106 protein-coding genes and 10 tRNA genes (1 of these 116 running past the window's edge) are annotated in these 111,077 nt (G+C 66.1%); 40 read left to right on the top strand and 76 right to left on the bottom strand.

Going from position 1 to position 111,077, the window contains the following annotated elements; genetic code table 11:
- The 5 genes from apaG to ACGTN6_RS05250 form a co-directional block, all read right to left on the bottom strand.
- Positions 1-103, bottom strand: partial view of a Co2+/Mg2+ efflux protein ApaG gene (gene apaG / locus ACGTN6_RS05270; RefSeq protein WP_394590240.1) — the beginning only. The gene continues 287 nt to the left of window position 1, outside the view; only the first 103 of its 390 coding nucleotides appear in the window; the start codon lies at positions 101-103; the stop codon falls past the left edge of the window.
- Positions 100-912: a 16S rRNA (adenine(1518)-N(6)/adenine(1519)-N(6))-dimethyltransferase RsmA gene (gene rsmA / locus ACGTN6_RS05265; protein ID WP_394590239.1), complete on the bottom strand. Its 813-nt coding sequence runs from the start codon at positions 910-912 to the stop codon at positions 100-102. Before rsmA ends, apaG begins: the two co-directional genes overlap by 4 nt.
- Before the next feature lie 34 nt (positions 913-946).
- The gene (pdxA, locus tag ACGTN6_RS05260; protein WP_394590238.1) at positions 947-2,002 is read right to left on the bottom strand and encodes a 4-hydroxythreonine-4-phosphate dehydrogenase PdxA; all 1,056 of its coding nucleotides are present in this window, start codon (positions 2,000-2,002) and stop codon (positions 947-949) included.
- Positions 1,999-2,640, bottom strand: coding sequence for a SurA N-terminal domain-containing protein (locus ACGTN6_RS05255; RefSeq protein ID WP_394590237.1), 642 nt, complete (start codon positions 2,638-2,640; stop codon positions 1,999-2,001). Before ACGTN6_RS05255 ends, pdxA begins: the two co-directional genes overlap by 4 nt.
- 80 nt (positions 2,641-2,720) lie before the next feature.
- Positions 2,721-5,195, bottom strand: coding sequence for an LPS-assembly protein LptD (locus tag ACGTN6_RS05250; RefSeq protein WP_394590236.1), 2,475 nt, complete (start codon positions 5,193-5,195; stop codon positions 2,721-2,723).
- Positions 5,196-5,356: 161 nt separating this feature from the next.
- Here ACGTN6_RS05250 and ACGTN6_RS05245 point away from each other — a divergent pair, with 161 nt between their 5' ends.
- The 4 genes from ACGTN6_RS05245 to speD all read left to right on the top strand — a co-directional run bounded on the left by ACGTN6_RS05245 (position 5,357) and on the right by speD (position 8,657).
- Positions 5,357-6,403 carry an aminoglycoside phosphotransferase family protein gene (locus tag ACGTN6_RS05245; protein ID WP_394590235.1) on the top strand — a complete coding sequence of 349 codons (1,047 nt, stop codon included), beginning with the start codon at positions 5,357-5,359 and terminating at the stop codon, positions 6,401-6,403.
- Positions 6,400-7,071, top strand: a complete 672-nt coding sequence (murU, locus tag ACGTN6_RS05240; RefSeq protein WP_394590233.1) for an N-acetylmuramate alpha-1-phosphate uridylyltransferase MurU — start codon at positions 6,400-6,402, stop codon at positions 7,069-7,071. Before ACGTN6_RS05245 ends, murU begins: the two co-directional genes overlap by 4 nt.
- Positions 7,072-7,252: 181 nt before the next feature.
- Entirely contained in the window at positions 7,253-7,672 is a 420-nt protein-coding gene (locus ACGTN6_RS05235; protein ID WP_394590232.1) for an OsmC family protein, read from the top strand.
- A 190-nt stretch (positions 7,673-7,862) separates the two neighbouring features.
- A complete protein-coding gene (speD, locus tag ACGTN6_RS05230) occupies positions 7,863-8,657 on the top strand; it encodes an adenosylmethionine decarboxylase (protein WP_394590230.1) in 795 nt (264 codons plus the stop codon).
- Between the two features lie 129 nt (positions 8,658-8,786).
- Here the strand turns inward: speD and coq7 are convergent, their stop codons facing one another.
- The 6 genes from coq7 to phaR all read right to left on the bottom strand — a co-directional run bounded on the left by coq7 (position 8,787) and on the right by phaR (position 13,381).
- Positions 8,787-9,431: a 2-polyprenyl-3-methyl-6-methoxy-1,4-benzoquinone monooxygenase gene (gene coq7 / locus ACGTN6_RS05225; protein ID WP_394590228.1), complete on the bottom strand. Its 645-nt coding sequence runs from the start codon at positions 9,429-9,431 to the stop codon at positions 8,787-8,789.
- 182 nt (positions 9,432-9,613) lie between these two features.
- A complete protein-coding gene (locus tag ACGTN6_RS05220; protein ID WP_394590227.1) occupies positions 9,614-9,958 on the bottom strand; it encodes a histidine triad nucleotide-binding protein in 345 nt (114 codons plus the stop codon).
- A 48-nt stretch (positions 9,959-10,006) separates the two neighbouring features.
- Positions 10,007-10,879 (bottom strand): phosphoribulokinase, encoded by an 873-nt coding sequence (locus ACGTN6_RS05215; protein ID WP_394590226.1) that lies wholly within the window; start codon positions 10,877-10,879, stop codon positions 10,007-10,009.
- Positions 10,879-11,313 (bottom strand): acyl-CoA thioesterase, encoded by a 435-nt coding sequence (locus tag ACGTN6_RS05210; RefSeq protein ID WP_394590223.1) that lies wholly within the window; start codon positions 11,311-11,313, stop codon positions 10,879-10,881. Before ACGTN6_RS05210 ends, ACGTN6_RS05215 begins: the two co-directional genes overlap by 1 nt.
- Before the next feature lie 33 nt (positions 11,314-11,346).
- On the bottom strand, positions 11,347-12,642 hold the full coding sequence (gene purD, locus ACGTN6_RS05205) for a phosphoribosylamine--glycine ligase (RefSeq protein ID WP_394590221.1): 1,296 nt from the start codon (positions 12,640-12,642) through the stop codon (positions 11,347-11,349).
- 280 nt (positions 12,643-12,922) lie between these two features.
- A complete protein-coding gene (gene phaR / locus ACGTN6_RS05200) occupies positions 12,923-13,381 on the bottom strand; it encodes a polyhydroxyalkanoate synthesis repressor PhaR (protein ID WP_394590220.1) in 459 nt (152 codons plus the stop codon).
- 147 nt (positions 13,382-13,528) lie between these two features.
- Between phaR and ACGTN6_RS05195 the strand changes: the two genes are divergently transcribed.
- The gene (locus ACGTN6_RS05195) at positions 13,529-14,242 is read left to right on the top strand and encodes a 16S rRNA (uracil(1498)-N(3))-methyltransferase (RefSeq protein WP_394590218.1); all 714 of its coding nucleotides are present in this window, start codon (positions 13,529-13,531) and stop codon (positions 14,240-14,242) included.
- Here the strand turns inward: ACGTN6_RS05195 and ACGTN6_RS05190 are convergent.
- From ACGTN6_RS05190 to ACGTN6_RS05140, 11 genes are all read right to left on the bottom strand, one after another.
- Positions 14,234-14,794, bottom strand: coding sequence for an ATP-dependent zinc protease family protein (locus ACGTN6_RS05190; protein WP_394590215.1), 561 nt, complete (start codon positions 14,792-14,794; stop codon positions 14,234-14,236). The two genes, ACGTN6_RS05195 and ACGTN6_RS05190, sit on opposite strands and share 9 nt — an antisense overlap.
- Positions 14,791-16,062: a lytic murein transglycosylase gene (locus ACGTN6_RS05185; RefSeq protein ID WP_394590214.1), complete on the bottom strand. Its 1,272-nt coding sequence runs from the start codon at positions 16,060-16,062 to the stop codon at positions 14,791-14,793. The genes ACGTN6_RS05190 and ACGTN6_RS05185 overlap by 4 nt, the downstream gene beginning before the upstream one ends.
- A gap of 152 nt (positions 16,063-16,214) precedes the next feature.
- Positions 16,215-17,552, bottom strand: coding sequence for a DASH family cryptochrome (locus ACGTN6_RS05180; protein ID WP_394590212.1), 1,338 nt, complete (start codon positions 17,550-17,552; stop codon positions 16,215-16,217).
- A 10-nt stretch (positions 17,553-17,562) separates the two neighbouring features.
- A complete protein-coding gene (locus ACGTN6_RS05175) occupies positions 17,563-17,724 on the bottom strand; it encodes a DUF2256 domain-containing protein (RefSeq protein ID WP_394590210.1) in 162 nt (53 codons plus the stop codon).
- 230 nt (positions 17,725-17,954) lie between these two features.
- Complete coding sequence (mnhG, locus tag ACGTN6_RS05170; RefSeq protein WP_394590209.1) at positions 17,955-18,353, bottom strand: monovalent cation/H(+) antiporter subunit G; 399 nt, start codon at positions 18,351-18,353, stop codon at positions 17,955-17,957.
- Positions 18,346-18,615 carry a monovalent cation/H+ antiporter complex subunit F gene (locus tag ACGTN6_RS05165; RefSeq protein ID WP_106487934.1) on the bottom strand — a complete coding sequence of 90 codons (270 nt, stop codon included), beginning with the start codon at positions 18,613-18,615 and terminating at the stop codon, positions 18,346-18,348. Before ACGTN6_RS05165 ends, mnhG begins: the two co-directional genes overlap by 8 nt.
- An 18-nt stretch (positions 18,616-18,633) precedes the next feature.
- Entirely contained in the window at positions 18,634-19,107 is a 474-nt protein-coding gene (locus ACGTN6_RS05160; protein ID WP_046078215.1) for a Na+/H+ antiporter subunit E, read from the bottom strand.
- Positions 19,104-20,621, bottom strand: coding sequence for a Na+/H+ antiporter subunit D (locus ACGTN6_RS05155; protein ID WP_394590208.1), 1,518 nt, complete (start codon positions 20,619-20,621; stop codon positions 19,104-19,106). The genes ACGTN6_RS05160 and ACGTN6_RS05155 overlap by 4 nt, the downstream gene beginning before the upstream one ends.
- On the bottom strand, positions 20,618-20,965 hold the full coding sequence (locus ACGTN6_RS05150; RefSeq protein ID WP_016853685.1) for a Na+/H+ antiporter subunit C: 348 nt from the start codon (positions 20,963-20,965) through the stop codon (positions 20,618-20,620). Before ACGTN6_RS05150 ends, ACGTN6_RS05155 begins: the two co-directional genes overlap by 4 nt.
- Positions 20,966-20,968: 3 nt before the next feature.
- Positions 20,969-21,400, bottom strand: a complete 432-nt coding sequence (locus ACGTN6_RS05145; protein ID WP_394590207.1) for a Na+/H+ antiporter subunit B — start codon at positions 21,398-21,400, stop codon at positions 20,969-20,971.
- Positions 21,393-23,723 carry a putative monovalent cation/H+ antiporter subunit A gene (locus ACGTN6_RS05140; RefSeq protein WP_394590206.1) on the bottom strand — a complete coding sequence of 777 codons (2,331 nt, stop codon included), beginning with the start codon at positions 23,721-23,723 and terminating at the stop codon, positions 21,393-21,395. The genes ACGTN6_RS05145 and ACGTN6_RS05140 overlap by 8 nt, the downstream gene beginning before the upstream one ends.
- A 243-nt stretch (positions 23,724-23,966) precedes the next feature.
- On the opposite strand from ACGTN6_RS05140, the gene ACGTN6_RS05135 reads away from it, so the two are divergent.
- From ACGTN6_RS05135 to ACGTN6_RS05110, 6 genes are read left to right on the top strand one after another with little or no spacing between them, the layout of a single operon-like run.
- Positions 23,967-26,789: a monovalent cation/H+ antiporter subunit A gene (locus ACGTN6_RS05135; protein WP_394590205.1), complete on the top strand. Its 2,823-nt coding sequence runs from the start codon at positions 23,967-23,969 to the stop codon at positions 26,787-26,789.
- Entirely contained in the window at positions 26,789-27,136 is a 348-nt protein-coding gene (locus ACGTN6_RS05130; RefSeq protein WP_394590204.1) for a Na+/H+ antiporter subunit C, read from the top strand. Before ACGTN6_RS05135 ends, ACGTN6_RS05130 begins: the two co-directional genes overlap by 1 nt.
- Entirely contained in the window at positions 27,133-28,644 is a 1,512-nt protein-coding gene (locus ACGTN6_RS05125; protein WP_394590202.1) for a monovalent cation/H+ antiporter subunit D, read from the top strand. Before ACGTN6_RS05130 ends, ACGTN6_RS05125 begins: the two co-directional genes overlap by 4 nt.
- A complete protein-coding gene (locus ACGTN6_RS05120) occupies positions 28,641-29,138 on the top strand; it encodes a Na+/H+ antiporter subunit E (protein ID WP_394590201.1) in 498 nt (165 codons plus the stop codon). The genes ACGTN6_RS05125 and ACGTN6_RS05120 overlap by 4 nt, the downstream gene beginning before the upstream one ends.
- Entirely contained in the window at positions 29,132-29,401 is a 270-nt protein-coding gene (locus ACGTN6_RS05115; RefSeq protein ID WP_394590199.1) for a K+/H+ antiporter subunit F, read from the top strand. The genes ACGTN6_RS05120 and ACGTN6_RS05115 overlap by 7 nt, the downstream gene beginning before the upstream one ends.
- Before the next feature lie 11 nt (positions 29,402-29,412).
- Positions 29,413-29,841: a Na+/H+ antiporter subunit G gene (locus ACGTN6_RS05110; RefSeq protein WP_394590198.1), complete on the top strand. Its 429-nt coding sequence runs from the start codon at positions 29,413-29,415 to the stop codon at positions 29,839-29,841.
- Positions 29,842-29,929: 88 nt separating this feature from the next.
- On the opposite strand, the gene hemH is transcribed toward ACGTN6_RS05110, so the two are convergent.
- Positions 29,930-31,015 carry a ferrochelatase gene (gene hemH, locus ACGTN6_RS05105; RefSeq protein ID WP_394590196.1) on the bottom strand — a complete coding sequence of 362 codons (1,086 nt, stop codon included), beginning with the start codon at positions 31,013-31,015 and terminating at the stop codon, positions 29,930-29,932.
- 119 nt (positions 31,016-31,134) lie between these two features.
- Between hemH and ACGTN6_RS05100 the strand changes: the two genes are divergently transcribed.
- Entirely contained in the window at positions 31,135-32,721 is a 1,587-nt protein-coding gene (locus tag ACGTN6_RS05100) for a cryptochrome/photolyase family protein (RefSeq protein ID WP_394590195.1), read from the top strand.
- A gap of 122 nt (positions 32,722-32,843) precedes the next feature.
- Here the strand turns inward: ACGTN6_RS05100 and ACGTN6_RS05095 are convergent, their stop codons facing one another.
- The 9 genes from ACGTN6_RS05095 to rnr all read right to left on the bottom strand — a co-directional run bounded on the left by ACGTN6_RS05095 (position 32,844) and on the right by rnr (position 40,746).
- The gene (locus ACGTN6_RS05095; protein ID WP_394590194.1) at positions 32,844-33,146 is read right to left on the bottom strand and encodes a DUF6482 family protein; all 303 of its coding nucleotides are present in this window, start codon (positions 33,144-33,146) and stop codon (positions 32,844-32,846) included.
- 128 nt (positions 33,147-33,274) lie between these two features.
- On the bottom strand, positions 33,275-33,568 hold the full coding sequence (locus ACGTN6_RS05090; RefSeq protein WP_394590193.1) for a hypothetical protein: 294 nt from the start codon (positions 33,566-33,568) through the stop codon (positions 33,275-33,277).
- Positions 33,569-33,634: 66 nt separating this feature from the next.
- The gene (gene dnaB, locus ACGTN6_RS05085) at positions 33,635-35,023 is read right to left on the bottom strand and encodes a replicative DNA helicase (protein ID WP_394590191.1); all 1,389 of its coding nucleotides are present in this window, start codon (positions 35,021-35,023) and stop codon (positions 33,635-33,637) included.
- Positions 35,024-35,328: 305 nt separating this feature from the next.
- Positions 35,329-35,775 (bottom strand): 50S ribosomal protein L9, encoded by a 447-nt coding sequence (gene rplI, locus ACGTN6_RS05080; RefSeq protein ID WP_394590190.1) that lies wholly within the window; start codon positions 35,773-35,775, stop codon positions 35,329-35,331.
- 15 nt (positions 35,776-35,790) lie between these two features.
- Complete coding sequence (locus ACGTN6_RS05075; protein ID WP_394590369.1) at positions 35,791-36,642, bottom strand: hypothetical protein; 852 nt, start codon at positions 36,640-36,642, stop codon at positions 35,791-35,793.
- 12 nt (positions 36,643-36,654) lie between these two features.
- Complete coding sequence (gene rpsR / locus ACGTN6_RS05070) at positions 36,655-36,882, bottom strand: 30S ribosomal protein S18 (protein ID WP_394590189.1); 228 nt, start codon at positions 36,880-36,882, stop codon at positions 36,655-36,657.
- Between the two features lie 32 nt (positions 36,883-36,914).
- Positions 36,915-37,289 carry a 30S ribosomal protein S6 gene (rpsF, locus tag ACGTN6_RS05065; protein WP_183389350.1) on the bottom strand — a complete coding sequence of 125 codons (375 nt, stop codon included), beginning with the start codon at positions 37,287-37,289 and terminating at the stop codon, positions 36,915-36,917.
- A 258-nt stretch (positions 37,290-37,547) separates the two neighbouring features.
- Complete coding sequence (gene rlmB / locus ACGTN6_RS05060) at positions 37,548-38,345, bottom strand: 23S rRNA (guanosine(2251)-2'-O)-methyltransferase RlmB (protein ID WP_394590368.1); 798 nt, start codon at positions 38,343-38,345, stop codon at positions 37,548-37,550.
- Positions 38,346-38,367: 22 nt separating this feature from the next.
- The gene (gene rnr / locus ACGTN6_RS05055; RefSeq protein ID WP_394590188.1) at positions 38,368-40,746 is read right to left on the bottom strand and encodes a ribonuclease R; all 2,379 of its coding nucleotides are present in this window, start codon (positions 40,744-40,746) and stop codon (positions 38,368-38,370) included.
- A gap of 233 nt (positions 40,747-40,979) precedes the next feature.
- Between rnr and ACGTN6_RS05050 the strand changes: the two genes are divergently transcribed.
- The 3 genes from ACGTN6_RS05050 to ACGTN6_RS05040 all read left to right on the top strand — a co-directional run bounded on the left by ACGTN6_RS05050 (position 40,980) and on the right by ACGTN6_RS05040 (position 41,352).
- Positions 40,980-41,066 (top strand) — tRNA-Leu (locus ACGTN6_RS05050).
- 66 nt (positions 41,067-41,132) lie between these two features.
- Positions 41,133-41,219: transfer RNA gene (locus ACGTN6_RS05045), tRNA-Leu, on the top strand.
- Between the two features lie 46 nt (positions 41,220-41,265).
- Positions 41,266-41,352, top strand: a tRNA-Leu gene (locus ACGTN6_RS05040).
- Positions 41,353-41,530: 178 nt separating this feature from the next.
- Here the strand turns inward: ACGTN6_RS05040 and ACGTN6_RS05035 are convergent.
- Together ACGTN6_RS05035 and ACGTN6_RS05030 are read right to left on the bottom strand one after the other, a co-directional pair.
- Positions 41,531-42,397 (bottom strand): DNA/RNA non-specific endonuclease, encoded by an 867-nt coding sequence (locus ACGTN6_RS05035; protein ID WP_394590187.1) that lies wholly within the window; start codon positions 42,395-42,397, stop codon positions 41,531-41,533.
- A 26-nt stretch (positions 42,398-42,423) separates the two neighbouring features.
- Positions 42,424-42,699, bottom strand: coding sequence for an Lrp/AsnC family transcriptional regulator (locus ACGTN6_RS05030; protein WP_394590186.1), 276 nt, complete (start codon positions 42,697-42,699; stop codon positions 42,424-42,426).
- Positions 42,700-43,085: 386 nt separating this feature from the next.
- Here ACGTN6_RS05030 and ACGTN6_RS05025 point away from each other — a divergent pair, with 386 nt between their 5' ends.
- On the top strand, positions 43,086-43,400 hold the full coding sequence (locus tag ACGTN6_RS05025) for a high-potential iron-sulfur protein (RefSeq protein WP_394590185.1): 315 nt from the start codon (positions 43,086-43,088) through the stop codon (positions 43,398-43,400).
- A gap of 66 nt (positions 43,401-43,466) precedes the next feature.
- Here ACGTN6_RS05025 and ACGTN6_RS05020 read toward each other — a convergent pair whose 3' ends face one another.
- The 10 genes from ACGTN6_RS05020 to ACGTN6_RS04975 form a co-directional block, all read right to left on the bottom strand.
- On the bottom strand, positions 43,467-45,020 hold the full coding sequence (locus ACGTN6_RS05020) for a SpoVR family protein (RefSeq protein WP_394590183.1): 1,554 nt from the start codon (positions 45,018-45,020) through the stop codon (positions 43,467-43,469).
- A 23-nt stretch (positions 45,021-45,043) separates the two neighbouring features.
- Entirely contained in the window at positions 45,044-46,324 is a 1,281-nt protein-coding gene (locus ACGTN6_RS05015; protein ID WP_394590182.1) for a YeaH/YhbH family protein, read from the bottom strand.
- Positions 46,325-46,394: 70 nt separating this feature from the next.
- Complete coding sequence (locus tag ACGTN6_RS05010) at positions 46,395-48,317, bottom strand: PrkA family serine protein kinase (RefSeq protein ID WP_394590181.1); 1,923 nt, start codon at positions 48,315-48,317, stop codon at positions 46,395-46,397.
- Positions 48,318-48,529: 212 nt separating this feature from the next.
- Positions 48,530-50,542, bottom strand: a complete 2,013-nt coding sequence (locus ACGTN6_RS05005) for an oxidoreductase (protein WP_444875039.1) — start codon at positions 50,540-50,542, stop codon at positions 48,530-48,532.
- A gap of 242 nt (positions 50,543-50,784) precedes the next feature.
- Positions 50,785-50,861, bottom strand: a tRNA-Asp gene (locus ACGTN6_RS05000).
- A 3-nt stretch (positions 50,862-50,864) separates the two neighbouring features.
- Positions 50,865-50,941 (bottom strand) — tRNA-Val (locus ACGTN6_RS04995).
- A gap of 30 nt (positions 50,942-50,971) precedes the next feature.
- A tRNA-Asp gene (locus tag ACGTN6_RS04990) sits at positions 50,972-51,048 on the bottom strand.
- Between the two features lie 28 nt (positions 51,049-51,076).
- Positions 51,077-51,153, bottom strand: a tRNA-Asp gene (locus tag ACGTN6_RS04985).
- A gap of 41 nt (positions 51,154-51,194) precedes the next feature.
- Positions 51,195-51,270: transfer RNA gene (locus ACGTN6_RS04980), tRNA-Val, on the bottom strand.
- Between the two features lie 98 nt (positions 51,271-51,368).
- On the bottom strand, positions 51,369-52,103 hold the full coding sequence (locus ACGTN6_RS04975; protein ID WP_394590179.1) for an alpha/beta family hydrolase: 735 nt from the start codon (positions 52,101-52,103) through the stop codon (positions 51,369-51,371).
- Positions 52,104-52,292: 189 nt separating this feature from the next.
- Between ACGTN6_RS04975 and ccoN the strand changes: the two genes are divergently transcribed.
- The 12 genes from ccoN (at position 52,293) to ACGTN6_RS04915 (ending at position 63,009) form a co-directional block, all read left to right on the top strand.
- Entirely contained in the window at positions 52,293-53,723 is a 1,431-nt protein-coding gene (ccoN, locus tag ACGTN6_RS04970) for a cytochrome-c oxidase, cbb3-type subunit I (protein WP_394590178.1), read from the top strand.
- A gap of 18 nt (positions 53,724-53,741) precedes the next feature.
- Positions 53,742-54,350: a cytochrome-c oxidase, cbb3-type subunit II gene (gene ccoO / locus ACGTN6_RS04965; RefSeq protein WP_394590176.1), complete on the top strand. Its 609-nt coding sequence runs from the start codon at positions 53,742-53,744 to the stop codon at positions 54,348-54,350.
- A 1-nt stretch (position 54,351) separates the two neighbouring features.
- Positions 54,352-54,564, top strand: a complete 213-nt coding sequence (locus ACGTN6_RS04960) for a cbb3-type cytochrome oxidase subunit 3 (RefSeq protein WP_394590175.1) — start codon at positions 54,352-54,354, stop codon at positions 54,562-54,564.
- Positions 54,561-55,490: a cytochrome-c oxidase, cbb3-type subunit III gene (gene ccoP, locus ACGTN6_RS04955; protein WP_394590174.1), complete on the top strand. Its 930-nt coding sequence runs from the start codon at positions 54,561-54,563 to the stop codon at positions 55,488-55,490. Before ACGTN6_RS04960 ends, ccoP begins: the two co-directional genes overlap by 4 nt.
- A gap of 132 nt (positions 55,491-55,622) precedes the next feature.
- Positions 55,623-57,059, top strand: coding sequence for a cytochrome c oxidase accessory protein CcoG (ccoG, locus tag ACGTN6_RS04950; protein ID WP_394590173.1), 1,437 nt, complete (start codon positions 55,623-55,625; stop codon positions 57,057-57,059).
- Positions 57,059-57,571 (top strand): FixH family protein, encoded by a 513-nt coding sequence (locus ACGTN6_RS04945; RefSeq protein WP_394590172.1) that lies wholly within the window; start codon positions 57,059-57,061, stop codon positions 57,569-57,571. Before ccoG ends, ACGTN6_RS04945 begins: the two co-directional genes overlap by 1 nt.
- Positions 57,572-57,580: 9 nt before the next feature.
- On the top strand, positions 57,581-60,031 hold the full coding sequence (locus ACGTN6_RS04940) for a heavy metal translocating P-type ATPase (RefSeq protein WP_394590171.1): 2,451 nt from the start codon (positions 57,581-57,583) through the stop codon (positions 60,029-60,031).
- The gene (gene ccoS, locus ACGTN6_RS04935) at positions 60,028-60,249 is read left to right on the top strand and encodes a cbb3-type cytochrome oxidase assembly protein CcoS (protein WP_394590170.1); all 222 of its coding nucleotides are present in this window, start codon (positions 60,028-60,030) and stop codon (positions 60,247-60,249) included. The genes ACGTN6_RS04940 and ccoS overlap by 4 nt, the downstream gene beginning before the upstream one ends.
- Complete coding sequence (locus tag ACGTN6_RS04930; protein ID WP_394590169.1) at positions 60,250-60,972, top strand: sulfite exporter TauE/SafE family protein; 723 nt, start codon at positions 60,250-60,252, stop codon at positions 60,970-60,972.
- Between the two features lie 77 nt (positions 60,973-61,049).
- The gene (locus ACGTN6_RS04925; RefSeq protein ID WP_394590168.1) at positions 61,050-62,012 is read left to right on the top strand and encodes an oxygen-independent coproporphyrinogen III oxidase; all 963 of its coding nucleotides are present in this window, start codon (positions 61,050-61,052) and stop codon (positions 62,010-62,012) included.
- 68 nt (positions 62,013-62,080) lie between these two features.
- On the top strand, positions 62,081-62,824 hold the full coding sequence (fnr, locus tag ACGTN6_RS04920) for a fumarate/nitrate reduction transcriptional regulator Fnr (RefSeq protein WP_394590167.1): 744 nt from the start codon (positions 62,081-62,083) through the stop codon (positions 62,822-62,824).
- On the top strand, positions 62,815-63,009 hold the full coding sequence (locus ACGTN6_RS04915; protein ID WP_394590166.1) for a hypothetical protein: 195 nt from the start codon (positions 62,815-62,817) through the stop codon (positions 63,007-63,009). Before fnr ends, ACGTN6_RS04915 begins: the two co-directional genes overlap by 10 nt.
- Positions 63,010-63,051: 42 nt before the next feature.
- Here the strand turns inward: ACGTN6_RS04915 and ttcA are convergent, their stop codons facing one another.
- From ttcA to ACGTN6_RS04900, 3 genes are all read right to left on the bottom strand, one after another.
- A complete protein-coding gene (gene ttcA, locus ACGTN6_RS04910; protein WP_394590366.1) occupies positions 63,052-63,954 on the bottom strand; it encodes a tRNA 2-thiocytidine(32) synthetase TtcA in 903 nt (300 codons plus the stop codon).
- A gap of 81 nt (positions 63,955-64,035) precedes the next feature.
- On the bottom strand, positions 64,036-64,662 hold the full coding sequence (locus ACGTN6_RS04905) for a 3'-5' exonuclease family protein (RefSeq protein WP_394590165.1): 627 nt from the start codon (positions 64,660-64,662) through the stop codon (positions 64,036-64,038).
- 34 nt (positions 64,663-64,696) lie between these two features.
- Complete coding sequence (locus tag ACGTN6_RS04900; protein WP_394590164.1) at positions 64,697-66,523, bottom strand: putative nucleotidyltransferase substrate binding domain-containing protein; 1,827 nt, start codon at positions 66,521-66,523, stop codon at positions 64,697-64,699.
- Positions 66,524-67,259: 736 nt separating this feature from the next.
- Here ACGTN6_RS04900 and ACGTN6_RS04895 point away from each other — a divergent pair.
- The 4 genes from ACGTN6_RS04895 to ACGTN6_RS04880 all read left to right on the top strand — a co-directional run bounded on the left by ACGTN6_RS04895 (position 67,260) and on the right by ACGTN6_RS04880 (position 74,197).
- Entirely contained in the window at positions 67,260-67,520 is a 261-nt protein-coding gene (locus ACGTN6_RS04895) for a DUF4212 domain-containing protein (RefSeq protein ID WP_394590163.1), read from the top strand.
- A 6-nt stretch (positions 67,521-67,526) separates the two neighbouring features.
- Positions 67,527-69,320 (top strand): sodium:solute symporter family protein, encoded by a 1,794-nt coding sequence (locus tag ACGTN6_RS04890; protein ID WP_394590162.1) that lies wholly within the window; start codon positions 67,527-67,529, stop codon positions 69,318-69,320.
- A gap of 92 nt (positions 69,321-69,412) precedes the next feature.
- Positions 69,413-69,928, top strand: a complete 516-nt coding sequence (locus ACGTN6_RS04885; RefSeq protein ID WP_394590161.1) for a hypothetical protein — start codon at positions 69,413-69,415, stop codon at positions 69,926-69,928.
- 327 nt (positions 69,929-70,255) lie between these two features.
- A complete protein-coding gene (locus ACGTN6_RS04880; protein WP_394590158.1) occupies positions 70,256-74,197 on the top strand; it encodes a hybrid sensor histidine kinase/response regulator in 3,942 nt (1,313 codons plus the stop codon).
- 275 nt (positions 74,198-74,472) lie between these two features.
- Here ACGTN6_RS04880 and ACGTN6_RS04875 read toward each other — a convergent pair whose 3' ends face one another.
- From ACGTN6_RS04875 to ACGTN6_RS04865, 3 genes are all read right to left on the bottom strand, one after another.
- Positions 74,473-75,135, bottom strand: coding sequence for a response regulator (locus ACGTN6_RS04875; RefSeq protein WP_394590157.1), 663 nt, complete (start codon positions 75,133-75,135; stop codon positions 74,473-74,475).
- Between the two features lie 198 nt (positions 75,136-75,333).
- Entirely contained in the window at positions 75,334-77,286 is a 1,953-nt protein-coding gene (acs, locus tag ACGTN6_RS04870) for an acetate--CoA ligase (protein WP_394590156.1), read from the bottom strand.
- Between the two features lie 150 nt (positions 77,287-77,436).
- Positions 77,437-77,997 carry a SprT family zinc-dependent metalloprotease gene (locus ACGTN6_RS04865; protein ID WP_394590155.1) on the bottom strand — a complete coding sequence of 187 codons (561 nt, stop codon included), beginning with the start codon at positions 77,995-77,997 and terminating at the stop codon, positions 77,437-77,439.
- A gap of 69 nt (positions 77,998-78,066) precedes the next feature.
- Between ACGTN6_RS04865 and ACGTN6_RS04860 the strand changes: the two genes are divergently transcribed.
- The gene (locus ACGTN6_RS04860) at positions 78,067-78,738 is read left to right on the top strand and encodes a YecA/YgfB family protein (RefSeq protein ID WP_394590154.1); all 672 of its coding nucleotides are present in this window, start codon (positions 78,067-78,069) and stop codon (positions 78,736-78,738) included.
- A 103-nt stretch (positions 78,739-78,841) separates the two neighbouring features.
- On the opposite strand, the gene ACGTN6_RS04855 is transcribed toward ACGTN6_RS04860, so the two are convergent.
- Entirely contained in the window at positions 78,842-79,963 is a 1,122-nt protein-coding gene (locus ACGTN6_RS04855) for a phospholipase D-like domain-containing protein (RefSeq protein WP_394590153.1), read from the bottom strand.
- A gap of 177 nt (positions 79,964-80,140) precedes the next feature.
- Between ACGTN6_RS04855 and plsB the strand changes: the two genes are divergently transcribed.
- Positions 80,141-82,582, top strand: coding sequence for a glycerol-3-phosphate 1-O-acyltransferase PlsB (gene plsB / locus ACGTN6_RS04850; protein WP_394590152.1), 2,442 nt, complete (start codon positions 80,141-80,143; stop codon positions 82,580-82,582).
- A 6-nt stretch (positions 82,583-82,588) separates the two neighbouring features.
- On the opposite strand, the gene ACGTN6_RS04845 is transcribed toward plsB, so the two are convergent.
- The 6 genes from ACGTN6_RS04845 to ampD form a co-directional block, all read right to left on the bottom strand.
- Entirely contained in the window at positions 82,589-83,353 is a 765-nt protein-coding gene (locus ACGTN6_RS04845; RefSeq protein WP_394590151.1) for a class I SAM-dependent methyltransferase, read from the bottom strand.
- Entirely contained in the window at positions 83,350-84,054 is a 705-nt protein-coding gene (gene tsaB, locus ACGTN6_RS04840; RefSeq protein WP_394590150.1) for a tRNA (adenosine(37)-N6)-threonylcarbamoyltransferase complex dimerization subunit type 1 TsaB, read from the bottom strand. The genes ACGTN6_RS04845 and tsaB overlap by 4 nt, the downstream gene beginning before the upstream one ends.
- Positions 84,055-84,218: 164 nt before the next feature.
- Complete coding sequence (gene adk / locus ACGTN6_RS04835; RefSeq protein ID WP_394590149.1) at positions 84,219-84,875, bottom strand: adenylate kinase; 657 nt, start codon at positions 84,873-84,875, stop codon at positions 84,219-84,221.
- A 230-nt stretch (positions 84,876-85,105) separates the two neighbouring features.
- A complete protein-coding gene (gene aceF / locus ACGTN6_RS04830) occupies positions 85,106-87,100 on the bottom strand; it encodes a pyruvate dehydrogenase complex dihydrolipoyllysine-residue acetyltransferase (RefSeq protein ID WP_394590148.1) in 1,995 nt (664 codons plus the stop codon).
- 71 nt (positions 87,101-87,171) lie between these two features.
- On the bottom strand, positions 87,172-89,850 hold the full coding sequence (gene aceE / locus ACGTN6_RS04825; RefSeq protein WP_394590147.1) for a pyruvate dehydrogenase (acetyl-transferring), homodimeric type: 2,679 nt from the start codon (positions 89,848-89,850) through the stop codon (positions 87,172-87,174).
- Positions 89,851-90,191: 341 nt separating this feature from the next.
- Positions 90,192-90,761, bottom strand: coding sequence for a 1,6-anhydro-N-acetylmuramyl-L-alanine amidase AmpD (gene ampD, locus ACGTN6_RS04820; protein WP_394590146.1), 570 nt, complete (start codon positions 90,759-90,761; stop codon positions 90,192-90,194).
- A 77-nt stretch (positions 90,762-90,838) separates the two neighbouring features.
- Here ampD and nadC point away from each other — a divergent pair, with 77 nt between their 5' ends.
- Positions 90,839-91,690, top strand: coding sequence for a carboxylating nicotinate-nucleotide diphosphorylase (gene nadC / locus ACGTN6_RS04815; protein WP_394590145.1), 852 nt, complete (start codon positions 90,839-90,841; stop codon positions 91,688-91,690).
- A 4-nt stretch (positions 91,691-91,694) separates the two neighbouring features.
- Here nadC and ACGTN6_RS04810 read toward each other — a convergent pair whose 3' ends face one another.
- The gene (locus ACGTN6_RS04810; RefSeq protein ID WP_394590144.1) at positions 91,695-92,234 is read right to left on the bottom strand and encodes a GNAT family N-acetyltransferase; all 540 of its coding nucleotides are present in this window, start codon (positions 92,232-92,234) and stop codon (positions 91,695-91,697) included.
- A 92-nt stretch (positions 92,235-92,326) separates the two neighbouring features.
- Between ACGTN6_RS04810 and tsaA the strand changes: the two genes are divergently transcribed.
- Positions 92,327-93,046 (top strand): tRNA (N6-threonylcarbamoyladenosine(37)-N6)-methyltransferase TrmO, encoded by a 720-nt coding sequence (tsaA, locus tag ACGTN6_RS04805; RefSeq protein WP_394590142.1) that lies wholly within the window; start codon positions 92,327-92,329, stop codon positions 93,044-93,046.
- A gap of 56 nt (positions 93,047-93,102) precedes the next feature.
- Here the strand turns inward: tsaA and purC are convergent, their stop codons facing one another.
- The 4 genes from purC to dapA are packed head-to-tail and all read right to left on the bottom strand — an operon-like array spanning position 93,103 to position 96,549.
- Complete coding sequence (gene purC, locus ACGTN6_RS04800) at positions 93,103-93,816, bottom strand: phosphoribosylaminoimidazolesuccinocarboxamide synthase (protein ID WP_394590141.1); 714 nt, start codon at positions 93,814-93,816, stop codon at positions 93,103-93,105.
- A 42-nt stretch (positions 93,817-93,858) separates the two neighbouring features.
- On the bottom strand, positions 93,859-94,638 hold the full coding sequence (locus tag ACGTN6_RS04795) for an MBL fold metallo-hydrolase (RefSeq protein WP_394590140.1): 780 nt from the start codon (positions 94,636-94,638) through the stop codon (positions 93,859-93,861).
- A gap of 20 nt (positions 94,639-94,658) precedes the next feature.
- Positions 94,659-95,618: an outer membrane protein assembly factor BamC gene (gene bamC / locus ACGTN6_RS04790; protein WP_394590139.1), complete on the bottom strand. Its 960-nt coding sequence runs from the start codon at positions 95,616-95,618 to the stop codon at positions 94,659-94,661.
- Positions 95,619-95,664: 46 nt separating this feature from the next.
- Complete coding sequence (dapA, locus tag ACGTN6_RS04785; protein ID WP_394590138.1) at positions 95,665-96,549, bottom strand: 4-hydroxy-tetrahydrodipicolinate synthase; 885 nt, start codon at positions 96,547-96,549, stop codon at positions 95,665-95,667.
- A 196-nt stretch (positions 96,550-96,745) separates the two neighbouring features.
- On the opposite strand from dapA, the gene ACGTN6_RS04780 reads away from it, so the two are divergent.
- Positions 96,746-97,222 (top strand): peroxiredoxin, encoded by a 477-nt coding sequence (locus tag ACGTN6_RS04780; protein WP_394590137.1) that lies wholly within the window; start codon positions 96,746-96,748, stop codon positions 97,220-97,222.
- Positions 97,223-97,275: 53 nt separating this feature from the next.
- Here the strand turns inward: ACGTN6_RS04780 and ACGTN6_RS04775 are convergent, their stop codons facing one another.
- Both ACGTN6_RS04775 and ACGTN6_RS04770 read right to left on the bottom strand, forming a co-directional pair.
- Positions 97,276-98,385: an AI-2E family transporter gene (locus tag ACGTN6_RS04775; RefSeq protein WP_394590136.1), complete on the bottom strand. Its 1,110-nt coding sequence runs from the start codon at positions 98,383-98,385 to the stop codon at positions 97,276-97,278.
- Positions 98,382-98,630 (bottom strand): sulfurtransferase TusA family protein, encoded by a 249-nt coding sequence (locus ACGTN6_RS04770; RefSeq protein ID WP_394590135.1) that lies wholly within the window; start codon positions 98,628-98,630, stop codon positions 98,382-98,384. Before ACGTN6_RS04770 ends, ACGTN6_RS04775 begins: the two co-directional genes overlap by 4 nt.
- Positions 98,631-98,766: 136 nt before the next feature.
- Here ACGTN6_RS04770 and ACGTN6_RS04765 point away from each other — a divergent pair, with 136 nt between their 5' ends.
- On the top strand, positions 98,767-100,278 hold the full coding sequence (locus tag ACGTN6_RS04765; RefSeq protein WP_394590134.1) for a M48 family metalloprotease: 1,512 nt from the start codon (positions 98,767-98,769) through the stop codon (positions 100,276-100,278).
- Between the two features lie 79 nt (positions 100,279-100,357).
- Here the strand turns inward: ACGTN6_RS04765 and ACGTN6_RS04760 are convergent, their stop codons facing one another.
- The 3 genes from ACGTN6_RS04760 to ACGTN6_RS04750 all read right to left on the bottom strand — a co-directional run bounded on the left by ACGTN6_RS04760 (position 100,358) and on the right by ACGTN6_RS04750 (position 102,151).
- Positions 100,358-100,519 (bottom strand): BCCT family transporter, encoded by a 162-nt coding sequence (locus ACGTN6_RS04760; protein ID WP_394590133.1) that lies wholly within the window; start codon positions 100,517-100,519, stop codon positions 100,358-100,360.
- Positions 100,462-100,752 carry a BCCT family transporter gene (locus ACGTN6_RS04755; RefSeq protein WP_394590132.1) on the bottom strand — a complete coding sequence of 97 codons (291 nt, stop codon included), beginning with the start codon at positions 100,750-100,752 and terminating at the stop codon, positions 100,462-100,464. The genes ACGTN6_RS04760 and ACGTN6_RS04755 overlap by 58 nt, the downstream gene beginning before the upstream one ends.
- Positions 100,753-100,891: 139 nt before the next feature.
- The gene (locus tag ACGTN6_RS04750; RefSeq protein ID WP_394590130.1) at positions 100,892-102,151 is read right to left on the bottom strand and encodes a M24 family metallopeptidase; all 1,260 of its coding nucleotides are present in this window, start codon (positions 102,149-102,151) and stop codon (positions 100,892-100,894) included.
- Between the two features lie 108 nt (positions 102,152-102,259).
- On the opposite strand from ACGTN6_RS04750, the gene ACGTN6_RS04745 reads away from it, so the two are divergent.
- The gene (locus ACGTN6_RS04745) at positions 102,260-103,171 is read left to right on the top strand and encodes a LysR substrate-binding domain-containing protein (protein ID WP_394590128.1); all 912 of its coding nucleotides are present in this window, start codon (positions 102,260-102,262) and stop codon (positions 103,169-103,171) included.
- A 69-nt stretch (positions 103,172-103,240) separates the two neighbouring features.
- Here the strand turns inward: ACGTN6_RS04745 and nadA are convergent, their stop codons facing one another.
- The 8 genes from nadA to ACGTN6_RS04705 all read right to left on the bottom strand — a co-directional run bounded on the left by nadA (position 103,241) and on the right by ACGTN6_RS04705 (position 110,103).
- Positions 103,241-104,269: a quinolinate synthase NadA gene (nadA, locus tag ACGTN6_RS04740; RefSeq protein WP_394590127.1), complete on the bottom strand. Its 1,029-nt coding sequence runs from the start codon at positions 104,267-104,269 to the stop codon at positions 103,241-103,243.
- 293 nt (positions 104,270-104,562) lie between these two features.
- Positions 104,563-104,638 (bottom strand) — tRNA-Lys (locus ACGTN6_RS04735).
- A gap of 41 nt (positions 104,639-104,679) precedes the next feature.
- Positions 104,680-104,755: transfer RNA gene (locus ACGTN6_RS04730), tRNA-Lys, on the bottom strand.
- A gap of 139 nt (positions 104,756-104,894) precedes the next feature.
- On the bottom strand, positions 104,895-105,746 hold the full coding sequence (rluB, locus tag ACGTN6_RS04725) for a 23S rRNA pseudouridine(2605) synthase RluB (protein ID WP_394590126.1): 852 nt from the start codon (positions 105,744-105,746) through the stop codon (positions 104,895-104,897).
- Entirely contained in the window at positions 105,746-106,639 is an 894-nt protein-coding gene (gene scpB, locus ACGTN6_RS04720) for an SMC-Scp complex subunit ScpB (protein WP_394590125.1), read from the bottom strand. Before scpB ends, rluB begins: the two co-directional genes overlap by 1 nt.
- On the bottom strand, positions 106,636-107,523 hold the full coding sequence (locus ACGTN6_RS04715; protein WP_394590365.1) for a segregation and condensation protein A: 888 nt from the start codon (positions 107,521-107,523) through the stop codon (positions 106,636-106,638). Before ACGTN6_RS04715 ends, scpB begins: the two co-directional genes overlap by 4 nt.
- 193 nt (positions 107,524-107,716) lie before the next feature.
- Complete coding sequence (locus ACGTN6_RS04710; protein WP_394590124.1) at positions 107,717-109,519, bottom strand: DEAD/DEAH box helicase; 1,803 nt, start codon at positions 109,517-109,519, stop codon at positions 107,717-107,719.
- A 68-nt stretch (positions 109,520-109,587) separates the two neighbouring features.
- Entirely contained in the window at positions 109,588-110,103 is a 516-nt protein-coding gene (locus ACGTN6_RS04705) for an AmiS/UreI family transporter (RefSeq protein ID WP_394590123.1), read from the bottom strand.
- A 213-nt stretch (positions 110,104-110,316) separates the two neighbouring features.
- On the opposite strand from ACGTN6_RS04705, the gene ACGTN6_RS04700 reads away from it, so the two are divergent.
- Positions 110,317-110,529, top strand: a complete 213-nt coding sequence (locus ACGTN6_RS04700; RefSeq protein ID WP_394590122.1) for a hypothetical protein — start codon at positions 110,317-110,319, stop codon at positions 110,527-110,529.
- A 67-nt stretch (positions 110,530-110,596) separates the two neighbouring features.
- Here ACGTN6_RS04700 and ACGTN6_RS04695 read toward each other — a convergent pair.
- Positions 110,597-111,077, bottom strand: a 481-nt coding sequence (locus ACGTN6_RS04695) for an IS3 family transposase (RefSeq protein ID WP_394590121.1), incomplete at its 5' end; no start/stop codon positions are given.

Genomic DNA, 111,077 nt, shown 5'->3' with positions numbered 1-111,077 from the left:
TGTAGCTGAACACGAAGCGGTCCTCCTCGGGGGCGGATTCATCCTCCCGGAAGGCCGGCTCCACATCCACGTGGATCTCCTCGCCCAGGGCCATTGCCGTCATGAGGCACCTCCCTTCTCGGCCAGGTGGTTGGCGATGCGCACGAACTCCTCCACGCTCAGGGTCTGGGGCCGCCGGCTCGGGTCGATGTCGAGCGCCTCGATAGCTTCGGCGTCGAGCCGAGCCTTGAGGTTGTTGCGCAGCGTCTTGCGGCGCTGGGCAAAGGCCTCACGCACCACGCTAAACAGCAGCGTTTCGTCCTGCGCCGGATGCGGGATCTGCGCATGGGGCATCAGCCGCACGATGGCCGACTCCACCTTGGGGCGCGGCACGAAGGCCTCCGGCGGCACGGTGAACAGCGACTCGACCGAGCAGTAGTACTGGGCCAGCACCGACAGCCGACCACGCTCGCCGCCGCCCGGCGGCGCCGCCAGGCGCTCGACCACCTCCTTCTGCAGCATGAAATGCATGTCGGACACGGCATCGCCGGCCTCAAGCAGGTGGGAGATCAGCGGCGTGGAAATATTGTAGGGCAGATTGCCCACCACCCGCAGAGGCGGGCCCTCGCCGCGCAGTTCGCGAAAATCGACCTTGAGGGCATCCCCCTCGTGAATGACGAAACCGGGCTTGTCGAAGAACTGCACGCGCAGCCCCGGAATCAGGTCACGGTCCAGCTCGATGACCTCGAGGCGATCGCCGGCCGCCTCCAGCAGCGGCTCGGTCAGCGCGCCTTGGCCGGGGCCGATCTCCACCAGCCGCTCGCCCGAGCGGGCACCGATAGCGCGCACCAGTCGTGAAATGATGCCGGGGTCACGCAGGAAATTCTGGCCGAAGCGCTTGCGGGCGCGATGACCCTGGGGGCGGGATGCCATGCACTCTGTCCTTCTGTTCGAATCGGGAGGCCGTTCAGCCGCGGCTGCCTCGACGGGCCATGTCGGCAGCAAGCGCTTCGGCGACCATGAGACTGCCGGGATCGGCGAGACCGCGGCCGGCCAGATCCAGGGCGGTGCCGTGATCCACCGAGGTTCGCACCAGCGGCAGCCCAAGGGTGATGTTGGCGGCGCGGCCGAAGCCGGCATACTTGAGCACCGGCAGGCCCTGATCATGATACATCGCCAGCGCGGCGTCGGCCTCGGCCAGGTGGCGCGGGGTGAACAGGGTATCGGCCGGCAGTGGCCCGTCAAGGGTCAAGCCTTCAAGACGCAGCGCCGCGAGGGTCGGAGCGATCACCTCCAGCTCCTCGCGGCCCAGGTGACCGCCCTCGCCGGCGTGCGGGTTGAGGCCGCACACGGCGATGCGCGGTGCCTCCAGGCCAAACCAGCGCCGCAGGTCGGCGTCGAGGATGCGCAGGATACGCGTCAGTCGCTCGGACGTCACGGCGTCACTCACCTCGCGCAGCGGCAAGTGGGTAGTGGCCAGCGCCACCCGCAGCGCCGTCGCGCCCTGCCAGTCGGGGCCGACGGCGTGCAGCGCCCGATCGGTGGCCAGCATCATCACCACCTCGTCTACGCCACAGGCATCGCGCAGATATTCGGTGTGGCCGGTGAAGCCGACGTGACCGGCCTCACGAATCACCGCCTTGTGCAGCGGCGCGGTGACCATCCCGGCGGCATCGGAGGCGAGGCAGGCCGACACCGCCCGGTCCAGGGTCTCGAGCACGTAGTCGGCGTTGCGCGTGTCCAGCACTCCGGGGCGAGAGGGGGCCGCCAGCGCCACCGGCCACACCGGCAGCACACCGGGCCGCATCTCAGGCACCGGCTCCCCCGGGGCCAGCTCGACGATCTCCAGGGCACGCCCCAGGGACGCGGCCCGCTCGGCGAGCAGATCGGGATCACCCACCGCCACTCGCCGGTGGCGCATCGCCCCGCCGACCGCCCCATCGGCGGCCAGCATCACCGCAAGCTCCGGGCCGATGCCGGCCGGCTCGCCGGTGGTCAGGGCAATGACGGGGGCATCGCTCATGCGCCCGGCTCGAGACGTTCGTCGACGAAGGCCTCGCTGCGAATCTCCTGGATCCAGTCTTCCATTTCGTCGTTGGCCTTGCGCTGGAACAGCGCCTGGCGGGCCTGGTCACGGCTCATGTTGCCGCCCTGCTGCTCGATGAAACGATCGACCTCGCGCTCGGAAAGGCTGACCCGGCTACCGACGCGGCGCTGCTGAATCTCGCGCATCAACAGCTCGCGGCGCACCTGGTCGCGCACGACGCCGAGCGACAGACCATCGGCTTCCAGGGCATCGGCGAACTGGTCAAGGGTCATGTTGTTGCCTTGGGCGATGGCGCGCACCTGGCGGTTGAGCTCGGTGTCGTCGACACTGAGATTGGCCTCCTGTGCCATCTGCAGCTGGATCTCCTCGACGACCAGTCGGTCCAGGACCTGTTGGCGCAGCACATCGTCCGGCGGCAACTCGATGCCCCGGGCGCTCAGCTGCCGCTTGGTCTGGATAAAGCGGTCCTCGAGCTGCGAGCCCATGATGGCGCCTTCGTTGACTACCGCCACGATGCGATCCAAGGGCTGTCGCACCTGCTGGGCCAGCCCGGTCAGGGGCGTGGTCGCCAGCAGCAGGGCGAGCAGCAGGGTGGCGAGTTGTCGGCTGCGCATGTCGGTGTTTCCTCTCGTTCAGTATCGGTTTGCCTGTCGAGGCCGGAGTTCGGCCAGTTCGCCGCGTCGACGGGTAGCGATCAGCGCCGCTCGAGGGCGGCGCCGCGATACCCTGGCACGGTGCCATCGAAATAGTCGGCGGTCTTGCCGCCGACGCCACCCAACCCCTTGAACACGAAGCGCAGGAAGACCCCGCGATCGGTGGTGTCATCGGCGATGGTGTTGGCGGTGTCCTCGTCGTCGATCCACTTTCGCCATACCAGCTGCAGACCATAGCAGCAGTCGTTCCACTGCACACCCGCCAGCTGTTCCAGGGTCCGATCATTGGTGTGGTCGTAGACCACCCGTCCGATCAGATCGACACGCGGGCTGACTTTCCAGGCCCCGGAGACGTCGACTTCCTCGCGGTTGTAGCCACGCACGTCTTCGGCATCTTCCTCCGACAGATCGAAACCCTCGATCTCCCAGCGGTAGCCCAGGTTGAGCACATGGCCAGCCTCGGCTCGATACTGCAGGTCCCAGCTGGCCTGCTCGGTGCGCGACCGATGATCGTCATACAGCCACTCCCAGCGCGTCCGCCACGCATCGCTCAGACGCCAGTCGAGGCGAGTGACCAGCGGCGAACGCTCGCGGGTAGCGGCGTAATAATCGAAGGAATCGCGATCCGCCGGCAGCGTATCGGGATTCCCCGCCATGTCGATGTGACGGTCCTCGAAGTAGAACGACTGGCCGAGGCCCAACGAGAGGCGCTCGCGGCCGCTGGCGTCCTCTAGCAGGCGACTCTCCACGCCATAGGAGAGTCGGTTGAGATCGCCCACCCGGTCGCCGCCGGTGAAACGATCCGGCGACCATAGCTGCTGCCATGAGAAGTTGCGCTCGCTGGTGTCGAAGTCCGGGAATTCCGTCTGGTCACGGGCCGGCACATAGGCGTAGTTGAGCCGCGGCTCCAGGGTCTGGCGGTAGGCATCACCGCCGATGCTCAGATCACGCTCGAACACAAGGCCGCCGTCGACGGAGGCGACCGGCACCGTCAGCGAGGGTGTGGTGCCACGTTCGGTCTCGCGATCGCCGTAGTCCAGGTCGTAGGACAGGTGTGCGAGCTCGAAACGCGGTTCGAGATAGCCCCAGCTGTCGTCGAAACGCCAGCCGGCGGCCGGGGTCAACCGCAGCCGGGCGCCGTTGGCCGCCTCGCGGACAGGGGTAGTGCGCTGACCATCCTTGAAGTCGTAAATCCCGTTCTCGTCGCCCTCGATATCGCGCCAGAAATAGGTCAGGTTGGAGTTCCACTCCTGGTAGAAACCGCTGTTCTGCGACCAGCGAGCCCGAGCATCCAGACTCGGCAGGCGGTAGAAGGGCTTGTCCTCTTCCTTCAGCGGGTCATCGAGCTTCTGATACCCCTGGGCCTTCGCCTGCAGGCGCCAGACGTCGCCACGATAGTCGAGCCGCGCCAGCCGCGACAGGTGGTCGGTATCCCGCTCGGCGAAGTCCCGCCCGAAATCGTCGAAGTAAGCGCCGTCGCTGGCGGCACCGTAGCGCAGTTGATAGTCGGTGCGTGCGTCGAAGCGACCGGCATGGCGGAAATCCAGGTACCAGCGATCGTCGCCATCTTCCAGCGCGGAACCGTCCGAGGCCTCCTCACCGGCACGCTGGTCATCGGCCATGTAGGCGCCTTCCAGGGTGCCAGCGTCGGACGGGAAGAGGTAGCGATACTCGCCGCCCAGCAGCCAGCCACGATCGCTGATCCAGCGCGGCGTCAGGGTCGCATCCTGATCGGGCGCAATGTTCCAGTAGAAGGGCTGGGCATAGTCGAAGCCATCGCCGGAGGCACTGATCACCGGCCATAGGAAGCCAGTCTGGCGACGATCGTCGAGGGGGAATCGCACCCAGGGCCAGTAGAAGACCGGTACATGGCCGACCTCCAGGCGAGCATGCTTGGCGGTACCGTAGCCCTCCTGGCGATCCAGCAGGATATCGTTGCCCACCAGCCGCCACAGCTCGCTGCCCGGCTCGCAGCTCGTGAAGCTCGCCTCGCGCAGGCGGTAACGGCCATCCTCCAGGCGAGCCAGGCGCACCGCGTCGCCACGCACTCTCTGTTCATGGGCCACGTAGTGGGCGCTGTCGATGCTCGCCGCGTCGTTCTCCAGCGAAAATTCGGCGGCGTCACCGCGCACCAGCAGGTTGCGGTCTCGCAGTGCCACCGGCCCCTCGGCCAGCACTCGGTCGCGTGCCGAAGGCAGATTGACGCGCGGCGCCTCGAGCTGGGTATCGCCACGGCGCAGCACCACTTCGCCGCTGAGCCGGGTCCCGCCCTCAGCGCCATACTCGCCGCTGTCTGCCTCACTGGAGACCTGCCCCTCGGGGGGCGGCGCCAGCCGATAATCCGGCATCACATAGCGCCCCCGGCACACGGCGCCGGCGGGACGGTCATCCCCCCAAGGCTGCCAGTCCAGTTGATCGGCCGGCAGCGGCTCGGGGGGCGCCGCCAGCACGGGGGCACTGATCAGACTCGAGGTCACCAGGCCTGCCAGGGCCGTCCGGGAGGGTCGCTTGGCCATGTTCCACGATGTCCTTGGTGGAGTGAATCGGTATTATACAGGCCCCATGCGACCTGTCCCGCCGGCGAGCCCCTGTCACGCCGACGACGTCGGGCCTCAGCATGCGGCGACGCTCCGGGGCCGTCAACCGACGCCCCACCACCGGACATCGAGAGGTGAAGATGCCAGAGGCCGATGCCCTCGCCCGCCAGACGCAATTGCGCCACTGGGCCGCCCAGCACCATGGACTCGCCCCGCAGGCAGTGGACCTGCGACTGGCCGCCGGCGATGCCAGCTTCCGTCGCTACTACCGGCTGACCCTTCCCGACGGCACCACCCGAATCCTGATGGACGCCCCGCCGCAGCGCGAGGACAGCGCCCCCTTCGTGGCCATCGACCGAGCCTGGGCGGCGGCCGGGCTTCCGGTGCCCGAGTTGCATGCCGTGGACCTCGAGGCCGGCTTCCTGGAGCTCGACGACCTCGGCGACACGCCGCTGCAGACCCGTTTCGGAGGTGAGCGCGATCCGGCCACCCTGGCCTGGCACGAGTCCGCCCTGGCGCTCATCCATGAGCTGCAGAACCGCGCCGTACCGGACAACCTGCCGACCTACGACGCCGCGCTGCTGGGTCGCGAACTCGACCTCTTCCCGGAATGGTGCCTGTCGCGCTGGCTCGACGTCGCCCCGCCACCAGGCTGGGACGCCCTGCGCCAGGCGCTGATCGAGTCCGCCCTCGCCCAGCCCGTGGTCACCGTGCATCGCGACTATGACGCCATGAACCTGATGGTGGTCGACGAGGCGCTCTACCTGATCGACTTCCAGGACGCCGTGGCCGGCCCGCTCAGCTACGACCTGATCTCGCTGCTCCACGGCCGCTACTGCCGCTTCGATGCCGCCCGGCGTGCCGAGTGGATCGAGGCCTTCCGCGCTCGCGCGGTGGCCGACGATCGGCTCGAGTCGGCCGTCGGCGCGGAGGCTTTCCGGACTCAGGTCGCCGCCATGGCCGCCCAGCGCGCGCTCAAGGTGCTGGGCATCTTCTGTCGGCTGACCCTGCGCGACCATCGCGAAGGTTATCTCGCCCGCCTGCCCCATTTCCTCGGTCATCTCGAGGATGCGCTCGCCGACCTCGACGGTCACGACGCCTTCAAGGCCTGGCTGGCCGATACATTCCGACCCGCCCTGGCGGCGCGGCTGGCGGAGAGCGGCATCGATCGGGAGGGCGCGGCATGAAGGCGATGATCCTGGCCGCGGGGCTCGGCACCCGCATGCGCCCGCTCACCGACCACTGCCCCAAGCCGCTGCTGCCGGTGGCCGGCAAGCCGCTGATCGTCCATCATCTGGAACGCCTGGCGGCCGCCGGCATCCGGGAAGTGGTGATCAATGTCAGCTACCGGGCAGAGCAGATCATCGAGGCACTGGGCGACGGTCGCGAGTTCGGCATGACGATCGCCTGGAGCCGCGAAGACACGCCGCTGGAGACCGGCGGCGGCATCCGCCGCGCTCTGCCACTGCTCGGCGAAGCGCCCTTCTGGCTGGTCAACGGCGACGTCTGGTGCGATATCGCGCCCGATGCCCTACCGCCGCTGAACGAAGACCTGGCGCGCCTGGTACTGGTGGACAATCCCGACCACCATCCGGACGGCGACTTCCGCCTCGACGCCGCCGGGCGCGTTCACCCGACCGGCGAGCCACGCCTGACCTATGCCGGCCTGGCGCTGCTCGACCCGGCGCTGGTCGCCTGCCACGACGACGGTGCCTTCGCCCTGGCCCCGCTGCTGCGCGCGGCCATGGACGCGGGCCAGGTCGCCGGCCACCATCATCGCGGCGCCTGGGTCGATGTCGGCACCCCGGCCCGCCTCGAAGCCCTGGATCGAGCCCTGCGGATACGGCCGGGCTGAGTCGAGCGCCGCCAGCTGATATGCTGCCGAGCCGCCCATTCTCCACACCAGAAGGACACCCTGCGTATGGAAGCCAGCGTCAAATGGACCGATGGTCGCCAGTTTGTCGCCTGGGGGGATGGAAAGCCGGCAGCGGCCACGGTGGAGCCGCGCATTTAACCAACATGAAGGAACTCCGCTTATGAAAGCCAGCGTCAAATGGACCGATGGTCGCCAGTTCGTCGCCGAGGCCGGCAGCGGCCACAGCGTGGTCATCGACGGTCCGCCCGATCACGGCGGCCGCAACACTGGACCGCGCCCCATGGAGATGCTGCTGATGGGCATGGGGGCCTGCACCTCCTTCGACGTGCTGGAGATCCTCGAGAAATCCCGTGCCCCGGTCGCGGACTGCGTGGCCAGCATCGAGGCCGAGCGCGCCGACAGCGTGCCCAGCGTGTTCACCAGGATCCACATCCACTTCACGGTCAGCGGCCATGGCCTCAAGGAGAAGCAGGTCAAGCGCGCCGTGGAGCTCTCCGCCGACAAGTACTGCAGCGCCTCGATCATGCTGGCCAAGGGCGGCGTGGAAGTCACGCACTCCTTCACGATCGTCGAGGACTGACACCACCGCTCGCGCATCGTCGGGGCGTACGGTCCGGCACTTCCGCCCCGACGGCCATCGCCGGCAAAAAAATCCGCCGCCGCGGGTGCGCCGTCACGGTGGGGTGTGCATAATACGCGCCTTTCGATCGTCAGGGGTTCCGGCGCCACCGTCGGGATGACAACATCTGCCACAGTAGGGAGGCTCGGACATGACCGACAATCTCCGACTCCACGGGTTCAACAACCTGACCAGCTCCCTGAGCTTCAACATCTACGATATCTGCTACGCGAAGACCGAGGAGCAGCGCAAGGCCTACATCGACTATATCGATGAGCTCTACAACGCCGAGCGCCTGACGCAGATCCTCAAGGACGTCACCAACATCATCGGCGCTCATGTGCTCAACATCTCACGCCAGGACTATGAGCCCCACGGGGCCAGCGTGACCATCCTGATCGCCGAGCACGAGCTGGAAGAGGCCGACCCCGAGCAGATGGAGCCCGGCCCGGGACCGCTGCCGGAGACCGTGGTCGCCCACCTCGACAAGAGCCATGTCACGGTGCACAGCTACCCCGAGTCGCATCCGGACAACGGCATCAGCACCTTCCGCCTGGACATCGATGTCTCCACCTGCGGCCAGATCAGCCCGCTGAAGGCGCTCAACTACCTGATCCACAGCTTCGATTCCGACATCGTGACCATGGACTACCGGGTGCGCGGCTTCACCCGTGACGTGGACGGCAAGAAGCTGTTCATCGACCACGACATCACTTCCATCCAGGACTACCTGGCCGAGGACACCAAGCGGGCCTACCAGATGGTGGACGTGAACGTGTATCAGGAGAACATGTTCCACACCAAGATGCTGCTCAAGGACTTCGAGCTGGACAACTACCTGTTCGGCACCTCCCGGCGCGACATCAGCTTCGAGGAGGCTCGGGACATCGAGAGCCGACTGCGCAAGGAGATGCTGGAGATCTTCTACTCCCGCAACATGGACTAGCCCGCGCGGAGCGCGGGAGCCTTAAGCGGTAAGCTTGAAGCTGGAAGAAAACGCGAACCCCACCCTGGCAAGACCGGGTGGGGTTCACTTTTTGGGGTTTCTTCCAGCTTACGGCTTCAAGCTTCCGGCTTAGAGCCTGTAGACCGATTTGGTCATCACCTTGGACATCACGCGCATGCCGGCCTGCACCGGAGCCGGGAAACGCGCCCCTCCGGCAGCCAGCGCCTGCTCGGCGTGATGGGCCTCGTCGATGGCCATCTGGCGCAGCACCGCTCGCGAGCGGTGGTCTCCGGGCGGTAGCTCGTCCATGTGGGCATCGAGATGGCGCCCCACCTGCTCCTCGGTGGCCGCGACGAAGCCCAGGCTGATCCGATCACCGATCGCCCCGGCCAATGCGCCCATGCCGAAGGAGGCAGCGTAGAACAGCGGGTTGAGGCGGCTGGTGTGTCCGTCGAGCTCACTGAGGCGAGCCTCGCACCAGGCCAAGTGGTCGATCTCCTCCTGGGCGGCCGCTTCCATCTGCTCGCGGATCTCCGGCAACTTGGCGGTCAGCCCCTGGCCCTGGTAGAGCGCCTGGGCACAGACCTCGCCGGTATGGTTGATGCGCATCAGCCCTTCGGCATGGCGACGCTCGGCCTCGTCCAGTGCATCGTCGCGCACCTCCGGGGTGGCCGGCGAGGGACGCGAGGCCTGGGCCGCTCCAGGCAGCAGGGTGCGCAGCACGGCATCGCCCTGACGCACCAGGTGATCGGCACGGGAATACTGACGGTTCATGACACCCCCTGAATCGATGATGGCTTCATTGTAACCGAGCCGTCCCGGCGCGGGCACTGCCCCGACGCCACGCCGCCGCCCGAGGGCGGCGGCGTGGGAAAAACGCTCCGGCATGAAATGACCGAGGGCAGCACCCGATGCGTCGAACACCGCGTCAATAGCGGCGAAGCGCCGCTTGCCGACTACCCAGCCGGCCAGGTAAAGCGTCGACCGCCCATCAGGTGCATGTGGATATGATAGACGGTCTGGCCGCCCTGCTCATTGCAGTTCATGACCACCCGGTAGCCGTCCTCGGCGAAACCGGCCTGCTTGGCCAGCTTGGCGGCGGTGAACTGCAGCCGCCCCACCAGCGCCAGGTCGCCGTCCTCCTGAATATCGTTGAGGGTGGCGATATGGCGCTTGGGCACGATCAGCACATGGGTCGGCGCCTGGGGATTGAGGTCCTTGAAGGCCAGCACCTCATCGTCTTCGAAGACGATCTCGGCGGGAATCTCGCGGTCGATGATCTTGCAGAACAGGCAGTCCATGGGGGCGTGCTCCTCGACGGATAACGAACGGGGAATGGAGTGAAGAACTCAGCGGAAGCGCCGCTGGGCCAGCAGGTGGCGCACCAGCGGCCCCAGGATCAGCTCCATGGCCAGCGACATGCGCGATCCCGGCACCACCAGGGTATGCGGTCGGCTCATGAAGGACTCGTGGATCATCGCCAGCAGGTAGGGAAAGTCCACCGTGGCGGGATCCCGGAAGCGGATCACCACGAAGGACTCGGCATCGGCGGGGATGTCCTGCACCTCGAAGGGGTTGGAGGTATCCACCGTGGGCACCCGCTGGAAGTTGATATGGGTGCGCGAGAACTGCGGCTGGATGTAGCGCACATAGTCGTCCATACGTCCCAGGATGGTATCGATCACTGCCTCCTGGGAATAGCCGCGATAGCGCATGTCGCGGTCGATCTTCTGGATCCACTCCAGATTCATGGTCGGCGCGACTCCGACCAGCAGGTCGGCATAACGGGCGATATCATGCTCGGCCGTCACCAGACCACCGTGCAGCCCCTCGTAGAACAGCAGGTCGGTGCCCGTGGGCAACGGCTGCCACTCGGTGAAGGTACCCACCTGATAGCCAGCCTCGATCATCGACTTGTCTTCGGCGTGGATGTAGTGGCGATAGGTGCCGGCGCCGTGTGCGCCGTACTCCTGGAACAGCTCCTCCAGGCGATCGAGCAGGTTGGCCTCAACGGCGAAGTGAGACAGCTCGTCCTTCCGCTCGGGCTCCTCACGGAAGATGCGTGCCAGCTCCTGGCGGGTGTAGCGATGGAAGGCATCGCCGTCGACGAAGGCGGCATGCACGTCCTCGCGCGCGAACATGCGCTCGAAGGTGCGCTTGACGGTGGTGGTGCCGGCCCCGGATGAACCGGTCACGGCAATGATCGGATACTCTCGTGACATCAGGCCCTCCCCGTCAGGCGCTCGCAGACGAGATCGGGCACCGCCACCGGGCGCCCGGTGGCGGGATCCACCAGCATCAGGTTGATCCGCGCCGTGGCCACGGTGCGCTCGTCCGCGACCCGGCGGATGCGATGGAAGACGGCGATGGCGCGACGCCCCGGAGCCGGGATGGCGGTCTCTACGACCAGCGCCTCGGGCCAGCGCGATTCGGCCTGATACTGCACCGCAAGGTCGGCCGCCACGCAGGGGTAGCCGCCCATGTCGCCCTCGGCAAGCGCCAGGGCGCTCAGGGCATGGACACGGGCCTCATGCATCAGCGACACCACGGCATCATGGCCGAGATGCCGGCCATAGTTCATGTCGGTGATACGTACCGACAGCGGATGCCGATGGCAGAGGTCCGCTTCGGGGAAGACCAGTTTCACGCGCTCCATGCCGCCTCCTCGTGATGCATGTCGTCCGGCCGCTCAGCCCTCGCCGCCTTCCCGGGCGATGGCGCGGTGAGCGATGTCGCCGCGATGGAAGGCGTCCGGCCAGCGGATCTCCTCCACGCCGCGGTAGGCCAGGTCGCGGGCCGCCGAGACGCCCTCGCCCAAGGCGGTGACGCACAGCACGCGGCCGCCAGCGGTGAGCACCTCACCCGCTTCGCCCTCGGCGGTACCGGCATGAAAGACCTTGCTGCCCGCGGCCTCGGCGGCATCGAGCCCCTCGATGGCATCGCCCTTGCGGTAGCTGCCGGGATAGCCACCGGCGGCCAGCACCACACCCACCGCGGCACGAGCGTCCCACTCGCAGGAGTGACCGGCCAGCTCGCCGCGGGCCCCGGCCAGGCACAGCTCAGCCAGGTCGGACTGCAGGCGCATCATGATCGGCTGGGTCTCGGGATCGCCGAAGCGGCAGTTGTACTCGATCACGCGGGGGTTGCCCGCGGGGTCGATCATCAGCCCGGCATACAGGAAACCGGTATAGGGATGCCCCTCCTCGGCCATGCCGCGCACCGTGGGCCGGATGACGCGCTCCATCACGCGCTCATAGACCTCGTCGGTGACCACCGGCGCCGGGGAATAGGCACCCATGCCGCCAGTGTTGGGGCCCTGATCGTCGTCATAGGCGCGCTTGTGGTCCTGGCTGGTGGCCATGGGCAACACCGTCTCGCCGTCGACCATGACGATGAAGCTGGCCTCCTCACCTTCGAGGAAGTCTTCGATGACTACCCGGGCACCGGCGTCGCCGAAGGCGTTGGCCTCGAGCATGTCGCGCACCGCCGCTTCGGCGTCCTCGAGGGTCATGGCCACGATCACGCCCTTGCCGGCCGCCAGCCCATCGGCCTTGATGACGATCGGCGCACCCCTTTCGGCGAGATAGGTCAGGGCCGGCTCGACCGCAACGAAGGTGCGGTACTCGGCGGAGGGAATGGCGTGGCGGGCCAGGAAGTCCTTGGTGAAGGCCTTGGAGCCCTCGAGCTGGGCGGCGCCGGCGGTGGGGCCGAAGATCGCCAGACCGGCATCGCGGAAGCGGTCGACCACGCCAGCCACCAGCGGGGCCTCGGGGCCGACGATGGTCAGGTCGATGGCCTGCTCGCCGGCGAAGGCGACCAGCCCCTCCAGGTCCTCGGCGCCGATGGCCACGTTCTCGAGCCCGGGCTCACGGGCAGTGCCGGCGTTGCCCGGTGCCACGTAGACGGTCTCGACCCGGGGCGATTGGGCGACCTTCCAGGCCAGGGCATGTTCGCGGCCACCGCCGCCGATGATCAGAACCTTCATCCGCTGCTCTACCTCACTACACGGGAAACTCGGAGAAAAACGTCGCGGCATTATGTCAGAAAGCGGCCGCTGGCGCCGCCCTCAGGGAACTCGGCCGAGCCGATCGGTCGAGGCCACGCCGGTGACAGGCCCTCGCGAGCGCGCTATGGCGACCTCTCCCGACGCCGTCCTGCGTCGCGTCCCCCTCGCATCCAACGTCTCTTGCCGCAGCGGCGCGGCTCTTCCATGGCCGACCCTCCGGTAGGCAGCCGCCTGCCCAGCCTTCGGGCAACGCCTCGTGTCAGGACTCGTCGTCATCCTTGCGGCCCTTGCCGGCCTGGCCGCCGAGGTTCTGCTGCCAGAAGCGCATGTTCTCCTCGGCCAGTTCGCGCATCAGCTCCATGGGGGTATGGCGCATGGCCTGCTGCCACTGGTCCTGCATGTGTTTCTGCTGCTCCATCATCAGCCGGGTGCCCTGCTCCAGGTAACGCGCCAGAGGCAGCGGCTGCGCCATGTTGTAGACCCGGATGAACTGGGCCAGCAGGTCGTTGGAGAACACCTGGGCGTCGCCGTCGGCCTGTTCCTGCTCGATGATGATGGTCAGCAGGATGGTACGGGTCAGGTCCTCGCCGCTCTTGGCGTCCTCGACCCGGAAGGGCACCTCGTCGAGGATCAGCTTGCGCAGGTCCTCGAGGGTCACATAGCGGCTCTGTTCGGTATCATAGAGCCGGCGGTTGGCATACTTGCGAATCACGCGCACGGCGCTGCTCCTTGTTCGATTCGGGTAGGCGGACGCCTCCTTATGCAGGTATTGTGCACCGCCCCACCTCCCATGCAAGGGAAAGGCGGATTTAATGCCACGCTCGCACCGTCCCGCCCGACGCCGTCAGTCCACTACCGAGGCCACATGAACCTGATCCTGCTCTCGCCCGACGACATCGAGAACGACCGCCTGGCAAGGGTCCGGGACCCTCGGCGCCTCTCGCATCTCAGGGAGGTCCATCGGGCCCGGGCCGGCGACGCCATGACGCTTGGCATCGAAGGCGGCGCCCTGGGGCGCGGCGAGCTGCTGAGCCTGAGTGAGACGGAGGCAGTCTTCGAGGTGTCCGGACTCGACCAGCCGCCACCACCAGCCCTGCCGGTGCACCTGGTGCTGGCCCTGCCACGGCCGCGGATGCTGGCCCGAACACTCGAGCACGTCACCGCACTGGGGGTGAAGGAATTGACGCTGCTCAATACCCGGCGGGTGGAGAAGAGCTACTGGCAGTCACCGGAGCTTGGCGAGGAGAAAATCCATCGTCACCTGGTGCTGGGGCTCGAGCAGGCCCGGGATACCCGGCTGCCGAAGGTGACCCTGGCAAAGGGCTTTCGCCCCTTCGTCGAGGATGTGCTGCCGGACCTGCTGACCGACCGCCGGGGCCTGCTGGCCCATCCCGGCATGCCGGAGGCCTGCCCTCGCGGCATCGAGGAGGACACGCTGCTGGTGGTCGGCCCGGAGGGCGGCTTCATCCCCTGGGAGGTAGAGCGGCTGCTCGAGGCCGGCTGCCACGGCATCCACATGGGCCCGCGAATCCTGCGGGTGGAGACCGCCGTGACCGCCCTGCTGGCACGCCTATTCTGATGCGTCCTGTCCGTCCTGGCCGTCATCCTCAGGCGCATGGGGCATCCGCGGGGCACTGCCGTCGCAGCTCGGCTCGGTCAGGTGAGTACGAGCCACGTCCAGGCGCCCTAGATGGCCGATGGTCTGCCGCCCCAGCAGCATCGGATAGTTCATGGACGAGCGGTCGCGAAGGCTGAACTCTTCCTCGTAGATCACGCCGCCTACGCAGACATCGAGCAACACCACTGGCCGCTCATCGCGCCCGCCGGCGCCACGCACCACCATGCGCCGAGCGCGGGGGCGCTCGAGGGTCATGGCGAAGGTCTCGCCCTCGGCGTCGTTTTCGAGCTGCAGCCGGAAACGCACCCAAGGCTCGCCCGCCTTGTCGAAGGCGCGGATGTCGCGAGCATCCAACGACGAGGTCAAGGCGCCGCTGTCCAGCTTGGCCTCGAAGGGTAGATTCCAGGGCATCAGAGCCACCGGCTCGACCCAGCCCACCACCCGCTCGGGGGCCTCGGCGACCGCCAGTGCAGGCCATAGCGCCGCCGCACACAGCCACGCCACGCGCCTCATGGCGTCACCTCTCGCAGCTGCTCCAGCAGGGCCCGAGTGGCGAAGCCGTCCGGGATCACGCCGAGCTCACGCTGGAAGCCTCGCAGGCCGCGCCGGGTATTGGGCCCGGGGATGCCATCCGGCTCGCCGACGTCGAAGCCGAGCGCATTGAGCCGGCGCTGCAGCTCACGGACTTCGGTGCGCCGCAGCCCCGGCTCCGTGCGGGGCCAGTCGCCGCGGATGGTGGGGCGACCGGCGATGGCATCGCTCAGAACGGCCACCGCCAACGCGTAGCTGGTGGCATTGTTGTAGCGCAGGATGACCCGGAAGTTGTGGCCAACCAGGAAGGCCGGCCCCCGCGCCCCGGCAGGGGCGATCACTGCCGCATCGTTAAGCGGCGGCAGGGCACCGCCGCCCCGAGGGTGCACGCCGACGGCGGCCCACTCGCCGGAGGTACGGCGAATTGTCGGCTCGGTCAGCGAGTAGTCGAAGTCCGCCGGCAGCACGACCTCGGTTCCCCAGGGTTCGCTCGACCGCCAACCGGCCTCGTCGAGATAGCCGGCGATCGACGCCAGAACATCGGGGACGCTGCCCCAGATGTCGCGTCGGCCGTCGCCGTCACCATCCACCGCATGGGCCAGGTAGCTCGACGGCAGGAACTGCGGATGCCCCATGGCACCGGCCCACGACCCCACCATACGCTCGGCGGGCACGTCGCCGGCCTCCAGGATACGCAGCGCTGCCAACAGCTCGCCGCGTGCAAAGTCGCGCCGCCGGCCATCGAAGGCCAGCGTCGCCAGGGCATCGAGGGTCGAAAAGTCGCCCTGATAGCCGCCGTAACTACTTTCGATACCCCAGATGGCGACCAGCACCTCGGCGGGCACGCCGAATCGTTCGGCCGCGCGTCGAGCCGCCTGGCGATGTTCAGCAAGCCGGGCCTGGCCGGCACTCACCCGGTTCGCCGATATGGCCCCGTCCAGATACTCCCAGATCGGGCGCACGAACTCCGGCTGGCGACGATCCAGCTCGATGACACGGGGGAGATAGTGCAGTTCGTCAAGGTACGCCAGGGTCGGCTCGCCAATGCCCTCATCCCGGGCCAGACGCCGAAAGTCACGCCGCCAGGCGGCGAAATCTCGCGCCTGTTCAGGACGATCGACCCGATCATCGGGCCCGACGCCGGTCGACGCAGGGGCCTCCGAGGCAGCCGCGGCATGGGACGTGGCGATACCCTGGCAGCCGGTCAGGCTGGCGCACAGCAGTACGAGAAACAAGAGCGGGGGCAGCATGTCAACGACGTTCCTTGGCGAAAACAGGCTCCGATGATCGCCCAGATCGAACGCTCAGACCAGTCTGCGGCAAGTGCGACCCTCGAACCTGGATGACATACGCCAGGATCAGGCGAGACGATCGAGGGACGCAGCGCTCATCGCGACGAGCGCTATCGGGTCGACGGAGCCAACGGCGGTGGAAAGGTGGCAGGAGCATGTCGCCAGGGTCGGTGACGGGCTTCCCCCGCGGGCAGGCTCGACAGTTCGGGACACCATCGGACCGCATAGTCGCCGTGAGGATCGTAGAACTCGGCCTGATCGAGCACCTCGAAACGGTGCGCCCTGACGTGGCGCCCCTGGCCCGCGATGTAGCCCCAGTTACCCCAGTTGCTGGCGGCATCGTAGTCGATCAGGCAGCGCTCGAACCAGGCGGCGCCCAGTCGCCAGTCGACCTCCAGGTCGTGCACGAGGTAGCTGGCCACGTTCTGACGCGCCCGGTTCGATAGCCAGCCGGTATCAGCCAGTTCACGCATGCCGGCATCGACGAACGGCAGGCCAGTCTCGCCCCGACACCAGGCCTCGAAGGGGTCTCCTCCGAGCGGCGCCGCTTTGCGCCCATAGAGGATGCGACCGTCCTGCCGGGCCGCCCAATGGAAATACTCCCGCCACAGCAGCTCGAAGCGCAGCCAGCGACTCGACTCGCTATCGCCGTGCTCCGTTTCCCAGGCATGCAACGCATCATTGACCTGGGCGGCAGACATACAGCCATGAGCCAGCCACGGCGACAGACGACTGGAGAAGTCGGCACCCACCAGGCCATTGCGAGTCCGGGCATAGTGCGACACGGCCCCACTACCCCACAGGTAATCTTCCAACCGCGCACGTCCCGCCGCCTCGCCGCCGGTGAAGCGAAAGCCTCCCCGGGGCGAGGCGCGCCAGCGATCCGCACGGGGACACACGCGTCGAAGCGCCGGAAGCCCCCGCGGTGCCGAAGGAGGCCAGGGCGGCAGGGTCACCGGCGTCGGGCGGGCACGCTGAGGCACGATGTCCCTAACCCGCCGGCGAAACGCCGAGAAACCGGCTGGAAGCGCCGCGATGGCCATTGGCAGGCTCGCCGACGAGAGCAGCATGCCACCCTCCCGCACCTCCACCGAACACTTGTCCTCAAGGCAATGACGCAACCGGTCGACCGCCCGTCTCTCCTCCCAGCCGGGGTCATGACGCACTCGCACACATCGAGCCCCTTCCGCCGCAGCCAGCTTGGCCACCTCGCCAACCGGATCGCCGATGCGCACCAGCAAGTCACTGCCCCTCGCGAGCATGCGCCCACGCAACTCGATCAAGCACTGCCACAGAAAACCCAGTCGCGCCGGGCCGAGTCGCCCGTCCGCCAGCCAGCGCTCGTCCAGGACGTAGACACAGAGAAGATGTTCGCCGAGGGGGCCATCGAACAACGGATTGTCGGCCAGGCGAAGATCCTGGCGCAGCCAGACCAGATCAATATTCATCGCGTCATCCTCATGCTCGGCCCTCTGCACGCGACAACCGCCGAGCCGTACGTCGACAGCGCTCGCTGCAGAAGCGCACCTCGTCCCAGCAGCGGGCCCACTTGCGACGCCACCGAAAGGGGCGGCCGCAGGTCGGGCATGTCTTCGCGGGCAGATCGGCCTTGCAACGCATGGCGACACCAAAACATGAACATAAAAATAAAACAGTACAACTTATGTACATGATATGCACCATGGCCGCGAACGCAAGCGGGACGGCCGACGCGGACAGGATTCGCCCTGCGGGCCGGCAGGCGGATGGGATAAACCGAACGTGGCGATCGAGACGTTGGCCTGTGGACGTCGCGGGTCTCGGGGGTGACACGCCCCGGCGGGACGAGATGCGTCTTGCGGGCGGGGAAGTCAGTCGCGATGGGGCGGCGTGGCAGGCGGTTCGTCGTCCTCTTCGCGCCCGCTGTGCAGGCGATGGGTCAGCGGATCGTAGTGGGGGCGCAGCTCGTCCTTGACGGTGCCATCCCACAGTCGGGCCCCGACGAAGTAGCCGGCGCGGCCGATGATATGCGCCGCCACCGGCGCCGTCAGCATGAGGAACAGGATGATCCCCAGGGCCCGGGCCACCACCGCCGTCTCGGCGAAGTGCACCGCCACCGACAGCATGATCAGCGACACGCCCAGTGTGGCCGCCTTGGTGGTCGCGTGCAGGCGGGTCAGCAGATCGGGCAGGCGGACCACCCCCAGGGCGGCCAGCAGCATGAAGGTGGAGCCGGTCAGCATGCCGGCGGCGGTCAGCGCCTCAGTCATCTCGCGGCCCTCCCCGCTCCAGGAACCGGGCGAAGCCGATGGTCGCCATGAAGGCCATCAGCGCCATGACGATGGCCACGTCGAGCAGGATCGACACGTCGGTGGCGATGGCCACCACGCCGATGATGCCGACGAGGATCGAGGAGAACAGCTCCAGCGCCACGACCCGGTCCGGCAGGCTCGGTCCCCGGAACAGGCGCGCGAACGCCAGACACAGGGCCAGCGACATCACGGCCAGGCTGAACAGGATCACGATCGACACGGGATAGGCCTCCCCTCGTCAGTGGAAGAGTTCCAGGGCACGCCGCTCGAGCTCGGCCAGGCTGCGGGTCAGCGCCGGCTCGTCGTCGAGGAACATGGCATGGATGTAGAGCACGCGGCGGTCGTCGGAGACGTCCAGGCTCAGCGTCCCCGGGGTCAGCGAGATCAGGTTGGCGACGAAGGCGATCTCGAATTCCGTGCGGGCCTTCAGCGGCATCGCGATCACCCCCGGCTTCATGTACCAGGGTGGCGTGACGATGTCGTAGGACACCCGCAGGTTGGAGACCACCAGCTCCTTGAGGAAGAAGCCGACGAAGCGGATCAGTCGCGGCAGCCGCTGGGCGTAACCGGCCAGCGCCGGCACCTGGGGCTGGATCAGCGCCAGCACCAGGTAGCCGAACACCAGCCCGGCGAACAGGCTGCCGCCGCTGAAGTCGCCGGTCAGCACCACCCAGGCGACGCCGAGCATCAGGTTCCAGGCCGCGCCGATCATGATCCCCCTCCCGGTACGCCGAGTACCGCCTCAATGTAACGCTCGGGCGCCAGCAGCTGCGCCGCCGAGGCCTCGGCCAGCGCATAGAGCGCGTCGGGCTGCAGGCCGATCGCCAGGGTGCAGAGCGCCAGGCCGACCGCCGGCGCGCCCATCAGCCACAGCTCGCGCTGCCCGACCTCCCGCGGGGGCTCGCCCCCGGCCTCGTCACCGGGGGGCGCCTTCCAGAACGCCTCGTTCCAGATCTTGATCATCGAGTACAGGGTGAGCAGCCCCACCAGCAGGGCGATCGCCGTCACCCCGTAGGCCTCGGCCTCGAGGCCCGCCCGGATCACGATGAACTTGGCGAAGAAACCCGACAGCGGCGGCATGCCGGCCAGCGACAGCGCCGACACCAGGAACAGCACCGCCAGCCAGGGATGCTCGCGATAGACGCCACCCAGCGCCTCGAGGCGATAGCTGCCGCGTAACCGCTGGACGATGCCGCTGATCAGGAAGAGGTTGGTCTTCACGATGATGTGGTGGGCGATATAGAACACGCCGCCGAGGATCGCCAGAGGCGTGAACAGCGCCAGCCCCAGGATCATGTAGCCGATCTGGCTGACGATATGGAACGACAGGATGCGCCGGAACTCGAACTGCGCCGCCGCCCCCAGGACACCGGACAGCATGGTCAGGGCGGCCCCCCACAGCAGGATCTCATGGGTATAGCCGGGGCTGTGATGGAAGATCAGCGTGAACACCCGAAACAGCGCATAGACCCCGACCTTGGTCAGCAGGCCGGCGAACAGCGCCGACACCGCGACTGGCGGCGTGTGGTACGAGGCCGGCAGCCAGAAGAACAGCGGGAAGGCCGCCGCCTTGATGCCGAAGGCGACCATGAACATCATCGCCAGCACGTCGACCATGCCGGTATCGTCCAGGGTCGCCAGCCGGCGGGCGATGTCGGCCATGTTGAGGGTGCCCACCATGCCATACAGCAGGCCCACGGCGACCAGGAACAGCACCGACGACACCAGGTTGAGGGTGACGTACTTGATCGCCCCTTCCATCTGCGGCTTCTCGCTGCCCAGGATCAGCAGGGCGAAGGAGGCCACCAGCATCACCTCGAACCACACGTAGAGGTTGAAGATATCGCCGGTCAGGAAGGCCCCGGCCACGCCGGCCAGCAGCAGGTGCATCAGCGGGAAATAGCCGTAGTCCTGGTGCCTGCGGCCGACCGAGGCCAGCGAGAAGAGCGCCACCGCCAGGCCGATGATACCGGTCAGCACGACCATGAGCGCACCCAGCAGGTCGGCGACCAGGCTGATGCCGAAGGGCGCCGGCCAGCCGCCCATCTGCATCACCTGGATGCCGTCGCGGTTCACCGTCATCAGCAGCCAGACGCCGGTGACCAGCAGCCCGAAGGTGCCGCCCACCGCGATCAGGCGCTGCATCGCGCGGGACCGCCAGAACACCATTGACAGGGCCCCGGCGAACAGCGGAATGATGACGGGTAGCGCGATCTGCGGAGTCACGTGTCGGTATCCTTCATCCGGTCAAGGTCGTCTGCGCGCACGATCTCCCAAGCGCGTCGCACCAGCACCACCGCGAACGACAGCACGCCGAAGGCGATGACGATGGCGGTCAGCACCAGCGCCTGGGGCAGCGGATCGGCCACCGCCGACTCGGGGGCAGCGAGCCCCTCCGGCACCAGCGGCGGCGCCCCGCGGCGCATGCCGGCGGTGGCGAAGATCAGCAGGTTGGCGGCGTTGGACAGCAGCATCAGCCCAATCACCAGCTTGACGATGGAGCGCCGCAGCATCATGTAGATGGCGGTGGCAAACAGCACGCCGATGGTCACGGCCATCAAGGGTTCCATAGGCTATCCCTCATCGTGTCGATCGGTGTCCACAAGGGCGGTGATGGCGGTGAGCACCATGCCCACGACCGCCAGATAGACGCCGATATCGAAGGTCAGCGGCGTCGAGGCCTTGAAGTCGATGACCGGAATCGTCCACCAGTGGGCGGTGAAGAAGGGCTCGCCGCTCCACCAAGCCGGCAGCGTCGAGGCCAGGCTGAGCAGCAACCCCATTCCCACCAGGTCACGAGGCGAGACCCGCAGGATCTTGCGCAGGACATGGCGCCCGAAGGCGAACAGGTAAAGCACGAAGGCCCCTGCCGCCACCAGGCCTGCGATGAAGCCCCCACCGGGCTCGTCGTGACCGCGCAGCAGCAGGAACACCGAGAACAGCAGCTGCAGCGGCAGCAGCAGGCGGGCGGCGACGCTCAGGATCAGGGTGCCGGACTTAACCATCGGACGGCGCTCCCGAGCGCCCGCCGCCGCGAGCCTCGTGCTCGCGACCGTGGAAACGCAACATGGCATGTACGCCCACGGCCGCCAGGGCTAGGACGAAGATCTCGCCCAGGGTGTCCAGGGCGCGGAAATCCACCAGGATGACGTTGACGATGTTGTGCCCGTGCGCCAGCGGCTGGCTGTTGGCGACCATCCAGTCGGAGATGCGCGGCAGGCGCTCCCCGGACAGCACCGAGAGCATCAGCAGCGTGATAAGACCCCCGGTCAGGGTCGCCACCACCAGGTCGCGAAGCCGCTCAAGGGGGGTCGACAGGGTGGCGAAGCGCGGCAGGCGGAACAGCACCAGCGCCAGCAGCACCACGGTGAGAGTCTCCACCAGCAGCTGGGTGATGGCCAGGTCCGGCGCGCTGAACAGCACGAAGGTCAGGGCGATGGAAAAACCCATCACCCCCACCGCCGCCACCGCTGCCAGCCGTGCCTGCATCACGCAGGCGGCCACCGCGCCGGCCACCATAAGCCCGGCGACCACCGCCTCGTGGAAGTGGACCGACAGGCCGAGCTCGATCGCCAGGCCGTGACGGAAGAAGAAGGCATGCCCCACCAGCCCCAGCAGGACCAGCAGGGTCATCACCAGGTAGTTGCGCATATAGCCGTTCTGCAGGAAGCGGGTCTGCCAGGCCGACAGCGACACCAGGCCCGCCATCAGTGCCTCGTAGCCGGCCTCGGGGCCACGCGCCATCAGCGGGTCGAGCCGCCGCAAGGCGACGCGCAGCCGATCCCAGTGGCGATACACCAGCCCCCCCAGTACCAGGCTGGCCACCGACAGCACCAGCGGCAGGTTGACCCCGTGCCACAGCACCAGGTGCATGTCGGCGCCGGGCGCCCCGATGCCCGCCAGGATGGCGTTGGTCAGGCCATCCAGCCCGCCCGGCGCCAGCCCCAGCCACAGCGACAGCGACGTCAGCAGCAGGGGGCCGGCGAGCATGGCGAAGGGCGGCTCATGGGGCGTGAGGGGCGTCTCCCGAGAGGCGCCGAAGAAGGGCCTCAGGGTGACGATCGCCGCCACCGCCAGGGTCAGGAAGGCGGCCGGGAAGGCCAGGGCCAGGAGCAGCCAGCGCCAGGCCGTGGCGTCCAGCACCGAGGCGAATATCAGCTCCTTGCCGACGAAGCCCAGCAGCGGTGGTAGGCCGGCCAGCGACAGCCCGGCGACCACGGCCAGCGTGGCGGTCAGCGGCATGGCCCGACGCAGCCCGCCCATGGCGGTGACGTCCTTGGTGCCGGTCTCGTGGTCGAGGATACCAGCGATCAGGAACAGCGTGCCTTTGTAGAGCGAGTGCGCCAGCAGGAAGACCACGAAGGCGCTCAGGGCCCCGGGCGTGCCGATGCCCAGCAGCAGGGTCAGGGTGCCCAGCGCCATCACCGTGGAATAGGCCAGCAGCTTCTTGATGCTGGTGTGATGAATCGCCAGGAAGGCCCCGGTGGCCATGGTCAGGGCGCCGACCAGCGACAGGGTGAGCGTCCAGGTCTCGCTGCCGCCAAGCGCCGGATGCAGGCGCGCCAGCAGGTAGATCCCGGCCTTGACCATGGTCGCCGAGTGCAGATAGGCCGAGACCGGGGTTGGCGCCGCCATGGCATTGGGCAGCCAGAAGTGGAAGGGGAACTGGGCCGACTTGGTGAAGGCCCCGACCAGGATGCAGATCAGCAGCGGCGTGTAGAGATCGTGCTGGCGCAGCAGATCGCCGCGCTCGACCAGGGCCGCCAGCGACCAGCTGCCGCCGGCCACGGCCAGCATGACGAAGCCCGCCAGCAGCGCCAGGCCGCCGCCCACCGTCACCAGCAGCCCCTGCTGGGCGGCCTTGCGGGCCATCGCATCGGTATGGTTGAAGCCGATCAGCAGGTAGGAGGTGACGCTGGTGAGCTCCCAGAACACGAACAGAGCCACAAGATTGTCGGCCAGCACCAGGCCCAGCATCGACATCATGAAAGCAGTGATGACCAACAGGAAGCGTGGCAGGTCGCGGTGGCCACGGAGATACTCTCCGCTGTAGGCCAGCACCAGGGCGCCGATTACGCTGATCAGCAGGGCGAACAGCAGCGACAGGCCGTCGATCAGGAAGGTCAGGGTGATATCGAGCCCCGGCGCCCAGGCCCATTCCAGGCGCAGGGTCTTACCCGCAACGATCGTCGGCCACTGGGCCAGCAGCCAGACGGCGATCCCCGCCGGCAGCGCCGCCATCAGCAGCGGAGTGCGCGCCCCAAACCACCGGTGCAGCAACGGCGCCATCCCGGCAAGAAAGAAGCCTCCCAGCACCATCAGTTGCATCGAGCACTCCTCCCTGGCGCCCCGCGGGCCCGCCGGCTGAGAAAGTGACTTAACCTTAAAGAGCTCGATTTTGAAAGGCAAGATGGCGCGAGCCGCCGCCCAATACGGTAAGGTATTGCCATTCCAACACTTCAGGGGGCATGACTCTCCCAGGGACGGATGCGACGCCTGCCACTTGCGTTCGGCCGCGCCCTCGGCATGATGATGCCCTGAGCCAACGCAACCGTGCAGGATGACCGACCGATGACCTTGCTGTGGATAGCGCTGCTACCCCTTCTCGGCGTGCTTGTGCCGGCGCTCGGCGCCGGCCTTCGACGCCGCGAATGTTCCCTGGCCACCGCCGCCCTGCCCGCCCTGGCGCTGCTGCTGACGCTGGCCGAAGTGCCGGCGCTGCTCGACGGTGAGACACTGCGTTTCGCCGTCGACTGGATCCCGGCGCTTGGTCTGGAGCTGGCCTTCCGTCTCGATGGCCTGACACTCTTGTTCAACTTGCTGATCCTGGGCATCGGCCTGCTGATCCTGCTCTACGCACACTACTATCTGGCGCCGGAAGAACCCTACGGACGCTTCTACGCCTACCTGATCCTGTTCATGGCCTCCATGGTCGGCATCGTGATGGCCGACAACCTGCTGCTGCTGTGGCTGTTCTGGGAGCTCACCAGCCTTTCGTCTTTCTTGCTGATCGGCTTCTGGTCCCACCGCAGCGATGCCCGCAAGGGCGCGCGCATGGCACTGGCGGTCACCGGTGCCGGTGGCCTGGCGCTACTGGCCGGCTTCCTGCTGATCGGCGATGTCGTCGGCAGCTATAACCTGGACCAGGTGCTGACCAGCGGCGAGGCGATCCTCGCCGACCCGCGCTATCCGCTGATCCTGACCCTGGTGCTGCTCGGCGCCTTCGCCAAGTCGGCCCAGTTTCCCTTTCAGTTCTGGCTGCCCCACGCCATGGCCGCGCCTACACCGGTTTCCGCCTACCTGCACTCGGCGACCATGGTCAAGGCCGGCATCTTCCTGATGGCCCGCCTGCACCCGGCGCTCTCCGGCAGCGAGCTGTGGACCCTTATCGTGTCGCTGGTAGGCGTGACTACCCTGCTCTACGGCGCCTGGTTCGCGCTGATGAAGACCGACCTCAAGGGCATCCTGGCCTTTTCCACGGTCAGCCACCTGGGCCTGATCACGCTGCTGCTGGGCATTGGCAGTCCCATGGCCGTGCTGGCGGCGCTGTTCCACATCCTCAATCACGCCACCTTCAAGGCGGCGCTATTCATGAGCTCGGGGATCATCGACCATGAGACCGGCACCCGCGAGCTGGCACGCCTGGGCGGGCTGGCACGGCTGATGCCGCTCACCGCCCTGCTGACCGCGATTGCCGGCGCGGCCATGGCCGGGGTGCCGCTACTCAACGGTTTCCTGTCCAAGGAGATGCTGTTCGCCGAAACCCTGGAGACACCGGTCCTGGGCGGGCTCAGCTGGCTGATGCCGGTGCTGGCGACCGCCGGCGGCGTGCTGTCAGTGGCCTATTCGCTGCGCCTGGTGTACGCGGTGTTCTTCAAGGCACCGCGCCAGGCACCGCCCAAGACGCCCCACGACCCGCCGCGTTTGATGAGCGCTCCAGTGGCGCTGCTGACGACATTGTGCGTGCTGGTCGGCCTGTTTCCCTCGGCACTGGCCGGCGGCCTGCTCGATCTGGCCACTCGCGCCGTGCTGCTCGCGCCGCTGGAGTTCCATCTGGCGATCTGGCACGGCTTCAACCTGCCGCTGGCAATGAGCGCCGTGGCCTTGATCGCCGGTATCATCCTCTACCTCTTGCACGCCCAACTGCGCCGCTTCATGCGCGGATTCCGCCCGGTGGATGCGCGACTGGTGTTCGAGGCCGCCATGCAACGTTCGGCACGACGCGCCGAGCGCCTGCTGGCTCGCCTCGACAACGCCTCCCTGCAGCGCTATATGGGGCTGCTGCTGCTGACGGCCCTGGGACTCGTCGCCCTGGGCCTGGGCCAGATGCCGAGCCTGGCCGGCGACCAGCCACAGCAACCGGTGGACGGCGTGCTGCTCGTCGGGGCCGCCCTGTTGATCTTCAGCGGCCTGGCCACGGCGGTCACCCACCGCTACCGCCTGATCTCGCTGTTGATGCTGTCCATGGTGGGGCTGCTGGTATCGCTGACTTTCGCCCGCTTCTCCGCTCCGGACCTGGCACTGACACAGCTCTCGGTGGAAGTGGTGACCATCATCCTGCTGATGCTGGCGCTGTTCTTTCTGCCGCAGAAGACGCCCCGCGAATCCTCGCTTCCGCGTAGCCTGCGCGACGCCGCCCTGGCCGGCGCCCTGGGCATGACCATCGCCAGCCTCAACTACGCCGTGCTGACCCGCGACATCAGCAGCATTTCGGGCTTCTTCCTCGACAACAGCGTGCCCGGCGGCGGCGGCCACAACGTGGTCAACGTCATCCTGGTCGACTTCCGCGGCTTCGATACCCTGGGCGAGATCACCGTACTGGCCATCGCCGGCCTGGCCATCTTCAAGCTGCTCAATCGCCTGCGGCTGTTCATGCCACATAGCGACGCCGACGGGCGGCTGTGGTGCCCGGATCGCTATCCGATGATCCTCACCACCATCTCCCAGGCGCTGTTGCCCCTGGCCCTGCTGGTCTCGGCCTTCATCTTCCTGCGCGGCCACAACCTGCCCGGCGGGGGCTTCATCGCCGGTTTGATCACCGCCGTGGCACTGATCCTGCTGCTCATGGCCCGCGGCGTGGAATGGGCCCAGTCGCGCCTCGACTTCCAGTATCAGCCGGTGGCCATCGCCGGCGTGGGCCTGGCGACCCTGACCGGGCTGGGCAGCTGGCTGTTCGGCCATCCCTTCCTGACCTCGGCCTTCGGCCATTTCCACCTGCCGCTGGTCGGCGACTTCGAGCTGGCCACCGCGCTGCTCTTCGACCTGGGGGTCTACCTGGCCGTTGTGGGCGCGACCCTGATGATTCTGGCCAACCTCGGCAAGGTGACCACCGCGCACCGTCCAGTGAAGGACGATCACTCTGCCGACACCACCACCGGCAAGGAGAAACGCTGATGGAAAGTCTCTATGCCATCACCACCGGCGTGCTGAGCGCCTGCGGCCTCTACCTGATGCTGCGGGGGCGCACTTTTCCCGTGGTGGTGGGCCTGACCCTGTTGTCCTATGCGGTCAACCTGTTCCTGTTCTCCATGGGCGGACTGACCACCCACGGCGCAGCCATCATCGATGGTGACCGATACTATGCCGACCCGTTACCCCAGGCGCTGGTGCTGACCGCCATCGTCATCGGCTTCGCCATGACCGCCTTCGCGGTGATCCTGGCCATGCGAGCCCGCGGCGATATGGGCAACGACCACGTTGACGGTCGTACCCGCGAAGAGCGCGAGGAGGGGCGTCGATGAGCCAACACCTGATCGTCCTGCCCATCGTCCTGCCGCTGCTCGCCGGCGTGATACTGCTACGCTCGCGACTCGGCGGCACCCGCCTCAAGCGCAGACTCGGCGTTGGCGCCACCCTGCTGCTGGTGCTGGTGTCCGCCTTGCTGCTGGCCCGCGCAGCCGACGGTGAGATCGCCTACTACGCCCTGGGAGACTGGCAGCCACCGTTCGGTATCGTGCTGGTTCTGGACCGCCTCTCTGCGCTGCTGGTCCTGCTCACCTCGGTGCTGGCACTGGGGTGCGTGATCTTCGCCTGCGGCGGCGACGATGAGCAGGGCAGCAACTTCCACGGCCTCTTCCAGTTGCAGCTGATGGGCATCAACGGCGCCTTCCTGACCGGAGACCTGTTCAACCTCTTCGTGTTCTTCGAGGTACTGCTGCTGGCCTCCTACGCCCTGCTGCTTCACGGCGGCGGCAAGTCGCGCACCCAGGCCGCAGTTCACTACGTCGTGCTCAATCTGGCCGGCTCGGCGCTGTTCCTGATCGCCGTGGGCACCCTGTATGGCGCTACGGGCACTCTCAACATGGCCGACATGGCGGTGCGCCTGGGCGAGCTGCCCGCCGAGCGCACCGGCCTGGTCACCGCCGGCGCGCTGCTGCTGCTGGTGGTGTTCGGCCTCAAGGCCGCCATCCTGCCGCTCTACTTCTGGCTGCCGCGGGCCTATGCCGCGGCCCCGGCCCCGGTGGCGGCGCTGTTCGCCATCATGACCAAGGTCGGCATCTACGCCATCCTGCGGGTCTACTCGCTGATCTTCGGCGAGCAGGCCGGCAGCCTGGCCGCCCTGCAGCAGCCCTGGGTCTGGTGGCTGGCCCTGGCGACCCTGGCCGTGGCCACCCTCGGCGTGCTGGCCGCCCGCGATCTGCGCCTGCTGGTGGCCTATCTGGTGCTGGTTTCGGTGGGCACCCTGCTGGCCGGCGTCGGCATGGGCACGGTCGAGGCCACGTCCTCGCTGCTCTATTACCTGGTGCACAGCACCCTGGTCACCGGCGGCCTGTTCCTGCTCGCCGAGATGATCGGCCTGCAGCGCGGCAAGGCCGGCACGCGCATCGTCCGCGGCCGCCCGCTGACCCAGGGCGGCGCCCTGGCGATGCTGTTCCTGGCCGGCGCCGTGGCCGTGGCCGGCCTGCCGCCGCTGTCCGGCGCCATCGGCAAGGCGCTGCTGCTTGACGCCGCCACGCCCGAGCAACAGCCGTGGCTGTGGCCGCTGCTGCTGATCAGCGGACTGGGCGCCATCATCGCCTTATCCCGGGCCGGCTCGACGCTGTTCTGGCGCAGCCAACAGGGCGAGCGCGACGGCGATCCATTGCCCCGTCAGCACTGGATCGGCGTCAGCCTGTTGCTGGCCGCCTCTCCCCTGCTGGTGGCCTTGGCCGGGCCCATCAGCGACTATACCCAAGCCACCGCCGAACAGCTGGCCAACCCCGACGCCATGGTTCGCACCCTGCTGTCCGATGCTGGAGACGCCCCATGATCCGCCCCCGTTCCTGGCTTCCGATCCCGCTACTGTCACTGCTGCTGCTGGTGGTCTGGCTGCTGCTGGTGCGTAGCTTGTCCTTCGGCCACTTCCTGCTGGGCGGCTTCCTGGCCGTCGTGATCCCGCTGTTCACCTACCGCTTCTGGGACGTCCAGCCCCGGGTCAAGCGTCCGGGGCTGTTGCTGCGCTACATACTGCGGGTGCTCGGCGACATCGTGGTCGCCAACTTCCAGGTCGCCTGGCTGATTCTCAACCCCCGCCAGCGCTCGCGACCGCACTTCGTGGAGTACCCCTTGATGCTGGAGGAACGTTTCACCATCACGCTGCTGGCGAGCACCATCAGCCTCACCCCGGGGACGGTGTCGGCCAACCTGCGCATGGATGGCAAGACGCTGCTGATCCATGCCCTGGACGCCGAGGACGACGAGCAGTTGATCGAGCAGATTCGCGAACGCTACGAGCGCCCGCTCAAGGAGATCTACGAATGCTAGACATTGCGTTGAAGATCAGCCTGACATTGGTGATGGCGGCCCTGGTGCTCAATGCCTATCGCTTGACGGTTGGGCCCAGCCTGCCCGACCGCATCCTGGCGCTGGACACCATGTACGTGAACTCCATCGCGCTGATCGTGCTGCTCGGCCTGTGGCTCGGCACCAAGACCTACTTCGAGGCGGCGGTGCTGATCGCCATGCTCGGTTTCATCAGCACCGTGGCGGTCTGCAAGTACCTGCTGCGCGGCGACATCATCGAATAGGAGAGCCCCGCATGACGTTCTACGTGATTCTCGAGGCCATCATCTCGCTGTTCCTGATCGCCGGCGGCGCCTTCGCCTTCATCGGCTCACTGGGCATGACCCACCTGCGGGACTTCTACATGCGCCTGCACGGGCCGACCAAGGCGACCACCATGGGTATCGGCTGCACCTTGGTCGCCTCGATGCTCTACTTCGGCATCGCCGACAGCGAGCCGGTGGTGCAGGAGATGCTGATCGCCCTGTTCCTGTTCATCACCGCGCCGGTGAGCGCCCACCTGCTGGCCAAGACCGGTCTGCACCTGCGACTCGAGTACATCAACAAGACCCGCGGCCGCCCCGTTGAACTGCATGAAGAGGAAATCGGCGAGACGCCACTCCCTCACGGCGATCCCGAGGAGCGTGCGCCGATTACTCTCGAGAAACCCTCGACGCACTTCTAGGCCCGCCGCGAGACCGGCACGACATGATACGGGCGGCCCCTTGGGCCGCCCGTATCATGTCATCGGTGCCACGTGGTCGTTGCACCGACTAGAGCCAGCCCGCCAGCTCCTGACGGGCGATGGTTTCCAACGCCGCGACATGGTCGTCGCGAGCATTCAGACAGGGCACATAGGTGAAGGTCTCGCCGCCGGCCGCCAGGAAGGCGGCGCGGATCTCCTGCTGGATCTCCTCCAGGGTCTCGACGCAGTCGGCGGCGAAGGCCGGCGAGATCACCGCGATGTGTCGCCGCCCCTCCCGAGCCAGTGCGGCGACTCGCTCGACAGTGGCCGGCCCCACCCACTCCTCGGGCCCGAATTTCGACTGGAAGGTAGTCTCGATGGCCGTGTCCGACAGCCCCAGCGCCTCCTGCAGCAGGCGGGTGGTCTGACGGCAGTGGCAGTAGTAGGGATCGCCCTCGTCCAGGAAGCGCTTGGGCACGCCATGATAGGAGGCCACCAGCACCTCCGGGGCCACCTCCGCGCTCGCATAGGCCTCCCGAACAGAGGCGGCCAGCGCCTCGAGATAGTCCGGGTGGCGGTAATAGGCGGGCACGGTGCGCACCGAGGGTTGCCACTTGAGACGCATCAGAGTACGGAAGGCCTGATCGCAGGCGGTGGCGGTCGTCGGCGAGCCATACTGGGGATAGAGCGGGAAAAAAAGGATCCGCTCGCACCCCCGGGCCTGCAACCGGCGCAGCACGCTATCGGTGGAAGGGTTGCCGTAGCGCATGCAGAAATCCACTTCGACCCGATCCCCGAAGGCCGACTCAAGCCGCGTCGCCAGCTTGGCGGTCTGTTCGCGGGTGATAGTCAGCAAAGGACTCTCATCGAGCCCCTGATTCCAGATACTGCGATACGCCTTGCCCGAGATGAAGGGGCGCCTGCTCAGGATGATCAGCTGCAGCAGCGGTTGCCACAGCCAGCGCGGGTAGTCCACCACCCTCCGGTCGGAGAGGAACTCGCCAAGATAACGCCGCATCGACCAGTAGTCGGTGGCATCCGGGGTCCCGAGGTTGGCCAGCACTACCCCCACCTTGCCCTCGGGCAGTGCAGGGTGCCCCCGCGGGGCATGGCTAAGCCGGCCCTCGCCCGGGACGACCAGTGCGGAATCGGAGGAGTGCTTGAAGACTGCCATGACGCGCTTTCCCTGTGATCGGCTTGAATCGGATGATCCAGCCCCTAGCCTACCATTGCGGGCAAGCACGCGGAATATAGTTATACTATCAACAATATTTGTATAGCTTTTGGTGAAACATGTCGCGTCCCCTGATCCTGGTGCTCGGCGACCAGCTCAGCCACAGTCTGTCGAGCCTGCGCGATGCCCCTCATGGGGCCGTCGTCGCCCTGTGCGAGGTGGCCGAAGAAGGCCGCTACGTACCCCATCACCCGCAGAAGATCGCGCTGATCCTCGCCGCCATGCGCCATTTCGCCGGGGAGCTCCGAGCCAAGGGCTGGCGGGTCCATTACAGTGCCCTGGATGCGCCCGACAATGTCCAGACGCTGATCGGTGAGACCGAACGCCTCGCCGCACTCTACGGCTGCGATGAGATTCGTGTCACACGTCCCGGAGAGTGGCGGCTGTGGCAGGCGATGCAAGAGCGTCGTGACGCCGCGCGGCCCTGGCGCCTCGTGGAGGACGATCGCTTCTACGTCACGCCGGACGCGTTCGCCGACTGGGCCAGGGGGCGCAGCACGCTGCGCTTGGAGGGCTTCTACCGCGAGATGCGCCGCCGCACCGGCCTGCTGATGGAGGGGAACGCACCTCTTGGAGGCCGCTGGAACTTCGACCACGACAACCGCGAGCCGCTGCCCGAGCATCTCGAGGTGCCGGAGCCACCACGTCACCGGCGGGATGCCATCACCCGTGAAGTGCTAGCCCTGGTCGCCGAGCATTTCGGCGACCATTTCGGCGCTCTCGAGGGGTTCCATTGGCCGGTGACACGCCGTCAGTCGCTGGTCGACCTGCGCCACTTCATCGCCAACCTGCTGCCCCACTTCGGCCGCTATCAGGACGCCATCAGCGACGGCCAGCCCTTCCTGTTCCACTCGCGCCTTTCTGCCGCCCTGAATCTGGGGCTCCTCACCCCCCAAGAGGTATGCGCCGCCGTGGAAGCGGCTTATCAGGACGGCAAGTCACCGCTGAACGCGGCGGAGGGGTTCATTCGCCAGATCCTCGGCTGGAGAGAGTATGTACGCGGCCTCTACTGGACGCGCATGCCAGCCTACAAGCGCGCCAATTACCTCGGTGGGTACCGCGACCTGCCCGATTTCTACTGGACCGGTGACACGGATCTGCGCTGCTTGAAACGGGCCATCGAGATGACCCGCGACAACGCCTACGCCCATCACATCCAACGGCTGATGGTGACCGGTAATTTTGCGCTGCTGTGCGACGTGGCCCCCGCGGCGCTGTGCGACTGGTACCTGGCGGTCTATGCCGACGCCTGCGAATGGGTGGAACTGCCCAATACTCTGGGCATGGTACTGCACGGCGATGGGGGCTTGATGGGCTCCAAGCCCTACTGTGCCTCAGGCAAGTACCTCAACCGCATGTCGGATCACTGTCATCACTGCCGCTATGACCCCAAGCAATCCACCGGCGATAAAGCCTGCCCGCTCAACAGCCTTTATTGGCGCTTCATCGAGCGCCACACAGGCCACCTGGCCGATAATCCGCGCATGAAACCTATCCTTGGCAACCTGGCTCGCATGTCCGACGCCCGGCGAACGGCGCTACGTGAACAAGCCGAGGCCTTCCTCGACACACTCGACACCGAACCGGCCTACGGCCGGGGCGCGCACAGCGCAGGCTACGGCTCAGGGGCCGCAGAGAGCCATTGATGCAGGCGGCGGAGTCACGGTCCGCCGATAGAGAGGAAAACAGGGGAGAAATGGTCGCCGATGCGACCGGGAAGGCGGACACGGCCGCCGTGGGGATGTAGACGAAGTGGCTCGGGCGATACCTAGAAGACCAGCGGCATACGCGAGGCCAGAGGGTCACGATAGTGGGTGTCGCGGCCGATCACCTCATCATGCGGCACCTGCTGGACCAGATAGGCGCGATGAATGCCGGCCCGCTTGAGTTCCATGTAGACGTCGTCGAGAGCGCGGAACAGCATCGGCTTGCCGCTGCGAGTCAGCATGTGGCGGCGCCCTTCCACGTCCTCGAGTTCGACCTGGTAGCAATGGCTGCCGGCATGGCCGATCACGCGGATCTCGAAGTTGTCGTGCTGGGCCACGAAGGCCTTGAGGTCATTGAAGTCCATGGGTCCCTCCATCTGGGATCACTGGGTGGATCGGGCACAGCCTGACGCCGCCCGATGACACTCGGATGACCGATCCGTGTCGACCCTATGACCGATGAAGGGGCCCGAGGGTTCCTTGCGTTCGAGACCTACTGGTAATCGGAGGGATCGATCGCCTTGCCCAAGGAGTTTCGATCGACCCATTTTCCGGCCTTGGTTTCCTTGTAGCGGAACACCACGCGATCACCGATCGCCACCGGCAACTCGGCGTCCTCGGTCTGATAGCTGTAGCTCTCGCCATCTACCACCAGTTGGTAGCGATAGAGGTCCGGCATGCCCAGCCACTCCTTGAACGGACCTTCCCGCTCTGCGGACTGCAACTCGCCGCGCGCCTCGAGTTTCGGGGTGCGCCGCCGATTACCGCGCCGAAATCCGCCTGCCATGGTGCTCCTCCAGTGTGCTGTTCAGGGGGGTGGGATTATACGGTGCCGACCGCCTCGCTCAAGGGGTCACTCGCCGAAGGCCTCGCCGTAGCTGTCCGGAGCCAGATCTTCGAAGCGGGTGTACTTGCCGATGAAGGCCATGTGCACCGTGCCGATAGGGCCGTTACGCTGCTTGCCGATGATGAATTCGGCCAGCCCCTGATTATCGGGGTTATCCGGATTGTAGACCTCGTCACGATAGACGAATCCGATCAGGTCGGCGTCCTGCTCGATGGCCCCGGATTCCCGCAGGTCCGACATCACTGGGCGCTTGTTGGGCCGCTGCTCGAGGGAGCGGTTGAGCTGCGACAGCGCCACCACCGGACAGCCGAACTCCTTGGCCAGGCCCTTCAGGGAGCGCGAGATCTCCGAGATCTCACCGGTGCGGTTCTCGGAGAAACCGGGGATCTGCATCAGCTGCAGGTAGTCGATCATGATCAGCGCCAGGTTGCCGTGCTCGCGCACGACCCGGCGGATACGCGAGCGCATCTCGTTGGGCGACAGCGCCGCGGTGTCGTCGATGAACAGCTGCTTGTCCTTGAGCAGGTTGACCGCCGAGGTCAGTCGCGGCCAGTCCTCGTCCTCGAGCTGGCCGGTCCGCACCCGGGTCTGGTCGATGCGCCCCAGCGACGAGAGCATGCGCAGCATGATCGACTCGCCGGGCATCTCCATGGAGAACACCATCACCGGCTTGTCGCTCGAGATCACTGCATGCTCCACCAGGTTCATGGCGAACGTCGTCTTGCCCATGGAGGGACGCCCGGCGACGATCACCAGATCGGAGGGCTGAAGGCCAGAGGTCATGTCATCCAGATCGCGGAAGCCGGTCGATAGCCCGGTCATCTCACCCTGCATGTTGAACATCTCGTCGATGCGATCCACCGCCTTGGCCAGCAGGTCGCTCATGCCGACGGGCCCGCCCTCCTTGGGGCGCTCCTCGCTGATCTGGAACACCAGTCGCTCGGCCTCGTTGACCAGCTCGTCGGCGGGCCGCCCCTGGGGTGCGAAGGCGCTCTCGGCGACCTGGTTGGCGGCATGGATCAGCTTGCGCAGCGTGGCCCGCTCGCGAACGATGTCGGCGTAGGCGCGAATGTTGCTCGCCGACGGCGTGTTGCGGGCCAGCTCGGCCAGAGTCGCCAGGCCGCCGACGGTTTCCAGCTGATCGCGGCCCTCGAGCGCCTCGGAGAGGGTCACCACATCCAACGGCTGGGCCTGTTCGGCCAGCGCGGTCATGACGTTGAAGATCAGCCGGTGTTCGTAGCGATAGAAGTCGCCCGCCACCAGGCGGTCGGCCACGCTGTCCCAAGCCTGGTTGTCGAGCATCAGCCCACCGAGCACCGATTGCTCGGCCTCCAGCGAATGCGGCGGCACCTTCAGCGCCGCGGTCTCCTGGTCGAGCTCGAGGGGTTCGTTCATGGTGACAGGCACCTCCGCTATTAACCTGGCCATCAAAGACGATCGTCCTGATCTCTTCGATCATTACCCACGCCACGCCGGCAAGAAGGTGTGAATCTGCTGGCATGGCACGGGCTCGCGACGGCCGGATGGCCGTCGGCGACACGTCCCTGTACCGCCATCAACGGGCACCCATGCTGGCAGGGGCAAGGATGGACCGGCACATTCTACCCGAAGGTAGCGCCAGGCCTAAGCCCGGAAGACAGGGCAGCAAAAAGGGGCGCGAGGATTTCTCCTCGCGCCCCTGACAGCTGATGGGCTCGGGCTTATTCGGCCACGACCACCACACGTACGGTCGCGTCGACTTCGGCGTGCAGATGCAGCGCGATGTCGTACTCGCCGGTCTGGCGAATCGGACCTTCCGGCATGCGGACTTCGCTCTTGGCCACTTCGATACCGGCAGAGGAAATCGCGTCGGCCAGGTCACGCGGACCAATGGAACCGAACAGCTTGCCCTCGTCACCGGCCTTGGCGACCAGCGACAGCTCGATGTCGTTGAGCTGTTCGGCGCGAGCCTCGGCCTCGGCCTTGCGCTCGGCGGCCTCGGCCTCGAGCTCGGAGCGCTGGGCCTCGAAGGCCTCGATGTTGTCCTTGGTGGCCGGCACGGCGAGACCGTAGGGCACCAGGTAGTTGCGGCCATAACCGGGCTTGACGGTGACCTGGTCACCCAGACCGCCCAGCTTGCCAATCTTGTCGAGCAGAATGACTTCCATCTCGTAAACCTCTTGTCAGTCGCTGCGGCCGAGCCGTGCGCGAAAATCCGCGAACGAGTCGATCAGGGCCGCAAACAGCACGATGAGAATCATGGGCCAGGTGGTGATCAGCAACACATAGAAGGCGATCAGCCACAGCCCGTTCATTCCCTTCAATCCGATGACACCATGTACCAGCGCGATGCCAGCCACCAGCAGCGGCACCCAGAGCATCAGGCCCAGGCCGGGCAACACCAGCACCGCCCCGATGGCGAGAATCGCCATCAGCACCAGCAACTCGCGCGGCGCCAGGCGCAGGGCGTGGAATTCCTCGCGGAAGCCGCCCGGGTTATATAGCCCCGCCTGCCAGCTTCTGGCCAAGGCCAGGCAGGCCACTGCCGCCAGCAGCACCACCAGTCCGGTGACGCCGCCGATCAGCAGTTCGGCGAGCCGTTCGGTCGCGAGCCCCTGTCGCGAGAACTCGTCGAGCATCGAGGCGATCTCGGGCGAGCTCTGGCGGAGCTGTTCCAGCAGCGGGCCGGCCCCGCCCGGGGGCAGAAAGATCCCCAACTGGATCATCGCCGCCCCGGCAAGAGCGCCGACGATCAACGTCTCGCTCCAGCGCAGCCGGGCGCGCAGCACCACCGCCATCAGCGTGACCAGCAGGATGCAGGCCAAGGGGATGACGTCGCCTCGAGTCCACCACCATCCCGCCGGCACGGCGGCGGCGACGATCACCGGCAGCGCCGGCGACAGGCCGCGACGCAGGGCGACCAGGCCGGCGATGGCGGCCCCCAGCCAGAACAGCCAGGGCACCAGGGTGGCGGCGGCCGCCCCGATGACCGACTGGGGCGTGCCGCGCATCATCCAGCGGGCAACGGGCAGCATCACGCCAGCGTCTTACTGGTGGCTATCGGTGTAGGGCAGCAGTGCCAGATAGCGTGACCGCTTGATGGCGGTGGACAGCTGGCGCTGGTAACGGGCCTTGGTCCCGGTGATGCGGCTGGGAACGATCTTGCCGGTCTCGGTGATGTAGGCCTTGAGGGTGTCCAGATCCTTGTAATCGATCTGCTTCACGCCCTCGGCGGTGAAACGGCAGAACTTACGGCGACGGAAAAAACGTGCCATGGGGAAGACTCCTTAGACGTGCGATGTGTGGCTTAGGCGGACTGGGCGGGACGTGACGGCTTTTCGTCACGACGGGCGCGCTTGTCTTCCGCCGGCTTCATCATCGGCGAAGCCTCGGTGATGGCTTCCTTGCAGCGCACAACCAGGCTGCGGATGATGGCGTCGTTGAAGCGGAAGATGTTCTCGATTTCCTCGAGGGTCTCGCCGCGGCACTCAACGTTCATCAGCACGTAGTGAGCCTTGTGGATCTTGTTGATCGGGTAAGCCAGGTGACGGCGACCCCAATCCTCGAGACGATGCACGGTACCGCCGTTCTCGGTGACGACGCTGGTGTAGCGCTCGACCATCGCCGGGACCTGCTCGCTCTGGTCCGGGTGGACCATGAAGACGATTTCGTAGTGACGCATGGATTCTCCTTGCGGTTTGACAGCTTCCAGTGGAGACAACGTACCGCGCCCCAGGGGAAGCAAGGAGGTGATTATCGAAATACACGGCGCCCGTTCGTCAGACAAACGGGCGCCAGTATTCTAAAGAGTGAACGCCAGGTGCGCAAGCTGGAAGACAGCATGAACCCCGCCATCATGGGGTCAAGGATTGTCTTCAAGCTTCCGGCTCAAGCCCGCGAAGCGGGCGTTCTTCCAGGTGCGAAGCACCGCTCTTTAAGCTTATGGCTTCAAGCTTCGTTGCCGGACCACCTCGAACAGGCCGATGCCGGTGGCCACCGAGACGTTGAGGCTAGAAACGCTACCGGCCATGGGCAGCTTCACCAGCTGGTCGCAGGCCTCGCGAGTCAGCCGCCGCATGCCCTTGCCTTCGGCCCCCATCACCAGGGCGGTGGCGGCGGCAAAGTCCGCATCATACAGGCACGTCTCGGCCTCGCCGGCGGTGCCGGTGACCCACACGCCGAGCTCCTTGAGCTTGCCGAGGGCGCGTGCCAGGTTGGTCACCTGATAGACCGGCACGCTCTCGGCGGCGCCGCAGGCCACCTTACGCACAGTGGCGTTAAGCGGCGCCGACCTGTCCTTGGGCACTAGCACGCCATGGGCTCCGGCGGCATCGGCGCTACGCAGGCAGGCGCCGAAATTGTGGACGTCGGTGATACCATCCAGCACCAGCAGCAGCGGCGCTTCGGCGTTCGACCAGCCCTGCAGCCGATGCCACAGGGAGGCTTCGGCCTCGAAGGCCAGCGGAGGGCAGAAGGCAACGACCCCTTGGTGGGCGGCGCCTTGGGCGAGCCGGTCCAGGTCGTCGCGGGGGTGCGATATCACCCGGGCGCCCCGCGCCTGCGCCCGCTCCACCAGCTCGGAAAGGCGACCAGCGGCCTCCCCCTCCTGCAGCCAGAGCTCGCGGGGCGTCTCGCCCCGCGCGAGCAGCGCCTGTACGGCGTGCACCCCGTAGACCGCCTCGAGCCCGCCCGGCACCTTGGGCCCTCGGCGCGGCGCCGACCTCGGCTTCTTCTTCATCGACATGGCGTCTCTCCGAGCATCAACGACGACGCGGACCGCGGCGGCGACGCTTGCGCCCGGACTTGTCACCCTCACCGGCCTGGTCGCCGGCGCCGCCCTTGGGCGCCCCCTGGCCACCACCACCGCGCGACTTGCGCGGCTTGCGCTGCGGCCGGGGCTTGTCGTCGGCCAGCTCGAAGTCGATCTTGCGATCGTCCAGATCGACGCGAGCCACCTGCACCGAGACGCCGTCGCCGAGCCGATAGCTCATGCCGCTGCGCTCGCCCTTGAGGCGGTGCTTCTCCGGCTCATAGTGGTAGTAGTCCGAAGGCAGCGAGGTAACGTGCACCAGGCCTTCCACGTAGAAGGTATCGAGCCTGACGAAGATACCGAACTGGGTCACCGAGGCAATGGTACCGTCATAGGTCTCGCCGAGCTTGTCGGACATGAACTCGCATTTCAGCCAGCTTTCCACGTCACGGGTCGCATCGTCGGCGCGGCGCTCGGTCATCGAGCAGTGCTCGCCCAGCTCGAGCATCTGCTCGAAGGTGTAGGGGCACCACTTGCTCGGCGGCTCCACCGGCGCCCCGTCGGCGCGCAGCACGGTATTGGTCTGGCGCGGCCCGCGGATCACCGAACGAATGGCCCGGTGCACGATCAGGTCGGGATAGCGGCGAATCGGCGAGGTGAAGTGCGCATAGGCCGGATAGGCCAGGCCGAAGTGCCCCTCGTTCTGGGGCGAATAAACCGCTTGGCTCATGGAGCGCAGCATCACCGTCTGGATGATGTCGGCGTCGTCGCGGTCGCGGATGGTCTCGGCCAGCGTCTGGTAGTCCTGGGGCGTCGGTTCGTCGCCGCCGGGCAGCGACAGCCCCAGCTCGTTGAGAAACAGGCGCAGCTTGTCGAGGCGCTCCGGCGAGGGGCGCTCGTGGATGCGATACAGCGCCGGCAGGTCGTGCTTGTCGAGGAAACGAGCAGTGGCCACGTTGGCCGCCAGCATGCACTCCTCGATGATCTTGTGGGCATCGTTGCGCGAGCGCGGCACGATCTTCTCGATCTTGCGCTCGTCGTTGAAGACGATCGCCGTCTCGGTGGTCTCGAAGTCGATCGCACCGCGCTCGTCACGAGCCCCGCGCAGCACCTTGTAAAGGGAGTGGAGGTTCTTCAGCGAGGGGACCAGTTCGCTATACTCTTCGCGCAGCGTGTCTCCCTGTTCGTCCTCGTCGTCGAGAATCGAAGCGACCTTGTTGTAGGTCAGCCGCGCATGGGAGCGGAACACTGCCTCGTAGAAGCGATAGCGGCTGATCACGCCCTTCTGAGAGATATTCATCTCGCAGACCATGGCCAGGCGGTCGACATCGGGATTGAGCGAGCAAAGGCCATTGGACAGCAGCTCCGGCAGCATGGGCACCACTTGCCCCGGGAAGTAGACCGAGTTGCCGCGAGTGATCGCTTCCTGATCCAGGGGGCTGCCGGAACGCACGTAGTGGGAAACATCGGCGATCGCCACCAGCAGTTTCCAGCTTCCGGACTTGGTCTTCCAGGCACAGACGGCATCGTCGAAATCCTTGGCGGACTCGTCGTCGATCGTCACCAGCGGCACGTCCCGCAGGTCGACGCGATGAGCCTTGTCGTCCTCGGCCACCTCGGCGGACATGCCGGCGATCTGATCCTGCACCTCAGGCGGGAACTCGGACGGGATCTCGTAGCTGCGGATGGCGATGTCGATCTCCATGCCGGGATCCATTCGCTCCCCCATCACCTCGACGACCTCGCCCACCGGCTGCACTCGGGTCGCCGGCTGCTGGACGATCTTGGCCGAGATCACCTGGCCGTCCTTGGCCCCGCCACTGGCATGGTGGGGAATGATGATCTCCTGGGCGATGCGCGGATTCTCGGGAATCAGCACGCCGAACTCGGGGGTGTTCTCGCGGTAAACGCCGACGATGGTCTGGGTATTGCGGGCCAGCACCTCGACGATAGTGGCCTCGTCGCGACCACGGCGATCGCGACCGCTGACCCGCACCAGCACGTGGTCGTTGTGAAAGACGCGGCGCATCTGTCGTGGCGGCAGCACCAGGTCGGGCTTCTTGCCGTCGTCACGCAGCAGGAAGCCGATGCCATCGCGGTGGCCCAGCACCCGCCCCTTGATCAGGTCCAGCTTGTCGATCAGCGCATAGGCACCACGGCGGTTACGCAACACCTGGCCATCGCGCTCCATGGCCGACAGCCTGCGGCGCACGGCCTCCTGCAGGTCCTCGTCGTCGAGCCCCAGCATCTGGCTCATGGCCTCGTGGGTGACGGGCTTGCCGTGCTCCTCCAGTTGGGCCAGCAGGTATTCGCGGCTGGGCGCGGGCTTGTCGTACTTGTGGGCCTCGCGGCTGGCGTGCGTATCGCCTTCGAGCGTCCAGTGATTCATGCGGAGTGCATCCTTGGCAGGGTCGGGGACGGCATAGGGGAGATGGCGCTCTGGCGCCGCGGGCATGCGGTGATGCGATAGGGATATATTGTCATGGCGGCAGTATAGCGTCGTGGCGAGACTCACCCAACCATGATCGGGCGCGCCGAGGGACAATCGCCGCGAAGATTCGCGCCTGGCAGGGTCGCTAGGGGTTGCATTTGCGAAGAGATACGGTAATATACGCGCCACTTGCCCAGATGGCGGAATTGGTAGACGCGCTAGCTTCAGGTGCTAGTGTCCTTACGGACGTGGAGGTTCAAGTCCTCTTCTGGGCACCATTTGATACACTGACAGTCAGATCGCCAGGTATCACGCTCTTTAAAAGCTCGAATCGCTCGTGTTTCGCCCAGGTGGCGGAATTGGTAGACGCGCTAGCTTCAGGTGCTAGTGTCCTTACGGACGTGGAGGTTCAAGTCCTCTCCTGGGCACCATACATCGCTTACGCGATGGTCCGGAACACGACGATATGCATGACGCGCCCAGGTGGCGGAATTGGTAGACGCGCTAGCTTCAGGTGCTAGTGTCCTTACGGACGTGGAGGTTCAAGTCCTCTCCTGGGCACCATTTCGCGTTATGCAAACAGAGCAGAGCATCGAGGACTCCCTCCTCTCCCCACATCGCTATATCGTTTTATATCCCCGGCCGCAAACATTGCGGTTTTTTGCGTTTCCGGCTTACAGAACCCGGCGCCCTGCTCATCGCCTTTCTGAGCCACCGATCACTGGATCACTGCCCACCTCGTTCAGTCGAAGCGACCCGGCAGATTCGCCACCGCCTCGAGCCCCCAACCCGCAGCATTCACCCGCCCTTCCAGGACACGCTCGGTGGTATCCGGGAGATTTGGAAAGAAGTCCAGCCCGGTCAGCGCCTCGATGCGATCAATGCTGACCACGAAGCGGTCGAGCGGCTCGTCACCGCGCACCTCCTGGGGCATCACGAAGGCCAGCGCCCGAGGGCGCTCGCCCGGCACCACCAGGATCTTGTAGAAGGCCTCCGGCACCTCCACCAGACCGACCCGGCGCAACATGCCTCGGGTGACGTCCGCATCGAAGACCGGCCCATCGATGACTTGCAGGGTGCCGTGACGCGGCACGAAGCGATCGATCACCACCTCCTCCAGGCGCTGCCAGAGGCGACGGTTCAGGTCAGGCCGCTGCGGGACCATGTTGCTCATCAGGAAGGTGTCATACTGGGCGGAGGGACCATGCACTAGGGCGATGGCATAGTTGGGCGCCAGGTGACCACGGTCGTAGCCGCTACGCAGGTAGCCGTCCGGAGTGACCGGCCACAGCGTGCGCCAGTCGCGACGGAACCCGGGACGTTCGCCAACATCGACCGCGCTATCGGCGCGCAGCACGTAGCTGGCCCACAGCGCACTGACCCGCACGTCCGACCAACCCACCAGGAAGCCGTCATTGCGAAGCACCCGGTGCAGACTCAGCGGCGTCAGTCGCTCCCAGGTCGGCACGCCCATCCAACTGAGTCGCTCGCGCACCTCGCGCTCTTCCATATACCACAGGCCACTGCCCACCGCAGCGAAGAGCACGGCGATACCCAGGCGACGCAACGAGCGGCGCCACAGCGATGGCAGGGGACGACGGCGCGACATTTCAGGAGACGGTGGCAGCGCGAGGCTTACCAACCCAACGAGAACATGGTCTCGAGATCGTGACGGGAATGGACCTGCATGGCATTGAGGGTTTCGGTCTCGCGAATACCCTCGACGTCGTTGAGCCGACCAGTGACCAGTTCCGCCAGGCCCTCGAAATCTCGAGTCCGGGCAATGGCTACGAGATCGTAGCGCCCACAGGTGGAAAACACCTCGCTGATGCCTTCGACCTCGGCCAGCCGCTGGGCCACGGAGTTGACCTGCCCCTTCTCGGTGTTGATCAGGATCACGGCATTCTGCATGGGGCTCTCTCCCTCTGGCATCGGCACTCGGCGGGACTCCGCCATCAATGCCGCGAGTATAACAGTGTCCTCGCCGAGGCAGCACCATCGGCGAACGAGGCGGCGACCTACCACAGCGCCTCGTCCCGCCCCAGACGCTTGGCTATCATGAATGTGCACCCCCGACGGAGAAACGCCTGCTGGACACGACAAGAGCCGGACCACCGGCCATGACCGCCGCCCACCAAGGTGTATACACTTTACCCTAGATAAATGTATACACTATGGCTAGGCTAATAAGAGGAGGACACACCTCACCTCCCGGATAACGACAATATCGGCACTGTCTACCTGCTCGAAACAGTGCACACCGTGACAAGAACCAAGCAGATCAATGAGGAGCCAACATGGCCAACCACAGCCGCCGCGACTTCATACGCCATAGCCTGCTGGGCCTCGCCGCCCTGCCACTCGGCGCCGGAATCCTGTCCCGTACCGCCTTCGCCCAGGAACTACCGCTGCTGGATCCCCAGAGCGACCAGGCCAAGGCCTTGAACTACGTTGAGGTTGCCAGCGACGCCAGCGACAATCCGGCCTACGCCGAAGGCGAGACCTGCGCCAACTGCATGTTCTACCAAGCCGATACCAAGGGCTGCCAGCTGTTCCCGCAGAACAGCGTCAAGCCCGAGGGGTGGTGCCAATCCTGGACCGCCAAGGCCTGATAACGCCCCGCCCCACGCAAGAGGCCCGCGCCTTCCGGCGCGGGCCTCTTCATATCGAGCTCCGACCTACTCCTCCTTCTGCTCATCCTCCGGCAGCGGCCAGTGGTAGCGTCGCACGACCTCGTCGCCCTCCAGGGAATCGAGCTTGACCGGGAACCCCCACAGTTGGTGGAGATGGCGCATCACCGGATAGACGCTGCGCGCCAGAGGACGACGGCTATCCTGAACGTGGCGTAGGGTCAGCGAGCGGTCGCCGCGGATATCCGCTGACCAGATTTGGATGTTGGGCTCGCGGACCGAGAGCGCATACTGAATGGCCAGCCCGTCACGGATCCGCTGGTAGCCGCGCTCATCATGGATGGCGGATACCTCGAGCATCTCGTCCTGATCGTCATCGAGCACCATGAACAGCTTGAGATCCCGGATAACCTTGGGCGACAGGTACTGCTGGATGAAAGACTCGTCCTTGAAGTTGCGCATGGCAAAGTGCAGGGTCTCGAGCCAGTCGCTGCCGGCGGTATCGGGAAACCAGCGGCGATCCTCTTCGGTAGGATGCTCGCAGATCCGCCGCAGGTCGGTGAACATGGCGAAGCCTAGGGCGTAGGGGTTGATGCCGCCGAAGTGAGGACTATCAAAGGGCGGCTGCTGGACCACCGAGGTGTGGGACTGCAGAAACTCCAGGATCAACCCCTCATCCACCAGTCCGTCATCATACAGGCGATTCATCAAGGTATAGTGCCAGAAGGTCGCCCAGCCTTCGTTCATCACCTGGGTCTGGCGCTGGGGATAGAAATACTGGGCGAGCTTGCGCACAATGCGCACCACCTCGCGCTGCCAGGGTGCCAGCAGCGGGGCATTCTTCTCGATGAAATAGAGCAGGTTTTCCTGAGGCTCGGGAGGATAGCGCCCCCCTGCGTGCAGGCCCAACGGGTCCTCCTCGTCCGGAAAGTTCTCGCTACCGTCTTCCCGGGGCCGCCCGGGGATGGTCCGCCACAGGGTGTTGACCTGGGCCTGAAGATAGGCCTCACGCTCCTTCTGCCGACGGGATTCTTCCTCGGCGGACACCGGCGAGGGGCGCTTGTAGCGATCAACGCCATAGTTCTGCAGGGCGTGACAGGCGTCGAGCAACTGCTCGACGGCGGTGACGCCGTGACGCTCCTCGCATTCGGCGATGTAACGCCGGGCGAACAGCAGATAGTCAACGATGGAGCTGGCATCGGTCCAGGTACGGAACAGGTAATTGCCCTTGAAGAAGGAGTTGTGACCATAGCAGGCATGGGCCATGACCAGCACCTGCATCATCAGGGTGTTCTCCTCCATCAGGTAGGCAATACACGGATCGGAGTTGATGACCAGTTCGTAAGCGAGCCCCATCTGACCGCGCCGGTAGGCCTGCTCCACGGCCAGGAACTGCTTGCCGAAGGACCAGTGATGATAGCCCACCGGCATACCCACGCTGGCGTAGGCATCCATCATCTGCTCGGTAGTGATGATCTCGATCTGGTTGGGATAGGTATCCAGCCGATACTCGTCGGCCAGACGCGCTATCTCGGTCTCGAACTCTTCGAGGATCTCGAAGTTCCAGTCGGAGCCGCTGGCAATGGGCTTGCGGTCGGTCATGCTACCTCCTTGGCCTCGCCTCATCACTGGACGGTACGGCGGCGGAACAGTTCGCGGAACACCGGATAGATGTCGCCAGCCTCGACGATCTGACGCATGGCGAAGCGCTCCGGATACTCGGCCTCCACTCGCTCGTACTCTTCCCACAAGGCCTGATGGGCATGAGGCGTAATCTCCACATAGGTGAAGTACTGCAGCCGTGGCATCAGCGTATTGGCCAGCAGATCGCGGCAGGTAAGGGAGTCGTCGTCCCAGTTGTCGCCATCGGAGGCCTGGGCCAGGTAGAGGTTCCACTGGTTCGGTGGGTAGCGATCGCGGATGATCTCGTCGACCAGCGTCAGGGCGCTGGAGACGATGGTGCCGCCGGTCTCGCGGGAATAGAAGAACTCCTCCTCATCGACCTCCTTGGCGGCGGTATGGTGGCGCACGAAGACCAGCTCGACCTTCTCGTAGTTGCGCTCGAGGAACAGGTATAGCAGCAGGAAGAAGCGCTTGGCGATGTCCTTGTGGGCCTGGGTCATGGAGCCCGAGACGTCCATCACGCAGAACATCACCGCCTTGCTCGACGGCTGGGGCTGGTTGATCAGGTTGTTGTAGCGCAAGTCATAGGTATCGATGAATGGCACCGCCTCGAGGCGTTTCTCGAGCCGCTCGATCTCGGCCTTGAGTTCGCTGATCCGCGCAGGATTGCGCAGCACGGGATCCTTGCGCTCTTCGGCCTCCAGCGCTTCCTGAGCCTCGCGCAGCGCACGCCGGATGGGGCCACGCATGGCAATGCGTCGCGCCTGGGCCTCGCGCATCGATCTCACGATGTTGATCCGCGCCGGCACCCCGTCTCGGGTGAAGCCGGCCCGCACCGGGCGCACCTCGTCGAGGTCCACCAGGTTCTTGCGCTCCAGATGCGGCAGCTCCAGGCCGTCGAACACGAAGTCCAGAAACTCCTCACGGGACAGAGTAAAGGCGAACTCGTCCATGCCCTCGCCCTGATTGGAGGCGCTGCCCTCGCCGCCCCCCCCGCCGCCGCCTCCACCGGGGCGGCGCAGACGATCGCCCTCGACGAACTCCTTGTTGCCGGGAGCGATGATGGTCCTCTTGCCACCAGGACCGTGCTGAAAAACGGGCTCAGAGATGTCTCGCGCGGGAATCGAAACCTTTTCGCCGCGCTCCATATCGGTGATGGAGCGACGATTGACCGCCTCCTCGACGGAACGCTTGATATGGGTGCGATAGCGATCGAGGAAGCGCTGGCGATTGACCGCGCTCTTGTGCTTGGCATTGGCACGGCGGTCGATGAAGTAGGTCATGTGGACCTCCTTGGCTGCCACTCGCTTGCGCAGGGCGCCGCCTCGCGGCGCCCTGCTCGGCCCTCGGACGCTACTGCGACTTGCGCACCCTCAGGTACCACTCGGACAGCAGTCGCACCTGCTTCTCGGTATAGCCGCGGTCGACCATCCGAGCCACGAAATCTTCGTGCTTCTTCTGGTCCGCGGTCGAGGCCTTGGCGTTGAACGAGATCACCGGCAGCAGTTCCTCGGTGTTGGCGAACATCTTGTGCTCGATGACCCCGCGCAGCTTCTCGTAGGACTGCCAGCTCGGGTTCATGCCATTGTTCTGGGCACGGGCCCGCAGCACGAAGTTGACCACTTCGTGACGGAAGTCCTTGGGATTGGAGATGCCGGCCGGCTTCTCGATCTTCTCCAGCTCCTCGTTGAGCGACTGACGGTCGAACAGCTCGCCGGTCTCCGGATCCCGATATTCCTGGTCCTGGATCCAGAAGTCGGCATAGGTGACGTAGCGGTCGAAGATGTTCTGGCCGTACTCGGAGTAGGACTCGAGATACGCGGTCTGGATCTCCTTGCCGATGAAGTCCACGTAGCGCGGTGCCAGGAACTCCTTGATGAAGCGCAGGTAGCGCTCGAAGGTTTCCTTGGGCAACTGCTCCTGCTCGAGGCGCTGCTCGAGCACATAGAGCAGGTGTACCGGGTTGGCCGCCACTTCGTGATTGTCGAAGTTGAACACCTTGGCCAGGATCTTGAAGGCGAAGCGGGTGGAGAGCCCGTCCATGCCCTCGTCGACACCGGCGGCATCGCGATACTCCTGGATCGACTTGGCCTTGGGATCGGTGTCCTTGAGGTTCTCGCCGTCATAGACCCGCATCTTGGAATAGACGCTGGAGTTCTCCGGCTCCTTGAGCCTCGAGAGCACCGAGAACTGCGCCAGCATGCGCAGCGTGTCCGGCGCGCAGGGCGCCTCGGCCAGCGTGGAGTGCTCGAGCAGTTTCTTGTAGATATTGATCTCTTCGGTTACCCGCAGGCAGTAGGGCACCTTGACGATATACACCCGGTCGAGGAAGGCCTCGTTGTTGCGGTTGTTGCGGAAGGCCTGCCATTCACTCTCGTTGGAGTGCGCCAGCACGATGCCGTCGAAGGGAATCGCCCCCATGCCTTCGGTGGGATTGTAGTTACCCTCCTGGGTGGCGGTCAGCAGCGGGTGCAGCACCTTGATCGGCGCCTTGAACATCTCGACGAACTCCATCAACCCCTGGTTGGCACGGCACAGGCCACCAGAGAAGCTGTAGGCGTCCGGATCATCCTGGGAGTAGAGCTCGAGCTGGCGGATATCCACCTTGCCGACCAGCGAGGAAATGTCCTGATTGTTCTCGTCGCCGGGCTCGGTCTTGGAGATCGCGATCTGGTTGAGGCGTGACGGATACAGGCGCACCACCTTGAACTGGGTGATATCGCCACCGTACTCCTTGAGGCGCTTGGCCGCCCAGGGGGACATCACGCTCTTCAAGCAACGAGGCGGAATGCCGTACTCCTTCTCGAGCAGCTCGCCGTCATGTTCCGGCGAAAACAGGCTCAGCGGGGACTCCTGAACCGGAGAACCCTTGATGGCATAGAAAGGTACGTGCTCCATCAGCAGCTTGAGCCGCTCGGCGAGCGACGACTTGCCGCCCCCCACCGGGCCAAGCAGATAGAGGATCTGCTTCTTCTCCTCGAGCCCCTGGGCGGCATGGCGGAAATAGGCGACGATCTGCTCGATGGCCTCCTCCATGCCGTAGAACTCGAAGAACGCCGGATAGCGGCGAATCACCTTGTTGGAGAAGATCCGCGACAGGCGGGGATCCTTGGCCGTATCGATCACCTCGGGCTCGCCGATGGCTTCCAGCATGCGCTCGGCCGCACTGGCATAGACCGAGGGGTCCTCACGGCAGAGTTCCAGATACTCCTGCAGGCTCAACTCCTCCTGCTGGATACGTTCGAAGCGGTTCTGCACATGATCGAAGATGCTCATCGATGCCTCCTTAAAGCCCGGGGCTCCGGCCTGGCAATCCTGGCTCAGTGGCCGGGTTCGGTAGCTTCAGCGTAGTCAGCTCGACCGGACGATGGCGCCCGGAATCTTCAACGCAGGCTACTACTTCCTATGAGCCCTCGAACCCGCGGCGGTTCATCTCCTGAGCAGCAGATTTTCAACGCAAGAGCCGCGAACACCTTCTACGCGCTCCATCACAGCCTGGCGGCCAACCGCACGCCCTGATCGATGGCACGCTTGGCATCGAGTTCGGCTGGCTCCAGGGCGCCACCGATGACGTGCACCGAGACGCCCGCCTCGCGCAGCGGCTCGAGCCAGTCGCAGACCGCCTCCTGACCGGCGCAGATCACTATCGAATCGACCTCAAGCAGCCGAGGCTCGCCGTCGAGTCGAATGTGCAGGCCGGCATCGTCGATACCCACGTACTCACATCCGGGCAGCATCTCGACGCCGCGATGGCGCAGCGAAGCCCGGTGCACCCAGCCGGTGGTGGTCCCGAGCCCGCGCCCCGGCTTGCCGTCCTTACGCTGCAGGAGGGTGACCTTGCGCGGCACCGCCGGCGGTGCGGGCTCACACAGCCCGCCCGGCGCCGTGACCGAAAGATCCACGCCCCACTCGTCGCACCAGGCCACGGCGTCCGGCGCAGCGGCACCGGAATGGGTCAGCAGTTCGGCCACGTCGAAGCCGATGCCGCCGGCGCCGATGATCGCCACCCGCGGCCCGACACGCTCCGGATGCTGGATGGCCAGCGGATACGAGATCACCTTGGGGTGGTCGATACCGGGCAGCTCGATGCGACGCGGACGCACCCCGGTGGCCAGCACCACCTCATCGAAACCGTGCAGCGCGTGCAGCTCGGGTTCGGCCCCCAAGCGCACGGTCACACCATGCTTGTCGAGCATCACCCGGTAGTAGCGCAGGGTCTCATCGAACTCCTCCTTGCCGGGAATCCGGCGGGCATGGTTGAACTGGCCGCCGAGCGTCGACTGGCGCTCGAAAAGCGTCACCGCATGGCCTCGCCCGGCGGCGGTCACTGCGGCGGCCAGCCCCGCCGGCCCGCCGCCCACCACGGCGATGGTGCGAGGCTCGGCGGCCGGCTCGACGACCAGCTCGGTCTCATGGCAGGCCCGCGGATTGACCAGGCAGGAGGTCAGCTTGCCCTGGAAGGTGTGATCCAGGCAGGCCTGGTTGCAGGCGATACAGGTATTGATTTCCTCGGCCCGGCCATCGCGCGCCTTGGCCAACCAGGCCGGATCGGCCAGGAAGGGACGCGCCATCGACACCATGTCCGCATAGCCCTCGGCGAGCAGCCTCTCGGCAACTTCGGGCATGTTAATGCGATTGGTGGTAATCAACGGCACCGCGATCTCGGAGCGAATCCGCCGGGTGACCTCGGCAAACGCCGCACGCGGCACGCTGGTCACGATCGTCGGCACCCGTGCCTCGTGCCAGCCGATGCCGGTATTGAGCACATCGGCACCGGCACCCACCACCGCCCGCCCCAGGGCCACCACCTCGTCATGGGTACTGCCCTCGTCCACCAGGTCGATCATCGACAGCCGGAAGATGATCAGGAAATCCGGCCCCAGCGCCTCACGTATGCGCCGTACCGCCTCCACCGGGAAGCGGATACGATTGTCGAAGCTCCCGCCCCAGGAGTCCTCGCGTCGATTGGTCCGCCGACACACGAACTGATTGATCAGATATCCCTCGGAGCCCATCACTTCCACGCCGTCGTAACCGGCCTCCCGCGCCAGGCTCGCGCAGCGCACGTAGTCCTCGAGCGTCCGCTCGATCTCTTCCTCGCTCAAGGCACGCGGCGCACGGGGATTGATCGGCGCCTGAATCGCCGACGGCGCGACCGGTGCCTCGGTATAGGCGTAGCGCCCGGCGTGCAGGATCTGCAGGCAGATGTGGCCGCCCTCGGCCTGCACCGCCGCGGTCACCCGCCGGTGATCGGCCACCTGCTCGGGGCGCTCCAGCGTTGCGGCGCCGGCGAAGACTGCGCCCTCGGCGTTGGGAGCGATGCCACCACCGACAATCAGCGATACACCCGCGCGAGCGCGCTCGGCGTAGAAGGCGGCCAGCCGAGTAAAGCCGTCGGGCGCTTCCTCCAGGTTGGTGTGCATCGAGCCCATCAACACCCGGTTGGGCAGGCTCAGCGGCCCCAGCTCGAGGGATCGGAACAGGTTCGGAAAGGCGATCACGGTTGCGGCTCCTCATATCGAGCGACAGAAATTAAAACAACTGTATGATAGCCTCGCGCGAACCGCAAAGTCCCGGGAAGAAGTCCCGGGAAGACAGCATCCCGTTCCGAGTCATTACCAGAAAGGTCTCAAGCCACCCTCGCAGCATGATGCGGATACGTAAGGGGCAACGGGGCGCTAGAAAGATAGACACGAAAAAGCCCCGCGGCGAGAGCCGCGAGGCTTCTGGAATTCTCAGCAGATGGCGGACCGGACGGGACTCGAACCCGCGACCTCCGGCGTGACAGGCCGGCATTCTAACCAACTGAACTACCGGTCCGCGTGGTGGGCGATACTGGACTCGAACCAGTGACCCCCAGCATGTGAGGCTGGTGCTCTAACCAACTGAGCTAATCGCCCACGCGTACTGCTTAGATTGTGGCGTCATCGTGGCGGACCGGACGGGACTCGAACCCGCGACCTCCGGCGTGACAGGCCGGCATTCTAACCAACTGAACTACCGGTCCGCAACTGATGATGCGGCGCAGAAAACGTTGGCGGACCGGACGGGACTCGAACCCGCGACCTCCGGCGTGACAGGCCGGCATTCTAACCAACTGAACTACCGGTCCACACTCGTTTCTGCTACGTAATCGGGCACTGTCGAGGACAGTGGTGGGTGGTACAGGGTTCGAACCTGTGACCCCCAGCTTGTAAGGCTGGTGCTCTCCCAACTGAGCTAACCACCCCCGGTCACGTGGCGCTGCATTCTACAGGGACCCCGGTGATTGTCAACGCGTTTTTTTCATCGACCTCGATATCGAGGCACGAACTTTCCACAGGACATTCATTCACTTGGCCACTCTCCATCGCCAGACGCATGACGACCGATGGCCTCGGCGATAGCGCGCGCACCCTCCTCGATCAGGCCATCCTGATCGCGACCCGAGGCACGACGGGGCTTCCAGTCATGGTCGCCGTCTTCCAGCCAGTGCAGCTCGGCGGCATCCGGCAGCGCATATCCGGTCACTTCGTCGCGCGTACCGAAAGCATCCCGAGTGCCTTGGATCACCAAGGTCGGGCAACTCAGCCGCGGCCAGTGGTCAAGGCGCAGCGACTCGGGCTTGCGCGGCGGATGAAACGGATAGCCGCACAGCGCGAGGCCATCGGCACCGTCACGAGCCGCCAGCAGACTCGCGACCCGCCCGCCCATCGACTTGCCACCCAGCCACAGAGGGCCGGGCGCCCCCCGCGACAAACTGTCGCGCCAGCGAGCGAATTCATCCACCAGCGTCTCGACCCGAGGCGGCGGCCGCCGCCTGCCCTCCTCACGCATGCGCTGCATGTAAGCGAACTCGAAGGACAGGGTCTGTACGCCCAGGACCGCCAGCGCCTCGCGGAGCCGCTGCATGAAGGGCGAATCCTGACCGGCGCCGGCGCCATGCGACAGCAACAGCCGCCCCCGCCGAGCCTCCCCGGTAATGTCAAGCGGCCCGAGGCCCGGAATATCGTGGCGCTGCGCGAGCGGCTGGCACCGACCGGTCTTCCGATCACTGGGGGCTACTTTTTTGTATTCATCCATTGTATACACTTAGTGACGACAACTATTCTATGCTGATGATGCATGAGGAAATCGATACGATCGCTAGGCCACGGAGAGGGGCGAATCGCTCCGAATTCGACTTGACCGGCATCATCATGTGGGCGAACGGCCTGGGCTAGACTGCAGCCCAAGCGCGTCTCCCTCCACCGCGTTCGATGGAAACCTGACATGAGCAGAGCACTGGAACATCCTACCTACAACTACAAGGTCGTGCGGCAGTTCGCGATCATGACCGTGGTCTGGGGCATCGTGGGCATGGCCCTCGGCGTCACGATCGCCGCGCAACTGGTCTGGCCGGAACTCAATCTGGGGCTGCCCTGGACGAGCTTCGGCCGCCTGCGCCCGCTGCACACCAATGCCGTGATCTTCGCCTTCGGCGGTTCGGCCTTGTTCGCCACCTCCTACTATGTGGTGCAGCGTACCTGCCAGACCCGCCTTATCTCCGACAAGCTGGCGGCCTTCACTTTCTGGGGCTGGCAGGCGGTGATCCTGGCGGCGGTGGTGACGCTGCCGCTGGGCTACACCGAGGTCAAGGAGTATGCCGAGCTGGAGTGGCCGATCGACATCCTGCTCGCGGTGGTCTGGATCAGCTATGCCATCGTCTTCCTGGGCACCATCAAGCAGCGCCGGACCTCGCACATCTACGTGGCCAACTGGTTCTTCGCCGCCTTTATCCTCACCGTAGCGGTGCTGCACATCGTCAACAGCGCGGCGATCCCGGTCTCGGCCATGTATTCGATCTCGCTGTACTCCGGCACCATCGATGCCATGACCCAGTGGTGGTATGGCCACAACGCGGTGGGCTTCTTCCTGACCGCCGGCTTCCTGGGCATGATGTATTACTTCGTGCCCAAGCAGGCCGAACGCCCGGTCTATTCCTACCGCCTGTCGATCGTCCACTTCTGGGCGCTGATCATGGTCTACATGTGGGCCGGCCCCCATCACCTCCACTACACCGCCCTGCCCAACTGGGCCCAGTCGCTGGGCATGGTGATGTCCATCATCCTGCTGGCTCCCTCCTGGGGCGGCATGATCAACGGCATGATGACCCTGTCGGGCGCCTGGCATAAGCTGCGCACCGACCCCACTCTGCGCTTCCTGGTCGTGGCGCTGTCGTTCTACGGCATGTCCACCTTCGAAGGCCCGATGATGGCGGTGAAGACCGTCAATGCGCTCTCGCACTACACCGACTGGACCATCGGCCACGTCCATGCCGGCGCCCTGGGCTGGGTGGCGATGATCACTATCGGCTCCATGTACCACCTGATTCCGCGCCTGTACGGCCGCACCGAAATGTACTCGGTGTCGCTGATCGCCGTGCACTTCTGGCTGGCCACCATCGGCACCGTGCTCTACATCGCCGCCATGTGGGTCAACGGCATCCTGCAAGGCCTGATGTGGCGAGCGGTCAACCCCGACGGCACCCTGATGTACACCTTCGTCGAGTCCGTCGAGGCCAGCGGTCCGGGCTACATCGTGCGCATGATCGGCGGCCTGTGCTGGGTGGCCGGCATGCTGGTCATGGCCTTCAACGTCTTCATGACCGTACGCCGCCAGGAAAGCCTACGCCGGCCGCTGCCCCAGAGTGCCGGAGCCTAACAGGAAACGAGAACGCCAATGAGACACGAGATCGTCGAAAAGAATGTCGGCCTGCTCGCCGTGCTGGTCCTGGTGGTCATCAGCTTCGGCGGCCTGGCCGAGGTGGTGCCGCTGTTCTTCCAGAAACAGACGACCGAGCCGGTGGAAGGCCTCGAGCCGCTCCCCGCCCTGGAGCTGGCGGGACGCGATATCTACCGCCGCGAGGGCTGCGTGGGCTGCCACTCGCAGATGATTCGTCCCTTCCGCGCCGAGACCGAGCGCTACGGCCACTACAGCGTGGCCGGCGAGTCGGTCTACGAGCATAACTTCCTGTGGGGCTCCAAGCGCACCGGCCCCGACCTGGCCCGGGTAGGCGGTCGCTACAGCGACGACTGGCACCGCGCCCACATGTACAACCCGCGCGACGTGGTGCCGGAGTCGGTGATGCCGGCCTATCCCTGGCTGTTCGAGAACACCCTCGACGGCGAGCACATCGCCGACAAGATGCGCGCCATGCGCGCGCTAGGGGTGCCCTACAGCGACGAGCAGATCGCCGGCGCCCGGGACGAGGTGCGCGGCGAACGCGAAATCACCGCCCTTGTGGCTTACCTGCAGCAGCTCGGCACCGTGCTGAAGGACGCGCGCTGACATGGATATCGGCACCCTACGCGGCATCATCACCGCCATCCTGCTGGTCAGCTTCGTCGGCTTGACCTGGTGGGCCTATTCGAAGCGCCGCCGGCCAGATTTCGATGAAGCGGCCAATCTGCCCTTCGCCGACGAGGAGGAGTGGCCACACCGTGACTCGAGCGGCGCCGAGAAAGCCGCATCCCGACAAGAAAAGGGAGACAGCAACACATGAACAATCTCTGGGGTGACTCCCTGTCCGGTTTCTGGAGCGCCTGGATCATCGTCATCACGCTGGGCACCATCGCCATCAGCGCCTGGGTGCTATTCGCCAACCGCAAGACCGACAAGGCCGCGGATGCCGAGGGCAACGTCGAGACCACCGGCCATGCGGCCGACGAGATCGAGGAGTACGACAATCCCCTGCCCCGCTGGTGGTTCCAGCTCTATGTGGGCACGGTGATTTTCGCCCTGGGGTACCTGGTGCTCTACCCCGGACTTGGCAACTATGCCGGCCTGCTGGGGTGGAGCCAGGAGGGCCAATGGGAAGACGAGATGGCCCGTGCACAAGAGCAGTACGCCCCGATCTTCGAGCAGTACCAGCAGGTACCGATTCCCGAGCTGGCCCAGGACGGCGAGGCCATGCGGGTCGCTGAACGGCTGTATCTCAACAACTGTGCGATCTGCCACGGCTCCAACGCCCAAGGCGGCTACGGCTTCCCCAACCTGACCGACGACGACTGGCTCTACGGCGGCGCACCGGACAACATCGTGACCACCATTACCAACGGTCGCAGCGGTCTGATGCCCGCCTGGCAGCAGCTCGGCGAGGACAACATCGCCAACCTGACCCAGTACGTGATGTCGCTGTCCGGCCAGGCACAGGACGCCCAGCGCGCCGAACAGGGCGCGACGTTGTACGCCTCGGTGTGCGCTGCCTGTCACATGCCCGACGGCACCGGCAATCAGGCGCTCGGCGCGCCCAACCTGACCGACGACATCTGGCTGTATCGCCAGCCCGGTCAACCGCTGGAAGCCTCCATCCTTCAGACCCTGCGCAACGGACGCAACGGCCATATGCCGGCCCAGGCGGCCTATATCGGCGAAGACAAGGTCCACCTGGTGGCCGCCTACGTCTACCATCTCAGCCGCCGCGACTGACCGGCCAGACCAGCTGCACGGGACAAGGGCGCGACGCGGCGTCGCGCCCTTCCTCGCCGACCGCCGCACTGGCTAGAATCGAACCATCCCGCAGGGCCGCCGCGCCCTCGCCTCGCCTGTCGAGAGCCTGCCATGAGCGATAAGATCCCCACCCGTGATGTCACCCCGAACGCCGTGCAACACCACTCGCCGGGCGAGACCGTCACTCGGGAAATGTACGCCAGCCGCCGCCATATCTACGTGCGCGAGATCAAGGGCATCTTCCAGCGACTGCGTCGTGGGGCCAACTGGGTACTGCTGCTGGCCTACTTCGTGACGCCGTGGATCCCCTGGGGCGACCGCCCGGCAGTGTGGTTCGACCTGCCCGGACGCGAATTCCACATCTTCTCCGCTACCTTCTACCCTCAGGAGTTCATGCTGCTCTCCTGGCTGCTGATCATCTGCGCCTTCGGGCTATTCTTCATCACCGTGTTCGCCGGTCGCGTATGGTGCGGCTACACCTGCCCACAAAGCGTCTGGACGTTCCTGTTCATCTGGGTCGAGCATCGCTTCGAAGGGCCTCGCAACCGCCGTATCAAGCTCGACCGACGCGCCTGGGATGCCGAAAAGGTCCGGCGCAAAACCGCCAAGCATGCCGTCTGGCTGACCATCGCCGCCGCCACCGGCCTGACCTTCGTCGGCTATTTCACGCCGATCCGCACGCTGGTGGTGGAACTGCCGACCCTCTCGGCCAACGGCTGGTCCTACTTCTGGGTCGGCTTCTTCACGCTGTTCACCTACCTCAATGCCGGCTGGCTGCGCGAACAGGTATGCATCTACATGTGTCCTTATGCGCGCTTCCAGGGGGTGATGTTCGACGCCGACACCCTGATCGTGTCCTACGATACCGCTCGCGGCGAACCGCGCGGCCCGCGCAGCAAGCGCCTCGACCACCAGCAGGCCCGCGACGCCGGCCATGGCGACTGCATCGACTGCGAACTTTGTGTCCAGGTCTGCCCCACCGGCATCGACATCCGCGACGGGCTGCAGTACGAGTGCATCACCTGCGCGGCCTGCATCGATGCCTGCGACAGCGTCATGGACCGGATGGGCTATCCGCGTGGGCTGATACGCTACACCACCGAAAACGCCCTGGAAGGCAAACCAACCCACGTGCTGCGCCCACGGCTGCTCGGCTATCTGGCGGCACTGCTGGTGATGATCGGCCTATTCGGCTGGGCGGTCGGCGATCGCACGCCATTGGGCTTCGAGGTCGAGCGCGACCGCCACCAGCTGTTCCAGATGACCGACGCTGGCGACATACGCAACGTCTACACCCTGACCGTGCGCAACCTGGACCGCGAGGACCACACCTATCGGCTCGCGGCCTCGGGCCTGGACGGACTGACCCTGGATACCCGGCGACTCAGCGTGCCCGCCGGAGAGTCACGCCGGCTGGTCGTGGAGGCTACCGCGCCTCCCACGTCCCTCGAGCATCCCAGCCACGAGATCCTGCTGCGCCTGGAGGCCGTCGACGATCCCGACATCCGCCTCGAGCGCGACAGCCGCTTCATAGGAGACACCCGCTGATGACGGCGGAACACGAGCACATTCCTCCCTGGTACAAGCAGTTCTGGCCCTGGTTCCTGATCGGCCTGCTGGGCTCCTCGGTGGCCTTCAGCTTGGTCTACCTGACCCTCTCGATCCACTACTTCGACGGCACCGTGGCCGAGGACTATTACAAGGAAGGCCTGGCCATCAACCAGCAGATCGCCAAGCAGGAGCGGGCCCAGGCGCTGGGGCTATCGGCCACTCTGCGCGTCGATCCGACCACCGGCGACATCGTGGTCGACCTGGCCGGCGACGATCATCCCGAGCGGCTGGTCCTCAAGCTGATCTTTCCCACCGAAAGCCAGCGCGACCGCCTGCTGACGCTCGAGCACGTGCGTGCCGGGCGCTATGTGACCATCCTCGACGAGCCGCTGCGCTATCGCTGGTACCTGCATCTGCAGCCCGTCGATGGACCGGAGGCCGCCTGGCGGCTGACCGGCGAGGCTCGCTTCCCCTCCGGGGACGAGATCGTCCTGATGCCCGGCATCTGATCCGCTGCCATGTCTTCCACCACCCAGACCGCACGCGCCGATGCCACCAGCTGCTACCACTGTGGCGCCCGAGTGCCCGAGGACGCCTGCTGGACGCTGACCCTCGACGACGCCGTGCATCCGCTATGCTGTCCCGGCTGCGAGGCCGTGGCGCGAGCCATCGTCGATGGCGGCCTGGCCAGCTATTACCGTTTCCGCACGCAACTGCCGGAGCGACCCGACGACCGCCGGGCGGCCCAGGCCGAGACCTGGGCGGTGTTCGACGACCCGGGGCTGCAGACGCGCTTCGTGCATGCCGATGACGACGCTGGCGTCTACGCGACCCTCGCAGTGGAAGGCATCACCTGTGCGGCCTGCGCCTGGCTCATCGAACATCGCCTCAACGCCCTCGATGGGGTTTCCACCAGCGCCGTCAACCTTGCCCACCATCGGGTTCGGGTCCACTGGGATCCCGAACGCGTCGCCTTCTCGCGGATACTGGCCGAGCTGGCGGCGATCGGCTACCCGGCCCAGCCCTTCGAGCCCGACGCCGCCCAGAGCCTGCTGCAGCGCGAAGAGCGTCGGCAGGTCCGCCGGCTGATCGTCGCCGCGGTGGGAATGATGCAGGTGGCGATGTTCTCGATTCCCTTCTACGTGGCCGGCGAGGACGGGCTCAGCACCGATTTCGACGCCCTCTTCCACTGGCTGGCCTTCGCCTTGACCACGCCGGTGGTGCTGTATTCCGCCCAGCCGTTCTTCGCCGGCGCCTGGCGCGACCTGCGTACCCGCCAACTGGGCATGGACGTGCCGGTCTCGCTGGCCATCGCCAGCGCCTACCTGGCCAGCGCCTGGGCGGTGATCGTTGGCCACGGCGACGTCTATTTCGATTCCGCGGCCATGTTCACCTTCTTCCTGCTGTTCGGTCGCTACCTGGAGGTGCGCGCCCGGCGACGCAGCGGTCGCCGCGGCAATGCCCTGGCCGAGATCCTGCCGCTGTCGGCGATCCGCCTCGACGAGGCAGGCGAGGAGCGCATCCTGCCCGCCAGCGAGCTCGCCGCCGGCGACCGGGTGCTGATAAAGCCTGGCCACGGCGTGCCCGCCGACGGGGTGATCGAAGACGGCGAGTCCAGTCTCGACGAGTCGATGCTCACCGGCGAGCCGCTGCCGGTGAACCGTGGCGTCGGCGACGCCGTGACCGGCGGCAGCCACAACGTCGAGAGCCCGCTGACGATGCGCGTCACTCGCGCCGGCCGCGACGCCCGGGCGGCCCGCCTGCTCGATCTCACCGACAGAGCCTTCGCCAGCCGCCCGCGCATCGCCCGCCAGGCCGCCCGGCTGGCCCACCACTTCGTGCTCCAGGTACTGCTGATCGCCGCCGCCACCGCACTGGTGTGGGGGTTCCTCGACCCCGACCGGGCCTTCTGGATCACCCTCTCGGTGCTGGTAGTCAGCTGTCCCTGCGCACTGGCGCTGGCCACGCCGACCGCCCTGACCGCCGGCCATGGCCGGCTCTACCGCCGCGGCGTACTGCTGACTCGTGCCGATGCCATGGAAACCCTGGCCCGGCTCGACCGTGTGATCTTCGACAAGACCGGTACCCTGACCGCCGGCGAGATGCGCCTGGTGAGGGTAATACCGCTGGGTGACGGCGACGAGGAGCACCTGACGGCGGTGGCCGCTGCCCTGGAGGCGCACTCCGAGCACCCCATCGCCCGCGCCTTTCTCCCCCATCGAAGGCGCGGCGTCATCGCCACCGAGGTGCTCGGCCGACCCGCCCAGGGGCTGGAGGGGTATATCGACGGCAGCCACTGGCGGCTCGGCAGGGCGGACTTTGCTTCTCCCCGGTCGACGCCCGTCCCGCCTGGCGACGGCCACTGGCTGCTGCTTGCCGAAGACGGCGAACCGCGAGCCTGGTTCTCTCTCAGCGACCGGCTGCGCGAAGATGCCGCCGAGACCCTCTCCGCCCTCAAGGCGCAAGGCCTGGCGGTGGAGCTGCTGTCCGGCGACGGCGAGGCCCCCACGCGGGCCCTGGCCGAGCAGTTGGGCATCGACGAGTGGCGCGCCCAGGCCAGCCCCGAGGACAAGCTGGCCCGCCTGCGCGAGCTGCAGGCCGAAGGTCAGCGAGTGGCGATGGTCGGCGATGGCATCAACGACGTACCGGTACTGGCCGGCGCCGACCTGGCCATCGCCATGAACGGCGCTACCGACCTGGCCCGCACCCGGGCCGATGCCGTGCTGCTCGGCCCACGCCTGGGTCGCATCGTCGAAGCCCTCGAGGTGGCCCGCTCCACACGCAGAATCATTCGCCAGAATCTGGGCTGGGCGCTGATCTATAACCTGGTGGCACTGCCACCGGCGGCGCTAGGCTGGGTGCCGCCCTGGCTGGCGGCACTAGGCATGTCGGCAAGCTCGCTGGTGGTAGTCGGCAACGCCCTGCGCCTGACTCGCCAGGCTTCCACCAGCGCCACGGAGACCCCATGAGCATCCTGTACCTGCTGATTCCGCTGTCACTGATCCTTCTTGGCCTGGCGGTGTGGGCCTTCTTCTGGGCGGTCCGCCACGACCAGTTCGAGGACCTGGAGGGCCCGGCCCATCGCATCCTGTTCGACGATGACGACAACGACCTCCCTCCCGTGCGACGCTCCCGGCGCCGCGACGCCGGCAACTTGCCCCCCGATGATCACGACAAGGATGCCTGAGTGAATCCCACCGGACTCGACCTGCCGCCGCTGGCCGCCGCCTTCGTTTTCGGCCTGCTCGGTGGCGCCCACTGCATCGGCATGTGCGGCGGCATCATGAGCGCCCTGAGCTTCGCCGTTCCCCCGAGCCTGCGCCATCCCGCCCGCCTGACTGGCCTGCTGCTGGGCTACAACCTGGGGCGCATCGCCAGCTACATGGCGGCCGGCGCCCTGGCAGCCGGCCTCGGCACCCTGATCGGCGTGGCACCGGGCGTACGCTTGACGCTGCAGATACTGGCGGCGCTGATGCTGGTGCTGATGGCGCTCTACATCGCCGACTGGTGGAAGGGGCTGCTGCGCATCGAGGCATTGGGACGACGCTTGTGGAGACGGCTCGAGCCACTCGGCCGGCGCCTGATGCCGGTAGTCAAGATCCCCCAGGCGGTGGCGCTGGGCGCGATCTGGGGCTGGCTACCCTGTGGTCTGGTCTATTCGATGCTGGTCTGGAGCCTGGCAAGCGCCGACGCCGGGCTTGGAGCGGCACTGATGGGTGCCTTCGGCCTCGGTACCCTGCCGGCGCTACTGGTGACCGGCCTGGCCGCCCGGCGGCTGGGCACGCTGATTCGCCATCCTGCCACTCGCACGCTGGCGGCCCTTGCAATCATCAGCTTTGCCCTCTGGCAGCTATGGGGCCTGTGGCCTGCCGACATGAAACATCTCATCCCGTACTGCGATCCTCAGTGACGCGCGCTTGATCCAGCGCAACGCCGAACACCGTCAGGGGCACTAGCATGACGGCATCAGCTCCCTGGAATTGCCTTATGCTCGCCACTGCCCAGGCCGGCTTCGGTGCCGAGGATTACGCCGCGGCCCTGACGGCCAGCAACAGGGCCGACCGGCCCTTGTCACTGCATCTTCGCCTGCCGCTGTGTGTAGGGGGGGAAGCCAGGAATGACACGGGAATGGGAGCCTTCGGGGTTGGCCTGGCCAGGCTGGATCGGGAAATGGTGCTGATCCGCCGCTGCCTGTCCAACGGTCGCCGCATCCAGGCCCTGCACTGGGAAGGCCACGCTCTGCCCGGGATGACCCTGGCGCAGATGAGCGAACTGGCCGACCGCCTGGAGGCGCGCTTCGCCCTTGATACCGGCGGCGACCGTGACTTCATCGTCGAGCTCGACCCGCGGGCCACGGACGTCTTCGCCCTGCGACATCTGCAAGCGCTGGGCTTCAATCGCCTGAGGCTGATCCTCCCCGTCTTCCCTGGCCGGCCAGGCTCCCCTTCCTCTGATTGGGCGAGTCGCGTCGAGCCGCTTTTGGACGAGACACAGCGAGTGGGCTGGCACTCGCTGGAACTCGTCCAACCTATCGGCCCATGGTGCCACTCTCGCCATGCGCTACTCGAGACCTTGCTCACACTGAGCGCCATGGCCCCCCCACGCATCACGCTGCGTCCGTCGGGCACTCTGCCAAATCTGCAGCGACGCCATGCGCTGAACGCCGCCGATGCACTACTGCTCGCCACGGGCTATAGCCTGCTGGGCCCAGGGACCTACGCCCGACGGGGTATCGCGCGGGAGGACGCCCTCGAGCAGGCTCGCCGCGAGACGGCCCGCGACAGGCTCGGCCTGGGAACGGGCGGCGTGTCACGGCTGCCCGATGCCGAGGCCCGCAACACGAGAAATGCCATGACCTATGCGGCGGCACTCGACGCAGGACGGCTCCCCACCGCAACCGGCAGCTGGCATCGAACCGATGAGGATAGCCAGGCAGCGGAACCCTCCTAAGCAAAGCTATGCTCAGGCGGTGACCATCCGCCATAATGTGGCATATATCCTACATCAAGGAGGACAGCATGCCTGACACCGCCGCCGGCCGGCGACGCTCGTTGTTGCACGAGACGCGCTGCGGGAACTGCAGCCTGAGCTCCCTGTGCTTGCCATTGGCCCTCGAGTTGGAGGACATCGATCAGTTCGACGCCATCATTCGCCGCCGCGCCCCACTCAAGAAGGGTGAGTCTCTGTTCCGGCAGGGGAGGGCCTTTACCAGCGTCTATGCGGTCCGTTCGGGAAGCCTCAAGCAGATCACCAGCGAAGGGAGCGGGACAGACCAGCTCACCAACTTCTACCTGCCCAGTGAGCTGGTGGGGCTCGACGGCATCGACGAGGACGCCTATCCGGGCTCGGTGATCGCCCTGGAGACCACCACGGTGTGCGAGATTCCCTTCGACCGCCTCGACGCCCTGTCGGAGCGCTTGCCGAAGCTGCGCGCCCAGCTCTACCGCAGCATGAGCAAGGAGATGCGCGACGACCGACGCATGATGCGCTTACTGTCGCGCAAGACCGCCGACCAGCGGCTGGCCACCTTCTTTGCCAGCCTCTCCGATCGCTTTCGTCGGCGCGGCTACTCGCCCTACAGCTTCCGCCTCTCGATGTCGCGAGCCGATATCGGCAACTACCTGGGACTGGCCGTGGAAACCGTCAGCCGCATCCTCGGCCGCTTCCAGCAGCAAGGGCTGGTGGCCGTCTCCGGCCGGGAGGTCAATATCCTCGACCTGGATGCCCTGATCGAGCTGGCCGAAGAGGAAGGGTGTCACTAGCAAGCTGGAAGCTGGAAGCTGGAAGCTGGAAGCTGGAAGCTGGAAGCTGGAAGCTGGAAGCTGGAAGCTGGAAGCTGGAAGCTGGAAGCTGGAAGCTGGAAGCTGGAAGCTGGAAGCTGGAAGCTGGAAGACAGCATGAACCCCGCCTCATGGGGTCAAGGGTTTTCTTCAAGCTTCCAGCTTGAGCCCGCGAAGCGGGCGTTCTTCCAGCTCCGGGCGAAGCCCGGCTATTCGTTGTGCAGATCGATCCGATCGGCCTGCATCTTCGCCTGCTTCTCCTCCAGGCCGGCGAAGTCGAACAGCTCACGGTCGGCCAGCTGCGAAGGCGCCACGTTGGTCACCGCCTTGAACATGCTCTCCAGGCGCCCCGGATGCTTGGCTTCCCATTCGGCGAGCATCTCCTTGACCACCTGGCGCTGCAGGTTCGGCTGCGAGCCGCACAGGTTGCAGGGAATGATCGGGAAGGCCATCCGGCGCGAGAACTCGGCGATATCCGCCTCGCGACAGTAGGCTAGCGGGCGAATGACGATGTTCCTGCCATCGTCAGACAGCAGCTTGGGCGGCATCGACTTCAGGCTGCCGCCGAAGAACATGTTGAGGAACAGCGTCTCGAGAATATCCTCGCGATGGTGGCCCAGGGCGATCTTGGTGGCGCCGATCTCCTCGGCGTAGCCGTAGAGCGAGCCACGCCGCAGCCGCGAGCAGAGCGCGCAGGTGGTCTTGCCTTCCGGGGTCTTCTCCTTGACCACCGAGTAGGTATCGCGCTCGAGGATGTGGTAGTCCACGCCGATGCCGTCCAGGTACTCGGGGAGTACGTGCTCGGGGAAACCGGGCTGCTTCTGGTCGAGGTTCACCGCCACCAGCGAGAAGTTCACCGGCGCGTTGCGCTGCAGGCTGCGCAGGATCTCGAGCATGGTGTAGCTGTCCTTGCCGCCGGACAGGCAGACCATCACCTTGTCGCCCTCGCGAATCATGTCGAAGTCGATGATGGCGTTGCCGACCTGGCGGCGAAGGCGCTTCTGCAGCTTGTTGAACTCGCGCTTGGCCTTCGCGGCGGCTGCCGCCTCGGGCGCCTCGGTTGAGGACGGCACGTCGGCGGGGCGGGGATCGAACGTCACGGCATCTTGCATGGTCACGGCGCTGCCAGGGCTTCAGGAGTGGAACGGGCGCCTATGCTACCACCCTCGCCCGGGACTGGCGATGCACGGGCATCAGCCGCTGTGGCGGGTCGAGGCGGCGTCTCGCGCCAGCCGCAGATGCATCAAGGCGGTGGTCACCGCCGTGCCCAGGGCGCTGTGGCGCCCCATCACCGGGACACCGAGGCGCTCGGCGGCTCGCGCGAAGGGCGCCACCGGTTCGAGTTGCGGGTGATGATGACGCTGGCGACGCTGGTAGAGCTGGGCCAGGTCAATGCCGGCATTGGGCAGCTCGAACCCCAGCTGGCGACGCAGCGGGCGGTTGAGCACTGCGAGCTCCCGATCCAGCCGCCAGCTCACCAGCGGACGATTGCCGACGAAGTCCAGCAGCCCGATCAGGGCCTGATCCATGGCCACCCCGTCGGCAAGATCGATGCCGCGCAGGCCATGATGGCGAATGGTGTCGGCATCCAAGCCAGCGGAAGGAGCGAGTCGCAGCTCCAGCGACTCGCTGGTCAATACCCGGTCGCCACGCAGACGAACCGCGGCGATCACCAGCGGCTCGGCCAGGCGGGCCTCGCCCCCGGTGTCCTGGACGGCCAGCGCCACCAGCTCTTCCCCGGTGTAGGGGTGGAAGAGCCAGCCATAGCGACCATGGGCATGGCGATGGCGGTCGACCACGCGGCGCAGGGTTCTGAGCATATCGGGCTCCCGTACGACGAGGCGTGTCAGGCCTCTATGAATATTCCAAGTGATAACGGTGCGATATCCGCTGCTTGAAGTCCTTGACGATGTGCAGCGCCTCGCGCAGCAGATCGCGCTCAAGCGACGACAGCGACTGCACCACCACCCGATCCGGTTCGATATCCGAAGCGGCCTCGCCACCCTCGCGCCGGGCGAGCTGCTGCTCGAGTCGCAGCTGGGTGAACAGCGACAGGGCCTCGCCAAGGTCCTCGGCAAAGCGGCCGTCGAGCCGACCATCGACCACCAGGGCGTCGAGGCGTTCCAGGGTGCCGGTCGCCGCGATGCCGCGCTCCAACGCCATGACCCGCACGCCGTGCACGATCGGGAAGATTCCGCCTTTCTTGATATCGATGCCGTGCTGGGGCTTCTTCAATGAGCCGAACAGCGTCAGTGGCGTGGAAAAGCGCAATACCGGGCGGGCAAAGTAGGACAGCAGTAGCTGATCCCGCGAGGCCTGTTCGAAGAGCGTGGCACGCACACCCTCCAACAGAGCCGGATTGCCGGCCACTGCATGGGCGTCGAGCATGATCGCCAGCTTCATCAGGCTGTCGCCGTCGCGCAGTTCCACCCAGCGGACGATGCGTGCTTTCCACTGACTCTCCGTGCCAACCCAATCGGGGTTGGACACCATGATGTTGCCCGGGCAACGCGGATACCCCAACTCGACCAGCGTCTCGGTAAAGCCGGCCATGTGCTCGACGCAGTCCGGCCAGTCCAGGCCGTCGTCGAGGATCAGGCCATTGTCCTGATCGGTCTTGAGGATCTGTTCGCCGCGCCCTTCGCTGCCCATCACCATCAGGCAACTGGCACGGCGATAGCGCTCGGCGATCGAGAACTCCCAGGCCTTGTGGATGATACGTCCGTTCAGGGCCGCGAGAAGGCCCATGACGAAGCGCAGCTTCACGCCCTGGGCCATCAGTCCGCTGACCAGCTCGGGGGTGCGCAGGCTTGCCGCGGCCAGCGTTGTCAGGTCATCGGCCTGTTCCACCTGCAGGCTCACCACATGGCTGCGATTGGAAAAGTGGCTGAGCACGTCGGTGAGCTCCACCACTCCGACCGGCGACGCCTGCTCGGTCACCACCACGCGTTCCACGCGATGGCGCGTCATCAGCACCAGCACCTCGAACAGGTATTGATCCGGGTGCGCGGTGATCAGCGAGAAATGGGCCAGCAGGGCCAGTGGGCTGTCCGCCTCGTGGCCCTCCAACACCAGTGCCTCCAGCAGATCAGTCTTGGTGACCATTCCCGCTCCCTGCGCCCCTGTCACCAGCAGACTGTCGGCATACCCCTCGTGCAGGCAACGCACGGCCTCGGCGATCGTTGCATCTTCAGCGAGGCACAGCGGCGGACGCATGCAGTCCGCGACGCGGGCCAGCATGAAGTCGGCCATGCTTATCCCACCCGTGACACGCCGCTCGCTCAGTAGACGCGTCTTGTGGGCCAGACGTTGGTGGAAGAACGCAGCGAAGGCCGGATAGTCATCGCACAGCCGGTTGAACAATACCCTGGGTAGCAGATAGCACAGCGTTTCCTGTTCGGCGCGGAAACGGTAGCGACTCTGACCATTGAGAATGCTGATGGCCCCGAACAGGTCACCGCTGGTGTAGTGACCAATGCGCTCGGTCTCGCCGGGCTGTGAAGTATCGAGCTCCGCGACCTCCCCCTTGTGGATGATGAACACGTACTGGCCGGGTTGACCGGCCTCGAGGATGATCTCATCGCGATCGTAATAGGCGAGATCGAGCCCCCCACGTATGCGCTCGCGCCCCGTGTCGTCGAGGAGGCTGAATGGCGGCTGGGAGAGATCGACATCGACCATCAAAGAGCCCTCATGACGGAGACACCCTCTCCCGGCATACACTTTTCAACCCATGTTTCTGAACCCAGGGTCAGATGCCTCTACGAGGCAAACACATGACGTAGCCGGGAAGGCAGGACTCCAGAGTAGCAAAGCTGCACCATCGGCCAGAATCTAGACCATGGTGTTATACGCGCGCCACCAACGAGCCGGAACTACTACCAAGGTCAAATCCGACTTTTTTCACACATCCCCTTTACGACTTTCGACGATAATACCAAGGTGCTAATCCAGACTGACCGAGATCAATATGGCATTCGTTCCATGGATAGACGAACGTTTAACAATCAACGGCAATCCACACCAAAAAATCACAGAACCATAAGCAAAACATTGAATTTAATAGCATTCACAAAAATCTTATTTCATCATTTTCTTCTCATGATACGAAAGTCTGCGATGAATTTTTCGAGATTCTTGACCAGCATTGACGATGGGTAATGAGCAAGGACCATCACCCATCGACGACATGTCACGACAACGAACGCCGGGGGAGTGGCGTCGGCCCGCCGCTGCTGCAAATGGGAGGAGCGAATGGGGCATCTCTGACCGTCAAGAGATAACCCATGGCTTTCCCTCTGCGTCAGCACCTTCCCGGCATTTGTCTGCGACTCGTCCGCTCAATCGGTACGACATGCATAGGCTCCACAGGGTCGAGGCAAGGTCCCGCCCCCAATAACAAATGGAGAGCAACACCATGGCTGAAGAGACACCCAACGCGGAAGCCTACTGGAAGGCCAACCTGCGATTGATCGCCGGCTGCCTGGTCGTGTGGGCGGCCGTTTCCTATGGCTGCGCCATCCTGCTACGCCCACTGCTGGCCGGCATTCCCGTCGGCGGCACCGACCTGGGGTTCTGGTTCGCCCAACAGGGCTCCATCCTGACCTTCATCGCCTTGATCTTCTTCTATGCCTGGAAGATGAATCGGCTCGACAAGCAATACGGGCTCGGGGAGTAAGCCAGCATGAGTCAATTCGCCATCAACGTGCTCTTCGTGGGCGCCTCCTTCGCCATCTATATCGGCATCGCCATCTGGGCGAAAGCCGGTTCGACCAAGGACTTCTACGTCGCCGGCGGCGGAGTGCACCCGATCACCAACGGCATGGCCATCGGCGCGGACTGGATGTCGGCGGCCTCATTCATCTCCATGGCCGGGCTAATCGCCGCCGGCGGCTACGCCAATTCCACCTTCCTGATGGGCTGGACCGGCGGCTACGTGCTGCTGGCCATGCTGCTGGCCCCCTACCTGCGTAAGTTCGGCAAGTTCACGGTGCCCGAGTTCATCGGCGATCGCTTCTACAGCAAGCAGGCGCGCATGGTCGCGGTGATCTGCTTGATCGTGGCCTCTGTCACGTACGTGATCGGCCAGATGGCCGGCGCTGGCGTGGCCTTCTCGCGCTTCCTGGAGGTGGATGCCACCACCGGCCTGATCATCGCCGCCGTGGTGATCTTCTTCTATTCGGTGCTTGGGGGCATGAAGGGCATCACCTACACCCAGGTGGCCCAGTACATCGTGCTGATCATCGCCTATACCATCCCGGCGGTGTTCATCTCCCTGGAGCTGACCGGCAACCCGCTACCGCCGCTGGGTTTGTTCTCCGATCACAGCGAATCCGGCGTGCCGCTGCTGGCCAAGCTCAATGAGGTGGTCACTGCGCTCGGCTTCAACGAGTACACGGCGGACGTGGACAACAAGCTCAACATGGTGCTGTTCACCCTGTCGCTGATGATCGGCACCGCCGGCCTGCCCCACGTCATCATCCGCTTCTTCACCGTGCCCAAGGTCGCCGACGCCCGCTGGTCCGCCGGCTGGGCCCTGGTGTTCATCGGCCTGCTGTACCTGACCGCACCGGCCGTGGCTTCCATGGCTCGCCTCAATATCGCGACCACCGTCTACCCCGACATGGCCGGCCAGGTCGAGAACATGGAGGACGCGGCAACCAACCCGATTCTCTACGAGGAGCGCCCCGGCTGGATTCGCACCTGGGAAGAAACCGGGCTGATCCAGTACGAGGACAAGAACAACGACGGTCGTATCCAGCTCTACAACGACACCGAAGCCTTCGCGTCCACCGCCGAAGAGCGCGGCTGGGCAGGCAACGAACTGTCGGTCAACAATGACATCCTGGTACTGGCCAATCCCGAGATCGCCAACCTGCCAGGCTGGGTGATCGGCCTGATCGCCGCCGGCGGCCTGGCTGCAGCGCTGTCCACGGCCGCCGGCCTGCTGCTGGCCATTTCCTCGGCGATCAGCCACGACCTGATCAAAGGGGCCATCAATCCGCACATCAGCGAGAAAGGCGAGCTGATGGCGGCGCGGATTTCGATGACGGTCGCCATCATCGTGGCGACCTACCTGGGCGCCAACCCCCCGGGCTTCGCCGCCCAGGTGGTGGCACTGGCCTTCGGCATCGCCGCCGCCTCGCTGTTCCCGGCACTGATGATGGGGATCTTCTCCAAGCGGGTGAACAACCACGGCGCCATCGCCGGCATGCTCACCGGTCTGGTCTTCACCCTGATCTACATCTTCGTCTACAAGGGCTGGTTCTTCATTCCGGGCACCAACAACCTGGCGGACACCCCGGAGAACTGGGTACTGGGCATCTCACCGCTATCCATCGGTGCAGTCGGGGCGATCATCAACTTCGCCGTGGCCTTCGCCGTCTCCAAGGCGACCGCCGAGCCGCCCCAGGAGATCCAGGACCTGGTCGAGAGCGTGCGCTATCCCAAGGGCGCTGGCGTGGCCGTCGACCACTGAGTCATAATCCATCCCGGCGCCGTAACGGCGCCGGCCCCAACCTTCATGTCGGGCTTCCTGCGGGAAGCCCGATTGCTGTCAGGAAGTTATCTATGATTTGGCACTTGATCGCGGCGATCTTCGCCGGGCTGGGCGCGGCGGGCATCGCCCTGCTGCTGCGCACCCTGACCGCCAAGCGGCTGCCGCGCTGGATCGTGCCGGCCTTCGCCGGCCTGGGCATGATCGCCTACCAGATCCACCACGAATACACCTGGTTCGACCACAAGCAGGCCCAACTGCCCGACTCGACCCGGGTGGTGGCCAGCGAGCAACGGCCGGCCTTCTGGCGCCCCTGGACCTATGTGGTACCGCTGACCACGGCCTTCACGGTGATCGACGAGGACGGGCTGTCGCGCTCACGGGCCGACGACCAGCCGCTGGTGGAGTTCATCCTCTACCGCTTCGAAATGGGCGCCGCCGACCGGCTGGTGCACCGCCCGCATCTGCTGAACTGTGCCTCAGGCGAGCTGGTGCCGCTCGACGACGCGAGCGGCCGCCCGCAGACCGAGGCCATGCGCCGGCTCGACGACGGCGACCCACTGCGTCAGGCGATCTGCACCGCCGCCTGAAAGTCTGATACTCGGGCATCAATGAAGGGCACCTCCGTCAGGGTCGAGCCAGCCGTCAGCAAGCCTCTGCGAAGACGCATGAATACATCCCTGTAGCTCCCGGCGCCCTGCGGCGCTCTCGCATCCTGCTCCGCTTGCAGGCCCGGGGCTGGCCATCCATGGCCAGCCCGTTCGCAAGGAGCTTACTCACCCATGGCGCAGGAGCTCCGCTTCGGCTTGCCCACGGCGCCACTTGACGAGTCGTCTCGTCCCGATGCTGATGCACCCTCGAACATGGACAGCATTCCACCGGGCCTTAGAATGGGCGGGAACCCGAGGGAGATGACCATGTTCGCTGGCTGGCTGCTGATCGCCGTTTCACTGCTCTATATCGCCGTGCTGTTCGCCATCGCCTGGCGCGGCGACCGCATGGCCCGCCGCCACGGCGCCAGCCGCCGACGCCCGGTGATCTACAGCCTGGCACTGGCGATCTACTGCACCTCCTGGACCTTCCACGGTGCCGTCGGCCAGGCAGCCACTTCGGGCTGGTCGTTCGCCAGCATCTTCGTCGGGCCGATCCTGACCCTGCTGCTGTTCTGGCCGGTACTGGCCAAGATGATCCGCGTCGCCAAGCACCAGAACGTCACGTCCATCGCCGACTTCATTGCCTCGCGCTATGGCAAGACTCAATCACTGGCGGCCTTCGCCAGCCTGGTGGCATTGATCGGCACCCTGCCCTACATCGTGCTGCAGCTGAAAGCGGTGTCGACCTCCTTCAGCATGCTCACCGAGGCGTCGGACATCACCCGCGCCCCACTGTTCGGTGACACCGCTTTCTATGTGGCGCTGGTGATGGCCGCCTTCGCCATCCTGTTCGGCACTCGCCACACCGATGCCACCGAGCATCACGAGGGGCTGATCCACGCCGTGGCCTTCGAGTCGCTGGTCAAGCTGGTAGCCTTCCTGGTGCTTGGCGCCTACGTCACCTGGGGCATGTTCGATGGGCTCGGCGATCTGCTGGCCTTCGCCGACATCCAGCTCGAGCTTCAGCGCCAGCTGGCCCAGCAGGACTTCGGCCAGAGCTTCTGGGCCCAGACTCTGCTGGCGATGCTGGCGATCCTGTGCCTGCCTCGGCAGTTCCACGTCGCGGTGGTGGAGAACACCCACCGCGACGACGCCGCCAAGGCCCGCTGGCTGTTCCCACTCTATCTGGTGGCCTTCGCCTTCTTCGTACTGCCGCTGGCCGCAGCGGGCCTGACCGTCTTCGCCGATGGCAGCGTCGATCCCGACAGCTACGTACTGGCCTTGCCCATGGCCGCCGGCAGCGAGTGGCTCGCTCTGCTGACCTTCATCGGCGGTTTCTCGGCCTCCACCGGCATGGTCATCGTCGCCGCGGTGGCGGTGTCGATCATGATCTCCAACGAGATCGTCATCCCCGCGCTGTTCCGGCTGCGCTGGTTCGACACCAAGGCACGGGACTATGGCCGCCTGGTGCTGCGCGCCAGGCGCATCACCATCGCGGTAATCCTGGCGCTGGCCTACGGCGCCTACCAGCTGATCGGCGACTTCAGCTCGCTGGCCTCGATCGGCATGCTGTCATTCGCCGCCGCCGCCCAGTTCGCCCCGGCGGTGATCGGCGGGCTATACTGGAAACGCGGCAACCGCCTGGGGGTGATCGTCGGCATGAATGCCGGCTTCGCCATCTGGGCCTACAGCCTGCTGATGCCGGCCATGATCGGTGCCGGCGTACTGCCGGAGGCCTGGCTCAACGGCGGCCCGCTGAGCGTCGGCTGGCTGTCGCCCACCTCACTGTTCGGTCTCAATGTCGGCGACGGCTTCACCCATGGGGTGATGCTGTCGCTGGGCGTCAACCTGGTCAGCTACATCTTCGTCTCGCAGATGACGCCACAGCGGGTGGTGGAGCGCATCCAGGCCTCGCTGTTCGTCGACAGCGTGGAAACCCGCCAGACCTCGGTGAACCGCCCCTGGACCGGAGCCACCACGGTGGGCGACCTCAAGGTGCTGTGCGAGCGTTTCCTCAGCGCCGACCAGGTGGGCCGAGCCTTCGATGATTACGCGCGGCGCACCGGCACCCCGCTGGACGATAACGCCCGGGCCTCGATCGACGTCATCCAGTTCACCGAACGCTTCCTGGCCTCGGTGCTCGGCGCCTCCTCGGCGCGCATCGTGGTCAACTCGGCGCTGCAGGGCCGCGGCATTGGTATCTCGGACGTGATCTCGATCGTCGACGAGGCCTCCCAGGTGCTCGAATTCAACCGCGCCCTGCTGCAGGCCACCATCGAGAACATCAACCAGGGCATCAGCGTGGTCGACCAGAACCTGCGCCTGGTGGTCTGGAACCAGCGCTACCTCGAGCTGTTCCGCTTCCCCGACCACCTGATCCGGGTCGGCGCGCCAATCGACCGCATCTTCCGCTACAACGCCCACAACGGCGAATACGGCCCGGGCGATCCCGAGGAGCACGTGCAGTTGCTGCTCGACAACATCCGCGAGGGCCAGCCTCACCGCTATGTGCGCTACCGCCAGGACGGCAGCGTGCTGGAGGTCCAGGGCAATCCCATGCCCGGCGGCGGCTTCGTCTACACCTACCAGGACATCACACAGCAGAAACGCACCGAAGAGGCGCTGATCCGCTCAGAGAACAACATCCGTATCTACACCGACAATGTCCCGGCCCTGATCGCCTACTTCGACAAGGAGTGTCGCTACCTCTTCACCAACCGCGCCTACGAGCAGGCCTTCGCCATCGACCGCAACGCGGTGATCGGCAAGCCGCTTCAGGAGGTGATTCCCAGCACCCTGGCACGGGAGCGCGAGCCCTGGATCGCACGCGCGCTGGACGGCGAGCGGGTCAGCTTCGAGGTCTCGCTGTCGCTGGCCGAGGGCATCCGCTACATGCTGGTCACCTATACGCCACACTTCGGCGACAGCGGCGCGATACTGGGCTTCTTTGCCCTCTACCAGGACATCACCGAGCGCCGGCGCGCCGAGATCGCCCTCAAGGAGACCAATGAGACCTTGGAGGAGCGCGTCCGCGAGCGCACCCAGGCGCTTTCCGAGGCCAACGCCGCCCTGCGCCAGGAGAACCGCGTTCGCGCCGAAGCCGAACAGGCGCTGCGCCAGGCCAAGCAGATCGCCGAGGACGCCAACGCCTCCAAGACCCGCTTCCTGGCCGCCGCCAGCCACGACCTGCTGCAGCCGCTCAACGCCGCGCGCCTGTTCACCTCGGCGCTGTCCCAGGAGATGGATGCCACCGACATGCGGCGCACCATCGGCCACATCGACAACTCGCTGCAGGCCGCCGAGGAACTGCTCGGCACCCTGCTCGACATCTCCAAGCTCGACGCCGGGGCGCTGACGCCGCGGCGCAGCCACTTCGCTCTGGCCGACGTCTTCCGCCCGCTGCGCGCCGAGTTCGAGGTGATGGCCGAGGACCGCGGCCTCGACCTGGTGGTGGTCTCCACCGGGCAATGGGTCGACAGCGACGCCCAGATGCTCCGGCGCATCGTGCAGAACTTCCTGTCCAACGCCATCCGCTACACCCAGGAGGGCCGAGTGCTGCTGGGCTGCCGGCGCCACGGCGAGCGGCTATCGATCGAGGTGTGGGACTCGGGCCCGGGTATTCCCGAGGCCAAGCAGGCCGAGATCTTCCAGGAGTTTCGCCGCCTGGACCAGGCCTCGCGCCACAAGGAAAGCGAGAAGGGCCTCGGCCTGGGGCTGTCGATCGCCGACCGCATGAGTCGGGTGCTCGACCACCCGATCCGGGTGCGTTCCTGGGAAGGCGTGGGCACCATGTTCGCGGTCAGCGTGCCAGTGGTGGCCGCCCGCGAGCAGGAACGGGCCGAGGAGTCCCGGCCGCGGCGTGCCGGCAACAAGCTGTCCGGCAAGCGTATCCTGTGTATCGACAACGAGTCGCTGATCCTCGAGGGCATGAAGGCGATGCTTTCCGGCTGGGGCTGCGAGGTCTTCACCGCCACCTCGATCGGCGGGGCCAAGTCGGTGCTGCGCCACCTCGATGAGGACCCGGACGCGATACTGGCCGACTATCACCTGGACAATGAAGTCACCGGCCTGATGGCCATGGAGGCGCTCGGCGAGCGCCTGCAGGGCGCCGTGCCCGGCATCGTGATCACCGCCGACCGCACCGAGGAAGTCGCCGAGACGATCAAGCGCGCCGGCTATCAGCTGCTGCTCAAACCGGTGCGCCCCGCCGCCCTGCGCGCCCTGCTGACCCGCACGCTCCAGGCCAGCCGCGCGCCAAGCGCATAGCTGGAAGCTGGAAGCTGGAAGCTGGAAGCTGGAAGCTGGAAGCTGGAAGCTGGAAGCTGGAAGCTGGAAGCTGGAAGCTGGAAGCTGGAAGCTGGAAGCTGGAAGCTGGAAGACAGCATGAACCCCGCCATCATGGGTCAAGGGTTTCTTCAAGCTTCCCGCCTACGGCCGCGAAGCGGACGATCTTGCAACTCCGGGCGAAGCCCGGCCGGGTTGTTCTTCCAGCTTCAAGCTTTCAGGCGCGAAGCGCCGCTCTTCAAACTCCTGACCGAAGGTCAGGACTCGACCTTGGGCGGCTCGACCTCTAGCTTCTGGGCCGCGATCACCGCCTGGGTGCGGGAGTGCACGCCGAGCTTGCGCAGGATGGCGGTAACGTGAGCCTTGATGGTGGCCTCGGACACGTTGAGCTCGAAGGCGATCTGCTTGTTGAGCAGGCCCTCGGTGAGCATGTTGAGCACCCGAAACTGCTGGGGCGTCAGCGAGGCGATGGCCTCGGCGAAGCGAGCCTCCTCCTCGTCGGCCTCGCCCAGCGCTTCAGCCATCTCCTCGGGCAGCCACACCTCGCCGTCGAGGATCTCGCCCACCGCCTCGGCGATCAGCGACAGCGACGACGATTTGGGAATGAAGCCGGAAGCGCCATAGTCGATGGCGCGACGCACGACGTGCAGCTCATCGCTCCCCGAGACCACGGCCACCGGGATGTCCGGAGTCTGGCCGCGCAGCTGGATCAGCCCGGAGAAGCCATGCGCCCCCGGCATGTGCAGGTCAAGCAGGATCAGGTCAGCGTCCGGATGCCGGGTGACGACCTCGGTGGTGGCCTCCATGGTGTCCGACTCGACGATCTCGGCCTGGGGGGCCACCTGGCGCAGCGCCTGTGTCAGGGCAGCGCGGAACAGCGGATGATCATCGGCGACGATGAACTTCTGGGCAAAGGCCATGGATTCTCCTCCGGATCCGGGAGCAGCGGGGGGCCGGCCGCCGCCCGCGGGACGCTTTGATCGTTTACAGCATGTTACCCCATGGCCGAGGCGATGCCCAACCACTCATGACTATTGTCGACATTCTGTCCCGCGCCATGAAGAAACCGGCCATGATGGCCGGTTCCCGGGTTCGCGAGGCTCCTCGCAAGGAGCCTGTCATCCGCGGTTGGCGCGATGCTCGATCAGCTCGTCGACCACCGACGGATCCGCCAGGGTGCTGGTATCGCCAAGCCCGTCGCACTCGTTGGCGGCGATCTTGCGCAGGATGCGGCGCATGATCTTGCCCGAGCGGGTCTTGGGCAGGCTAGGCGCCCACTGGATGACGTCCGGCGAGGCGATAGGACCGATGTCCTTGCGCACCCACTGGGTCAGCTCCTTCTTGAGCTCGTCGCTGGGCTCCACGTCATCGGCCAGGGTCACGTAGATATAGATGCCCTGCCCCTTGATGTCATGGGGGAAACCAACCACGGCGGCCTCGGCCACGGACTCGTGAGCCACCAGCGAGGATTCGATCTCGGCGGTGCCCATGCGGTGGCCGGAGACGTTGAGCACGTCGTCCACGCGGCCGGTGATCCAGTAGTAGCCGTCCTCGTCGCGGCGACAGCCGTCGCCGGTGAAGTACATGCCCTTGTAGGTCGCGAAGTAGGTCTGCAGGAAACGCTCGTGATTGTTCCAAATCGAGCGTGCCTGGCCCGGCCAGGCGTCGAGGATCACCAGGTTGCCCTCGGTGGCACCCTCCAGGATGTTGCCCTGGTTGTCGACCAGCGCCGGCTGCACGCCGAAGAACGGCAGGGTCGCGGAGCCCGGCTTGAGGTCGGTGGCGCCCGGCAGCGGGGCGATCATGATGCCGCCGGTCTCGGTCTGCCACCAGGTATCGACAATCGGGCAGCGCTCCTTGCCGATCACGCGATAGAACCACTCCCAAGCCTCCGGGTTGATCGGCTCGCCTACCGACCCCAGCAACCGCAGACTGTCCCGGGAGCTGGAATCCATGACATGGTCGCCATGCGCCATCAGGGCGCGCACCGCGGTGGGTGCGGTGTAGAGGATGTTGACCTTGTGCTTGTCGACCACCTCGCCCATGCGGCCGGTGGTTGGATAGCTGGGCACGCCCTCGAACATCAGGGTCGTGGCGCCGTTGGCCAGCGGGCCGTAGACGATATAGCTGTGGCCGGTGACCCAGCCCACATCGGCAGTGCACCAGTAAATCTCGCCTTCCTGATAGTCGAAGACGTACTGGTGAGTCATGGCCGCGTGTAGCAGGTAGCCGCCGGTAGTGTGCTTGAGCCCCTTGGGCGCGCCGGTGGAGCCGGATGTATAGAGGATGAACAACGGATCCTCGGCGTTCACTTCCTCGGCCGGACAGTCGGTGGCCTGCTGATCGACCAGCTCGTGGAACCAGACGTCGCGTCCTTCCTTCCAGTCGATCTCGCCGCCGGTGCGCTGAACCACCAGCACCTTCTCGGCCACGTCGGTACCGTCGCGGGTCAGGGCCGCATCGACGTTGTCCTTGAGCGGCACATGCTTGCCACCGCGCACCGACTCGTCAGCGGTGATCACCAACTTGGAGCCGGCGTCCTTGACCCGCTGGGCCAGGGCATCCGGCGAGAAGCCGCCGAACACCACGGAGTGCACGGCACCGATGCGGGCACAGGCCAGCATGGCCATGGCGGCCTCGGGGATCATCGGCATGTAGAGGGTAACGGTGTCCCCCTTGGTCACGCCCAGCGACTTGAGAGCATTGGCCAGCTGGCAGGTACGCTCGTATACCTGGCGGTAGGTCAGGGTCTTGGCATCGTTGGGATCATCGCCTTCCCAGATGATCGCGGTCTGGTCGCCGCGGGTTTCCAGGTGGCGATCCAGGCAGTTGACGCTGGCGTTGAGTCGGCCGTCCTCGAACCACCGGATATCGACGTTGTGGGTATCAAAGACGGTGTGCTTGATCTTGGTCGGCGCCTGGAACCAGTCGAGGCGTTCGGCCTGCTCGGCCCAGAAGCCTTCCGGATCATCCAGCGAGCGCTGGTACATGGCCTGGTAAGTTGCCTTGTCGGCCCAGGCCTTGGCGGCGATGTCCTCGCGTACCGGATAGACGTGCGGTTGATCACTCATGGAATTGCCTCTGTCCTCGGGGTGGCCCCTTCAGGTTGACGATGCCGGTCGAGGCGACCGGCGCCATAAGATGATTTCAGCATAACCCCCCGATGATCCGCCTTCCCCTTAGACATTGGTATGAACATTTTTCTTTTTTATAACAAACAGTTAAGCCTGTTTTTCAAGCTCCCTTAGGCCACAGTAGACCAAGGTCTGAGCGCAGTGTCGGCAGCGATAGGCGCGTCCCGAGCGTACCAGGGCATGACGCCTGGCGGAAAAGGCATGCTCCCGGCAGCCACAGCGATAGCGATGAGGCGCGGGGCTCGAGCGCGCCGTGTCGAAGCGATGGGTGACCCGCGGCGCCAGCCCGAACAGTCGGCGCATCACGGTGCGCCACTCATGGCCGTGGGGCCTGGTCCGATGACCATCCTCGAGGTGATGCACCAGCCAGTGTGCCATCTCATGGGGCACCACCTCGACCAGGAAGGCGTGGCAATTCTCCTCGAGCAACACCGGATTGAAGCGCAGCCCACCGCGTCCGAAATGCGCCTGGCCGGCGGAGCGGCCACGCAGATCCAGCCATACTCGGGGCCGTGGCAGCCCCGGATGCACGTCGAGACACAGCGCATAGGCCGCCTCGACACGGTCGAGCAGCGCCGTCCGGCGGGCCTCGGTATCGAGGCCCGCCAGCCACTGGGGATCGGGGTCAGGCAGCGCGGGAGACGTCATGGGATGCTAGAATGGTGCCCCGTTGAGATGGCGTAAAGCCCCGCGCGACGATACCTGCGAGTGAGAGACATGTCAGACGACAAGCCCCAGCCCCTGCCGCTCCTCGACGACGAGTCTCTGGAGCGGCTCGACGACTTCCTCGAGTCCGAGCGCGTGGACGCCGACGCGCTCGACTTGATCGGCACCCACGGTTTCCTGGTCGCACTGGCCGTGGCACCCCGCGATACGGCACCGGCCACCTGGGTCGCGGAACTGTTCCACGGCGAGCCGGACTTCACCGACGACACCGAGCGCGAAGACGTACTGGGGATGCTGGAGCGACTGCGGCATACCGCTATCGAGGTGCTGGAAGGCGGCGGGCTGCCCGAGCTGCCCTTCGACCTGGAGCTGGGCGGCCTGCCCCCCGAGGAAACCCCCATCGGCGACTGGTGCGCCGGTTTCATGGAAGGCGTGTTCCTCGACGAGACCGCCTGGTTCGCCGACGACGAGGAAGCCGCCGCCACCCTGCTGCTGCCCTTCATGCTGCTCTCGGGGCTGTTCGCCGAGGAGCCGGACATGGCCGAGCTGGCAAAGGACGGCGAACGCCTGGAAGGCCTCACCGCCCAACTACCCGAGCTGGTGCTGGATCTCTACCTGCACTACCGGGTGCCGCCGGAAACGCCCAAGCCCAAGCCCCGACGCAAGCAGGCTGCCGGCCAGAACAAGGGGAAAGACAGGGGCAAACCCAAACGCAAGAAGTAAGCTGGAAGACAGCATGAGCCCCGACATCATGGGGCCAAGAGTTTTCTTCCAGCTTCAAGCTTATAACTTACAGCTCCGGGCTCCGGGCGCAGCCCGGGCGGGGTCAGCGTAACCGCGTCAGCAGCCCGTCGAGGGTCCCGTAGAGCCACTCCCTGAAACGCTGCCAGCGTGAGCGACGGGCCCAGTCCTCGCGGCGAATCTCCCGGCTGGCGGCGAAGTTACGCTGGAAAAGCTCGGCCACTTCGGCGGCGAAACGGGCATCCTCCACCTCCTGGTTGGCTTCCAGGTTCCACTGCAGGCTCCAGTGATCGAAGTTGCACGACCCCAGGCTGACCCAGTCGTCGGCCAGGGTGAACTTGGCGTGGATGAAGGACGGCTGGAACTCGAAGATTCGCACCCCGGCCCGCAGCAGACGGCCGTAGAAGCGTTGTCCGGCATAGCGGACCCCGGGATGGTCATGGCGGCCGCCGGGCAGCAGCAGGCACACCTCCACGCCCCGTCGCGCGGCCCGCAACAGCCGCCGACGCAGCGTCAGGGTCGGCACGAAATAGGGCGTGCAGATCCAGATGCGTCGCCTAGCACCGCTAACCTGACGCTGCAGGGAGTGGCGAATGGCCTGATAGCGATAGCCTTGCCCCCATACCACTCGACCGCGCATGCCGCGGTGGCCTGGCCGGATGGCGGAGGCGCCTTCCAGCCCATGTACCAGCGCCGCCGCTCCCGCGCCGCGGCTCATCGGTGAATCCCACAGACTCGAGAACAGCCGCATCCAGTCCGCCACCACCGGCCCTTCGATGCGCACCGCCACCTCGTACCAGGCCTCCAGGAATTCGTCGACCACGCCGAAGCCGCCGGTGAAGGCCACCTCGCCGTCCACCACCACCAGCTTGCGGTGGTCGCGGGTCAGATTCCGCGCCAGCGAATGCAGGCCCAGGGGATTGAACCAGCGCAACGCCACCCCGGCCGCTTCCAGCCGTCGACGGTCCTCGGCGGCGAGTCCCATGGCACCGTAACCGTCGAGCAGCAGCAGAACCGCCACGCCGCGCGCCGCGGCTCGGGCCAGCACCTCGATCACCTCGCTGGCCAAGCGCCCCGACTCCATCAGGTAGAGCTCGATCAGCACCGAGTGCCGGGCATCGTCCACGGCCTCGAACATGGCCGGCAGGAAGCGTGCCGCCTCGGGCAGCAGCTCGAAATGGTTACCGTCCCGCCACATGCCGTGCATGGCACCTCCCTGGCCGCGACTGCGGCCTTCATTGACGCACGTTTTCCCGACGGGAGAAAGCTGGCTACTGCGGCACCGCTGCCTTGGATACAGGCCGAGGCCGAGCCATCGCGCCCCCTGACCCAGCCTGCCGCGCAGGCGTATACTGGCCGCACATGTGACTACACAGGCAACCGGATGGCCTTCTCGTCTCGAGCATGGCGTTCCCCACTGCGCCGGCTTCTTGCCGCCTGGGTCCGGGTGCGGCGAATCGAGCCGTCACCCGAGACGCTGGATCTCTCCTCCGATATCCCGACCCTCTACGTGCTCCCCAGGCCCGCGCTATCCGATGCCCTGCTGCTGGAAAGCCTGACCGAACGCCACGGTCTGCCACCCGCCGCGGCCAGCCACTCGCTGGGCACGCTGGACGTCCCCGCGCTGCTCGCCCTGCCCGCTCCCCGTCGTCGACGGCGCCCTACGGCACTGCGGCAACTGATCGACAGCGGCCAGAATGTACAGTTGGTGCCGGTCAGCGTGTTCTGGGGCCGCGCCCCGGGCAAGCGCTTCGGCGTCTGGCACCTGCTGGCCGCCGACGGCTGGCGACTCCCTGGCCGCCTGCGCCGACTGCTGGCGGTGCTGGTCAACGGCCGCGACCTGGAGGTGCACTTTGGCGCGCCATTGTGGCTCTCCGAACTCACCGACGGCCGCGACGCCGGCGTCATCGAGCGCAAGGCCGCACGCCTGTTGCGGGTCCATTTTCGCCGCCTCCGCAGTCGCGTGCTGGGGCCCGATCTCTCCCATCGCCGTACCCTCATCGAGGGCGTGGTGGCAAGCCCCGAGGTCGAGCGGACGATCGTCGAGCTGGCCGGCGACGCCCCGGCGACCCAGGCTCGACTACGCCGCCGGGCGCGCCGCTACGGCGGCGAGATCGCCGCCAACATGAGCTACCCGGTGCTGCGCTTCCTCGACGGCCTGCTCGGAAGGCTGTGGAACCGACTCTACGACGGCGTCGACGTGCACGGCATCGAGCGCGTCACCGCCCTTGCCGGCAGACACACCCTGGTCTACGTGCCCTGCCATCGCAGCCACATCGACTACCTGCTGCTCTCCTACGTGCTCTATGCGCAGGGATTGATGCCGCCGCACATTGCCGCCGGCCGCAATCTGAACATGCCGCTGATCGGTCCCCTGCTACGCCGCGGCGGGGCTTTCTTCATGCGCCGCAGCTTTCGTGACCAGCCGCTCTACACCAGGGTCTTCGACGAGTACCTGCACCGCCTGCTGTCACGCGGCCATAGCCTGGAATACTTCATCGAGGGCGGCCGCTCGCGCAGCGGCCGCCTGTTGGCGCCTCGCCCAGGGATGCTGGCCATGACCCTGGGCTCCTTCCTGCGTCGCCCGGCCAGCGACGGCCGCCCGCTGTCGTTCATTCCGGTCTACATCGGCTATGAGCGGATCCTCGAGGAGGCCAGCTATCAGCGCGAGCTGGGCGGTGGCGCCAAACGCAAGGAGAGTCCGCTGGCGCTGCTCGGCGTGCTGGGCCGGCTGCGTCAGCCCTACGGTCGGGTCACGGTGAACGTCGGCGAGCCGTTGGCCCTCGACGCCTTCCTGGACGAGTGCCAGCCCGACTGGCGCCAGGATATCGGCGAGCCTCGCCCGGCCTGGCGCACCGGGGCGGTCTCCCGGCTGGGCGAAACCCTGGCGCGACGCATCAACGCCGCCGCCACGCTCAACCCGGTGAACCTGGTCGCCCTGAGCCTGCTGGCCACGCCCCACCGAGCCATCGAGGCAGAGCTGCTCGAACGCCAGCTGGCACTGCTGGCCAGACTCCGGCGGCCACGCCCCGGCGACGAGAGCCATCCCCTGCCTGCCGGCACGCCCCGCGACTGGATCGACCATGCTCGGGCCCTGGGGCTGCTGAACTATCGCCCTCACCCCCTGGGCGACCTGGTCACCGCCGACGAGCGACAGACCGGCCGCCTCGCCTGGTATCGCAACAACGTGCTGCACCTGTTTGCCCTGACCGGGCTGGTCGCCTTCGCCTTCCGCCACCATGTTCGCCATCGGCGCGACGCCCTGGCAGAGCTCCTGGCGCCGGGCTGGCCGGTGCTGGTGCACGAGCTCTCGATCGAGCCACCGGCCGCGTTCGACGAGGCGCTGGATGCGGCCCTCGAACGGCTCGCCGAGGTCGGGCTGCTGGTCGCCGACGGCCACGGCTGGAAGCGCGCCGAGAATCTGGCCGAGGCCGAGCAGCTGCGAATGCTGGGGCGGCTGATGCGGCCATCGCTGGAACGAGGCTACCTGCTGGTCGCCGCCCTGCTCGGCGAGGCTCCGGGCCACTTCGATCACGCCGAGCTGTCGAATCACGCTCGCCAGCTTGCCGAACGCCTGGCGCAGCTTACCGGTCGCGACGCGCCGGAGTTCTTCGACCCACGGCTGTTCGACGGCCTGGTGGAAAGCTTGGAACGCGAGGGCTGGCTGACGGTCTGCGACGATCGCCTCCACTATCAGGAGCGTCTGCGCGAGGCGGCTCGACGCAGCCGGACGCTGTTCGACCCGGCACTGCGCCATCGGCTAGAGCGAGTCGCCGCCCGGGGCAGCGGCGACTCCGAGGAGGGTGAGACGACGCTGGGCAACTAGCGGGAATCAGTCGTTGAGGGAGCGGTGGACGTAGAGATCGTATCGGCTGGTCTTTCCCTCCAGCACGTGGCGCGGGGCTGGGCCTTCGATGGGCGGGGCCTTGCGCGGGCGCTTGACCACCACTCGGTGGGTCGCCACGTCCAACGCCGCTTCCAGCAGCCTAGGCGCGTCGGCATCGTCGCCGGCGAGCTCGCGGAACAGCCGCATCTCCTTCTTGACCAGCGCCGACTTCTCGCGGTGGGGAAACATCGGGTCTAGGTGGATGACCTGGGGCGCGATGCCGGCTTCCGCCACCAGGATGGCGAGCTGGCGGCTCGCATCGCCATGGGCCAGATGCAGGCGAGCGGCGATTCCGGCGGTGTCTGCATCCGCCCGGGCGCGGGCCAGGCCGTCATCGAGCAGGGCCGCGATGGCCGCCACCCGCTCCACCATCAGCACCTCGGCGCCGAGCGTGGCCAGCACGAAGGCATCGCGGCCAAGCCCGGCGGTGGCGTCTACCACCGTGGGCGTCGCGCCCTTGCCAAGCCCGCAGGCCTTGGCAATCAGTTGTCCGCGACCGCCGCCGAAGCGACGCCGATGGGCCGCGCGGCCCTCGACGAAATCCACGGCCAGCGGCTTGCCATAGACCTTGGCGTCACCGGCCAGCACCAGTCGGTCATCCTCGCGGCGCAGCGTCAGTGGCGGCACCTCGCCCGACGGCAACGCGTCGAGGCCGGGCAGCCCCCAGCGTGCGGCCAGGGCCGCGTCGTCCGCCACGGCCACCGCACTCATCGGCTCTTCTGCCAGGCGACCCGGTCGCGCAGATAGACCGGCTGGACCTCGGCGGCGGGGCGTCCCTCCCCGGCGGCAAAGGCCTCGGCGGCGAGCAGCACCATGTCCTCGGCGGCGGCGTCCAGGTCGGGCAGGCACTGCCCGAGCCCCGCCTGCACCTCGGCGGGCATGTCATCCCACAGCGTCCAGCCGGAGCCCACGCCAACCCAGTCATGATCATCGTGACCGGCGGGCAGGCACAGTCGCTCGGGCGGCAGCACCGCCTCCTCGGCCAGGCACTCGACCCGCCCCCGATGGCATTGCCAGGCGGCGGCATAGACCTCGCCCATGCGCGCATCCAGGGCGGTGATCAGGTAGCGATAGTGATGACGTCGATGGGCGCCCAGCGCCAGCGCCTGCAGCGTCGAGACGCCGAGCAGCGGACGTTCGAGGCCGAAGGCCAGGCCCTGGGCGGTGCCGGCGGCGATGCGCAGCCCGGTGAACGAGCCCGGACCGCGGCCGTAGGCCACCGCGTCCAGGTCGGTCGGGGCCATGCCGGCCTCGGCCAGCACCTCGTCGACCATCGGCAGCAGCCGGCGGGTGTGAGCACGGGGCGTGAGTTCGAAGCGGGAGATCAACTCGTCGTCGGCGCCCTCGCGACGCCGCAGCAGGGCGGCGGAGCAGGCGCTCGAGGAGGCATCCAGGGCCAGCAGGATCGGCATGGGTCTCTAACGGTGCGGGAAGTGTCGGGGCATTATACGACAACGGCCCGCGCAATGCGGGCCGTTACCAGGACAAAGAAAAGCGTGGGATTCCGTCGCGAGCGACGACAGGTGGGGCGCCTAGCCTGCCCGCCGCCGGATCGCAGAAACCGATCGACCTTTTCTCAGCTCTCGAGGGCGGCAATCACCTGGTTGGTGATGTCGTCGACGCTGCCCACACCTTCCACCCGGTGGTAGGCCGGTGCAGCCTCGGGCGCCTGCTGAGCCCACTGCTGGTAGTAGTCGACCAGCGGAGCGGTCTGCTCGTGATAGACCGACAGGCGGTTGCGCACGGTGGCTTCGCTGTCGTCGTCGCGCTGGATCAGCGCCTCGCCGGTGACGTCGTCCTTGCCCTCTTCCTTGGGCGGGTTGTGGTCAACGTGGTAGACGCGCCCGGAAGCCGGGTGCACGCGGCGGCCGGCCAGGCGGTTGACGATCTCCTCGTCGGGCACGGCGATCTCGAGCACGTGGTCCAGCTTGACGCCGGCGTCTTTCATGGCGTCGGCCTGCGGGATGGTGCGCGGGAAGCCGTCGAACAGGAAGCCGTTGGCGCAGTCGGGCTGGGCAATGCGCTCCTTGACCAGGGCAATGATGATGTCGTCGGACACCAGGCCGCCAGTGGTCATGATCTCCTTGACCTTGAGCCCCAGCTCGCTGCCCTCCTTGACCGCGGCGCGCAGCATGTCACCGGTGGAGATCTGCGGGATACCGTAGCGCTCGCAGATGAACTGGGCCTGGGTCCCTTTACCGGCACCAGGGGCGCCCAAGAGGATCACACGCATCGAAACTAGCTCCTTGGAATTGGGATGGTTCGTAGAGACGAGAAACCGAGAATAGCGAACCATACCGGGGCCATCGACGTCACACAAGCGACACGAAGACGCAGCTCCCGGAGTGAACCGAAAATTCCTTCGCTCTCAAGGGGCTGTCCGGTCTAGCACTTTGGTCTTCCCCGAACGCAAACGCCGACGGCGCCTCACGGCGCCGTCGGTCGTGGCTCACCTTGCCTCGATCAGAGCAACAGGCGACGGATGTCCGTCAGCACCTGGCCGAGGAAGGCGGTGAAGCGCGCCGCGTCGGCGCCATTGACCGCCCGGTGGTCGTAGGACAGCGACAGCGGCATGGTCAACCGCGGCTGGAAGGCCGCGCCGTCCCACACCGGCTTCATCGACGCCTTGGAGACACCAAGAATGGCGACCTCCGGGGCGTTGACGATGGGCGTGAAGGCGGTGCCGCCGATCGAACCCAGGCTGGAGATGGTGAAGCAGCCACCGGTCATCTCCTCGCGCTTGAGCTTCTTCGACTGCGCCTTTCCGGCCAGCTCGACGGATTCCTTGGCCAGCTCGATCAGCGACTTCTGGTCGGCGTTGCGGATCACCGGCACCATCAGGCCATCCGGCGTGTCCACGGCGATGCCGATGTGCACGTACTTCTTGTGCACCAGGGTCTCGCCGTCGCTCTTCAGGCTGACGTTGAACTGCGGGAACTTCTGCAGCGCAAAGGCACAGGCCTTGATCAGGAACGGCAGCGGCGTGAGCTTGGCGCCCTGGGCCTCGGCCTCGGCCTTCATCGACTTGCGGAAGGCCTCGAGCTCGGTGATGTCGGCCTCGTCGAACTGGGTGACGTGCGGCACGTTGAGCCAGCTGCGATGCAGATTGGTGGCACCCATCTTCATCAGGCGGCCCATCGGCTTCTCTTCCACTTCGCCGAACTGGCTGAAGTCCTGGTCGGGAATCGGCGGAATGCCCATGCCACCCTCGGCCGCGGCGGGTGCCGCCGACGGAGCCTTGGCCTGCCCCGCCATCACCTGCTTGACGTAGGCGTGGACGTCTTCCTTGACCACCCGCTCCTTGGGGCCGCTGGGCTTGACCAGCCCCAGGTCGACGCCGAGCTCGCGGGCCAGCATGCGCACCGCCGGCCCGGCGTGCACCAGCTTGCCGTCACGCGGCTTGTGAGAGGCCATCTGCGCTTCCGGGCTGGGGCTGCCGCCGGCGGGCTTGCTGGCGGCCGGCTTCTCGGCCGGCGCTTCGCGCTTGGCGGCACCTTGCTGCGGCGCCGCCTGAGGAGCGGGTGCCTCGCCGGCAGTCTCGATATAGCCGATCAGATCGCCCTCGGAGACGCTGTCGCCCTCCTTGACGGTCAGCTCGACCAGCTTGCCCTTGTAGGGGCTCGGCACGTCCATGGAGGCCTTGTCGGACTCCAGGGTGATCAGCGGCTCCTCCTCGTCAACCTCGCTGCCCGCGCTCACGCTGACTTCGATGATCGGCACGTCGCTGGCACCGCCCAGGTCCGGCACCCGCACCTCGCGGCGCTGGGGCTCGCCGCTGGCAGCGGGCTGAGGCGCCGCTTCGGGCTCGGCGGCTGCGGCCGGCTCGCTGGCAGGCTCAGAGGCGCTGGCCTCGGCCGGCGCCTCGTCAGCGCCGCCGGCGACCTGCATGGTGCCGATGACGTCACCCTCGGAGACGGTGTCACCCTCCTTGACGGTGAACGAGACGATCTTGCCGGCATGGGGGCTCGGCACGTCCATGGAGGCCTTGTCGGACTCCAGGGTGATGAGGGGATCTTCCTCGGCCACCTCGTCACCCTCGGCGACCGCCACCTCGATGATCTCCACGTCACTGGCACCGCCCAGGTCGGGCACCTTGATCTCGACGGTCTGGCTGCCCCCGGCGGCAGGCTTGGCGGCCGGTTCGGGCTTGGCCTCGGGCGCCGGTGCAGGCTGCTCGGCCGGGGCCTCGGCGGCCTTAGCGGGCTCGGCGTCGCCACCCCCCTCGGCCTCCAGCTCGACGATGTCGTCACCCTCGGAGACGGTATCGCCCTCCTTGACCAGCACCTTGAGGACCTTGCCGCCCTTGGGAGCCGGCACGTCCATGGAGGCCTTGTCGGATTCCAGGGTGATCAGGGTGTCTTCGGGCTCAATGACGTCGCCTTCCGACACCGCGATCTCGATGATTTCGACATCGGTATCGCCACCGATATCAGGCACTTTGATGATTTCGCTACTCAAGGTCGCGCTCCTTCAAACTCTTGACGGGGGCGGGCCAACCGGGCCCGCCATGCCACCGGTCGATCGACGCCTCACACCTCGAGCGGGTTGGGCTTGTTGGGGTCGATGCCATACTTCTCGATGGCCTCGCCAACGACCTTGCGATCGATCTCGCCGCGGTCGGCCAGCGCCTTGAGCGCAGCCACGGTGACGAAGTAGCGGTTGACCTCGAAGAAGTGACGCAGCTTCTCGCGGGTATCGGAGCGGCCGTAGCCGTCGGTCCCGAGTACATGGTAGTCGGTCGGCACCCAGGCGCGGACCTGGTCGGCGAACAGCTTCATGTAGTCGGTGGAGACGATGGCCGGGCCCTGGCGGCCCTCCAGGCACGCCGTGACGTGGGGCTTGCCCGGTTCTTCGGCCGGCTTGAGGAACGCCTGGCGATCGATCTCCAGGGCCTCGCGGCGCAGCTCGTTGAAGCTGGTCACGCTCCAGATATCGGCGCCTACGCCCCACTCCTCGCTGAGCAGCTCGGCGGCAGCCTCCACCTCGCGCAGGATGGTGCCGCAGCCCATTAGCTGGACGCGTGCCTTCTTGCCCTCGGTCTCGCGCAACAGGTACATGCCCTTGATGATGTCCTCGGCGGGCACTTCCTCGAGGGCCGGCTGCTCGTAGTTCTCGTTCATCACCGTCAGGTAGTAGAAGCAGTTCTCCTTGTCGGCGAACATGCGCTTCAGACCGTCCTGAACGATGACCGCGACCTCGTGGGCATAGGTCGGATCATAGCTGCGGCAGTTGGGGATCATCGACGCCTGGAGGTGGCTGTGACCGTCCTGGTGCTGCAGGCCCTCACCGTTGAGGGTGGTGCGACCGGCCGTGCCGCCGATCAGGAAGCCGCGCGCCTGCATGTCGCCGGCGGCCCAGGCCAGATCACCGATACGCTGGAAGCCGAACATCGAGTAGTAGATGTAGAACGGCAGCAGCGGCAACCCGTGGTTGCTGTAGGAAGTGGCGGCGGCGATCCAGGAGGACATGGCGCCCGCCTCGGTGATGCCCTCTTCGAGCACCTGACCGGCCTTGTCCTCGCGATAGAACATCAGCTGGCCCTTGTCCATGGGCTCGTACTTCTGGCCCTCGGAGGTATAGATGCCGAGCTGGCGGAACATGCCTTCCATGCCGAAGGTACGCGCCTCGTCGGGCACGATCGGCACTACCTGCTTGCCGAAGCCCTTGTGCTTGACCAGGCCTGTCAGGATACGCACGAAGGCCATGGTAGTGGAGACTTCACGCCCCTTGGAACCGCCGGTCTGGGAAGAGAATATCTTGTCGTCGAGGCCCGGGATGTCCAGTGCCTGGAAGTCCGGGTTACGCGCCGGCAGATAGCCACCCAGGCGCTCGCGCTGGAGATGCATGTACTTCATCTCCGGCGAGTCGTCCGACGGCTTGTAGTACGGCATCTCGTTCTCGATCGCCTCGTCGGACACCGGGATGCCGAAGCGGTCGCGGAACTTCTTCAGCACGTCCTGATCGTCGATCGACTTGACCTGGTGGGCCTCGTTGTCGGCTTCGCCGCCGGCGGCGCCCAGCCCGTAGCCCTTGACGGTATGCGCCAGGATCACGGTGGGACGGCCGTTGGCGTTGTGGAAGGCCTCATGATAGGCCGCGTAGACCTTGAACGGGTCGTGGCCGCCGCGGTTGAGCTTCCAGATGTCCTCGTCGGACATGCCCTCGACCATCTTGGCGGTCTCGGGATACTTGCCGAAGAAGTGCTCGCGGGTATAAGCGCCGCCGTTGGCCTTGCAGTTCTGGTACTCGCCGTCGACGGTCTCGTCCATCAGCTTCTGCAGGACGCCCTTGTTGTCCTTCTCGAACAGCGGATCCCACAGGCGACCCCAGACCACCTTGATGACGTTCCAGCCGGCGCCGCGGAACACGCCCTCCAGCTCGTCCATGATCCGCGAGTTGCCGCGCACCGGACCGTCCAGGCGCTGCAGGTTGCAGTTGATGACGAAGTTGAGGTTGTCGAGCTTCTCGCGGCTGGCCAGGTGAATGGCCCCCAGCGTCTCGGGCTCGTCACACTCGCCGTCGCCCAGGAAGGCCCAGACCTTGCGGTCGTGCATGGGCTGCAGGCCACGCTGATCCAGGTACTTCATGACGTGGGCCTGATAGATCGCCATGATCGGGCCCAGGCCCATGGACACGGTCGGCAGCTGCCAGTAGTCCGGCATCAGCCAGGGGTGCGGATAGGACGACAGGCCGTCTCCGTCCACTTCCTGGCGATACTTGTCCATCTGATCTTCGGTGAGGCGGCCTTCCAGGAAGGAGCGCGCATAGATGCCCGGCGAGCTGTGCCCCTGGATGAAGACCAGGTCGCCCTGGAAATCGCCGTTGGCCGCGCGGAAGAAGTGGTTGAAGCCCACGTCATAGAGTGTCGCCGAGGACATGAAGCTGGCCAGGTGACCGCCGATGCCCTTGTTCGCCTTGTTGGCGCGGGTGACCATGGCGGCCATGTTCCAGCGGATCAGCGAGCGGATGCGACGTTCCATGAAGAGATCGCCCGGCATCGGCGCCTCGCGGTGCACCGGAATGGTGTTGCGATGCGGCGTCGTGACCGAGAAAGGTACCTGCATACCGTCGCGGCGGTAGCGATCCGCCAGGCGAGTCATCAGGTACCGGGCGCGTTCCTCGCCCTCGTGATCCAGAACCGATTCCAGGGAATCCAGCCATTCCTGGGTTTCGACCGGATCGAGATCTTCTCTTGTCTCAAGACTCATAGACGTCTCTCCGAATGACGTTGGGGGCAACAGCCCCGCAGCAAGGGGGTGTGGCGCTTGAGTGGCGGTCATGGAAGGATCACCTCCATGCCGGGTTTCCAAGGTTGTAGTCGTTTTACAAGTCAGCGCGACCGTTATCGTCGGGTGCGCTGACGATACCGCAAACGCTGGCGGCTGCCAATTGAAGCAGAACTGGAAAACATTTTCAAAACCAAATATCGCCCCGACATGCCCGACTCCAGGGCTATAGCGACATGATCGACGGCGATCCCCGCCGCAAGGGCGCCGTGATCCGCATCATCGTTCACAGCGACATCGCCGGATACCATAAAAACGTTTTATTACGCAGAAATGTCCATCGACGACAGCCGCTGACGGAAATAGGCCCAGTCGAAGGCCGGCCCCGGATCGGTCTTGCGTAGTGGCGCAACATGGGCATGGCTGGTGATCCGCTCGTGCGTCAAGCGCGGATAGGTGTCCAGCAGCGCCTGGGTGGCTCGCGCCAGGGTCCGATACTGGGCCGCCGTGTAGGGCGATACCTCATCGCCCTCGAGCTCGATGCCGACCGCGAAATCATTGAGGCCGGTGCGCTCGACGCCATCGTCGCGCCAGCGCGAGCGCCCGGCATGCCAGGCCCGGTCCTGAAAGGATACGAACTGCACGCACTCGCCGTCGCGGCGAATCAGGAGGTGCGCCGAGACGCGCAGGTCGGCGATCTCGGCAAAGAAAGGATGTCCGGCAGGATCCAGGCGATTGATGAACAGCCGCTCGATGGCGTCGCCACCGAACTCGCCCGGCGGCAGGCTGATGGAGTGCAGCACCAGCAGCGACACCTCGCCGTCCGGTCGCGCATTGTGATTGGGTGACGGCACCCGGCGGGCTCCCGCGAGCCAGCCCTCTTGAATCGGCATCTTTCCCCCTGACGTCGGCCCTGGCGTTTCCCCTATAATGAACGCCCCAAGCTTCACAGCACAGAGATCACGCCACCATGCACTATCAGGATGCCCTCGCCGAAGAGATCCGTGACAGCGCCGCCCGGCTGCTGGCCGAGGACGTTGGCCCCGGCGACATCACCGCCGAGCTGATTCCCGAGAAACAGTGGGCCCGGGCCCGGGTGATCACCCGCGAGCCGATGGTGCTGTGCGGCGTGGCCTGGGTCGACGAGCTGTTCCGGCGCCTGGATTCGCGGGTGCTGCTGCGCTGGCAGGCCGCCGACGGTGACCGCCTCGAGGCCGACGCTGGCCTCCTCGAGCTCGAGGGGCCGGCGCGCAGCCTGCTCACCGGCGAACGCGCGGCACTGAACCTGCTGCAGACGCTGTCCTCCACCGCCACCCGGACACGACACTACGTGGACCTGCTGGCAGGCACCGGGGTACGCATCCTCGACACCCGCAAGACCCTCCCCGGCCTGCGCCTGGCCCAGAAATACGCCGTGACCTGCGGCGGCGGGCACAACCACCGCATCGGCCTCTATGACGCCTTTTTGATCAAGGAAAACCATATTGCCGCCTGCGGAGGAATCGCCGCGGCGGTCGAAGAGGCCCGGCGCATCGCTCGCGACCTGCCGGTGGAAGTGGAGGTGGAAACCTTCGAGGAGCTCGACCAGGCGCTGGCCGCCGGCGCCGATATCATCATGCTCGACAACTTCTCGCTCGACGACATGCGCGAGGCGGTGCGCCGAGGCAACGGGCGCGCCACCCTGGAGGCCTCGGGCAACGTCGACGAGACCACCCTGCGCGACATCGCCGAGACCGGCGTCGACTGCATCTCGAGCGGCGCGCTGACCAAGGACGTCAAGGCCATCGACCTGTCGATGCGCATCGTCGAGCAGGACGCCTGAGGGTTCAGGCGTCGCGTGTCGCCAGCGGCTTCTCGAGGTGGCGACGCTGCAACCGCTGGCCGCCGCGCTCGACCCACTCCTCTCGCACCCGCACCCAGCCCTGGCGCTCGAGGCCATCGGCCATCACCAGACTGGCGTCGATGCTCATCCGCTCGGCGCCCCGCTCGCGAAGCAGCCGTTCGGCATGCCCAAGCAGGGCGCTGCCGATACCGCGGCGCGCCAGCGACGGCCAGACGTACAGCGACTCCACGTAGTCTCGGGGCTCATCCAGTTCGAGGAAGGCCACGCAGCGGCTGTCGCAGGTCGCCACCAGCGTCGTGTAGAGCGCCTGGCGGGCGACCCAGGCGCTGCCTTCCCGGGGCAGTACCGCCGCCCAAGCCTCCCGGGCGGACAGCTCATAGTGGCCCATGGCGCCCTGCATGACGGCATGGTGAAAGACTTCGGCCTGGTCGGCGCCGTCCTGGCACCGAGCCTCGCGGTAGAGGATGCGCGGTGTCCTGGCGATGGCGGGGGCTTCCCCGCGTGCGGTGTCGATATGACCCATGAAGGACTTCCTGCGATGATGAAGACGCCAAGAGACTACCGAAGCGGCGCTGCCGCGCCAATGCCTTACCGCGACAGCCATCGGATTCCCGCATGACCGACACCCCCGACGCTTTCTCCATGACGCCAATCGGGCGCATCGAGAGCGACTACCCCGACAAGTTCGGTATTCCCCGCCAGCCGGGGCTCGCCGACGCCGCGCAAGCCCGCCTGGTGCTGCTGCCGCCCTTCGACGATCCGCTGGCGGTGCGCGGTCTGGAAGCCTTCAGCCACCTGTGGCTGACCTTCGTCTTCCACCTGAGCCCCGAGCGCTGGACGCCGCTGGTGCGCCCGCCGCGACTCGGCGGCAACGCCAGGGTCGGAGTGTTCGCCAGCCGCAGCACCCATCGCCCCAATCGCCTGGGACTGTCGTTGGTCGAGCTCGACAACATCGATACACGCGACGGCGTTTGCCTGACGCTGCGCGGCGCCGACCTCGTCGACGGCACCCCGGTGCTCGACATCAAACCCTACCTGCCCTGGGCGGAAGCCCGCCCAGAAGCCCGCGCCGGCTTCGCCCCAGCCGCTCCGACCGCCCTGCCCGTAAGCCTCGCCCCGGCCGCCGAAGCGGCCCTGGGCGCGCGAGCCGACGGCGACTCGCTGCGCGCGCTGATCCACCAGGTGCTGGCCCAGGACCCCCGCCCCGCCTATCGAAAGGGCGCCGAGGACCGCATCTACGGCGTACGCCTGCGCGACGTGGACGTGCGCTTTCGGGCGCTCGCCAATGCGGCAGGCGAAACGCGGCTGGAAGTCATCGAGATCGTGGCGGTGTAAGGGACGAAAACGACGAAGGGCCCCGCAGGGCCCTCCGTTCGGCATGGTAGTCGTCTTCAAGAGAAGTCGACACCGATCCGCTTGCCCACTTCCTCGTAGGCCTCGATCACGCCGCCCAGCCCCTGGCGGAAGCGGTCCTTGTCGAGCTTCTCGCGGGTCTCGGCGTCCCACAGGCGGCAGCCATCCGGCGAGAACTCGTCGCCCAGCACGATCTGGCCCTTGAACAGCCCGAACTCGAGCTTGTAGTCGACCAGCAGCAGGTTGCCGTCGGCGAACAGCTGCTTGAGCACCTCGTTGACCTTGAAGGTCAGCGCCTTCATCTCGGCCAGTTGCTCCGGCGTCGCCCAGCCGAAGGTCTCGGCCAGGGATTCGTTGATCATCGGATCATGGAGGGCGTCGTTCTTGAGGAACAGCTCGAAGGTCGGCGGATTGAGCTCGCTGCCCTCCTCCACGCCGAGACGCTTGACCAGGCCGCCGGCGGCGATGTTACGCACCACGCACTCCACCGGCAGCATATCCATGTTCTTGACCACACATTCGGTATCGGAGCGCAGGCCCTCGAAGTGGGTCGGGATGCCTGCTGCTTCGAGCTTGCCCATGATGAAGGCGTTGAAGCGGTTGTTGACCTTGCCCTTGCGCGCCAGCGATTCCATGCGCTCGCCGTCGAAGGCGCTGGTGTCGTCGCGGAAGTGCAGGATCAGGCGGTCCGGGTCGTCGGTGGCGAAGACCGACTTGGCCTTGCCGGCGTAGAGTTCTTGACGCTTTTCCATGGGGAGCCTCCACAGGCAACTGTCAGATGGAATTCTGGAATCTCAGGTGATCGCCTGCCAGTCCAGCCCCTGGTCCTGGGCCGCCACCGTCAGGCGTGAATCGTCGCCATCGAGCAGGGGCGACAGGGCCGCCAGCGCCAGCTCGGGGCGATTGTTGTGTTCGGAAAGGTGCGAGCAGACGATGCGCTGCAAGCGATCCAACCCCAGGCGCTGCAGCAGCCAGGCGGACTGGCCATTGGCCAGATGCCCCCAGCGGCCGCCGACGCGCCGCTTGAGGCTGGGCGGATAGGGGCCGGTCTCGAGCAGGTGAACGTCGTGGTTGCACTCGAGGATCAGGGCATCGCAGCCCTGGAAGGCCTCGACGACATGCTCGCTGGGGTGCCCCAGGTCGGTGAGCAGGCCCAACCTGCGCCCGGCGGCGTCTAGGCGGAACTGCACCGGCTCGCGGGCGTCGTGGGGTACGGTGATCGGATCGATCTCGATACCCTTGACGCTGAACCGCGCCTGGGGCGTGATCCAGTGCCGGCTGGGCACCTCGCCGAGCTTGCCCGCCAGCCAGGTGCCGGGGGTAAGGTAGACCGGCACGCCATGTCGCCGAGCCAGGGGACCGACCCCGCGCACATGATCGCCGTGCTCGTGGGTCACCAGCACGGCGTCGAGCTGGCGAGGGTGGAGATCGAAGCGGGCCAGGCGACGCTCGGTCTCCTTGAGGCCGAAGCCGCAGTCGACCAGCAACCGCGTCTCGCCATCGCTGACCAGGGTGGCATTGCCCTTGCTACCGCTGCCCAGAGAGGCGAAATGCAGCCGCCCCGGAGAAACCACTCTGGCCGAGACCTCCGTCATCAGCCCAGCAGGCCCGCCAGCCGCTCGAGCAGCTCGCGCCGGTCCTCGGCGGTGAGCTCTCGCTCGTCGGCGGAACGAGCATGCAACACGGTACGCTCGGGCCCCACGGCCTCCAGCGACAGACGAATGCGCTGGGGATCCTCGCCGCCGAAGCTGGTCAGGGTCTCCCACATGCCCTCGCTGCGTGCGCTCAACGTCAGATAGTCGACCAGGAAGACATGAGCGTCGCTATCCTGCTCGAGCAGCTCGCGGCGTCCTTCCAATGCGAAATCCGCTTCGAGCTGGTAGCTGAGCTCGGCCCAGGTACGTTCCAGGTCGAAGGGCAATTCCAGGCGCCACTCGCCAGCCTGCTGGGTCAGCAGGGGGCTGGGGCGATCCCCGGGGCCCTGGACTGCCAGCGAGGAGGCACTGGCGGTGGCGCCGCGTGCCTCGAAGCGACGCTGCAGGGCGCGCAGGCAGCCTTCCTGGGGTTCCCCACCCTGCTCGCAGCGCAGCTCGCTGGCTCCGCTCTGCAACCCGGGACGGACGCTGAAACGCGCCTGGTCGGTGACCAACAGCCCAGCGTTGGCGTCGCGGCGAGTCACCGCCAGGTTGCGCTCGGCCACGAAATCCTCGAGCTCCGACCACACCACGCCGGGCTCGGCACCCACCACCAACCAGCGCTGATTGCCGGCCTCCCGCAGGGCGACACCGCCGGCCTCAACGCCGCTGCCGGCCCCCAAGGCGCGAGGCGGTGGCACCCGAAACTCATCGCCCTGTGAGACGAAGGCGCCCTGCGCCTTGGGCACCGGCATGGCATCGCGATAGCGACGGTTATCACGGCTATCGGGCAATACCAGGGGCGCGCTCGGCTCGGCCTCGACGTAATCGATGCCTCGGTCGTCGTAATAGCCATCACGGGCACAGCCGGCCAGGGCCAGCGCCGCCACGAGCGGCATCCATTTCAGCGCAGAGCTCATGCGTCCACCTTGCTCAAGTTGTCCAGGTTACGGCGCCGTGCACCGCTCAATCGTCGATCACACCGGCCAGCTGCAGGGCCTCGCTGACGGTGGAGTGGTATTTCTCGGAGAGCCAGGTCAACGGCAGGCGAATGCCCGGCTCGGCCAGCCCCATGCGGTTGAGGGCCCACTTGACGGGAATCGGGTTGGCCTCGATGCCGAGGTTGGTGTGCAGCGGCATCAGGCGGGTGTTGATCTGGTGGGCCTTATCAGCCTCACCGGCAACCGCGGCGGCGCACAGCTCGTGCATGGCGCGGGGAGCGACATTGGCCGTCACCGAGATATCGCCGTGGCCGCCCATCAGCATGAAGTCGCAGGCGGTGCCGTCGTCGCCGGAATAGAGCATGAAGTCGCTGCCCTTGAGCCTTGCGATCAGGTCCTCGGCCCGCTCCAGGTTGCCGGTGGCATCCTTGAGGCCGACGATATTGTCCACCTCGGCCAGCCGCAGCACGGTCTCGTTGTAAAGATCCGAGCAGGTACGTCCCGGCACGTTGTAGAGAATCACCGGCAGATTGCTGCCCTCGGCTACGGCCTTGAAGTGCTGATAGAGGCCTTCCTGGGTGGGCTTGTTGTAGTAGGGGCAGACCGACAGGCAGTAGTCCGCCCCCACCTCGCTGGCGTAGCGCGCCAGTTCCACCGCCTCGGAGGTGGCATTGGCGCCGGTGCCGGCGATCACCGGGATGCGCCCGCCGACCTCCTCGACCACCGCACGGATCACGTCGAAGTGCTCGGCGAACGACATGGTCGTCGGTTCGCCGGTGGTGCCCGCCGCGACGATGGCATCGGTGCCGTTGTCCAGGTGGAAGTTGACCAGGGCCCGCAGGGCCTCCCAGTCGATGTCGCCATTGACCTTCATCGGTGTCGCCAGCGCGACGATGCTACCCGTGATCATCCTCTTCTTGTCCTCTCACTACCTGCCGGACGACCGCAGCGCCTCGGTCGCCATGGGATCCCCGCCTTAACCCGCGGGCTCGATGCCAAGGGTCAAATGGTACTCAGGGCTCGAGAGCCTGTACAGCGGCGACTTTACAGTCGCCGGCGGGTTGCGTGTAATCGTGCCCTTCATTCCCCCGATTGGAGACATGCCCATGAGCGTCAGCCTCGGCCAGCCGGTGCCCGACTTCACCGCCACCGCCACCGGCGATACCACCCTGAGCCTCTCGGAACTGCGCGGTCGCCAGGTGGTGGTCTATTTCTACCCCAAGGCCAGCACGCCCGGCTGCACCACCGAGGGCGGCGATTTCCGCGACCGCAAGGACGCCTTCGATGCCGCCAACACTGTGATCGTCGGCGTGTCCCGGGACGGCATCCGCGCCCAGGAGAACTTCAAGGCCAAGCAGGACTTCAACTTCACGCTGCTGTCCGACAAGGACGAGGCGGTGTGCCGACTGTTCGACGTGATCAAGCTCAAGAAGCTTTATGGCAAGGAGCACCTGGGGATCGAACGCAGCACCTTCCTGATCGACGCCGACGGCAAGCTGGCCCGCGAATGGCGCAAGGTGAAGGTCAAGGGGCACGTGGACGAGGTGCTGGAGGCCGCCCAGGCGCTGCACGCCGGCCGCTGAGAGCAGCTTCCCGGCGGGCCGTTGGCGCCCGCCGGGAACGCCCGATCCAGGCCTCAGGATTCCTCGAGCGCCTCGGGCTGGGCGGCGGCTTCCTCCTGGCGATGCTGCTGGATGCCCCGAGGCCAGGCATAGACCAGCGCCTTGAGCAGGGTGGCCAGCGGGATGGCAAAGAAGATTCCCCAGAAGCCCCAGATGCCGCCGAAGAACAGCACCGCCAGGATGATCGACACCGGGTGAAGGTTCACCGCCTCGGAGAACAGCACCGGCACCAGCACGTTGCCGTCCAGCGCCTGGATCACCCCGTAGGCGATCAGCACGTAGAGGAACTGGTCGCCGAGGCCGAAGTGGAAGCCGGCCACCGCCGCCACCGGCAGGGTCGCCACGGCGGCGCCGATATAGGGCACCAGCACCGAGAGACCCACCAGCACCCCGAGCAGGGCCGAATAGGGCAGCCCGAAGAAGGCGAAGGTGAAGAAGGCCACGCTGCCGACGATCACGATCTCGGTGACCTTGCCGCGCACGTAGTTGGCGATCTGGGCGTCCATCTCCTGCCACACCCGAGTCATCAGCCCGCGACGGCGCGGCAGCAGCGACACCGCGAAGCCCACCAGCCGATCCCGATCCTTGAGCATGAAGAACACCAGGATCGGCACCAGCACCAAGTAGACGATCAGCCCCACGATGTTGCCCAGCGAGGACAGCGACAGCGACAGCGCCCGCTGGCCGAGCTGGGTCACCTCGCGGCCGGCCATGCCCACCCAGTTCTGGATCTGGTCCGGCGTCACCAGCTGCGGATAGCGGGTCTGGAGACTGTCGAGCAGCTGCTGGCCGCTGGCGAACATCCGCGGCGTTTCCTGGACCAGATTGACCAGCTGGGTCCAGATCAGCGGCAGCAGGATCAGCGCCATGGCCAGCAGCACGCCGATGAAGGCCAGATAGACCAGCATCACCGCCAGGAAGTGCGGCACCCGGCGACGGGTCAGGGCGTTCACCCCACCCTGCAGCAGGAAGGCGATGACCAGGGCGGTGAGAAAGGGCGCGAGCATCTTGCCCAGCCAGATCACCACCGCGAAGCCCAGCACCAGGACCACCAGCAGGATCACCGCCTCCTCGTCGGAGAGGTAGTGGTCGACCCAGCCGCGCAGTACCGATCTCAGCGTCATTGGGACGCCTCCCCAGCCTTGCGGATCCAGTAATGGTAGATCTCACCCCGCTCCTCTCGGGCCGGCATCTCGTGCCCGCTCTGGGCGATGAAGGTTTCGAAGTCGCGCCAGGAGCCGGCATCGGTGGCCATCACCTCCAGCACCTGGCCAGGGGCAAGGCGCGACAGCGCCTGCTTGGCCTTGAGCAAAGGCAGCGGACAGGGAAGTCCCCGTGCATCGAGGACGTCGTCGGGTTGCACAGCCATGATGTCTCCCGGGAGAATGCCTGAGGCATGCCGACGCGGCAGTCGCCGCATGTGGCATGATTGCCTGCGATTTAAAGGCACTTTCCCCCCCGAATCAATGTCGGAGGGATTCCGCTCCTGCTCGCGCCCGACGAGGATGACCATGCTGCGTCGACTCCTGCCCTGCCTGCCCGCCCTCGCTCTATGCCAGGCATTGAGTGCTTCGGCCTTCGACCAGGAGCTGGTACTCGAGCTACCCGACCGGGCAACGACCACTTCAGCCTTCGATGAGCAACCGACCTTCGAGCTACCGAGTCTGGTCAGTGGCAGCACTCAGGCGGTGAGCGGCGAGGAGATCCGACTGGGTCGAGCCTGGCTGCGCCAGTTCCGCGCCCACGCCCCGCTATGGCAGGACCCCATCGCCGCCGACTACCTGGCCTCTCTGGTGGCGCGACTACTGCCTTACAGTCACGTCGGTGGTATCGACCCGGTGATCACCCTGGTCGCCAGTGAGCGCCTCAACGCCTTCGCCGTGCCCGGCGGCGTGATCGGCGTCAATGCGGGGCTGTTCGCCTTCGCCGAGGGCGAGGCCCCGCTGGCCTCGGTACTCGCCCACGAACTCGGCCATCTCTCTCAGCGCCACTTCGCCCGCGGCCAGGCGCGCGCCGAGCAGACCCGCCTTCCAGCCATGGCGGCCATGCTCGCCGGCATGCTGATCGCCGCGGGAGGCGGCGGCGACGCCGGTATCGCCGCCGCCATGGGCTCGCAGGCCGCGCTCGTCCAGGACCAATTGGCCTATTCACGGCGCTTCGAGCGCGAGGCCGACCGGCTGGGCCTGCAGACCCTGGCCGATGCCGGCTACGACCCCCAGGCCATGGTCGAGATGTTTCGCACCATGCAGCACATGGTCGCCTTGCAGGGAGGCAATCCGCCTGAATTCCTGCTCACCCACCCGGTAACGGAATCGCGCATCAGCGACGCCCAGGCGCGGGTTGCCCAGCTCTCCGTCTCCTCGCCGCGCCACGACGACATCGAATTCCAGCTGGTGCGCGCCCGGGCCCTGCTGGCCATCCATGATCAAGTCCCCCGCCAGGCGCAAACTCGGCTGGCCCGGGGCGGCGCGCCGGAGTCGGCCCGACGCTACCTGACGGCGTTGATTGATGCCCAGGAAGGCCGCACCGATGCCGCGCTCTCCACCCTGGACGCTCTGGCCTCACGGTTGCCGGACCTGGCCCTGATCCCGGCATCCGCCGCCGAGGTAGCGCTTGAAGCCGGACGAGTGGAAGACGCCATCAGCCGCAGCCGACACCAGCTGCGGCTGATGCCCGGCTACGCCCCGGCCAGCATGCTGCTGGGCGAGGCCCTGCTGCAGCGCGATCCCGAAGCAGCCTACCGGGAGTTGCGAGCACTGGCCGCCAGTCGCCCCGAGGATCCTCAAGTGTTCACGCTGCTGGCCGAGGCCGCCGGACGCAGCGGCCATCGTGCCTGGGGACACCTGGCCCGTGCCGAACAGCTGCAGCTGACCGGCCACATCGACCGCGGCATCGAGCAGCTCGACGTGGCCAAGGAGGTCGCCGAGGAAAACGGCGATGCCAACGCCCTGGCCAAGGTGGAGCAGCGCCGCAAAGCCTTCGTCGGCTATCGGGAGACGATGGAGAGCTTTCGCTGAGCGCATGGCTCGACGGACTCTCCCCATCAATGGGACTGACCCTGGCGGCATGCCCGCCAGGGAATCACCGATGGCGGGGTCAGACCGCCTCGGGCGCTGGCCTGTGAGCTGAGCCTGAAAGGAGCGCTTTAAGCATCGACACGCACATCAGCACCATCAGTACCGAAAACGGCAGCGAAGCGATCAACATGGCTTTCTGAATCGCCGACAGACCACCCGCCAGGAGCAGAGAACCGACCACCAGAGTGAGCAGCACGCCCCAGATGATGCGATGCCGCGGCGCCGGCTACCCCACGGCCCCAGGCCCACCAACAGGCAGAACAGCAGCATCAGCCCGACAGCATAAATGTAGTAGGCATTGAAGGACGCCAGCATCGCGGCGTTGATCCGGCCCAGCACATCGACAGCAAGGCCCGGAAACACCACGGCGGATATCACCAGGGCCGCCACGATCACCTTGCTGATCAGAGTCACGGGAAGATTCAGTCCTCGGTAGATACCTTGGAGCATCTGACGATTGTTATTGTTGGCTTCATGCAGGGAACCTCTTGGTGTTAGGGATGGGGGCAACGCAAAAAATCCGTGCTTTGCCTCTAGGGCCAAACAAGCTGCCTTATTCACCGAGCAGGTCGGTCTCGAAGGGAAACTGGGTCAAGAGCTCGATGCCGGTGTTCGTCACCACCACCTGCTCCTCTAGCTTGACGCCTTCACGGCCACCTTCCGCACCGATGTAGCTCTCGACGCAGAGCACCATGCCGGGCTCGATGACGCCGTCATAACCGGCCTCCCGGTAATCGTGATGGTGATACAGATACGGATACTCTCCCGTCATGCCGCAGCCGTGGGCCGACAGGTAATAGCGGTTGGCGTGATACTTGGCGGGGATATTCCAGGCCTGCTCGGAGTATTCCCGAAAGGTCATGCCGGGCTCGAGGATGCCGAGATTGTGCTGCACCTGCTCATGGGCCAGCCGGTACAGCTCGCGCTGCGCCGCACTGGGACGGTCCGGGCCGACGTGGAAGGTGCGGGAGAAATCGGAATAGTAGCCGTGACACCCCACCACGTCGGTGTCCAGGGCGACCAGCTCGTTGGCTGCCAGCCGCTTGGTCGCCGTCTCCTGGAACCAGGGGTTTGTGCGCGCCCCGGAATTCAGCAGCCGTGTCTCGCAATAGTCACCGTTTTCCTCGATAACCGATTGGTGAAGCACCGACCACAGGGCGTTTTCGGTGATGCCAGGCCGAATGGCCTCACGCAACCGATGCACCGCCCGCTCCGTGGCTCTCAACGAGGCCACGACACACTTGAGCTCTTCCAAAGACTTAATGGCACGGGCCAGCTCCAGCGGCTGCTGGGCATCGACGACCTCGAGCCCTTGATTCGCCATGGCGATGGCCGCACCAGCATTCATGCGCTCCATGCCGACTCGCGGAGAAGCCCCGACCAGGCCGCGAATCTCATCAGCCATCGCCACCGCCCAGCGGGATTCTCGGGCGGCGATGTCGGCCCCCGCCGCCACGAAACTCGCGGTCATCGCCGGACGGACTTCATCGATGGTCTCCAGACCATTGGCCAGATGCTCACAGCCGGTGAACTCGAAGAGAACGGAACGATCCTGGGTCAGCAACAGGTAGCGGGCCGGCGTATTACGGGCCGAAAACACCTGCATGTTGCGTGCGCCGGTGGCGTAGCGGATATTGACGGGGTCGGACACGATCAAGGCATCGACTCGATACCGAGCCATCTGTTCCCGCACACGCTTGAGACGATACAGGCGCACGTCTTTCAGGTTGATGCCCTGACTTTCCGGGGCGGCGTCCAGCAGCTCAAGAGGCTCAAGGCCCTGCCGCTCGGCATGCCAGTCGATGTCTGCCATGGGGATATCTCTCGTCGAGGAAGGGTAATTCGAACGAGAAAAAGTCTAAGAACCTCCCCTGAGCCTGTATATGCCGCCCTTTTTCATCCTTTTTAACAACCTGAGGTTATGAAAAGCTTCCGCCATCGCCTCCCACCTTTGAACGGGCTCCTGATCTTCGAGGCCGCCGCCCGGCATTTGAACTTCACCCGCGCGGCCCAGGAACTGCACGTCACTCAGGCCGCAGTCAGCAAGCAGATCAAGGAGCTGGAGCACTACCTCGGTGTGTCGCTGTTCGTACGAAACGGCCGTCGAGTCGCTCTCACCGGTGACGGCGCCTACCTGCAGACCAAGATCGGGGCTTCCCTGCAGTTCCTCTGCGAGGCCATCGAGACAGTCGGCACAACCACGTCACCTCAGGGCATCGTGCTATCGGCCAACACAGCCATGTCGCAACTCTGGCTGGGGCCCGCCATGCGACGCTTTGACCGGACGCACGACGACCCAGACGGCAACATCCGGCTGCTCACCTCGGACATCACCTCGGAGCTGCTCGGCGAAGAGGTCGACCTGGCCGTGTTGTATGACGTGCGGGCACACGACGGTTGGCAGTTGACGCCGCTGTTCGCCGAGGAGCTTTTCCCGGTGGCCTCCCCAGCCTATCTGGACCGCCACGGCCGCGGGCTCGATGGCGTGTCGGCGCTGCACGATCATGCATTACTGGACTTCGATCGCATCGAGCCGAACTGGGTGGACTGGCGACGCTGGCTGGAGGGACTGGGAGCCGACACCCACTGGCTGACGCCTAGTGCGCATTACAGCCACTACGCCGCACTGATCGAGGCCGCCGAACAGGGCCAGGGCGTCGCGCTAGGCACCCGCCACCAGATCGATACCCGACTCAAGGAGGGACGCCTCGAGCGCCTCGGCGAGATAGGCCTGTGCACAGGACGCCACTATTGGCTGGGGCTCAACCGGAACCACGCGCCGAGCGAGCCAGTCGCCAGGCTGCACGACTGGCTGCTGGGCACGTGCGACTGACCCATCCCCCTGACACGAAGAGCCCGCGACACGGTCGCGGGCTCTTAGATACCAGACAGATCAGGCCAGTCAGGCGTTGAACTCAAGCATCCGCGTGAGCGGCTTGAGCGCCGCCTGGCGCAGCTCGTCGCCAACATGGATCTCGCCTTCGCCCTCGCGCAGCGCGCCGGCCAGGTTGTCGAGGGCATTCATCGCCATCCACGGGCAGTGGGCACAGCTCCTGCAGGTGGCGCCGTTGCCGGCGGTGGGCGCCTCGAACAGGGTCTTCTCGGGTACCGCCTGCTGCATCTTGAAGAAGATGCCGCGATCGGTGGCCACGATCAGCTCCTCATTGGGCAGCGCCTTGGCGGCCTTGATCAGCTGCGAGGTGGAGCCCGCCACGTCGGCCAGCTCGACCACCGAGGCCGGCGACTCGGGATGCACCAGCACCGCGGCATCGGGATACAGGCCCTTGAGGTCCTCGACGCCCTTGGCCTTGAACTCTTCGTGGACGATGCAGGCACCGTCCCATAGCAGCATGTCGGCGCCGGTCTGCTTCTGGATATAGCCGCCAAGATGCTTGTCCGGCGCCCACAGGATCTTCTCGCCGCGAGCCTTCAGGTGCTCGATCACGTCTACCGCGATCGACGACGTCACCACCCAGTCGGCACGCGCCTTCACCGCCGCCGATGTGTTGGCATAGACCACCACGGTGCGATCGGGATGCTGGTCGCAAAAGGCACTGAACTCGTCGGCCGGGCAGCCCACGTCCAGCGAACAGGTCGCCTCCAGGGTGGGCATCAGCACGCGCTTCTCCGGAGAGAGAATCTTGGCCGTCTCGCCCATGAAGCGCACGCCCGCCACCACCAGGGTGTCGGCGGGGTGGCGGGCGCCGAAGCGCGCCATCTCCAGCGAGTCGGCCACGCAGCCACCGGTCTCCTCGGCGAGCTGCTGAATGGCGTCGTCGGTGTAATAGTGGGCCACCAGCACGGCGTTATTGGCCTCGAGCAGACGCTTGATCTCCTCGATGCGGGCCTGATCCTCGGCGGGAATGCGCGTGGGGCAATAGGAACGTGCCAGCTGCTCACGCAGCTCGGCGCGGGAAGTCATGATCGTCATCGTGTCTACCACTGTGACCGGCAGGGGCTCCCCCTGCATTGCACCAGGTGCCAACACACGTGCGCTCCGCACGCCGCGACACCCCCGCGGGTCAACCGTCGCGTCTACCGCCGTGGCCGACCCATCTCCATTCTAGCCGGAACGCGCGCGCCGCGCCCGCACCGTGCAAGAAAAATGACAGCCCTCGATCATGACGCCGTCATGATCGCCTTGCAAGACCCACGGCCGGCCGAATCACCAGCCACCCACGCACGAAAAACGCCCCTGCCTCGGGGAGGCAGGGGCGTCGAATCTGGTGGGTCGTGTAGGATTCGAACCTACGACCAATTGGTTAAAAGCCAACTGCTCTACCAACTGAGCTAACGACCCGTGACGCATGACGGCTCAGTCGCCATGAATCCAGGTCCGGATGGTGGGTCGTGTAGGATTCGAACCTACGACCAATTGGTTAAAAGCCAACTGCTCTACCAACTGAGCTAACGACCCCTCCGAACGGGTGCAGATAATACGGATATGCCCCCGGTCTGGCAAGGACTTTTTTGCCCTTGGTCGACTTTCCCGGCAGCGGGGCCGGCGGTGCTCGTGCTTGCCGTCAGCACGAGCACCGATAGCGCCATTCCCAGGCTCAGCGACGCGACTTGGGCTTGCGCATCGCCTGCACCGGACGGCGCTTGTGCTTGTCGCGGCTCCAGCGATTCTTCTCGTCGGGCGTCAGCTCAGGCACCTTGCGCGATGCCAGTCCGGCCATCTCGGCCAGGTCGTCGACCTCCTCCTGGCTGAGCTCCACCCATTCGCTGGCCTTGGCTCGCTTGTCGAGGAAGATGTTGCCGTAGCGCACTCGCTTGAGGCGGCTGACGGTCAGGCTCTGCGACTCCCACAGCCGGCGCACCTCGCGATTGCGCCCCTCCATGATCACCACATGAAACCAGGTGTTGATGCCTTCGCCGCCGAACTCCTGAACGTCGGTAAAGCGCGCCGGGCCATCGTCGAGCATTACCCCCTCGACCATGGCCTTGACGTTCTGCGGCTGGACCTCACCCATCACCCGCACGGCGTACTCACGCTCGATCTGGGTCGAGGGATGCATCAACCGGTTGGCCAGCTCGCCGTCGGTGGTAAACAGCAGCAGGCCGCTGGTGTTGATGTCGAGGCGGCCGATGGCGATCCAGCGCTCCCCCTTGAGGCGAGGCAGGCGATCGAAGACGGTACGTCGCCCTTCCGGATCCTTGCGGGTACACAGTTCGCCCTCGGGCTTGTTGTACATGATCACCCGCCGCGGCACCTCCTCGGCGGCGCGCAGGGTCACCGGGCGGTCGTCGAAGGCGACCTTGTCGCGAGTCTCGATGCGATCGCCCAGGGTCGCCACCTGGCCGTTGACCTTGACCCGGCCATCGGCGATGGCGGCTTCCATCTCGCGGCGCGAGCCCAGGCCGGCCCGGGCCAGGACCTTTTGCAGTTTCTCGGTGGTGGTGCTCATCAGTCGTCTGTCTCACTGGTAGTGGGTTCCGCCCCCGAAGCAGCGTCATCGTCGACGCGGCCCCGGGCACGTTCGGACAGGCGAGCTTCCAGGTCGGCGAAGCTCAACCTCGTCCGCTCGGACGCCGTCCCGGCGTGGTCATCGTCGGCCGCCTCACCCGTCTCGGGTGCCGAGGCGGCCATGGTCTCGTCGAGGACGTCATCCTGAGCGATATCGTCGGCGGCATCGTCCTGCTCCGCCTCAACTTCGCCCGGCACGCCCTCATCCTGTTCCTCCTCCCCGGGCTCATCCGCCTGGGCCAGCAGCTCATGCTGGGGCGGCGGCGGGGTATCCTCGAGCGATTCCTCCGGCTCGGCGAACTCCTTGAGTTCGTGCATCGGCGGCAGTTCGTCCAAGGTCTTGAGCCCGAAGTCGTCGAGAAAGGCCCGGGTCGTGGCATAGACCGCCGGGCGACCGGGCACGTCGCGATGCCCGACCACCCGCACCCAGCCGCGCTCGACGAGGGTGCGCATGATCGAGCCGCTGACCGTGACGCCGCGCACCTCCTCGATGTCGCCACGGGTCACCGGCTGACGATAGGCGATCAGCGCCAGGGTCTCCAGCAGCGCCCGGGAGTAGCGCTGGGGGCGCTCGTCCCACAGCCGCGACACCCAGCTAGAGAGCCGCGGGCGAATACGCAGCTGGTAGCCCGAAGCGGTCTCCAGCAGTTCCATGGCACCGCGCTCGTGGCGCACCTCGAGCCGCCCGAGGGCCTCACGCAGCGAGCGACGCGGCGGGCGCTCGTGGTCGTCGAACAACGACTCCAGGCGGTCCAGCGACAGCGGCTCACCGGCCGCCAGCAGCGCGGCTTCGAGGATCTCGTCCAGGGCATCGGGGAATTCCATGGCGGTCATGGCGACTCGCTCCCTTGGTCGTCGTCATCCGCGAAGGGGCTCTCCCCTTCCGCCTCGTCGTCAGCGTAGGCCTCTTCTTCCTCATCGTCCTGCGCTCCACCGCGTGCCCTCACGTGGATAGGCGACAGCGGGGCGTTCTGCACGATCTCGATCATCGCCTCCTTGGCCAGCTCGAGGATGGCCATGAAGGTGACCACCACCCCGGCGCGGCCCTCTTCAAGGGTGAACAGCGCCTCGAAGGCGGTGTAGCGCTCGTGGTGCAGCTTGTCCATGATCGCCAGCATGCGCTCCCGGGTCGACAACGCTTCACGGCTGATCTGGTGGGTCTGGTTGAGCTCGGCACGGCGCAGGATGCCGGCCAGCGCCCCGAGCAGCTCGTCGAGCTCGACGTCCGGATGCACGATCCGGGATTCCAGCGGCGGCAGCCCGGCCCGGGCCGGAAACCAGTCGCGCCCCAGCCGCGGCAGCTCGGCCAGGGCCTCGGCGGCATGCTTGAGCCGCTCATACTCCTGCAGGCGGCGGATCAGCTCGGCGCGCGGATCCTCTTCCTCGTCGTCACCACCCTCTTTCGGCGGCTTGGGCAGCAGGGTGCGCGACTTGATCTCGGCCAGCATCGCCGCCATCAGCAGGTACTCGCCGGCCAGCTCGATCTCCATGGCCTTCATCAGCTCCACGTACTCGATGTACTGATGGGTGATGGCCGCCACGTCGATGGCCAGAATATCCAGGTTCTGACGGCGAATCAGATAGAGCAGCAGATCGAGCGGCCCCTCGAAGGCCTCGAGGAAGACCTTGAGCGCCTCCGGCGGAATATACAGATCCTCCGGCAACTGGGTGATCGGCTCGTCGAACAGCCGCCCCAGCACCTCGGCGCTCTGGGCGATCGCCTCGCGCTCGGCGCCGCTCTCCCCGGCCCCGTCAGCGACGGTCGGGTCGGCGGGGCTACCCGGGGCGTCGTCGGGTGTGTCGATGGACGGGGGCGTCTCGCTCACGCGGGGGCAGGCCTCCGGGCTGGTGGGGCGGCGAATGATCGACCGCACAGTCTACCAAGGGGCGCGCCACAGGGTAAGCCGCGACTTACCCTGCCTCGGCGGCGAGGCGATAGCGTCCGGTGTAGTCGAACAGCTTGCGCCGCACCTGCCAGTGTCGCCCCACCTTGCGGCCGATCACGAAGTCCGGCGCGCGCAGCCGGCGCTGCTCGCGGATCACTTCCTCCGGCGTGGTAGGCAACCATCGCGTGCCGGGTGCGCGCAGATGGTCGCGCAGGAAGACCGCGGCGAAGGCGCCGCGCTGGGCCGGCGTCTCCAGGGCAAACCATTCGGCCAGGGTGGCACCGTCCTCGTCGTGGTAGACAACCTTGAGCCGCGGCAGGCCGCGGCCGTTGACGGTGGCTTCGAGCTGCATACCCGAGACGCGCAGCACCCGGGCGTCGCGTAATTTCAGCGCCTCGCGCAGCTTGTCGTCGGCGTCGACCAACAGCACCTCGCAGCCGTGGCAGCGCCGCGCCGCTATATCGTTCTCGGCGCCGCACTGATCGCAGACCTTGAAGCGAAAGCGGAAGGTACACTGCTGAGGTTTCCCCACGCCCTCTTCTTCCACCAGCCCCTGTTCCACCAACCCTTGGCAGCGGCGACCGAAGTGCTCGATGACGATCTCGCCGTCACGCCGCCCCCAGAACAGGTTGGCGTGGCCGCACTGCGGGCACTCGACCTGCACCGGCTCGGTGTCGCCCGCGGGCCTTGGGCTACCCACCTCGGGCGCATAGAGATCCCAGGGATTGCCGGCATAGTCGAGGATCAGGCAGTCGGACTTGCCCGGCGCCAGGCGCAGGCCGCGGCCGACGATCTGCTGGTAGAGGCCCACCGACTCGGTGGGACGCAGGATCGCGATCAGGTCCACATGAGGCGCATCGAAGCCGGTGGTCAGCACCGACACGTTGACCAGGTACTTGAGCTCACGGGCCTTGAAGGCATGGATGATCGCCTCGCGCTCGGCGGCCGGCGTGGCCCCGGTGATCAGCGCCGTCTCGTCGGCGGGCAGATAGCCGCGAATCTCCTCGGCATGGGCCACACTTGCGGCGAACAGCATCACCCCGGCACGCTCGGCGGCGTGGCCGACCACCTCCTCGATGATGCCCGGGGTCGCCCGGTTGCCGGCGGCCACCCGGTTCAGCTCCGCCTCCTGGAAGAGGCCGCCGCTGCCTGGCTCGAGTGCAGAGAAGTCATAACGCTCCACGGCCGCATCGACCAGTCGCGGCTCGGCCAGGTAGCCCTGTTTGACCATCAGCCGCAGCGGCTGCTCGAAGACGCAGTCGCGGAAGAAACAGTCGTCGTTGCCGCGCACCATGCCGTGGTAGTGGCGGTGATAGAGGAACCCCTGCCCCAGCCGATAGGGCGTGGCGGTCAGGCCCAGCACTTTGAGCCGCGAATTGCGCTCGCGCAGGCGGGCGATCACCCGCCGATAGCTCGAGTCCTCGTCCAGCGAGACCCGATGGCACTCATCGATCACCAGCAGCGTGAAGTTCCCCGCCCCCTCGGAGGAAGCGCCGAAGCGCTCGAGGTTGCGTACCACCGACTGTACCGAGCCGAACACCACCTGGCGCTCGGCCTCCTTGCGACCCAGGCCGGCGCTGAAGATGTCGGCCTCCAGCCCATAGGCCAGGTACTTGGCATGGTTCTGCTCGACCAGCTCGCGCACGTGGGCCAGCACCAGCACGCGGCCGCGGGCCAGGCGCGCCAGCTCGGCGATCACCAGCGACTTGCCGCTGCCCGTAGGCAGCACCACCACGGCGGGGTCGTCCGTCTCGCGAAAATGCTCCACCACCCGGGCAACGGCCTGCCGCTGATAGGGGCGAAGACTGGGCGGCGAGGATGCGGTCATGATGGGCCTCTCTATGACGAAGGCGCCATCTTAACGGCCGAGGCCAGCTACGTCAGGAGCGTTGGCGCTCAGCCGAGCAACCCCTGCAGCAGCAGGTAGCCAGGGATCCAGGCGGTCACCAATCCCTGGGCCAGCGAAGCCCGGGCCATCAACGGCTGCAGGCGCGGGCGATAGCAGAGCATCAGGTAGAAACCGAACCATAGCGCCGCCCAGGCCAACCAATTGACGCCGGACCACCAGCCCCAGACGCCCTCGGCCACGGCGAGGCGCAACAGGCCGGTCGGCAGTGCGGTGAGGGCCACGAACAGGCAGAAATAGCCGAGACCATGGCCTGAGCTGCCATTGCGGCGATTGATCGCCACCCACAGGTAAGTGAAGGCGAACAGCAGGGTCATGGCAGCGGTGCGCACGCTGGCCGCATCGGCGCCGGGCCCGAAGGCCGCATAGGCGGCCACGGCGAGGCTGACCCCACCGGCGAAGAAGTTGATCACCTGGATCTCGCGGTCCTCGATGCGCCCCGACAGCCACAGACCATTGAGCACCAGCACCGCCCCCACGTACAGCAGACTCAGCCCCTCATGCATCCTTAACGCGCTCCATACCGGGCATTCGGCTCCCATGCCGACGCCTCGAAGCGCTCTTATAGTCCGATGCGGCCCATCAGGCAACACGAAATGGAAAAAATTTCCAAAATATATCCCAAGGCATGGCGACTTGACCTGAGCGTCGCCAGCCATGATACCTAGAGGTGAGCCAGGGTGATCGGATCACCCATCGCCGATACAGGAGAGCCGCCCATGAAAGTGAAGACCAGCCCCGAGTGCCCCAAATGCGGTGGCCGCGTGAAACGGCTTCCTCCCGGACGAGAGGACCAGTATCACGTCTACTGCGACGACTGCGGACACGACTTCGGCCGCTACGACCACCTACAGGCCCAGTTCCGCCACCTGCTCGACGACGTGGAGGCGCACCTCAAGTCGCGGGAACCATCGGGCAACGGCGCCTCCTGACCCTTCTCCGACACGACGACGCCCGGGCCAAATGAACTGACCCCCAATCGTTGGACGGTTGGTTCTCTTAACCGGCGGCCATGGCCTGAGTCCTGTATTGCACGGGGCTCAGGCCTTTTAGTCTCTGCTTGATTCGTTGATGGTTGTAGTAGTGGATGTAGTCGGCAATGCCTTGCTGCAACTGCTCAACGGTGTCGAACCGGTTCAGATGGAAGTATTCGGCTTTCAGGGTGCCGAAAAAACTCTCCATGGCGGCATTGTCCAGACAATTCCCTTTCCGTGACATGCTGCGCAGTATCCGTTTCTCCACCACCAGGCGACGATAGTTGGGGTGGCGGTAATGCCAACCCTGATCCGAGTGCAGTAGAGGCCGATCACCCGGCCTCAGTCGGTCGAAGGCGCTCCTCAGCATGTGCTTCACCAGGCCGAATACCGGTCGTTGCCCGGTCTGGAAGGCGATGATTTCGCCGTTATACAGATCCATGACCGGTGACAGGTAGAGCTTCTGGTCATCGACCTTGAATTCGGTGATGTCGGTCACCCATCGT

Source organism: Halomonas sp. B23F22_20 (genome assembly GCF_043496985.1).
Lineage (GTDB): Bacteria > Pseudomonadota > Gammaproteobacteria > Pseudomonadales > Halomonadaceae > Halomonas.
This window is presented reverse-complemented; position numbering and strand designations above follow the sequence as displayed.

Coding starts and splice junctions, on each gene's coding strand:
- ACGTN6_RS05220 (WP_394590227.1), bottom strand. CDS start 9,958: ATGGACTGCCTGTTCTGCAAGATCATCGACCGCGAGATTCCCGCCGAG.
- ACGTN6_RS04880 (WP_394590158.1), top strand. CDS start 70,256: ATGTTCGCTGGCTGGCTGCTGATCGCCGTTTCACTGCTCTATATCGCC.
- hemH (WP_394590196.1), bottom strand. CDS start 31,015: ATGGCAGTCTTCAAGCACTCCTCCGATTCCGCACTGGTCGTCCCGGGC.
- ACGTN6_RS05185 (WP_394590214.1), bottom strand. CDS start 16,062: ATGCTGCCCCCGCTCTTGTTTCTCGTACTGCTGTGCGCCAGCCTGACC.
- ACGTN6_RS05035 (WP_394590187.1), bottom strand. CDS start 42,397: ATGTCGCGCCGTCGTCCCCTGCCATCGCTGTGGCGCCGCTCGTTGCGT.
- ACGTN6_RS04940 (WP_394590171.1), top strand. CDS start 57,581: ATGTCTTCCACCACCCAGACCGCACGCGCCGATGCCACCAGCTGCTAC.
- ACGTN6_RS05125 (WP_394590202.1), top strand. CDS start 27,133: ATGAGCCAACACCTGATCGTCCTGCCCATCGTCCTGCCGCTGCTCGCC.
- nadC (WP_394590145.1), top strand. CDS start 90,839: ATGCACTATCAGGATGCCCTCGCCGAAGAGATCCGTGACAGCGCCGCC.
- ACGTN6_RS05195 (WP_394590218.1), top strand. CDS start 13,529: ATGAACCTGATCCTGCTCTCGCCCGACGACATCGAGAACGACCGCCTG.
- ACGTN6_RS05175 (WP_394590210.1), bottom strand. CDS start 17,724: ATGCGTTGCAAGGCCGATCTGCCCGCGAAGACATGCCCGACCTGCGGC.
- ACGTN6_RS04775 (WP_394590136.1), bottom strand. CDS start 98,385: ATGACGCTGAGATCGGTACTGCGCGGCTGGGTCGACCACTACCTCTCC.
- ACGTN6_RS04780 (WP_394590137.1), top strand. CDS start 96,746: ATGAGCGTCAGCCTCGGCCAGCCGGTGCCCGACTTCACCGCCACCGCC.
- ttcA (WP_394590366.1), bottom strand. CDS start 63,954: ATGCAAGATGCCGTGACGTTCGATCCCCGCCCCGCCGACGTGCCGTCC.
- ACGTN6_RS04900 (WP_394590164.1), bottom strand. CDS start 66,523: ATGGTCGATGTCGATCTCTCCCAGCCGCCATTCAGCCTCCTCGACGAC.
- rlmB (WP_394590368.1), bottom strand. CDS start 38,345: ATGAAGAAGAAGCCGAGGTCGGCGCCGCGCCGAGGGCCCAAGGTGCCG.
- ACGTN6_RS04855 (WP_394590153.1), bottom strand. CDS start 79,963: ATGCACGGCATGTGGCGGGACGGTAACCATTTCGAGCTGCTGCCCGAG.
- ccoN (WP_394590178.1), top strand. CDS start 52,293: ATGAGCAGAGCACTGGAACATCCTACCTACAACTACAAGGTCGTGCGG.
- ACGTN6_RS05190 (WP_394590215.1), bottom strand. CDS start 14,794: ATGAGGCGCGTGGCGTGGCTGTGTGCGGCGGCGCTATGGCCTGCACTG.
- rplI (WP_394590190.1), bottom strand. CDS start 35,775: ATGGAAGTCATTCTGCTCGACAAGATTGGCAAGCTGGGCGGTCTGGGT.
- ACGTN6_RS05215 (WP_394590226.1), bottom strand. CDS start 10,879: ATGTCACGAGAGTATCCGATCATTGCCGTGACCGGTTCATCCGGGGCC.
- rsmA (WP_394590239.1), bottom strand. CDS start 912: ATGGCATCCCGCCCCCAGGGTCATCGCGCCCGCAAGCGCTTCGGCCAG.
- ACGTN6_RS05095 (WP_394590194.1), bottom strand. CDS start 33,146: ATGGACTTCAATGACCTCAAGGCCTTCGTGGCCCAGCACGACAACTTC.
- ACGTN6_RS04885 (WP_394590161.1), top strand. CDS start 69,413: ATGATTTGGCACTTGATCGCGGCGATCTTCGCCGGGCTGGGCGCGGCG.
- ACGTN6_RS05160 (WP_046078215.1), bottom strand. CDS start 19,107: ATGATCGGCGCGGCCTGGAACCTGATGCTCGGCGTCGCCTGGGTGGTG.
- pdxA (WP_394590238.1), bottom strand. CDS start 2,002: ATGAGCGATGCCCCCGTCATTGCCCTGACCACCGGCGAGCCGGCCGGC.
- scpB (WP_394590125.1), bottom strand. CDS start 106,639: ATGACCGCCATGGAATTCCCCGATGCCCTGGACGAGATCCTCGAAGCC.
- coq7 (WP_394590228.1), bottom strand. CDS start 9,431: ATGAACCGTCAGTATTCCCGTGCCGATCACCTGGTGCGTCAGGGCGAT.
- ACGTN6_RS04860 (WP_394590154.1), top strand. CDS start 78,067: ATGTCAGACGACAAGCCCCAGCCCCTGCCGCTCCTCGACGACGAGTCT.
- mnhG (WP_394590209.1), bottom strand. CDS start 18,353: ATGACTGAGGCGCTGACCGCCGCCGGCATGCTGACCGGCTCCACCTTC.
- ACGTN6_RS04890 (WP_394590162.1), top strand. CDS start 67,527: ATGAGTCAATTCGCCATCAACGTGCTCTTCGTGGGCGCCTCCTTCGCC.
- ACGTN6_RS04705 (WP_394590123.1), bottom strand. CDS start 110,103: ATGCATGAGGGGCTGAGTCTGCTGTACGTGGGGGCGGTGCTGGTGCTC.
- rpsF (WP_183389350.1), bottom strand. CDS start 37,289: ATGCGTCACTACGAAATCGTCTTCATGGTCCACCCGGACCAGAGCGAG.
- ACGTN6_RS04975 (WP_394590179.1), bottom strand. CDS start 52,103: ATGGATGAATACAAAAAAGTAGCCCCCAGTGATCGGAAGACCGGTCGG.
- rluB (WP_394590126.1), bottom strand. CDS start 105,746: ATGAGCACCACCACCGAGAAACTGCAAAAGGTCCTGGCCCGGGCCGGC.
- ACGTN6_RS05130 (WP_394590204.1), top strand. CDS start 26,789: ATGGAAAGTCTCTATGCCATCACCACCGGCGTGCTGAGCGCCTGCGGC.
- ACGTN6_RS05010 (WP_394590181.1), bottom strand. CDS start 48,317: ATGAGCATCTTCGATCATGTGCAGAACCGCTTCGAACGTATCCAGCAG.
- ACGTN6_RS04865 (WP_394590155.1), bottom strand. CDS start 77,997: ATGACGTCTCCCGCGCTGCCTGACCCCGATCCCCAGTGGCTGGCGGGC.
- ACGTN6_RS04895 (WP_394590163.1), top strand. CDS start 67,260: ATGGCTGAAGAGACACCCAACGCGGAAGCCTACTGGAAGGCCAACCTG.
- ACGTN6_RS04770 (WP_394590135.1), bottom strand. CDS start 98,630: ATGGCTGTGCAACCCGACGACGTCCTCGATGCACGGGGACTTCCCTGT.
- ACGTN6_RS05135 (WP_394590205.1), top strand. CDS start 23,967: ATGACCTTGCTGTGGATAGCGCTGCTACCCCTTCTCGGCGTGCTTGTG.
- ACGTN6_RS04810 (WP_394590144.1), bottom strand. CDS start 92,234: ATGGGTCATATCGACACCGCACGCGGGGAAGCCCCCGCCATCGCCAGG.
- ACGTN6_RS04710 (WP_394590124.1), bottom strand. CDS start 109,519: ATGACCGCATCCTCGCCGCCCAGTCTTCGCCCCTATCAGCGGCAGGCC.
- ACGTN6_RS04905 (WP_394590165.1), bottom strand. CDS start 64,662: ATGCTCAGAACCCTGCGCCGCGTGGTCGACCGCCATCGCCATGCCCAT.
- ACGTN6_RS04745 (WP_394590128.1), top strand. CDS start 102,260: ATGAAAAGCTTCCGCCATCGCCTCCCACCTTTGAACGGGCTCCTGATC.
- murU (WP_394590233.1), top strand. CDS start 6,400: ATGAAGGCGATGATCCTGGCCGCGGGGCTCGGCACCCGCATGCGCCCG.
- ACGTN6_RS04765 (WP_394590134.1), top strand. CDS start 98,767: ATGACCATGCTGCGTCGACTCCTGCCCTGCCTGCCCGCCCTCGCTCTA.
- nadA (WP_394590127.1), bottom strand. CDS start 104,269: ATGACGATCATGACTTCCCGCGCCGAGCTGCGTGAGCAGCTGGCACGT.
- dnaB (WP_394590191.1), bottom strand. CDS start 35,023: ATGAACGAACCCCTCGAGCTCGACCAGGAGACCGCGGCGCTGAAGGTG.
- ACGTN6_RS04750 (WP_394590130.1), bottom strand. CDS start 102,151: ATGGCAGACATCGACTGGCATGCCGAGCGGCAGGGCCTTGAGCCTCTT.
- ACGTN6_RS05140 (WP_394590206.1), bottom strand. CDS start 23,723: ATGCAACTGATGGTGCTGGGAGGCTTCTTTCTTGCCGGGATGGCGCCG.
- bamC (WP_394590139.1), bottom strand. CDS start 95,618: ATGAGCTCTGCGCTGAAATGGATGCCGCTCGTGGCGGCGCTGGCCCTG.
- ACGTN6_RS05210 (WP_394590223.1), bottom strand. CDS start 11,313: ATGGAGCGCGTGAAACTGGTCTTCCCCGAAGCGGACCTCTGCCATCGG.
- speD (WP_394590230.1), top strand. CDS start 7,863: ATGACCGACAATCTCCGACTCCACGGGTTCAACAACCTGACCAGCTCC.
- ACGTN6_RS04845 (WP_394590151.1), bottom strand. CDS start 83,353: ATGAGTGCGGTGGCCGTGGCGGACGACGCGGCCCTGGCCGCACGCTGG.
- ACGTN6_RS05255 (WP_394590237.1), bottom strand. CDS start 2,640: ATGCGCAGCCGACAACTCGCCACCCTGCTGCTCGCCCTGCTGCTGGCG.
- ACGTN6_RS05115 (WP_394590199.1), top strand. CDS start 29,132: ATGCTAGACATTGCGTTGAAGATCAGCCTGACATTGGTGATGGCGGCC.
- ACGTN6_RS04875 (WP_394590157.1), bottom strand. CDS start 75,135: ATGGCCTTTGCCCAGAAGTTCATCGTCGCCGATGATCATCCGCTGTTC.
- ccoO (WP_394590176.1), top strand. CDS start 53,742: ATGAGACACGAGATCGTCGAAAAGAATGTCGGCCTGCTCGCCGTGCTG.
- ACGTN6_RS05250 (WP_394590236.1), bottom strand. CDS start 5,195: ATGGCCAAGCGACCCTCCCGGACGGCCCTGGCAGGCCTGGTGACCTCG.
- acs (WP_394590156.1), bottom strand. CDS start 77,286: ATGAGTGATCAACCGCACGTCTATCCGGTACGCGAGGACATCGCCGCC.
- ACGTN6_RS05235 (WP_394590232.1), top strand. CDS start 7,253: ATGAAAGCCAGCGTCAAATGGACCGATGGTCGCCAGTTCGTCGCCGAG.
- aceE (WP_394590147.1), bottom strand. CDS start 89,850: ATGAGTCTTGAGACAAGAGAAGATCTCGATCCGGTCGAAACCCAGGAA.
- ccoS (WP_394590170.1), top strand. CDS start 60,028: ATGAGCATCCTGTACCTGCTGATTCCGCTGTCACTGATCCTTCTTGGC.
- ACGTN6_RS04945 (WP_394590172.1), top strand. CDS start 57,059: ATGACGGCGGAACACGAGCACATTCCTCCCTGGTACAAGCAGTTCTGG.
- ACGTN6_RS04960 (WP_394590175.1), top strand. CDS start 54,352: ATGGATATCGGCACCCTACGCGGCATCATCACCGCCATCCTGCTGGTC.
- ccoG (WP_394590173.1), top strand. CDS start 55,623: ATGAGCGATAAGATCCCCACCCGTGATGTCACCCCGAACGCCGTGCAA.
- tsaB (WP_394590150.1), bottom strand. CDS start 84,054: ATGCCGATCCTGCTGGCCCTGGATGCCTCCTCGAGCGCCTGCTCCGCC.
- ccoP (WP_394590174.1), top strand. CDS start 54,561: ATGAACAATCTCTGGGGTGACTCCCTGTCCGGTTTCTGGAGCGCCTGG.
- ACGTN6_RS04700 (WP_394590122.1), top strand. CDS start 110,317: ATGAAAGTGAAGACCAGCCCCGAGTGCCCCAAATGCGGTGGCCGCGTG.
- ACGTN6_RS05110 (WP_394590198.1), top strand. CDS start 29,413: ATGACGTTCTACGTGATTCTCGAGGCCATCATCTCGCTGTTCCTGATC.
- dapA (WP_394590138.1), bottom strand. CDS start 96,549: ATGATCACGGGTAGCATCGTCGCGCTGGCGACACCGATGAAGGTCAAT.
- fnr (WP_394590167.1), top strand. CDS start 62,081: ATGCCTGACACCGCCGCCGGCCGGCGACGCTCGTTGTTGCACGAGACG.
- ACGTN6_RS05030 (WP_394590186.1), bottom strand. CDS start 42,699: ATGCAGAATGCCGTGATCCTGATCAACACCGAGAAGGGGCAGGTCAAC.
- ACGTN6_RS05120 (WP_394590201.1), top strand. CDS start 28,641: ATGATCCGCCCCCGTTCCTGGCTTCCGATCCCGCTACTGTCACTGCTG.
- ACGTN6_RS05075 (WP_394590369.1), bottom strand. CDS start 36,642: ATGCTGCCCGTTGCCCGCTGGATGATGCGCGGCACGCCCCAGTCGGTC.
- rnr (WP_394590188.1), bottom strand. CDS start 40,746: ATGAATCACTGGACGCTCGAAGGCGATACGCACGCCAGCCGCGAGGCC.
- plsB (WP_394590152.1), top strand. CDS start 80,141: ATGGCCTTCTCGTCTCGAGCATGGCGTTCCCCACTGCGCCGGCTTCTT.
- purC (WP_394590141.1), bottom strand. CDS start 93,816: ATGGAAAAGCGTCAAGAACTCTACGCCGGCAAGGCCAAGTCGGTCTTC.
- ACGTN6_RS05025 (WP_394590185.1), top strand. CDS start 43,086: ATGGCCAACCACAGCCGCCGCGACTTCATACGCCATAGCCTGCTGGGC.
- ACGTN6_RS05015 (WP_394590182.1), bottom strand. CDS start 46,324: ATGACCTACTTCATCGACCGCCGTGCCAATGCCAAGCACAAGAGCGCG.
- ACGTN6_RS05100 (WP_394590195.1), top strand. CDS start 31,135: ATGTCGCGTCCCCTGATCCTGGTGCTCGGCGACCAGCTCAGCCACAGT.
- ampD (WP_394590146.1), bottom strand. CDS start 90,761: ATGCCGATTCAAGAGGGCTGGCTCGCGGGAGCCCGCCGGGTGCCGTCA.
- purD (WP_394590221.1), bottom strand. CDS start 12,642: ATGAAGGTTCTGATCATCGGCGGCGGTGGCCGCGAACATGCCCTGGCC.
- adk (WP_394590149.1), bottom strand. CDS start 84,875: ATGCGTGTGATCCTCTTGGGCGCCCCTGGTGCCGGTAAAGGGACCCAG.
- ACGTN6_RS05020 (WP_394590183.1), bottom strand. CDS start 45,020: ATGACCGACCGCAAGCCCATTGCCAGCGGCTCCGACTGGAACTTCGAG.
- ACGTN6_RS04925 (WP_394590168.1), top strand. CDS start 61,050: ATGCTCGCCACTGCCCAGGCCGGCTTCGGTGCCGAGGATTACGCCGCG.
- ACGTN6_RS05090 (WP_394590193.1), bottom strand. CDS start 33,568: ATGGCAGGCGGATTTCGGCGCGGTAATCGGCGGCGCACCCCGAAACTC.
- ACGTN6_RS05245 (WP_394590235.1), top strand. CDS start 5,357: ATGCCAGAGGCCGATGCCCTCGCCCGCCAGACGCAATTGCGCCACTGG.
- tsaA (WP_394590142.1), top strand. CDS start 92,327: ATGACCGACACCCCCGACGCTTTCTCCATGACGCCAATCGGGCGCATC.
- ACGTN6_RS05180 (WP_394590212.1), bottom strand. CDS start 17,552: ATGAATATTGATCTGGTCTGGCTGCGCCAGGATCTTCGCCTGGCCGAC.
- rpsR (WP_394590189.1), bottom strand. CDS start 36,882: ATGGCACGTTTTTTCCGTCGCCGTAAGTTCTGCCGTTTCACCGCCGAG.
- ACGTN6_RS05145 (WP_394590207.1), bottom strand. CDS start 21,400: ATGGTTAAGTCCGGCACCCTGATCCTGAGCGTCGCCGCCCGCCTGCTG.
- ACGTN6_RS05150 (WP_016853685.1), bottom strand. CDS start 20,965: ATGGAACCCTTGATGGCCGTGACCATCGGCGTGCTGTTTGCCACCGCC.